A 115343-nucleotide genomic window follows, 5' to 3' on the forward strand; every position below is an offset into this window, starting at 1 on the left:
ACGCAACACTTCCGGAAATACAAACTTAAACACCCATTGCTGATCCTCCTTCTCAATCCCTACACGGCTCTGTAGATCCAGTATCCATTTCTGAGGCTTGTAGGTGAAGACCATATCCATGATATGGGCATAGCCCTGCCTTAGTTCGTTTGAGGTCACCTCTCCCTCCCACTTAATATAGAGCGTCTTTCTCTCATGCTCGTATTTGAGAATCAGCTGCTCACGCATTACCCTGCGGTGCGGGTCATTAATTGAAAAATGCTTGCCAAATGCGTTGGCACCCATTAGGTTATCTGTATACATGGTACGTATCAGTTAAAGGCGGCTATTGGCCATCAAATAAGAAGACAATAATGAAATGGATGAATAACAGACAGGTGATTTAGATTCTGTTATAAACAAAGATGTAATATTTATATATTACAAACAAGAAATAATTAAATATTTTATTGGTATCATATACTTAATTATCATAAACGACTTACTGACAAGATTCTAAGTCATCAATTTTTTTTTCTTTAACTTCAGCCAGAATCCGAAACAGAAACGCTGAAGCAAACAAATTGCCCCGGCAGACGTTCTAAACTCATTTAATGCATTCACCAAAAAAAGATATACTCGTATGGCAAACACCCAAAATGAAGGCAAAAAATTTCTGGAAAGCGTGCACCAGTTCTTTGATCACGCGGCCAGTTATTCAAAGCTTGACCCTGGTATTCTGGCACAGATCAAAACCTGCAACAGCGTTTACAAAGTGTCGTTCCCGGTGGAGATCGATGGCCGCGTAGAAGTGATTGAAGGCATCAGAGTACAGCACAGCCACCATAAACTTCCTTCCAAAGGGGGAATTCGATTTAGCATGCAAGTAGATGAGGATGAGGTGAAGGCACTTGCAACGCTCATGACTTTTAAATGCGCAGTGGTGGACGTACCTTTTGGAGGTGCCAAAGGGGGTGTCAAGATTAACCCGCGTACAAGTTCTGTTAAAACGCTTGAGAAAGTAACGCGACGCTACGCTGCAGAGCTGATCAAGAAAAACCTGATAGGACCAGGTATGGACGTGCCAGCTCCGGACTACGGTACCGGCAGCCGCGAAATGGCCTGGATTGCTGATACTTACCAGGCACTGAAATATGGCGAAACCAATGCACTGGGCTGCGTAACTGGTAAGCCAGTGGGTCAGGGTGGTATCCGGGGACGTGCAGAAGCCACAGGTCTTGGTGTGTTCTACGGCATACGGGAAGCACTGAGCGACACAGAATACATGAAGAAAGCAGGTATAGATGGCAATACCATGGAGGGCAAGCGCGTGATCGTGCAAGGTCTGGGTAATGTGGGCTATAATGCCGCGCACTTCTGTCAGCAGGACGGCGCCATTATTATAGGTATAGCTGAGCGCGAAGGTGGCATTTACAACTCCAACGGCATTGATGTGGCGGAGGCCTTTAAGCACCGCAGCGAAACAGGCTCTATTCTTGACTTCGGACAGTGCAAGAACTTTGAAAACTCCTTAGACCTGCTCGAGGAGGAATGCGATATCCTGATACCGGCTGCGCTGGAAAACCAGATCCACGCTGGTAATGCTGCTCGTATCAGAGCCAAGATTATAGCGGAAGGTGCCAATGGCCCTGTTACCCGGGATGCCGAGAAGATTTTGCTAGAAAAGGGCATTATCATCATACCTGACTTATACATTAATGCAGGCGGTGTGACAGTGTCTTATTTTGAATGGCTCAAAAACTTGTCGAACGTGCGTTTCGGTCGTATGGGCAAGCGTGCCGAAGAAGCCAGCCACCGACGACTTGTTAATGCGATAGAAAGTGCCTCCGGAAAGAGTCTGACTACCCACGAGCGTACGATGTTGATACAGGGTTCGGATGAGATCAGCTTGGTGCGGTCTGGACTGGAAGACACCATGATCAATGCTTACCACGAGATTCGGGGAGTGATGAACAAAAAGGACATTCACGATATGCGTGCAGCAGCTTTCTTGACTGCCATCGAGAAGATTGGTGTGAGTTACGAGGCGCTGGGTATCTTCCCTTGATGGGGCAGTGAAAAGACAGAAGGGGTCAGGATTTTGCTACAAAGGCGAGGTCCTGACCTTTTTGTATGTACAATAGCCAGTCCATGGCTTCCTCATTATCTGTAAAATAATTGAAGTGGATGAAGTCGTGCAGCGGAAGCAGATGGGATGCAATGTAGTTATTGACAAGCGCCTTAAAATGTCCTTCGGAGAACACAACGGCTGCGTAAATATCCTCCCCTATACTTTCAGATACCTGCGGATAATACTCGCGACTTAACCAGAGTTCCTGCTCTGCATCAAATGGCCCAATGCGTGAGATATCTGTGCTATAATAGCATATTTTCGGATTTGTCTTCACAAACTGTAGCACTTGCCAGTACAGATTCCGAAACTGATCCATATCCGGTTTCTTTTTCCAGCAAATGCACAACACGTCCGTTTCCTTCAAATAAGTAACTAGAGCAAATGACGTTTCACTGATGACCATAAGTCAAACCGCTTGGTTTCTGGTGTTTATATTCGAAATATACTATGTATTTTATTTTTGTGCAAGCATCAGCCCTTATTCTTCTAAAATCAGACCCAAATTAGGATTAAACTTATAACATCAATTTTAAAACCCTACAAATCTTCACCTATAAACAACTAATAAATACAATTATTACAAAATAAAAGATCTTCTTAAAAATTACGTTAAAGAGCAAGGTAAAACGGATTTAGCCCCACAAAAGAAAAGGCGACACTTAATCAAGTGCCGCCTCTATTATATATGATCAGGTAAAATGATTAGCCCTGCTTCAGCCATTTATTATAAATTTTCTGCTGCACTGCCGTTGGGTTTTCTACACGCTCAAATCGATAGCGCACGCTCTTGTCTGCTACGATAGGTACCTGCAGTTCCAACAGCTTGCCATCGCGCACTACGGTGACAGGTACTTTATCGCCGATGGTACGCCCACTGATCAAAGCGGATATATCGCTTTCAACTCTGTATCCATCTATGGCTATGAGCTCATCGTTCACATTCAGGCCTCCCTCCCAGGCGCTGCTGCCGCGTGCCACTGTTTTTATCATCGTTCTGCCATTCTCCACGGCCGTTCCGGCTCCCCAGTTCAGGTTAAGCACCCCTTCATTCTGGTTAACGAGACGCAGTCCGGCTGCCTCAAAATAACTATTGTAATCCGGTGTTTCGGTACCATGCACATAACTCTGGAAGAAATCATCGAGCTTGCGCCCGGCAAAACGCTCCAATGCCTCTTTAAACTCCTGCTCTGTAAACCCGCGATTCAGTTTAGTGTAGTAGCGTTCATACATGTAGCGCATTACGTCATCCAGGCTTTTATCACCCTTCGTGTTTTTCATGATCTCCATGTTCAACAAGTGACCCAGGACGCCCCCTTTGGTATAATAGGATACCTCGGCATTGTTTGAGTTTTCGTTACGACGGTAATATTTGATCCAGGCATCGAAGCTGGACTCAGCCACCGTTTGCACCTGATTGCCCGGTGTGTTCTCCACCGAGTTGATACTGCCGGCCACTACATCCAGGTAGCGCTCTGTACGCATTAGGCCGGCTCTGTGGGTAAGCAGGTCATCGTAATAGCTGGTAATGCCCTCTGACACCCAAAGCAGGCGGGTGTAGTTCTCCTTGTCATAATCAAATGGGCCAAGTGGCGCAGGACGTAATCGCTTCACGTTCCAGAGGTGAAAGTACTCGTGAGCCACTAAGGCCATAAAGCCAGTGTAGCCCTGCTCCGTGCCGTAATTCCAACGACTTGTTTGCAACGTGGTAGAGTTCAGATGCTCCAGTCCCCCACCCCCGCGGTGCAGGTTGTGCACAATGAATACGTAGCGGTCAACAGGCAACTGGCCCATCAGGCTGATGCATTCTTCCACTACTTTCTTCATATCGGCCAATAGGCGTTTTGGCTCGTAATTGCCTTCGCCGTACATGGCTACCTCATGGGGCACACCACCTGCTTCAAAGCGCAGCACTTCATGATTGCCAATTTCTAACGGTGAGTCTGCCAGGATATCGTAATTAGGGAAGGTATAGGTGAAATTACCACTGCTTTTCAGGCCTGTGGATATGGTTTTCCAATCTTTGTAAGGCTGTACTGTCAGTGTACCCTGCTCTTGCTGGTAGCCCTCAGGGTACATAAACACACTGGTTCCGTTTACATAACCATGGGAAGCATCCAGAAAGCTGGTTCGTACGCTCATTTCGTATGCGTATACCTTGTAGCGCACCTGTACGGCATTGGCTTTGTTGCTATACACACGCCAGGTATTTTTGCTGATTTTCTCGTGCCGCAATGGCTTACCTGCCTTGTCGGTTGCAGTAAAGCCCTCTACGTTTTTAGCGAACTCACGCACCAGGTATGAGCCCGGTGCCCAAACCGGCATTTTAAAATCAATATAGTTTTGGCGTGCATCGCTTAAAGTTACACCGACCTCAAAATAGTGCGTGTGAGGCTCAGGCATAGACAAGGTATAGCGCAGGTCAGCAGCAAAGGCCGAAAGGCTAACAAGGAAAAATAAACAACAGGATAAGAGTAGTACTAGAAGAGATTGTTTTGGTTGAAACATGCGTTTAGGTGAATTGATGATGAGAAGCTTTCCGGCATTTTACGATAAAAAGCCAGCTTTTCAAAATCCACGCCTATCAGGTATAGCACCAATTTACTGTTCAGGCACACTCGGACTGGCGATGGTCGAGCCAATCGATGGCAGTCTGCAAACTGCAGAAAGTATTCAGGATGATAAATGAATTGTAGCTCTGAAGTCCCAGAAGGCCGGACTCTTTCACCATATCCTGATAGCAGCGCTCGTCTACTACCAGGGCAACGTGGTTGCCTGTACCCAGATGCATCATAATTTGAGGGAATAACTGCACCTGCAACCAGGTCTCGTCTTCTTCACTCAATTTACCGATCTGCCGCAGGTCTAATAGCCACAGCTTTACCTGATGATCCCGTGCAAATCGCAGGGCTGTGAGTAAGCCTCTCCTAAATTCATCCGCCTGCACCGTTCGGTTATACTGTAATTCTAACCGATCTGCTACATAATCTACTCCACAGGTGTCTGACTTATACAATTTCATTACAATACCTATTATATCATCTGCAAAAATATAAAATTTATGCTAAATATTAACTATATTATACCATGTTAATTTGATTTTTGCTATAATTTATATGAATAGCCAAAAACAGCTGACGAACATCCCTGAAATGACTGTTAAAATATTGCAGGCTATTTTGACCATACCTCCCCTGTATTGTGAAGCATCGTGGTTTGAGTTATTTGGCAAGTCTGGCACGATATTTCCATAGTTGTTGTTACTGAACTTAAGCCCTAACCCTATGAAAAAGATATTTGCCTTAATGCTTGCCCCTGTTGTGTTGTTATTGATATTATTATCTGCTGGCAACGACCAGGCAGCTTCTCCTACTGAGGAGATTACTGCTGTACATTTTGCCAGTCTTAAAACCGATAAAACAGGATCCGATAAGCAGCTTATAAAATTCGTTAATCGTAGCGATCAGTCAGCTTCAGATATCGTTAAAACTAAGCCTTCCAGTAAAAGTAGTCGTAACACGTCCTGGAAAGATGCGAGCGGCTCTACATCGGCCGATGCTATGATTGCTTATGCCCTGACGCTGATGGGTACTCCTTATGTATATGGCGGAACGAGCAGTAGCGGTTTTGACTGCTCAGGTTTCACATCTCATGTATACCAGGAGTTTGACGTACCCGTGACGCGCTCTTCTACTACCCAATCTGAGGATGGCATACCTGTAGCGCGGGATGAAGCCCGACCAGGCGATCTTGTTGTCTTCACAGGAACAAACCCACAGGTACGAGAGCCGGGCCATGTTGGTATTGTTATTTCTGAGCCAGGTGATACGATCAGTTTTGTACATTCCTCATCTAACGGTGGCGTCAAGATCAGCCAGGTAGAAGGCACAGGATATGACAGGCGTTTTCTGGGTATCAGACGTGTGCTCTAAGGTATAGCCCAAACATTAATGACCGATCTTTACGTAAGATACACTATATAGCCCGACTGGCATTAGCTGGTCGGGCAAATTTCATATAAAAGAAATGACCATGGTGCATCCTTACATTGCTAATTCCATTAATGCCCTTGTGCTGATCATTGCCGGTTTGGCCGCTTATTTCCTGACGCCTTCCCGACCGATGGTCGCCCTCCTGGCTCCTGCTTTTGGCATTCTGCTGCTTGCTACCACTTATCATCTAAAGCGTCACAACCGCTTTGTATTCCACACGGTGTCGGCTCTCACGTTATTGGCTGCATTTTTACTCATCCTGCGCATAGACCCGGATAACTTTATTTGGGACAGCAAACATATCCTCATCCTGCTGATGGGCATCAGCTGCTTTTTAGCGGTATTCTCTTATGTGGCTTCTTTTTTAAGGGAAAGACGACTGCGCAATAACACGATTTATAAAGATGATCTGTAAGCTGGGGACGCGTACAAATTAAACTACGCAGGTATACAGGTATACAAAAAGAAAAGCGCTTGATGTAGCCCGTCAAGTTACATCAAGCGCTTTAAAGAATCCTTCAAATCTTAACAAGCGGCGCCCTGTTTTGCAGCAGCACCATCACTCAAGACCAAAGGTAATATTTACTGCGTAAGCAGTAGATACTCACTGCTTACTAAGCCAGTTCACTGTTAAGGTGAACACTATTACCAAGGCTTACTAAGACGACTGATGGATTAGACATAGCACCTCCTTTCTCTTTAGTCCGACATAAACTAGGCGTCGCTGCCCGAGGCAGTCATACGCAAAGCCGCAGCACTCGCCGCTTAACTGATAGTATAAAGTTAAAATAACGCTGATAAGTTCACAAGGTTTAGCACTTATTTTATCACATTTTCTTTCCGTCCCCAGCCATGCTGGCCCCTAAATTGCATACAGTATAATTAACTTATTCAGAATGAAGCCTGTGCAAAATTTGAATGGCCCGCTTTCGCTCTAAATAAAAATTAACAATGCCTATAGCTTATCTTTCAAAAGAAGAAAAATAAACCAGTCTTTGCTAAAAAATCGACCGAAGGCGTATTTTAGTTGAAAAATGAATTATTTTACATATATTTCGTTACTAATCTTATCAAACAAAACCCAAATCATGAAAAAACACCTGCTAACCCTTGTAGCCCTTATGCTCTTTTCAACTGTAGTGTGGGCGCAGAAACTTTCTCCTGTCGGCATCTGGACCAATGAAGAAGGCAAAGCTCGTTTTGAGATTTACCAGTCAGGCGATAAACTGTATGGTAAGATCGTGCAACTGAAAGAGCCACTCAGAAATGGCAAACCAAAACTGGATGATAACAATCCGGACAAAAAAATGCGCAACCGCCCTTTGCAAGGCATGGTGTTCATGAAAGACTTCAAGTATGATGGCGACAACAAATGGGATGACGGCACGATCTATGATCCGGAGAGCGGCAAAACGTACTCTTGCTACATGAAGATGAAGGGCAAGGACAAAATGGAAGTAAAAGGCTATATCGGCATTTCACTCATTGGCCGGACACAAAACTGGACCCGTGTAGAGTAATCGGTTAGTCTGATCATATCATGCAAAAAAGGTTGGCCCTAAAGCCAACCTTTTCTGTTTTCAACCCTTTACTGCTTTATTAAACTGTTTTTGGCGCAAAAGGTTTGCCATCATACCTGCGAGGCTTAAAATACCTGCAGCACTTTGTAGGTCTTGTCACGGAAAACAAATGTTTCACCGCCGGTTTTACCGGCCATCGCCTTGTAAAGTGGTGACATACCTGATATGGCGTAAAACGACTCCCCGTCTATTTTCATCTCCCCCAGGCTGACGCCTATAAAGTAGTTCTGCAATTCTGTCATTACTACCGCTCCAAACGACACTTCTTTGTTTTCCTTCGTTGAATTTACCCGTTTAAGGACACCCATGGTCGTGATCAGTTCGTCCAGCTGACGGGCATACATATCCCGTTGTATCTGACAGGCTTCCCGGAATGATTCAAATTTGTCCTCTATGGCGCCATGGTGCTCATTAGCGCTTTCCTGTGCTTCGTCCATAGCCTCTTTGGCTGCCTGTATTTGCATATTCAATAATCTAGTGGACTCCTGCAGCAGTTTTTTCTTTAATTCAAGTTCTTGTGTTAGCGTCATCATGGTATATACATTATCCGGTAAACGATCATTTATGAAGGGTACCAAACATTCTCTGTCAGCTTATAACTCTGATTGACATGGATTGTTTTAGTTACGTATAAACAGTAATATTCCGACTCGCAGTTGCAATTTTAAGATGATTCCCAGAAGCCCTATAACGGAAAAACCAGTTGAATGTTGGGTACTGCCTCTATAAAAATTTGAGACCCAATAGGGAAGTTTCAGGATTTCCTGTAACTTATACCCCACTACTGTTCCTGTATTACCGGAATCTGCCGGGAGTCCCAAAACGTCGCTACATATGAAACACGCTTTACTTCTATTGATGTGCCTCCTCATGGTTTGTCTGCAGGCTACAGCCACACATATAGTAGGTGGCGAACTGGAGATAGAGCACCGCTCGGGCTATACCTATCTCATTACCATGAACCTCTATTTTGATGATGTAAACGGTACACCAGGCGCCCGGGACCCCTCTGCGAATATTCGCATCTTCGATAAGCTCAACAACCGCTTCATGATGGATGTGCAGCTGCCACTGCGCAGTGACACCTTTGTGAACTATACCGATATTGCCTGTACAACCGGAGAGCTGCGTACCCGGCGCATTGTCTACTCCCAGGATGTAGTCTTGTCTCCTAATATGTTTAACAGCCCCCAAGGCTATTACATGGCCTGGGAGCGCTGCTGCCGCAACCGCACGATCAATAACATTGTGATGCCGGATGCAGCCGGCCAGGTGTTCTACATGGAGTTTCCCCCTGTCACCAGAAACGGTACGCAGTTTATCAATTCCTCTCCACGACTGTTTCCGCCGCTTAGCGATTATGCCTGTGCCAACGAGTTGTTTTACTACGACTTTAGCGGAACCGATGCAGATGGCGACTCATTGGTATATGACATGGTAACTCCACTGAATGGCTTTGCCACAGCAGACCCTACCAATGCCGCTCCGATTGCCAGGCCTGCTCCATACCCAGAGGTTAAGTGGCTACCCGGGTATAACCGCGAAAACCAGATACAGGGCACCCCTCCTATTATCATTGAAAAGCAAACCGGTCGTTTGACGGTTCGCCCGGACCGTGTTGGCCTCTTCGTGTTTGCCGTGCGCGTGCAGGAGTACCGCAATGGCGTGAAGATAGGCGAAGTGCGTCGCGACTTTCAGTTGCTCGTGAAAGACTGTCCCCGCAACGAAAGCCCTGCAGTACAGGCCAGGTTCAACGGACAAACCACCAATTACAAGAAGGGAGATATCATCCGCATCAGCCCGACCGATGCCCGCTGCCTGAACGTAGAGTTTACCGACCCGGATCCTAACTCCAGAATCACGCTTTATGCGCGTCCTGTGAACTTCAGCAGCGATCAGTACACCTTCTCGGGCACAACCAGTGGTGTAGTAAATGGTCCCGGCGGGCAGAAGTCGCTGCAGGCCAATGTTTGTTTTGAAGAATGCTTTGATACCCAGGGCCAGGTATATAAACTTAACTTGATCGTGAAAGACAATGGCTGTAGTCTGCCACGGCAGGATACACTGCAAGTGAGCTTTGTGATTGATCCTATACCGAACGAGCCGCCTTCTATTCAGTTATCAAAACCTGATCGCTTATTCAATGTGATGGAAGGTGATGTCATTGACTTCAACGTACTGGGTTTCGATGCCGACAACGACGAAGTAACCATTTCGGCCAAAGGCCTGAACTTTGACATGAACACCGTTCCGATCAATTTCCAAGGCAGCAGCGGCATTGGGCAGGTACAGTCACCCTTCAGTTGGCAGATAGATTGTGAGACACTGCGGCAAGACTCTTATAAGATCGAATTTACGGCAACCTCCATGGTGTGCGGCGAAGAACTGACACGGACGGAAGTCATAGAGGTGCGCACAGACTATCCCAATCAGATACCAGTGCTTACAACTGACAAACAGGTATTGGTGTTCGAGGTCGACCTGAACGAACCTTTCGAGGCTAATTTTAACGGTACTGACCTGGATGGGCACTTGCTCAGCATGCTGGCACGTGGCGAGAACTTTGACCTTAGCAAAATGGGGATGACCTTTACGTCGACAGGCGGACTTGGCGCAGCTACGGGCAAGTTCAATTGGGTAGCCAATTGCGATGCTTTCCAACAGGGTGTGCTGCGCGTGGATTTTATACTGCAGGAAGATGCCTGCGCTCCGTCCCCGCTGCAGCTGATCACAATGGAGTTTAAGGTGAAAGTACCGGACTACAAGAATTTCACGCCGCCCAACATTTTCACGCCGAACGATGACGGCTTGAATGACTTCTTTGAAATACCCGGCATGCCAGCTGACGTTTGTACCAGTTCCTTCCAGCATATCCGCATTTACAACCGCTGGGGCAAAGAGGTGTTCGCCAGCACGGCGCATAACTTTAAGTGGGACGGCAAGGACGTAAATGATGGCGTATACTACTATGTAATCGACTATGGGGCCGATAAATTCAGAGGCTCAGTGACACTGGTGCGCTAGCCAAGCATGATAGGACAGGTATAGCTTTGCCTGCCGCTTTCATTCACTATTTCTTAATCGTGAAACAATGAAGCGATGTTTTCTACTCACAAGCTGTTTGCTGCTGTTGAACGTAAGGGCAATAGCTTCCCATATTGTTGGAGGTGAGTTAGAGATGCAGCACCTGGAAGGCTATACCTACCGTATTTCACTGATCCTGTATTTTGATGCCGTAAACGGAAATCCAGAGGCTCTGGACGCAAGTGTATCCGTTCGCATATTTGACAGGCGGCTCAATACTCCCATAAGTGATGTGATTTTGCCCCTGCGCAGTGGGACACCTGTCGATTACACAGATGTCGCCTGTACCATTGGCGAGCTCCAAACCAATCGCCTTGTTTATTACCAGGATATAGTGTTTTCTCCCAGCACTTTCAATAGTCCAAATGGCTATTACATGACCTGGGAGCGCTGCTGCCGGAACAACATCATCACTAATATCATTAACCCCGAAGGATCGGGGCAGGCATACTATTTAGAGTTTCCAGCTGTTTCTCTCCATAACATGCCGTTTGTGAATTCGACGCCCCGGCTGTTTCCTCCACTTAGCGACTATGCCTGCGCAAACGAATTGTTCTACTACGATTTTGGGGGTATTGATGACGACGGTGATTCGCTGGTTTATGAATTGGTAACACCTTTGAATGGCTTCACCGGGGGAGGCAGTATTTCCAAGCCCATACCGAGTCCTGCGCCATACCCCGAAGTAAAGTGGCGCCCCGGCTATGACCGCGAAAACCAGATCCTTGGTTCGCCCCCTCTAAGAATTGATGCACAAACCGGTCGCCTGACTGTTCGTCCACGCAACGTCGGTTTATTTGTGTTTAGTGTTCGCGTACATGAGTATCGCAACGGCGTGAAGATAGGCGAAGTAAGACGTGATTTTCAACTGCTCGTGAAAGACTGCCCCCGCAACGACTCGCCTGTTGTAGTGGCCAAAGCAATAGGGCAAAAACGAAATTACAAGCAAGGCGAAGTTCTGCGCATCCGGCCCGGTGAGGCTCGCTGTCTCGATGTGGTTTTTACCGACCCTGACCCTAACGCTACGCTCACACTTTTTGCCCAGGCTGTTAATTTCAGCAATAGCACCTATTCATTTTCCGGCTCCACTACTGGCGTTGTAAATGGTCCAGCTGCTCCCGATTCGTTGCGGGCTACGCTCTGTTTTGCCGAGTGCTTCGACACCGCTGGAGGAGTCTATAAGCTCAACCTGATTGTGAAAGACAATGCCTGTAGCCTGCCACGCCTAGACACCCTGGAGGTCAGTTTCATGATCGACCCCGTGCCCAACGAACCTCCTGGCATCGCTCTTTCCAGGCCAGACAAGGTGATTGAAGTGATGGAGGGCGATCTGATTGATTTCAATGTGCTGGGTTCTGACCCCGACAATGACGAGGTCAGTATCACAGCGACAGGCAAAAACTTTGATTTGCGGTCGGTGCCCATTTCTTTTAAAAATCGCTCCGGTATAGGCCAGGTATCTTCACCATTTTCCTGGCAAATAGACTGTGACGCACTTGCTATACCTTCTTACCTGGTAGAGTTCACGGCTACCTCCCTGATCTGTGGTGAACCCGTCTCCCGCACCGAATTGATTGAAATCCGAACCGTATACCCTAACCAGGCGCCTGTGTTTACAACAAATAAAGAGGTATTGGTATTTGAAGTTGATCTGGATGAGAAATTCGAGGCTTCCTTTCAGGGAATAGACCTGGATCTGCACCAGCTGAGTATGACCGCATCAGTAGAGGGCTTTCAACTGGAAGAGATGGGAATGAGTTTTACATCGACCAGTGGGGCTGGAACTTCAGAAGGTCTCTTTACCTGGCAGGCAAACTGCAGTGTATTTGAGCAGGGGATCGTGCGCGTTAACTTCCAACTAAAAGAAGATGCCTGCGCTCCCTCCCCTGATCAGACCATCACAATGGAGTTTAAAGTGCGTACCCCGGATTATAAGAACTTTTCACCGCCAAATATTTTCACACCCAATGGTGATGGTCTGAATGACTTCTTTGAGATACCAGGTATGCCCGCAGACGTGTGTACCAGCATATTTCAGCACATCCGCATTTACAACCGCTGGGGCAAGGAAGTATTCTCCAGCAAAGCAAATGACTTTAAATGGGACGGAAAAGACGTAAATGAAGGGGTATACTATTATGTGATCGACTATGGGGCGGGCAAATACAAAGGCTCAGTGACACTGGTGCGCTAGTGCGATCAGGCCATGAAAAGGATAACCAGGTATAGCGTAAGCCAGAGCGCTCCCAAAAAATGCCAGTACGTGTTGAGCATCGATAACTGGAGTCGGCGGTAAGGATCGCGGATGAAGATGAGGCTGCGTACCCCATCGTTAGCCATATGGGCGGTTTTGATCAGGAGGAAAGCCAGGAAGATCATGCCGCCGAGTAAGTGCAGAAGATGCAGCGCTGTGATCAGGTATAGGTAACTCCCGGAAGCCTTGCCGGTGAAATATGCACCGGATAGAGTCAGTTCGCGCCACCCCAGGATCTGGGCCCCAATGAAGGCAACCCCCAACATAAAAGTCAGCGCCAGATAGCGGGTCATTTTGCGAAGCTTATCCTTCTTGTAAATGCGGGGAACCTTGTTGATGGTGTAGCTGCTAAACAGTAGCAACAGCGTGCTCACGCTGAAAAACTTAGGAAGGGAAAACTGCTCACTCCCAAATCCGCCCGTTCGAACAAAGGCAACAACCAGCACAAAGAAAAGCACGGCAATACCGACCATACTCAGGTATAGCAACATCCGTATCGGGTGCAGATGCTCTATTTTGCCAAATGCTGAGCCTTGGCGTGCGTCTACCTTGTTCTTTCTATCCTGATTCATGTCGAGTCATCTCCCCGAGCATTCCCGCCTTATGGCTGTGGGCCTCCTCTGTTCAATTTGGATTAAGGGTAATTTATCTATTTCTATATACCATCTAGAGGGGGTTATAGTTTTGAAAATGCATCACAAAAAATAAGATTTTACGGACTTGCTTCCGTTAAAGGTCCGATTGTCCAGTCCAATACAAGCCTCAGCCTGTTTCCGCAAAATTTACTGTCATAAAAGCCTGCTCGCCGCTTTACCTTTCTTAGCTGTTTTGCGTTAGCAGAAGTACATGCCACAACAAGTCCGTTTATGACAAAATTTCTACTGCCTATACTTTGCATTATCCTGTTAACCGTTACTGCGCAGGCGCAGCAGCACCGTATCCCTTACACAGCCAATAATACTATTCAAATCAGCCTGGAGGGGGAGCGCAGCTTGTACGATTACCAGTCCAATAAAATGCTGGTGCGATACGATCAGAATACGCGTAAACTTGAATGCCTCCTGCCGATCGAGAACTTGCTGCCAGCCAATGACTCCAGCCCGGTTTCCATGGTTCAGGATATCTTTTTCGTATCCCGCTACCCGGACCTGTACATCGAGATCGAAGCGCCTATCGAGCAGATCAATGCCGGTAACCGAAACAGACAGACCTTGAACAGCAGGGTCTTCATCAATATACAAGGAGTCATTAAAGAGATAGTTGTCCCTGTCACGTTCACACCTGATCGTAACATGATCACCTTCAGTGCCAGTTTTGAACTGATGCTGCAGGACTTGCGCCTGCGTGTGCCCGCCCGCTACACGTCCAGGTTGACGGGGCGGATGCTGTTCACGATACGCAGTGCCCGTTGGGCTGACCTTGGGAACCGATAAAACAAATTGCCATGCGCCTATTGCAGGCTGCCCGCCACCGTAAAGGAATACAGGTATATAACATCGCCCGTCTGTACCTGCTGCTATTTGTCCAACTGCTAAGTGGGTCAATGGCCAGCTATGCCCAAAAAGTAGGATTGGTACTGAGTGGTGGTGGAGCCAAAGGTATAGCGCACGTGGGCGTACTCAAGGCGCTGGAAGAAAACAACATCCCGATCGATTACATCGTGGGCACTTCTATGGGTGGAATTGTAGGAGCGCTTTATGCCGCCGGCTACTCTCCTGCCGAGATCGAATACCTGATTCACACTGAAGCCTTTCAGGCCTGGGCCACTGGCAAGCCAGAGCAGAACTATACCTACAACTTCGCCTCCCCCGACCCCAACCCTGCTCTGCTTAAGCTGCATGTAGCGATCGATTCGACTTTTCAGGCCAAGCTCACTTCCAATCTTGTGAACGATGCTTCGCTCAATTTTGCCCTGGCGCAGCTCCTCTCCCAGCCTGCCGCCCGCGCCGGCTATGACTTTGACAAGCTGATGGTCCCTTACCGCTGTGTGGCAGCTGACATTTTCACGCAGCAACAAGTGATCCTGCGCAAGGGGCAGCTGGCAGATGCCGTGCGGGCCACGCTTACAGTGCCTTTGTTTTACAAGCCCATCCGGATTGAGAAGCGGCTGTTATTTGATGGCGGACTCTACAATAACTTTCCGGTGGATGTAGCCCGAAACGACTTTAATCCGGATATTATCATCGGCGTGAATGTCTCTTCCAAAACCTACAGTGAGTACCCCTACGACAAAGATGACTTTGACCTGGCTTATACTTTGCTCTATGCCATGATGTCGAACTCCGACTCCACAGATCTTAATGAGAAGGATATCTATCTGCAGCCCGAACTTGGGAACCTGACCTCCCTCGACTTTAAAAACGTCGAGGACTTCTTCGCCGCAGGCTACAAGGAGACAAACAAAAACATGGAGCAGATCCTGCAGAAAATAAAACGTAGGGTGAGCGCCGCTGACCTGGGTGCAAAGCGCGAAAAATTCAGAAGCGGCTTTCAGCCACAAATCTTTCGCAACGTTGAGATTCAGGGATTGAAAGGGAATCAACAGGACTTTGTTGAGCGCTTTTTCAGAAGCTCACAGGAGAACGGCTACTCCATGCAGGACGTCAAAACAGGCTATTACCGATTGGCAGCCATTGACAACTTCCGAAACCTCTACCCGACCATGCGCTACAATGCCCAGGCGAAGGCCTATGACCTGCACTTGAATGTGAAGAAGGAAGATGGTTTGAAAATAGCATTGGGAGGCGTGCTGGCCTCTCGCCCCATTGACAACATTTACGCTGGTCTGGAGTATAGCGTGCTTGGCCGTCAACTCTATACCTTCGCTGGTAGTTTTCAGACGGGTCGTTTTTATCAGGGCGCCCAACTTCGCACACGTATCGATGTGCCCGCCAGCCTACCCTATTATGTTGAACCTGCTTTTACCTACAATCACTGGAATTTTCTATCTACCACAGGTTTTTTGCTGGAACGAAACAATGTACCGCTGTTGGAACAAACCGACCGAAATTTTGCTCTCAACCTAGGCTTCACAAACACCTACAAAGGTAAGCTGGTACTGAGTACGGCCTATGCGCAGCACATCGACAGGTATAGCAATCGTCTTGAGATACAGCGCTCCGATACCCTCGACCGCACCGCAACGAGCGGACTGACAGTAAGCGCCACTTTCAGACGTGGAGGACTGAACCGGAAGCAGTATCCTTCCGGCGGACGCATGTTTACGGCCACAGGTCGTATGGTCAGCGCGACCGAGAAATACACACCCGGCTCTACTGCCAATGAACTACCCGGACAATCTCAAGACCACAGCTGGTTTTATGGCCGACTGCTTTTTGAGAACTTCTTGGGCAGCGGGAGCCATCGTTTCGGTTACCGACTCGAAGGCGTGCTCTCTACACAGCCTTTTTTTAGCAACTATCGCTCAACCCTGACCATAGCACCTGCTTTTCACCCACTGGCAGATAGCCGCACCTTGTTCCTGGATCGTTTTCGGGCGCATGAGTTTGTGGCAGGAGGACTGCAATACGTATACCTGATCACACCTCGGCTGGAGGCTCGCACAGAAGGCTACTTGTTCCAACCATACCGACCCATCCTCCAGAACGATGACCAGCAGCCCTACTACGGTAAACGATTGACAGGCACTGGTGTAGCGGCCACAGCGGCTGTTGTGTACCATGGCATACTGGGTCCTGCCGCCCTCAGTCTCAACTACTATAACGACCAGACCAAAGAATGGGGCGTGCTGTTTCATCTGGGCTTTTTGCTTTTCCAAAACAGAGCATTGGAGTAATTAAAAAGAGGTTTATCAGCCGTTCAGGAGCGTATACCTGCTTTTTAGCGGGATCAGTCTGCAACGCTTTTGCGCTTAGTGGATAATCTTTATATTTGACCTTCACAACCAATCCCACACCTGTATGAAAAGATTATTTGTCATGCTACTGGCAGCTGCCGCAATGCAGTCCTGCTCGCAGACCGAAACAACCAACGAGGGTCAGGCTACCACTGAAGCCGTAGCCGAAACCGAGGCGAATGCCTACGGCGCTACATTCGCGGAAACAGACGTGCTCTCAGCCGGCCAGTTGCAGCAAGCTGTTAGCGGAAACGACTCTATACAGGCTACAGTTGCTGCCGAGATCGTGCAAAGCTGCCAGTCAAAAGGATGCTGGATGGATGTGAAACTGGAAGACGGCAGCACGATGAAAGTAACGTTCAAGGACTATGGCTTCTTCCTGCCGGTAGAAGACCTGTCAGGCAAAACGGCGGTATTTACAGGTATGGCCAAGCATGAAGTAATTTCCGTGGAGGACCAGCGCCACTTTGCTGAGGATGCAGGCAAGTCAGCCGAGGAGATTGCAGCCATTACCCAACCAAGAGAAGAGTTGCGCTTCGTAGCCGAGGGCGTGAAACTGAAATAGTCGTTTACGCGATACCTATACCTGAGCGGCTGTTCGAAAGAGCAGCCGCTTTCTTATGTCTTGCGCTATACCTTATATCTGGTTTAGCAGGTCCATTTTGTGCTGGCTCAGGTATTCGTTCGCGTCCTGCGAGTGTGAGAAATGCAGTGGCGTCCCGCTACTTATACAATGAGACACAGATTAAAAGTGGCCGGAGTCCGCCCGTTCGATCATACTCGTAGGACGTGAACGAGTATAGTTGGTTTTTAAGTTAACGGATAACTCAACCGCTCCAATACCTAGGTTAGCGACATTCTCGGATATAAGATTTTAAAACCAGTGGTACTTGGCAGCCTGCGCCCGGTTCTCTATTTTTACAGACCAAACAGAAATACCTTATGGCCTTAGCACACGATCCGGCTACTGAGATTCAGGAGCTCACCCAACGTATAAATTACCTTAACTACCAATACTACCAGAACAGCATTTCAGAAGTCAGTGACTACGACTTCGATATGATGCTGGAGCGACTCCAGCAACTGGAGCAGCAGCACCCGGAACTGCGCCAGCCCAACTCCCCTACCCAGCGTGTAGGTGGCACCATCACCAAAAGCTTCAAGACGGTACAGCACAAGTATCCGATGCTTTCACTGAGCAATACCTATTCCGAGGAAGACCTGCGTGAGTTTGACAAGCGCGTGCGCAAAATAGTAGGCGACGAAGTGGAGTATGTGTGCGAGCAGAAGTTCGACGGCGTGGCCATCAGCCTCACCTACGAGAATGGTGAGTTTGTGCAGGGCGCCACCCGCGGCGACGGCACACGTGGCGATGATATCACAGCCAATGTGCGCACGATCCGTGACATTCCGTTGCAGGTGCACGGCAGTGGTTTCCCGGAAAGTTTTGAAGTGCGTGGCGAGGTGTTTCTGCCCTTGCAGGTGTTCGAACAACTCAATGCCGAACGCGAAGAATCCGGCGAGCAACTGCTGGCCAATCCACGCAATGCGGCATCGGGCACGCTCAAGCAGCAGGACTCGGCCATTGTGGCCAGCCGCAAACTGGGGTGCTTCTCTTACGGCTTCATGAGCTCACCTAATCCATTTGACACACATTCAGAGAGTCTGCAGGCCATCCAGAAATGGGGGTTCAAGGTATCGGATACCTGGCGCAAGTGCAGCTCCATCGATACCGTGCTGGACTACATCAATGAGTGGGAACAAAAACGCCATGAGCTACCAATCGCTACAGACGGCGTGGTGGTGAAAGTGAACAGCTATGCCCTGCAGGAGGAGCTGGGCTATACCGCCAAAAGTCCGCGCTGGGCGATTGCTTATAAATATCCGGCCATGAGCGCTGTGAGCCGCTTGCTTGACATTCAGTATCAGATCGGCCGTACTGGTGCCGTTACCCCTGTGGCCATCATGGAGCCGGTGCTGTTGGCCGGAACGGTCGTAAAACGTGCTTCTGTGCATAATGCCAATGAAATCCAGCGCCTGGACCTGCGCTTGGGAGATATAGTGCACGTGGAGAAAGGCGGCGAAATTATACCGAAGATCACCGGTGTGGATTTCAGCAAACGCCCTGCTGACTCACAGCCAATCATCTATCCAACACACTGCCCGGCCTGCGGCACTGAACTGGTACGCACTGAGGGTGAGGCGAACTTCTACTGCCCGAACGAGGAAGGTTGCGCACCGCAGATTATGTCTAAGCTGGAGCACTTTATCTCCCGCAAAGCCATGAACATCGACGAGCTTGGCCCGAAAACCATTGAACAGCTGTACAAAGCTGGCTTGGTACACAATGTGGCCGATCTGTATGATGTGACGTTTGAGCACTTAGTGAACCTGGAGCGCATGGGCGAGAAATCGGCCAACAACATCCTCAACAGCTTGGAGAAGTCGAAGCAGACGCCTTACGACCGCGTGCTGTTTGCGCTGGGTATCCGCTATGTGGGAAGCACTGTCGCCAAAAAACTAGCTGAGCAGTTCCCCGATATCGAAGCACTGCGTGGCGCACTGTATGAAGAACTGATCGCTGTAAACGAGATTGGTGACCGGATCGCACAGTCGCTGATACAGTACTTCGGCAGACCAGAGCACCAGGAACTGATCGAACGATTGAAGGCCGCTGGTCTGCAGTTCAAGGGTGAAAGCACCGCTCCTGAAATGGAAAGCGATAAACTGGAAGGCAAGACCTTTGTGATATCGGGTGTGTTTGAAAGCGTGAGTCGCGAGGAATTGCAGCGCATCATTGTCAGCCACGGCGGCAAAGTGGTCAGCTCTATTTCGGCCAAACTCTCATACCTGGTAGCCGGCGACAAAATGGGACCCTCTAAACTCGAGAAGGCAAATAAACTCGGCATTACCATTCTGTCTGAGGATGAGTTTTTAGGGATGGTCAGCCAATAATCTGAACGCTTTTATAATAAGTAAGCGCCGGTCTACAAGAGGCCGGCGCTTACTGATTTACAAACAAACAATAAAAACAATTAAACTCTGATACAGGCCGCAAAGCCCGTCTTCCCGACACAGCATACAGCCGGGAGGTATGCTACAAATGGAGGCATTTAAGCTGACAAATAAAAATGAAATAGACGAACAGCCCAAAAGGATATACAAACAACCGTTTCTATCCTTTACCGGTTTAATCTTTTAAATTGCAGATTTGATAGGGCTGGTTAGCCCTTCTGTATAGTATAAGGCCTGGTTTATATGGAAGCGTCGTAATATTGCTTAACTTCAGCAATAGACTGATATCTAAACAAGTGCTTACCCGACCTATTTAGTGGAAATAATTAGTAGAACGAGAGATTGAAATGTTCCTTCTGACATCTATCTTCTGCTACAGTTTCTGATTACTAGCTGTCGCAGCACTCGCTTTTACTACCCATAAGCAACATATGGCCTTGAACTTAGTAGCCCTACCACCATTTACCATGAAGAAGCGGTACAAATTAGCCATACATGTGGCAGCCTGGGCATTTTTTGGAGCTTGGATCTTTTACATTCAATTTCAGCGTGGTCTTACCTTTAACAAGGCGATCGACTCGCTGGTAGGGCTGAGCTTCGCCATGATGATCTTCTACCTCAACTGGTATGTGCTTATACCTCGGTTTCTGGCCAGAAATCAAATTTTCGGATACCTCGGAGTTGTCCTGCTTACATTGACAGCCGTCGCACTGGTACGCTCTCCGCTCGACTTCTACGTTTTCCGGGAGTTCAATCCGGGCATGACAATGCTCTACTCTTCCGACCGCATCCTTAACTATGTGCTGGCTGGCTTGATCGTGGTGTTCATCAGTTCGGCCCTGAAAGTTACAGGCAATTACATCCGAAACGAGCGACGCAACAAGGAACTGGAGAACCAGAAGCTGGCTGCTGAGCTGAACTTCCTGAAGTCGCAGGTAAATCCACACTTTCTCTTCAACACCCTCAACAACATCTACTCACTGGCCTATAAGCAGTCACCCGAGACGCCCGATGCTATCATGAAGCTTTCGCTTTTGATGCGTTACATGCTCTACGAAAGCAACGACACGCTGGTGAGCCTGGAGAAGGAAGTCGAGCATATCCAAAACTTCATTGACCTGCAGAAGCTGCGCCTACGTGAGCAGACCAGCATCCGCCTGAACGTAGAAGGTGACACATCCGGTAAACAGATTGCACCGATGCTACTGATGACGCTGGTAGAGAATGCTTTCAAACACGGACTGGTGAGTCGCAACGAGGTGGGCATTACGCTCAACCTGGTGGTAACGGATGATTGGCTGCAATTCTCGACGGTAAACAATAGCAGCACGCACAAAAAAAAGGACTTTGGCGGCATTGGTTTGCAAAATCTAAAGCAACGCCTTAACTTGCTCTACCCTCACCGACACGAACTGTATTTAGAAGAGAAAGACGATACATTCTTTGCTTCGCTGAAACTGTACTTCCAACCAAAAAAGTAAACCTATGACCATCCGCTGCCTTGCCGTTGACGACGAGCCGCTTGCCCTTGACATCATTGAGAGCTATGTGAGCAAACTGCCATTTCTCAAACTTGTGAAAACATGCTCCAGCGCCACGGAGGCCATGCAAGTGTTGCAGGAAGAGCAGATTGACCTGATGTTCCTGGACATCGAGATGCCTGAACTCACTGGGATACAATTTCTGAATATTCTTAAGCACCAGCCGCTGATCATTTTCACGACGGCCTATCCCAACTACGCACTCGAAGGCTTCAACCACGACGCAGTGGACTACCTCCTCAAGCCTATCCCTTACGACCGTTTCCTGAAAGCTGTAACCAAAGCGCAGGAACGCCTGCAGCGCAGCCAGAAAGTAACGGAAGTTCCGGCAGCAGCGCCTGCACCCCATGCGCCTGAACAGGATTTCATGTTTGTGAAAGCCGACTACAAAACCGTGCGCGTCGACTTTGCAGACATTCTCTGGATCGAGGGCCTGAAAGACTATATCATCATCCAGACCAAAGACCACAAGATCATCACGCTGCTAAGTATGAACAAGGCCATGGAAAAACTGCCGGAGTCGAAGTTCATGCGCGTGCATCGTTCCTTCATTGTTGCCCTGCACAAGATTGACAGCATCGAAAAGAGCCGCATTCGCATCGGCAACAAAGAAATTCCGATTGGTGAGGTATACAAAGACCACTTCCTGCACTGGGTAGAGGAGAATAATATACAGTAGTATTTCGTAAAATAATCATAGCTGGCATCCTTATACGCTCAGGCAAGCACTTGCAGATTCCGTTGGATAGTTCGAACTTCGTGCTTTAGAAAAACAGCGCATGATACAAGATAACTTAAAAGGAACGGGTGTTGCTTTGGTAACCCCTTTTGCCAGCAACATGGATGTGGACTACGACGGCCTACGCCAATTGCTTGATTTCACCATAGAAGGTGGTGTGGAGTACTTAGTAGTGAATGGCACTACGGGCGAGTCCGTGACGACGACGACTGAAGAAAAAGCCGAAATTCTGGCTTTTGTGAAGAAGCATGTGAATGGTCGTGTGCCGTTGGTATACGGTTTGGGTGGCAACAGCACACAGCACGTACTAGACACGATCCGGAAGACGGATCTGGAAGGTATAGCCGCTGTCCTTTCAGTGAGTCCCTACTATAACAAACCTTCACAACAGGGTATTATCCAGCATTATACGCAGATCGCCGATGCCTGTCCGGTGCCGGTTATCCTATACAACGTGCCGGGTCGCACAGGGAGTAACATAGCTCCTGAAACGACCGTGCGGCTGGCAGGGCACAGCAACATCATTGGTATCAAAGAGGCGTCGGGTAATCTGGAGCAGTGCATGTACATTGCCAAACACAAGCCTGCCGACTTCCTGTTGATCAGCGGTGACGACATGCTCACCCTGCCAATGATGGCTTTCGGAGCCGTGGGTGTGATCTCCGTACTGGCCAATGCCTTCCCGGAGAAGTTCAGCAACATGATCCGCCTGGGTCTGGCTAACCAGTTCAAAGAAGCGACTGACTTGCTTTTCGACTTCGTGGACATCAACCCGATGATGTATGAAGAAGGCAATCCAGTGGGTGTGAAGGCACTGCTGGAGCGCTTTGGTGTATGTGAAGGCGCCGTGCGCCTTCCGTTAGTGGAAGCTTCAGCGGGATTAAAGGACCGACTGTATAAGAATCTCTAGCTCCAGGTATAGCAGCTAGAACAGGAAGGTTGACATAAGTCAGCCTTCCTGTTTTTTTATTCACCCAAAAGATATTTTCGCTATATTCGTTTTCTACTATCCTACTACCCAATTACCATGCGTATACCTGCGATCCTGTTTTTAGCTTTGAGCATGGCGGCCTGCAACAACTCTCCGGACCAGACACAGGACAGCAAAACAGATCATACGCATTTATTAGAAACCGACTCAAGCTTGGTGCAAGCGCCTGACTCGGCCACCCTACCTCCTGACGACGAATTAGAGCACTATATCCCGGACACTACTGGTCTAAGTCCCGAACCCAACACAGCTGCGAAAATTCTTATTGAAGGACGCTTCCATAAACACGAAGTCTGGCAAGGTGCGGAAAACAAAAGCTGGATGGCCCTGGTACAGGAAGACAGCGTTTTCAAACTGCAGCCCAGCCGCCTACAGGTCACTACGTTCTTTGATCCGGTGTTCGACAAAGGCCGACCGGTACGATCAGGACGTGAGGTACGCGGCGAACACCCTAACACGCTGCTATTCATGACAGGTATAGCCAAACTGCAGGCCAATGCCGTGGATACCGTGGGCTACCCGCAGCAGGTAATCCTGCCCAATACATCCATGGATCTCAGCTTCAAAGGCAAGACCTATACCTTAACTGCCAGCGGCGACAGTATACAGCAGGAAGGATCGGAGTCTTACTCAGTCCAGAATTACAAGTGGACGGTGACGGGCACTAAAAACGGTCGCAAGATCACACAAGAGTTGGCATCTGATGATAACTTCGAGAGTGCGATCTATGTGCTCCTATGGGTCGGTGACCTTGACCGCGACGGTATACCGGATCTGGTGGCTGACCTTTCCAACCATTTCAACAATTCCAAGGTCACACTTTTTCTGTCATCACTGGCGGAAAAAGGGAAGCTCTATAAGAAAGTGGCTGACTTTAAAACGGAAGCTTATCCCGAAATCGCCAGTCCTGATAGCCTGGCAAAACCCTGAATTTGACTTAAGGCTATATATCTGCAAAATCAAACGCAAGGTATAGCCGTGAGAAAACACCGGGACGAACTAGAAATCGACAAAGACATTGATTTGGAAAGTATAGCGGTAGCTCTTTTTGTGCTGGCTGTTTTTCTACCTGTCCCCTACAAGAATGAACACGCCATTCTGGAGAAAGACGTCAAAATCACGATCATCCCGAAAGATTAAGATCAGAAAGAAATAGAAAAGGTATAGCTCCGCAAGCTATACCTCACAATTTCAACCAATAAGGCACTGCTCAACACAGTCATTACTTATCAGTCAGCACGTACTTTGACTCCACTTCTTTTTTAATATTCTCGAGCCCATCCTCAAACTCCTCTCCTACAGTGCTATCGATCAGTAAACCTGAAAATTTCCGGATGGGATTGTCCCCCATATATTTATCAAAGTGCCAGGTGAGTTTGGTGCCGTCTTCAGTTTCCTCTAATACGAAGGTACTGTGTGCTTTATCGTTTTCATCAAATTCAAGATTAGTAACTAAGCGGCTTGGTGGCTCAGCGGCAACAACAGTGACAACGCTCTGCCCTATACTACGTCGCTGACTTGTCCAGTTATACTGAGCGCCTACGGGCGGCCCAGCGTAACTGAGCGATTTGCCGGAGTCAATATGGTGACCAGGCAGCCATTTAGGCCAGTTTCGCAAATCGCTGAGCTGTTCATAGGCTATATCGGCAGGCGCATTGATGATGATATCGCGCTGTAAATGAATCTGGCGAGGCAAACTAATAGATATCACGCCCAGTATGGCGATTAAAGTAACTGCTCCAAGCAGGAAAGACTTTAACACATGCATATAAGTTTATTGTAAACGTAAAATTTTATCAATCCAAAAGAATTTAATACAATTCAATAAATGTCCTGGAAAATGAAAAAAACCACAGCTGTTACGCTGTGGCCTTTCTCAGATGGAAATTCAATACTAATGTATAGTCACTTATACGCAATAGTGAAAAAAAGTATACAATATCGAACAACCATTTTAAAACCTTGATTCCTAGTATCTTCTACTCTGATCGCGTGAGCCATAATGGTCATCGCCGAAATCCCGAAACTCGTCTGCATTGCCATAAGAGGCATCATGGCGGTAGCCGTGGTTGCCGCGGCTGTCGAAGTCACGGTACAGGTCACCCTCTTCGGGGTTGTCATAATTGGGGTTATACCCGGTGCTGTAACGGTAACGTGTCCGGTCAAAGCTGTCTGGGTTGTGAAACTGCGGATTGCCGCGGCTGATACGTCCCAGATCGTTTTCAGAACCATGCGGTAGTCCGTACTCATCATGTCGCGGCACACCACTGTAATTGTTGGTGTCATAGGTGGTGTTGTAGTAATCCTCCATGTTGCCACGGTAGTTTCCTTCGCGCATGCGTGGCTCCTCGTGTCTCGCCCGGTACTGCCTTCCAGCTCCTTCGTCTTCGGGTCTTCTGTCCCAATCGCGGCGTTCGCCACGGTACTGCTGCTGGCGTGGATATTCCTGTTGATTATGGCGATCGAAGTCCCCGTAATTATAATCTCTGTTATCTTTCATTGTTTTACTTTATTAAAATAACAGCCGCAACAGAGCATTCTGTTGCGGCTGTTTGGTTTTACAAATTAGTGTCGGTTATGCCGGTCTTCGGAACGGCGCTGTGAGCGGTTCTCCTGTCCCCAGCGGTTCAGGTTGCTGTAGTGACTGTCTTCACCAAAATGGTCACGTCCCTCTGTGTAATTACGACCGGAGAAGCCTCCGCTGTAATCGTTATCATACGCAGGGTTGTTCATTTCATAACGGCGGTATGACTCGTAATCACCTCTGGAAGAGTGCCCATAGTATTCATCATCACTTCCTCCACGGTTACGGCTTACATCATGTCCAAATGACTCATTATACCTGTCGGAACGCCTGCTGGAATTGCCTGAACGGCGCAAATCATCGTAATCACGGTCGCTGTAGTCAGCCTGCGGATCGTAGTGACGTCCCGAGTTGTGATCATCGTTTGGCACGTAGCTCATGCCATAAGGGTTGTCCTGCCCACTGCGGTTGCGGGAAGCGAATTCATCGCCGCTGTATTGTGCACCGCCTGGCTGAAAGCGCCCCTGGCGGGAGCCATATTCATGGTCAATGTTGGTGTTAAAAGATCTGGTATCATGATAGTCGTCTTCCTGCGCACCATAGCCTCTGTTGAAGTTGGAGTCTACGGTGTAGTTGCCGCGGTCTGAGTTTTCGCCATGGTGATGGCCATGCGCCCAGCGCGGTTCCATGTTTCGATTATCACGGTTTTCTTCTCTGTTGTTTCTCATAGCGTTGTGTATTTATTACTTACATGTACTGCTAGTGTTTACGGGCATGCCCCCGCTTTGGGTTAATTAGAAGGTGTAAACTCCCTTTTCGATTGTTCGTTTATAGAGGGTATACCAATCAAGATAAAACTATGAAAAGCTATAATAACTGGCAGGACCGGCGGGATGATCGCAGACGCGACGAACGCCGTCCGGATGAATCACAGTACAGAGGCGCTTACCGCTTGGAGGAAGACGAACACTACAGCACTTATAACCGCTCCCGCCAAAATGATGGGGGGAACCCAGGTCGCGACCGCTACAACGATGACCAGGGCGGCGACTACGTGTACCGCCGCAGCCGTAACCTGCAGGACAACGACGACTATACCCAGCGCCAATACCAGCAAAGCTACCGCGGAGATAATGCAAGACAAGGGGACTCTAACAACTTCGGTGGCCGCTACGGAGGCAGCGCAGGTATGCGTGACAATCGATCCCGCTACAACGATAGTAGTGACAGAGAACGCAATGGCGGCCAGCAATACGGCGACCACTATGGCCGTCGTACATCAGGCAACTTTGATGGCGACTACAGGCCGGACAACTACCCGCACCGCCATAACGAAAACTATGGCAATAGTGCCGGCTCTCTGAGCTTCGGTTACGACGGCGACCGCAATTCTGATCCGGATTATAACCGTCGCTATAACCCTATGACCGGCGAACTGCGCCAGCGTCAGAGCAATTACGAGCAGCGCCAGCCGCGTCGCTATGGCCCACCTGACCGCACCGGTTCTAACCCGGATTATGACCGCTACTAATAAAGCGGCAAAACCTTGGGACCGATTCAGAGTAAAACTTAATACAACTAAAGCATATTGAAGATGAACGCAGATAAGAATAAAGACCAGAATAAAGATCAAAACAAAAACAATATCAACGAAGGCAACAAAGTGCCTAATATCCATCCGACCGCCAAGAAGAATCCATCAGAGCAGATTCCACGCTCTGAGGAGAGCGATCAGGCCGGTCGCGCCATGGGCAACGAGCCACGCAGTGGTGGCCGTCAGGGTGGCAAAAGCGTGGAAGACGGCGGACAGGATGTCGGCAGTAGCGCTGGCAGCCGCTAGACTTAAATCATATTGGCTGAGGAAGGCTGGGGATGACCCGGCCTTCCTTTTTTTATGCCTGCCCTAATTTCGTATCTTTGGCTATACCTGCTTCGCCCTTCACAAGGTATATGCAGGTATAGCCACTTAAGTGAAGCAGGCTTTATAGATGAATAAACTCAACCCACAGGATCACTTAGTCATCATCGGCAACGGCATCGCAGGCGTTACCCTGGCGCAGCGTGTGCGACAGCGAAGTGGTTGCCGCATCACCATTGTGTCGGCGGAGTCGCGGCTGCACTTTTCCCGCACCGCCCTGATGTATGTGTACATGGGCCACATGCGTTTTCGGGATATCGTGCCTTATGCCGACTGGTACTGGCAGGAACAGAAGATAGAGCTCGTGCATGACTATGTAGAGCGGGTGGAAACAAGCGAAAAAAAGCTGGTGCTGCGCGAAGGCGCCCCCCTTCATTACGACAAACTGGTGCTGGCCACCGGCTCCAATGCCGCTTATTACAACTGGCCCGGCCAGACTTTGAAAGGTGTACAAGGTCTCATCTCGTTACAGGATCTGGAACTGATGGAAGCCAATACGACAGGTATACAGCAGGCTGTGATCATAGGCGGCGGTCTGATCGGTGTGGAGATGGCCGAGATGCTTCTAAGCCGCGGCATCGCCGTGACCATGCTCATACGGGACAAACTGTACTGGCACAATGTGCTGCCAGCAGAAGAGGCCCGGTTGGCTACCAATCACATTCATCAGCACGGCATCGAACTCTTGCTCCAAGAAGAACTGAAAGAGATCCTGCCTGATGCAGAAGGTCGGGTACGCGCCATCCAGACGCGCAGTGGCAAGGAGCTGCTCTGCCAGTTTGTGGGTATCACCACAGGCGTGAAGCCGAATGTGGAATTCCTTAAAGGCGCAGGTATAGAAATCGACCGGGGTATATTGGTAAACGAGTTTTTCGAGGCCAGTCAGCCTGATGTATACGCCCTCAGTGATTGCGCCCAGTTCCGGAACCCTGCGCCGGGTCAGCCGATGATGGAGCAACTCTGGTATACCGCCCGTCTGCATGCCGAAGCATTGGCCTCGACCCTACGCGGCGACCGTACCCCTTACCAGCGGGGACCGTGGTTCAACTCTGCTAAATTCTTCGACATCGAATACCAGACTTATGGCATGGTTCCTCCCCTTTTCACGGAGCAACAGGAATCGCTGTACTGGCAGAACAATGAAGCGACCAAGGCTATTCGCCTGCTATATGATAAAGAGACTGCGAAGCTGCTAGGTATAAATTTGCTCGGTATACGCTACCGTCACGACCTGTGCCACCACTGGCTGCAGCAAGGCTATACCTTGCACGAGGTCATGCAGGAACTACCAGCCGTTAACTTCGATCCGGAGTTTTTCCAGCGCTACGAAGAGGCGCTGCTGCGCCAGTACTATACTCGTTTCCCGGACCAACAGCCGCCCGTTAAACAAAACAACTGGTGGGAGCTGCGTAAGCGTTTCGGTCTGTTTTCTGATTCTACTTCCTGTTAACTACTGATACTACAGATGTCTACTGCTGTCATTCAACATACTTCCACCACCTCTTCTACCACTCCGCAGAGTGCTTTGAAGATGACCGGTCTATTACTGATCAGCATCGGACTGTTGGGTATACTGGTAGCTGCCGTAGGAGCTGATTATCTCTCCCCTGTTCTCACCGGACTGGGCGGTACGCTTATTTTTACAGTTGGCTCCCTGCTTTACATCTGGCAAAGCCGCCGGCACAAATCACCCGCTGAACAAAACCACGGACTCTGGCAACAGGATGCCACCTCACGTGGTGCTTCGGCATGGGTTATCGGCTTTGTGCTCACAGGGTTTTATGTGTTGCTCTACTGGTTCCCGGACACGTTGCAGGGATTGATACAAGCCGTAGAGCCCCTGAGCCAGTGGCTGCGCGGCCGCTCCAGCGACCAGTGGTTTCTGTATGGCACTTTCTATACCCTGGCCATCCTGATCATGGGGGTATACGCGCTGCTCAAGTACCGTACCAGCCGCTACCACATCATCCGCACTATCTCGGTCATGTTCTTTCAGTTGGGTTTTGCCTTTCTGCTGCCTGCCTTTTTGCTGATGCTCAACCAACCGGAGTACTACTTCAGCTATTTCTGGCCGCTCAAATACGACTATCTCTTCCCGAGCACGGTAGACTATCTCGTGCGCGATGGCGCTGCCTTGGGCGTATTCATGGTGTTCTGGGGTGCGGTGTTTTCCTTTCTGGCTACGCCGGTGCTCACTTACTTCTATGGCAAGCGCTGGTACTGCTCCTGGGTATGCGGCTGCGGCGGACTCGCCGAAACCGCCGGTGACCCTTACCGACATCTCTCCGACAAAAGCCGCAAAGCCTGGCGCTGGGAAGTGGCCATTATCTACCCCATTTTAGGATTTGTCATACTCACGACACTATTTCTATGGGTCAACTCCTGGAGTGAGGGTCGCTTGCTGGGTGATCTTTCGGGTGGCTTTGCCCAGACATATGGCTTCTTTATCGGGGCCATGTTCTCGGGCGTGATCGGCGTGGGCTTTTATCCGCTCATGGGCAACCGGGTATGGTGCCGCTTCGGCTGCCCCATGGCCGCTTATCTGGGCCTACTTCAAAAGCACTTTTCCCGCTTCCGCATTTCGACCAATGGCGGACAGTGCATCTCCTGCGGCAACTGCTCTACCTACTGCGAAATGGGTATTGATGTGCGCTGGTATGCGCAACAGGGCGAGCCGATCATCAGGGCCTCCTGTGTGGGCTGTGGTATTTGTGCACACGTATGTCCACGGGGCGTGCTGAAGCTGGAAAACGGACCACAGGAAGGCCGCTATGCCGGGTCCCCGCTGATCGGGCGTGACGAGCTGCGGATTTTGAATTAACCCATAAAAGCATCGCGGGCACCTGCTTTTGACAAGTGCCCGCGACGCGTTTAAGATAACAGGCTAGCCGAGGCTATACCTGTAAGTGTTACTGCAATTCTTCCTGCTCCATGTACTCCCACATGGCATCTTCACTGGCGCCGATCTTAGCCGCGTAAAGCAGCATTGTAGTATAAACGGCAATCAACAGGAAACTAAGTGGGATAGAGAATACAAAAGATACAACAAGCGTCTTAACCGGATCTGGCTTCGTTTTCATTTTGGTAGATGCATACCAGAAAAAACAGATGTTAAAGATGCCGGCAAGCGCAATAAAATTGATGATATCTAACATTGGCTAAAAGTTAAACGTTTTTGTTGATCATTCCCAAGAAGCATGCCATTCGGTGTATTAAGCCCAAAAGCACACAATTTAGTTCAAATCAGTTGCTTGTGTATTTTGTAAGGTAAGAATTACTTATGCGTTTTTACTTAAACAGCATAGTGCAATTTATATGACTTAATCATAAATCACAATAGAACATTCCAAAAATTTTAATAATTATTTAACATATTCCAAAAAAGCCCTTTAAATGGCCTAAACGCATCTACAATTAAGTATAAACACCTAGCACTCAACATTGTGCATTGGTCTTCTCTAAAAACGCCTAAAATAACATCCCGGGAAAAAACAACGGCATGCAGCGTATCTGTCAAATTACCTGATCTCCATAGCATTCAACCCTATGTAGCCATAGATCACTGAAAAGTACATCCGTGTCGCCTTAACGGGGTTTATAGAGAACGTACTACGTTATCGTGGCTATAAATTGATAGCTTGGATATGTTTCCTTTGGTCAAACGGTCGGCGAAAATGATGACTTTGTACCAGAAAAATCCCTGGCCCTTTTGAGGAGTCTTTACCCATCTTTTCCTCTTAAGAGCAACCTCTAGCTACATAGTCTCTTCGATCAGTATGTATTGCGCATCGACTTACATGTTCTCTAAAGCGTGTAAGTAATGTTGTTACTATTTACTGCTACCTCAACTACCCTGATATTTAACATTAACGATAATCACTAATTAAAAATACATATCAGTTAAATACAATTTATATATAACTCACACTAATATTAGCTCACACAGAATGCTCTCAAAAACCAGCGATTTAATTAATTAACTAAATTTACTATAAACTAAATAACTATATACCGATTACCCCGTACTTTAAAAATACAATACTCACCCAATAATATGTTTTTAATTTTATAGTATTTAATAAAGGACACGCCTGCTGCTAAAGCACACTCCTTTATATGTTAAATCTTTTTAAGGGACGTCGCCATGGAAATTACCAACCACACCTCGCACCAGAATCGCCATATCTTCTTTGTAAAAGGCCTTGTGAAACAGCAGGCCCTCGATAAAATCCGTCAGGCAATTGCCGAAGCTCCTGCAGACTGCACCAAGGAACTTTGGATTGACTGCTCTCACGTGAACCGCCTGCACCTGACCAACAGCAGCATTTGTTCTTTCGTGAGTGAACTGCTCAAGATCCGGAAGCAGGATGTAAAGGTCGTGCTATGCGACATGAACGCTACCACCGAGCGTCTGTTCAGCTTGCTGCGCCTCGACACGCTTTTTGCTAAAGCCAAGTCTTTTGAGGAAGCCAAAGAAGAAAAACACCAGAAAGTCGCCGCTTAAGCAAACTGACTTACTACTAAAACAGAAGGAGCGCCCGTGTATTCACGGGCGCTCCTTCTGTTTTAGTAGAATAGTATACTACAGACTCATGGTCAGTATCTGTTCTACATCCGCTACCTGTATATCGGCCCGTTCGCCCAGGTTCTTCACACCGCGTTCCTCGAAACGCTTTACGATCTCCTGGATGGTGGTTTTGTCTACATCGTAGTCTTTGAGTTTGGTGCGAATATCCAGCGATTCAAAGAAATCGGCAGTAGCCTGCACCGTGGCCTCAATACGCTCTTCCTCACTGCCTTGCTTGATGCCCCATACCTGCTCGCCGTACTGCAGCAGCTTTTCCTTTTTATTGTCGCGCTTGTAACGCAGCAGCGATGGCAGCACGATGGCCAGGGTACGGGCGTGGTCGATACCGTGCAGGGCGGTCAGTTCATGGCCGATCATGTGGGTAGCCCAGTCGGTCGGCACACCTACCCGGATCACACCGTTCAGGGCCATGGTGGCGCACCACATAATGTTAGCAGCCGTGTCGTAATCGGTTGGATTTTGCAGGGCTTTCGGCCCCTCCTCTCTCAGCGTGATCAGAATGGACTCCGCCAGACGGTCCTGCAGCGGCGCGTTCACCGGATAGGTCAGGTATTGCTCCAACACGTGTGTGAAGGCATCCACAATACCATTGCTTAGCTGGCGCAAAGGCAACGAGTAAGTCGTTTCCGGATCAAGGATCGAGAATTTCGGGAATGTAAGCGGCGAACCGAAAGAAAGTTTCTGTCTGGTTTCCTCCCGCGTAATCACCGAGCCAGAGTTCATTTCAGAACCTGTGGCCGGCAAGGTAAGCACCGCACCAAAAGGAATGGCTTTGGACACAGGCGCCTTCTCGGAGCAGATCGTCCAGGGGTCGCCGGCTTCGAAAGGTATAGCTGCCGCTATGAATTTAGCGCCATCGATGACGGAGCCGCCACCAACGGCCAGAATATAATCTACCTGCTCTTTCCTGGCTAACTCTACTGCCTGCATCAGGGTCTCGTAGCGTGGGTTAGGCTCTATGCCGCCAAACTCTACTACTTTATGCCCTTTCAAAGCATCCATCACCTGCTCGTATACTCCGTTTTTCTTAATGCTTCCGCCACCATAGGCCATCAGCACGCGTGCCTCAAGCGGCACCTCTGTTGCCAGAGCAGCTATCTGCCCTTTGCCGAAAATGATCTTAACCGGATTATAAAAAGTGAAATTGTTCATAAAGATGAAATGTGCTAATTAGTTTGTGTTGTAATCTGCCACTTTCACGAGCAGCTTGCCGGTGTTTTCTCCCTTAAACAAGCCGAAGAAGGCCTGTGGCAATTGATCAAAGCTTTCTACTATATGCTCTTCGTACTGCAATTTACCAGCTTTTAGCCAGTTTACCAGTTCTTGTGCCGCCTCCGGAAACCGGCTTGCATAGTCACTCACGATAAAGCCCTTCATCAAAGCGCTCTTTTTCAAAAGGATAGGCTCTACCCGCGGACCAGTCGGAACGGATGTGGCATTATAATGTGCGATCTGTCCACAAACCGCAATACGGGCGAATTTGTTTAGCAGGCTATACACGGCATCCGAGATCTCTCCGCCTACGTTGTCGAAGTACACATCTACCCCATCAGGACAGGTGGCTGCCAGTGCCTCCCGCATATTCTCCGTGGTTTTGTAATTGATGGCCTCGTCAAAGCCAAGTGTGTTTTTGAGGTAGTCGGTTTTGTCATCAGAACCGGCTATACCGATCACACGACAGCCTTTGATCTTGGCGATCTGACCGACTACGGTACCTACCGCTCCTGCCGCTCCGGATACCACTACCGTTTCTCCCTCCTTCGGCTCGCCGATGTATAGCAGGCCGCAGTAGGCCGTCATGCCCGGCATACCCAGTATACCTAAGTGGTAGCTCAGCGGCGCCAGGTCCGGGTCCAGCGGACTGAGGCCTTTGCCGTCGGAGATGCTGTGTGTTTGCCAAGGCAGGTTACCCAGCACTACGTCACCAGTTTTATACCTATCGTTGCGGCTTTCCACGACTTCCGCTACCACACCGCCCGCGATGGGCTCGTTCAGGTTATAAGGTGCCACATAGGATTTGGCATCGCTCATGCGGCCGCGCATGTAAGGATCTACCGACACGTAAAGCGACTTTAGAAGCAGCTGTCCCTCTTGCAGGCCGGGGAGTTCCTCCTCCTTGAATTCAAAATTTTCCTCCGTCGGCATGCCCTGCGGACGACTCTTCAATAAAATGCTCTTGGTTTTCATAGGCTCAGATTTATATACCTATTAGTGTATGCGAAACCAGTTGTAGGGGTTATGGTTTTCTTTGAATAAAGCTGTCTGAAAGCAAAAAAGGATGCTACTGGCCCTATTGCCAGTAGCATCCTTCTCAGTAAAATAAAAACAGTGAATTACCGCTCTATTGTCTTGAATATCATGTGCGTCAGGAAATCCTCCAGCTCACTGCCGCCATCTTCGTGTATATCCGTCAATGAAGGCAGGTGCAAGGCAAAGAACTTCTGGTAATGTGCACTCTCAGCAATGGTAGACACGAGTGAAGCCGGGTACTTGTAATCCGGGTTGATCTCATGCACGATATCGGCTATCCGCTTGCACAGGCGCTTGTAACTTAAGAAGAAACCCTCCTTGTTGTTTGCATCCACCTCCTTGGTTAGATAGGCTTTGGCCGACTCAGCCACCACAATACGCTGCAGTGTCACCTCGTCGATATGCTCAAAGTCCATGTCATTCTCAATGCGGCCTGACAGAATGCTGATTGCGATGCGCAGCCGGTCTTCAGCCGGACCAATGTTGTTTATCGCAAACACCAGCCTGTACTCCAGCCAGTTCCAGTACCAGGAAATCAGGTATGAGAGCAGCATATGCTTGCTCTCAAAGTACCTGTAGATCGTCGCCTCAGTGCTTCCGATGCGCTCGGCCAGTTTTTTGAAGGTGAAGGACTCCAGGCCCAGTTCGTCGATCAGAAAAATGCCGTGTTTAATAATATCACGCCCTTTTTCTGATGACTCAGGATCTTTGAGGTATACCTTCTCCTCTACTTTGATTTTAATATTTGCCAGCAAGTTCCTCATGCAGGGTTTCCGTCATGTTTTCAACATCATCATAGAAGGTCACCACGCCAGTTTCCACGTCGTACATACCGCCTACGATGCCAATCTCACCTTTCTCTATCATTTCGCGAAGAATCGGGCTGTTTTTCTTGATCTCACCTACAGTCCATACTACATTGGTCTCGGCTACTTTCTCTACAAACTCACCGTTTTTAGAGCTTCTGTCACCGTCGTACGCCACAGCGTTCACGGACGGCTCGATCTTGTGCAGCAGTGTGCTCAGGTTGCCCATCTCTACATGGTCGCAGGCTCCTTTGATGGCACCACACTTGCTGTGACCCAGCACAACGATCAGTTTGGAACCAGCCACTTTGCAGGCAAACTCCATGCTGCCCAGGATGTCTTCATTCACGATGTTACCGGCGATACGAGCGCTGAAGATATCTCCCAGGCCCTGGTCGAAGATCAACTCAGCCGATGTGCGGGAGTCGATGCAGCTCAACACAATGGCAAAAGGAAATTGGCCTTCAGAAGTTTCGTTGACCTGCTGCAGCAGATTGCGATTTACTTTCAGGTTGCTCACAAAGCGCTCATTGCCCTCTTTCAGGATTTCTTTTGCGCGCTGCGGGGTCAGTTCTGCCTGTGTTTCTTTGTTTTGCGTTCTCATGGATTTAAATATTTTTTAATCGGTGGATAATACTTTTTTAGCAACTAGCCAGACAGACGGTATGATTAAAACTTCATGCCCTCGTACTCCAGTTTCTCGTCTTCAGCTGTTTCTTTTATATGAAGTTTAATATTGCTGCTACGTGCTGTCTCTTTGTAGTTCTCGATCAATTCGATCACATCCGGGTCTACTACCGCTGAGCGTGACATGTCAATCTCCAACTCTGAGTTCTCAGGCACTCTGCGAAGCTCTTCCAGAATATTGCCTTTGTTCAGGAAAGTCACTTCCTCTGCCAGCACGATACGATACTTGTCTCTGCCTGCCGGCGATTTTTCCTTCACCATGGTATGCGACACATGGTAGCTGTTTTTGAGGATAAAGAAGATCCCCACTACCATACCAATGCCTATACCTGTGAGCAGGTCCGTGAACACAATGGCCAGCACAGTCACGACAAATGGCAGAAACTGGTTCCAGCCGCCACGGTACATGGCTTTGAACAGCGCCGGTTTCGCCAGCTTGTAACCCACCACAAAGAGTATGGCTGCCAATGAGGCCAGCGGAATCAAGTTGAGCACACCAGGTATAGCGATCACACTGGCCAGAATCAGTATACCGTGAATAAGCGCCGAGAGCTTGGTGCGACCACCAGACTGAATGTTGGCCGAACTGCGAACGATCACCTGTGTAATAGGAAGACCACCGATCAGACCCGATACAATGTTACCCACACCTTGCGCCTTCAGTTCGCGGTTAGCCGGGCTAATGCGCTTTTGTGGGTCAAGTTTATCAGTTGCTTCCAGACAAAGCAACGTTTCAAGGCTGGCTACTACCGCAAGCGTACCCGCCAGTAACAGCACCTCATAGGTTAGGATGCGGCTAAAGTCAGGTGTGGTGAACTGCTGAAAGAAGCCACCCAGACTGGAAGCTACCGGAAGCTCAACCAAGTGATTAGCGCGCAGCGCTATATCCGGGAAAGCGCTCAGGAACACCAGATTCAGCACGATGCCTAATACTACAACGACAAGCGGCCCCTGGATAATCTGAAATATCTTGCCTTTCTTGGACAGTACCGTATCCCAGAAGATCAGGATCATCAGCGAAAGGACGCTGATAATAACCGCTGCCGGTGACACATAGCGCAACGAATCGAAAATCAGTGAGAAGGTGGTTTCGCCGCTCGGTTCCATGAAATGCAGACTACCTTCGTAGCTCTCGTCATAACCAAAGGCATGCGGAATCTGCTTCAGGATGATGATCACACCGATACCAGACAGCATTCCTTTGATGACCGATGAGGGGAAATAATACCCGATACTTCCCGCCTTCAGGAATCCCAGCACCAATTGTATGACACCAGCCAATACCACCGCCGACAGGAATACCTCAAAACTTCCCAAGCCTTCGATGGCATGCAGCACGATCACAGCCAGACCAGCCGCCGGGCCGCTCACTCCCAACTGTGAGCCACTGATAAGCGTTACAACTATACCTCCTACAAAGCCGGCAATAATACCGGAAAACAGAGGCGCACCGGACGCCATGGCTATACCAAGGCAGAGCGGTACTGCGACCAGGAACACGACAATACCTGCCGGTAAATCATTTTTCAACTCTTTAAAGGTAACCATAGCGGATCTTCTTCTATAGATAGGTTTAAAACTTATTACAATAGTATTACTTTAACGCCACAAAGTAAAGCCCTGTTTAGTTCAGTTGCTATTTTTTTTTGCCTGGTTTACCCCATCCTTGTATGATTTATATCATTGTTTTTAGAAGCGTATGCTTGTAAATCGCAGCCTGTATGGAGCCGACCAATAACTCCTTCGGGAAGCATGTTTCCTGAATGTCGTATATTTGCCTGCCTCGGACCAGGGTAGCGTATGTTAGCGAAGCCCTTTTATTTACCCTTAACCCTGCCTATACCTATGCAACAGTGGACTAAACTGAATAAAGAAACTATCCGGACCATCGTATTCAATGCTTTAGAGGAAAACATAAATTTTTACGACGAGAACATACTGGGCATACCTGGCTCCCATCTTGACAACAAGGTATTTTACCAAGATGCGCCTTTCCTCAAAGATGCTCCCTTCCTGACAGCCCTTATTCATAACCCAAACCATATTGGCTGCCATACCCTGGGAGCTTCCGAATCTTTCTTTAGGGGGACGCACCAGATTGAGCGTGAACTGATTGGCCTGTGTGCTGAGCAGATTCTGAAAGCCGAGCCCAACAGCTATGATGGTTATGTGGCAGCTGGCGGCACCGAGGCCAATCTACAGGCCATCTGGATCTACCGCAACTACTTCCGCAACCGTGACGGCGTACGCAACGACAGCATTTGCATCCTCTGCTCCTCCGATAGTCATTACTCCATGAGCAAGGCTGCCAATGTGTTTGACCTCGACATTGCCACCGTGCAAGTGGACAACGACACCCGCACCATTGACGAGGAGCATCTGCAGGAAGTGATCTCTGCTCAGAAAGCAAAGGGCAAGAGTCACTTCATCGTGATCGCTAACATGATGACAACTATGTTTGGATCAGTGGATAGCGCTGATCTATATGCAGCTACACTTGAATCCAACGATTGTCAGTTCATGATTCATGTGGATGCCGCTTTCGGTGGTTTTATTTACCCTTTCACCAACCCGGACAACACACTTAACTTCCAGAATAAATACATTACCTCTGTCACGCTGGATGCACACAAGATGGTGCAGGCACCTTACGGCACGGGCATTTTCCTGATCCGGAAAGACTTCATGCAGCACGCTAATACTAAGGAGGCAAGCTATGTGGAGGGAGAGGATTTTACGCTGATCGGCAGTCGTTCCGGCGCCAATGCTATCGCTGTCTGGATGATCCTGATGACCTACGGCCGTTACGGCTGGGAGGAGAAAACCACTACCCTGCTGAACCGCGCCACCTGGCTGGCTGCTGAGCTCGACATGGCAGGTATAGCCTACTACCGCAACCCGCACTCCAACATCATCACAATCCGCAGTGAACACCTTACCAAGGAAATCGCCAGTCGCTACGGCCTTGTGCCGGACAATCACCACGCTCCTAACTGGTATAAGGTGGTAGTAATGGACCACGTGACCATTGACCGCCTGATCCCCTTGCTTGAGGACTTGAAAGCCTACCAGCAGCTAGCCTGCCTGGCAGAGTAGTTTCCATACCTAAGGTCATCCTATTAAACGAGAAAAGGCTCCTGTTAAAGGAGCCTTTTCTCATTGATGAAGCTTTGCTATACCTATAGCGCTTCTGTTAACTGCCGCTGGGCGGTTGCACCCGTGCCTTGATAATGCTGTAGAAAAAGTGCCAGCTTGTCCATGGTGTGGCTCAGTTCCTGCAGCTCGGGCAGGTACACGATACGGAAGTGATCTGGCTGCTGCCAGTTGAAGCCGCTTCCCTGCACCAGCAGTACATGCTGCTGCTTCAGAAAGTCCAGTACAAAAGCCTGATCATCGGCGATGGCGTACTTCTTGACATCTATCTTCGGGAAGAGATAGAAAGCCCCTTTTGGCTTCACGCAGGTAATGCCAGGTATAGTGATCAGCTTTTCGTAGCAGACATCCCGCTGCTGCCGTAGCCTGCCGGTTGGTAGCACCAGGTCGTGCATATGCTGATAGCCTTTCAAAGCTGCGGGTATGCCAAACTGCGCTGGCACGTTGCTACATACCCGCAGGCTGGCCATGGTATTCAGCCCGTCAATGTAGCTTTTGGCCTTTGCCTTGTTGCCGCTCACCAGCATCCAGCCTGCTCTGAAGCCTGCTGCCAGGTAGTTCTTGGAAAGCCCGCTGAAAGTTACCGTTAGCACTTCATCCGAAAAGGTAGCCGTGGAGCGGTACTCTACTTCGTCGTACAGGATCTTATCGTAAATCTCGTCTGAGAACAGCACCAGGTTGTGCGTGGCCGCCAGCTCTACCAGTTCCTGCAACAGCTCCGGGGCGTACACTGCGCCAGTCGGGTTGTTGGGGTTGATGATTACAATGCCCTTGGTCCGGCTGTTGATCTTACTCTTGATGTCATTCAGGTCAGGATTCCAGTCGGAGGCTTCGTCGCAGAGATAGTGCACAGCCTTGCCTCCCGAAAAGCGCACCGCCGCCGTCCAGAGCGGGTAATCCGGTGAAGGCACCAGTACCTCGTCGCCCTCGTTAAGCAACCCCTGCACCGCATGCAGGATCAGCTCGCTCACGCCGTTGCCAATCGAGATATCGTCCGTGTGGATGCCAGCTATTCCTTTGGCGGTGTAGTAGTCCCTGATCGCTTCACGGGCCTGCAGTATCCCTTTATGGTCTGAGTAGCCCTGCGCATGGCGCAAGTTATCGATAATGCTCTGGGTCACTTTTTCCGGCGCGTCAAAGCCAAAAGGAGCCGGATTGCCGATGTTCAGCTTCGTGATACGGTGCCCTTCCAACTCCAATTCTTTTGCCTTTTCGTATATGGGCCCGCACAGTTCGTAATGAACCGCATTGAGCCGCGTACTGCGTTGTATCATGTAGGTATAGATTTCTCCAAAATTAAAGCTTTGCAGCACATTTTCCGCTAGTACATATACCTAAATATACAGTCTATTTCTCTTTCGTATAAACTACTTGTGATCGCCTTTATCAGCGTAAATAAAGGTGTTCCTACTTTGTGGAAAAGCAAGAGCACAGCTCTATACCTATAATTTAACTATAACTACACTTATACCTGAAATTCAGTCTAGTAAAACCAAAAAAACTGCTATAAACATAGGTACCTTTCCGTGAGAGAGATATTCTATTACAGTTGATCAGTTTGCATTTTGAGTGCTCTACCATGCTCCAGATGCATGCACAGCGCAGGTAGCGTCCTTTGGACAAAACTTCTCAGGTCTGCGTCTTCAAAATCTTCGGTAGCCTGCTCATACAAATCCAAAGCCTCCTCGTGCGCAGCCACCTGTTTATTCGCGAATTCTTTATCGAACTCCGTTCCTGTTAGGCTTGCCTTCCCGTTGGCTTGTATGCCACAAAATATAACGGCTTCCATGGACTCTTACTCGTTGCTACCCATTCATTTACTGGCAGTGCATTGGGATAGTTCACCTAAACACACAACTAAATGCTAAAAATATTAGTAAACATGACAACTATATTAGCAAATACTATATATATTTGAGCGATATAAATGCTAGAGTACCAAACGAGATAGCACTATGGAAAAGACATATACCCTGAACACCCTACCAAACAGCCTCGAGCTTCTCCCATTACAAGCCTCTGAGTTGCTTGAACTACCCATCAGCCAGAGTTACGTAGCGGCAGGCTTCCCCTCCCCGGCTGACGATTACCTGGAAGACAAGATTAACCTGCAGCAGGTACTCATCCGAAACCCCACCGCTACCTACTTGGTGCGGGTCAGGGGTGAGTCGATGCGTGACGCCCGCCTTCACGATGGCGACATACTGGTCGTGGACCGTTCTCTAAAGCCCAGTCACGGGCACATCATCATCGGCGTAGTAGATGGCGAGTTTACAGTGAAGCGACTCTTGCAGAAAGGTCTTCGGCTATACCTACAGCCAGCCAATGAACTATATCCGCCCGTGGAGATTACCGAAGAAATGGACTTTAAACCCTGGGGCGTTGTAGTGTGGTCGCTTCATAAGGTAAACGGCGGCCATGACTAGTCTTTTCGCTCTCGTGGACTGCAATAACTTCTATGCCTCCTGCGAGCGGGTGTTTGAACCGAAACTGGAAGGCAAGCCCATCGTGGTGCTCTCCAATAACGATGGTTGCATCATCGCACGGTCCAACGAAGCCAAGGCGCTGGGCATTAAAATGGGTGAGCCTGCCTTTAAAGCAAAAGATGTCATAGCACAACATAACGTACACGTTTTCAGCAGCAACTACACCCTGTATGGCGACATGTCAGCACGGGTGATGCAGACGCTGGCACAGTTCACACCCAACCTAGAGGTATACTCTATTGATGAATCTTTCCTGGACCTGGGCAACTTCTACGGTCGCGACCTGAACCAGTATGCTGATGAGATGCGCCTTACCGTGAAGCGTTGGACAGGTATACCGGTATCAGTGGGTGTAGCCCCGACCAAGACCCTGGCTAAGTTGGCCAACCGTCTTTCAAAGAAGTCGAAGAAGGCCGATGGCGTGCTGGTATTGACTGACGAGCGGCATATACAGGAAGCACTGCGACGCACCGAGATAGGCGATGTGTGGGGCATCGGAAGGCGATACGCCCATAAGTTGGCAAGCTTCGGTATACATACGGCCCTGGACCTGCGCAACGCCTCCGACACCTTTGTAAAAAAGCATTTGACGGTAGTAGGACTGCGCACCGTGCGGGAGCTACGCGGCGAGCCCTGCCAGGACCTAGAAATGGTAGCGCCCAACAAGCAGCACATTTGCACCTCTCGCTCCTTTGGTGGTCCCGTATCGGATTTGCCCCAGCTGCAGGAAGCCACGGCCAACTATGCTTCGCGCTGTGCCGCCAAATTGCGCCGCCAGGGGAGCTGCGCGGGTGCCATTACGGTTTTCCTGGAGACAAATCGCTTTCGGGAGAGTGATGACCAGTACTTTAACAGTAAAACCATTTCCCTGCCCACGGCTACCAGTAGCACACTGGAACTACTACACTACGCCAATCTGGCCCTGAAAACCCTCTATCGAGCAGGCTACCGCTACAAGAAGAGCGGTGTGATTGTGTCGGAGCTAAGGCCGCAAAATCAGGTACAGACCAGTTTTCTCGACACCGTGGACCGCGAAAAGCACCAACGCCTGATGCAGACCCTCGATAAGCTCAACAGCGTCTGGGGCCGCGACACAGTCACCAGCGCTGCCCAGGGCATTACGCGTCCCTGGCAACTTAAGTGCGAGAAGAAATCGCCCTGCTATACCACGCAGCTGGAGGAACTACTGGAGGTAGGGTAAATACCTGACCACAACCCCTTCTTTGGCAGGGAGGCTTCTAACTTGCGCGATGCCCCAGCTATCGCTATCAAATTAGCAGCCCTCAGCAGATTAATGGTAGCTGAAAACACTTAGAAACACTCCAGATTTCTCACTGGCGTTCAAAATGACAGAAAAGAACTTTAACACGATGAAAGCAAACGAATTTTTGAAAGGGCGGGGCGCTCAGTACAATCCCACAAACCCATACCTGAAACAGGAATATGTAGCCGAGCACATCGAGGGACTGGACGAAGCCATGCTATCCAACTCTAAAACCGAGTTCTTTGCGGAGCATCCCAAGAAAATTGTGAACAAGGTGGAGAGTCCGGACCTGGGGCTCTCATATTCCATGAACCCCTACCAGGGCTGCGAGCATGGTTGTGTGTACTGCTACGCCCGCAACTCGCACCAGTACTGGGGCTACGGCGCCGGACTGGACTTTGAACGCAAGATTATCGTGAAAGAGAATGCTCCGGAAGTGCTGGCCCGTCAGCTGGAAAACCAGAAATGGCAGGTGATGCCCATTATGCTGGCCGGCAACACCGACTGCTACCAGCCCATTGAGGCGAAGAAGCAGTTAACCCGCCGTATGCTGGAGGTGCTGCTGCAGTACCGCCATCCGGTCAGCATCATTACCAAAAACGCCCTCATCCTGCGCGACCTCGACTTACTGCAGGAACTCAACAAACTGGACCTGGTGCATGTAAACATCAGCATCACAACACTGGACGAGAAACTGCGTCAGAAACTGGAGCCCCGGACCGCCACCGGCGCCAGACGCCTGCAGGTGGTGAAACAGCTGACAGACGCCGGTATACCTGTCAACGTGATGGTGGCCCCCATTATACCTGGTCTCAACGACTCCGAGATTCCGGCTATCATTAAAAGTGCAGCTGAAGCTGGTGCCAGCAGTGCGGCTTATACCATCGTGCGGCTCAACGGCAGCATCGGCCCCATCTTCGAAGATTGGATTCGGGAGGCCTTCCCCGACCGGGCCGACAAGGTGTTGAGCCAGATAGCCGATTGCCATGGTGGTCAGTTAAACGATAGTCGCTTCGGCACCCGCATGCGAGGTGAAGGCAAATTCGCCGAGGCTATCAATAAGCTTTTCCATATGAGCCGCAACCGCTACATGGCCGGCCGAAGCATGAAACCTTACAACTATAAGCACTTCTGTACCAGAGCAGGTATACAGATGAATCTATTTTAAAAGTTGAAGCGGGTACAGGTATAAAACCTGCACCCGCTTCTCCTTCTATGGGTATCTTAATGGCTTAAAGCGCTCCTTTTATCTTATTGATGATTCCTCCTTTGCCGTCCATCTGTTCTACTTGGGCGTGACCTCTTGGATCTGGCGGCCCTAGCTGAGGCTCACCACCCTGGGGCTCTGCCGGTGTCATCTTAAACTCGCCTTTGCCGTCCATGGAAGTACCCTGAGACCAACGGCCCTCTGCACGTGGCGCCCCGTTAACGGCCGTGCTCACAAAAGCATAGTTAAACTGCTGGTTCTCCTCAGCCTGCGGGAAGCTGTTCGGGATGGGGTGAACGCCCTCTAAGCCGCCAAGCTCCTCCAGCACAGCCAGCCACTGGTTCTGGTGCATGGTATCACGGGCGATCAGGAAGGCAAGCATGTCCTTCATGCCTGGGTCATCAGTTGCCTCCCACAGTCGGGTTGCCAGCACGCGGCCCGTGGACTCAGCCATTACGTTGGCATACATATCAGCAGCCAGGTTGCCGCTCCCTACTACCCAGGAGCCGTTGAACGGAACGCCATTGCTGTCGACTGCCATCGCGGCAAGACCTGAGGAAAGCACGTGCCGCGGATTCATCCCGCCCATTACAGCGCCAATCACCTTATCTTTAGCCATATCTTCCTGTAAAGAAAGCGGCGCGCCCTCCAGATTCAGCGCGACGGCCGTGGCTAGCATTTCAATATGGGCCATCTCTTCTGTTCCGGTTTCCAGCAGCATGTCACGGTACTTGGCAGGTCCCCTTGCACCCCAAGCCTGGAACAGGTACTGCAGACAAACTCTGATCTCCCCTTCAATGCCACCAATGGCTTGCTGCAACATATTAGCAAAAGCCGGGTTTGGCTTTTCTACCCTCACTTTGTACTGTAGTTTGTTATCATGATAAAACATAGATGTATAGGACTTATGAGTAAAACATTTCAGAACTTACGGCATGCAGTATCAGATGTTATAAATCAAGTACAAATACGTAACGTTAAAACACAAAAACATAGTTGCATAAAAGTATAGGTATAGAAGCATTCCGCTGAGAATATATCAGCGTTGTCGGCTCCATACTATAACATTTTTCAGCTAATAAGGTATAGGAAGCAACCCCGCCGCCTGCTATTGTAAGACAGCAAAACGATTACATGGAACCCGGAAAAGACATCATTGTAAACAGTTGGGCAGAGGTACAATCGGCCTTGTTCGACCACAGCTGGAACGAGAATATAAAACGATTCCGCTCCTCGTATGTATACCGTGGCAGCTGGAGCAAGGAGTACGACCTGAGCACCAGTTTAACCCGCCTTGGCAGCCGCTACTACGAACTGGAGCCCCATATTTTGCGGAACTTCCGAAAGTACGCCCACAGCAATTCTGCCCCCGGCGATTCTGTTTGGAACTGGCTGGCAGTGGCTCAGCACCACGGTCTGCCTACCCGCCTGCTCGACTGGACCTATTCGCCCTATGTAGCGCTGCATTTTGCCACCCAGGACCTGTCCAGCTATCATGAAGACGGCGCTATCTGGTGCGTGGACTACGTGAAAGCCAATGACTTTTTGCCGCTCAAACTGCAAACGGCTATCAAAGAAGAGGGCTCCAATGTGTTTACGCCCGAGATACTGCAACCCGTTTGTTCTTCTCTCAAGGAACTGGCTTTGCTTCAGGAGAAAGAATATGTGGTGTTCCTGGAGCCACCTTCATTAGACGCCCGGATTGTGCACCAGTATGCTCTCTTCTCTCTGATGTCAACGGCACAGGCAAACATGAGCCAGTGGCTGGAGCAGCATCCGGAACTGTACTTTAAAGTGATTATTCCAGCCAGCTTGAAGTGGGAAATACGCGACAAACTGGATCAGGCCAACATCACGGAGCGGGTGCTCTTCCCGGGTTTGCAGGGGCTGAGCCAATGGTTGAAGCGCCACTATACGCATGAGTGAGTTTTTCACTAAAAAAGGAAGACTGGCCGCTGTTTCCTCACAAAATATCTATACTTTAATAAACTATTTACACCGCATACCTATACCCGCCCATGAATTCCTTTTTACTCACTACCCGTGAAGCGATCAAAAGCTTCATGCTGAACAACTTACCACCCTATCCCTTTAAAAAACACCTAAAACCTGCTGCGGCAGTGTTGGCAGCCACACTCTTGCTAGGCACGACTTCCTGCACCCAGGACAAAGAGGTCCATTCAGCTTCGTTGCCGGCTTCAACTGAAAAGTATGAACTGCCGGCTCAACCAGCTGACAGCACTGTCACCGCCTCTACTGACACCGCAGCGGCACAGAAACCAACTATTGCGCCTGCACCAGCTGCTGCTGCTGAAGCACCTACAGTATACCCAGGTCCTGAACCGCTGCCAGGTGCCATACTTCCACACAAGCGCATTCTGGCCTACTATGGCAACCCATTGTCAAAGCGCATGGGCATATTGGGTGAGTATCCGGTGGACGAAATGCTACGCCGCCTGGACGAGGAAGTAGCCAACTGGACAAAAGCTGACTCCCTGACACCGGTTCAACCTGCCCTGCACGTAATTGTGGTTACAGCCCAGGGGCATCCCGGCCGTGGCGACAAGTACCGCCTGCGCATGACCGATAAGATGATCGAGGATGTACTGGAGATGGCCAGACAGCGTGATGCTATTGTATTTCTGGACGTACAGGTAGGCCGGAGTACCCTGCCTGAGGAACTTCCCCGCCTGACCCAGTTCCTGAAGCTACCGAACGTGCACTTAGGTATAGATGCTGAGTTTGCCATGAAGGACGGCGAAGTACCGGGAAAGAAAATCGGAAGCTTTGACGCCGAAGACATTAACTACGCCACCGGAATGCTTGCTGACATCACAAAAGAGTATAACCTGCCGCCTAAGTTGCTCATCGTGCACCGCTTCACGCAGCGCATGATCCAGAATACACAGAACATCAAGCTAAGACCAGAGGTACAGGTGGTCATGCACATGGACGGCTGGGGGCCACCGGCGCTCAAAAGGGACACATACCGCCGTTTTATCGCCAAAGAGCCGGTACAGTTTACAGGTTTCAAGGTGTTCTACAAGAACGACACCCGCAACAACTCCCGCCTGATGACGCCAGAAGAGATTCTCAAGCTTAATCCAAAGCCATTGTATATCCAGTACCAATAGAAAAATAAAGAGAGCGTAGCCGTCGGCTACGCTCTCTTTATTTTGTCTTTCATCCAGGTATCCACCAAGTCCACTAGTCTCTGGTTGAATGTGGGCCGGAAAGTATCCTCTTCCGCACTTCCTCGCCTCTTTACGTGCTCCTGCATGGTGCCTACTTCCATAAACCCATGGTCGGTACGGGGCAGCAATTCGAAAGTGGCTTTGCCAGGATAATAGCTGTTAACCAGGGTTACCACTAACCGAGCACCTGTTGGGTCCAGAGCAGCGATATCGGCTTCTCCGTAGATTGCCAGGGTATAGGCGTTGGCATCGCGCCATGCCTGGCCCATGGGGAGGTCTTGCAGATCCTGCAGGAAAGTATAGTGCCGGCCATACAGGTGCCCTTGCCCATCGTAATCCATGATATTTTCCAGCGCAGTGCGGTAATCAGGATTTTTCGCCAGCTCTTCCGGCGTTTTCTTCAGAATCATAAACTCGTAAAGCAACGGCACCACGGTTCGCATGTCATTGTCTACCTGGACGTAATCAGCTCCCAGAAGGGTGCGCTGGTTGCGGTATACCTCCAAAAGGTACTCAAACCAGGGTTTTCCCGTGATGCCGTATACCATCAGGCCTTTCACTTTTTCACGGGCCGCCATCAGTGGAGCCGTATTGCCACCGAGGGAGTGGCCAAACAGGAAAACGTTTTCCGGATCAACGGCGGGATCCTGCTTCAGCAGCTTCAGACCGGCTGTGAACGCCTCCAACTCTTCCTGATAACCGATCTCCGTGCAGGGCTTGCTTCCCTGGCTGTCACCCGAACCGGGCTTGTCCATCCTGAAAACAGCATAACCCCGGGCTACCAGGCCATCGATCAGCTGCCGCTGCGGGTCTTCGGCCGGCAGGTTATCCAGGCTGCTGCAGCCATAGCCCTGCACAAAAAACACAGTCGGGAAGCGGCCTTTGCCTTTCGGCTTTTTCAGGATGGAGCGGGCGTAGCGATTGTCAGAAAGGGGCACCTCCCCATACCGCACCTCCGCACGCGGGTCGGTTTCGAAAGGCATGGGTTGTACTTTTCCCTTTACAGTGGTCTGCTTACCCTTGCGATTGAGATCGAGTGACACAGACTCGCCTGTGCGAAAATGACGGGCCATCGCAGGCACGTCCATGTAGTTGTTGACGGGTGTGCCGTTGACACGCACAATCACGTCGCCGGCCTGTAGCTTGAGAGCGGCAGCCGTGCTGTTGGGAATCACGCGCCGCACAAAGGCTCCCTGGGTACCGGACAAGCGATTAGCAATGGCCAGCGAGTCGGTGACCGGCGATACCTGCACCCCCAGGAAAGGACGGCGCTGCAGATGTTGCCCCCATGCCACAGAGCAGGCAAAGAGACAGAGAACAAAGAGCAAGCAAATTGGTTTCTTCATAGTGCAGAATATTAAGCTGATGCAATGATGCACTCAATTTACGCGGTAGGGCGAAGCATTGCGAGAAGAGTCAGCTTAAAACGCCCACTTTTAACTAAATTTTAACCTTTTTGCCTAAAAAGGCTTTCTGATTATGGAAAATATTGCCGAAATTATCAGCATCCCGCTACGCAGGTAAAAAATTTAAAATTTTCGGGATCAACAGTGAGTAAAAAGGCCTGGATTTTGCGTTACAGGTATAAGACAAATTAAGCCAATGCACTTATAAAGCCAGAAGGGCCATAGGCGCCAGAAACCACAAAAGCAGGGAATCATGACGCAATTTTTCAAGCTCTCTAATCTGACTACGTTTTTAGTTCGGTTCATCCAGATCATCATCGTGTTTCCGATGGCGGTCCTTATCAGTTTTTACCTACCGCCCATCAGTTTCATCGACTATGAGCTGAACTTCCTGTTGTGCGTTATTCTGGCGGCTATTATCTCTGTAATTGTCACCAGCATCAATAAAAAACTTATCCTGCTGGCTTTCGTGGGCATCATGGGGGCTATGTTCTTCAACAGCACTTTCGATGACTATACGGTAGAGAACCTCTACGCCGACTACAATGCCATGCTGGTGAACATGACCAGCAATTCCAGCAAAGTATCTTATTTTAAACCTGTCAAAGGTACTTATTTTCAGGAGCGTCGCGTGAAGAGTGCCATGCAGCCAACCCATCCTGTGGTGCGCTCCTTTGCCGTGGAGAACTCCACCCGCTATTTTCATGACGAGTATTACCGCAAGTATGGTAAGATAGTGCGCTATTTCTCACTCTTCAAGCATGTGCGCAACAGCTGGCGCTATGTAAACGACCCGCTCGGCCTCGACTACTACTCTCCTCCTACCGAGAGCATAAAACTGCTGGCCGGCGACTGCGATGACTATGCCATCCTGATGGCCTCCTCTATCATGGCCATTGGCGGCGAGGCCCGCATTGTGATTTCGCCCAACCATATGTACACGGAGGTGAAGATGGGAACCGTGGAAGATCTGGACAAGGTAAGTTATGCAGTGCGCTCACTCTTCCCGGATGAAGTGACCGGCGGCAAGATCCATTTCCATGAAACCAACGGAGAGCTTTGGATCAACTTCGATTATACGGCAGGTTATCCGGGTGGTCCTTTCCTGGAGCCGGAACTGTATAGCGTGATCAACTTCACGAATTCTTAATACCGGTTACACCTGACGGGTAGCTAAATTTTTGGATTTATCGTACAAATGCTGCAGCCGCTTGATTAGCGGCTGTTTATTTTCTATACTTACCGTTTACAGCATAAAACGAACGAAAAAAATATGCCCAAAATCCTGATTATAGATGACGAACGGGCCATTCGCAGCACCCTGAAAGAGATCCTGGAGTTTGAAAACTATACTGTAGATGAAGCCGAGGACGGCCAGAAAGGCCTACATCAAATTGGCAAGTCGAAGTATGACGTAGTGCTCTGCGACATCAAGATGCCAGGTATGGATGGTATAGAAGTGCTGGAAAAAGCCATGGAAATGGCACCTGACACTCCTTTTATCATGATATCAGCGCATGGCACCATCGACACGGCCGTGGAAGCCACCAAAAAAGGCGCCTACGACTTCCTGCAGAAGCCACCGGATCTGAACCGCTTGCTGGTCTCGGTACGCAATGCGCTGGACAAGTCGAACCTGGTGACCGAGACCAAGATCCTCAAAAAGAAAATATCGAAGACCTACGAAATGGTAGGTACTTCAGAAGCACTGGGCCGCGTTAAGCAGGCGATTGAGAAAGTTGCCCCTACCGATGCCCGTGTGCTGATCACCGGTCCAAACGGATCGGGCAAAGAACTGGTGGCGCGTGCTATACATGAGCATAGCAACCGCGCCAATGGCCCGCTCATCGAAGTAAACTGCGCCGCTATACCGAGTGAACTGATCGAAAGTGAATTGTTTGGACACGAAAAGGGCTCTTTTACCTCTGCCGTGAAGCAGCGCATTGGTAAGTTTGAACAGGCGAATGGCGGCACGCTCTTCCTGGACGAGGTGGGCGACATGAGTCTGTCAGCACAAGCCAAAGTGCTGCGTGCCCTACAGGAGCATAAAATCACTCGCGTAGGTGGCGACAAAGACATCCAGGTGGATGTGCGTGTGCTGGCTGCTACGAACAAAAACCTGCTGGAAGAGATTGAAGCCAAAACCTTCCGCGAAGACTTGTACCACCGTTTGGGCGTGATCCTGATCCATGTGCCGCCGTTGAACGAGCGCCGCGAGGATATACCTGATCTGGTGCAGAAGTTCCTGCAGGACATCGCCAATGACTACGGCAACAAGCCGAAGGCCATCACAAACGATGCGCTGGAATACTTAAAGACGCTGGATTGGCGCGGCAACGTGCGTGAACTGCGCAACGTGGTGGAGCGCCTGGTGATCATGAGCGGTCAGGAAGTGACGCTCGAAGACGCCAAGGCTTACGCCCGTCCTGCCGGTTCTTAACCATACCTTATACTCACCTACGCAAAGCGCCCCGACCAATTGGCCGGGGCGCTTTGCTTTTATACCTGCCGTACTGTTGGAGATTCAACCACACCACAGTAATAGCTATTCTGGAATCAGCTCTTAAGGCTTTCATTACGCTGCCGCTTTGCCCTTCTTCAGCATACAGCATTGCTTGTATTTCTTCCCGCTGCCACAAGGGCAAGGCTCGTTTCGACCCAGGCGTTTGCCATAGGGGTTAAGCAATGCCCGGAAGTTGAGACGAAACCGCCTTTTGGGGTTCTGCTGAAAGACTTTGGTCAGCATTTCGTACAGGCGTGGGTGCTTTTCAGCTAACTGGTCGGGTTTCTCGAAGAAATACTCCGTGACCACCGCAAAGAATTCTGCCTCGCTGGTCGCGCCATAATTGTTAATATCAGACTTTCCTTTTTCGATCTGGCTGATTTTGCGGTACATCAGCTCCTCCCAGGGCTGCAGCAACTCGTCCGGCAAGTAAGCCTTAGGTACACCGTCTATCTCGCCATCAGCTTGATCGAGCATGTGCGCAAACTCGTGTATACCCACATTCTTACGGTCAGCCATATCATTAAAGCCCTGCTCCAGCGCCGGTTTGGACAAGGTAACGTAATGATCGTTCTGAAACGGATTCACACGTCCCAGTACCTCAGAAACAGCTTCGTTATCCTGATTCTTATACCTGTGAATACTACCGGGGAAAACCAGCACCTCTCCCAGGTTGTGATACTCCCAATCCTTGAACCCGAATATCGGGATGATGGCGCTAGAGCCAACCAGGACCTTGGTCGTGTCATCTACCTCTGTGTCTATACCTGTGATGCGCTTTTCGGACACAAAAAGAAGAAGCTTCCGCTCAAAGCGTTGTTTCTCCTCTTCGGTTTTTAAAGTATGGTAAAAGCCTACACGGTCCTGCAGGATCTTGCGCCACTCAACCGGAAAGCCTTTCTCTAAAATCTGCTTGCGGTGACGCTCCTTGCGGGTGGCCCACCTGTAAAACAGCAGCAGCATACCTGCCACCAGTGCAATAAAAAATATGTAACCCATGGGCAGCTTAAACGGCGAATTGATATTTTGGATGTTAGGCAATCAAAAGATTACAGCCCCGGATGTCAGAATTATCAAAGCGGCCCAGCACTTCGAAGGTTCCGTCTGGTTTCAGACGCCCGATATCTTTTGTTTCTATGAAAGCACAGGAGTCAACATTGGCCAGGTCAATGACATTGATGCCGCCTGTACGCATATCCGGACGAATGTCAAAGGGATCGTTGAGGTCGCGCAAGAGCACCCGCAAGGTATAGCCCGGATGAAAGAGGCCATCACCTAAGGAATAAGCCTGCGATAGCAGCTCTGTCATGCCATACTCTGAGTGGATCGCATTCACCCCAAAGCCACGCTTCAGGTAGGCGTGCAGTTCTTCCCGGATCATCTCCCGTCGGCGTCCTTTCATACCGCCGGTCTCCATAATGGTCACATGGCTGAAATCCTCCTGCCCTTTCAGTTCATCAGCCCAGTCAAGCAAAGCGTAGGAAACACCGATCAGCAGTACTTTTTTTCCTATCTGCTGTGTCCTTTTTACAGTTTGTAGCAGCTCGTCATGGTTACGCAGGTAGAAGCCTTCCTCCTGCTGCCCTGACTGCTTCACAAAATAATCGGCCATGGCGACAAGGGAAGAACCACCCTGCTCCAGGTATGAGGGTAGCAGCGCCAGCACTACATAATCAGTCAAGGGGCCGTAGAATGACTCGAAAATATGCTTTGTAGTGCGCAGGTACCAGTCAAGGCTGGCTACTTGGTGTCGGCTACGCGTCATCTGGGTGGTACCACTACTATAGAAGGTCACCTCCGGCCGAAATGCACCTGTCTTGACTTCGTGCGTCTTGAAGAACTCAATGGGCAGAAAAGGAATCTCTTCCAACTGAGCGACCTGCTTAGGATCACGCCCCAGGTGTTGCAGATAGTCACGGTATATCAGGTTATGCTCAGCCTGGTACCTGAAAAGCGCCAGGGCAGTTTCTGCAAAATCGAAAGGCTGATCAGCCAGTGATAGCTGCAGGTGTCGGGCTTTGAAATCCATCCAAATTATTTATAACAATTCCTGTATCTGTTCGTTTGATTTAGTAAATTTAGCTTCATTTTCTGAGATCCCACATGAGATACTTGCTAAAGTATGGTGCGCCTTGCCTGCTATTGCTGCTGGCCCTTAGCTCCTGCCGTAAAGAGCCTGTCTATGACGTAGTGCCTGAGATTGAATTCAGACGCGTAGAGCAATACTATTTTGTGGACACTCCTTTTCCTCAAAGGCCAGATATCACCTCTTTGCGAGATTCGCTAGTGCTGGTCATTGGCTTTAAAGACGGCGACGGCAACCTGGGTCTTTCCAGTAACCGGGAATCTGATGATTTCCGACCTCCTTTCAATGAAGGCTCCCCGTACGAGCAAAATTTTCATACGGTGATGTACATCAAGGTCCCAGATCCAAACAACCCAGGCAATTCCCGCTTTATACCTTACCCTTTTCCGGTGCCAGGCTTCCAGTTCTCAGGTCGCTTCCAGCGTCTGTCAGCGGATGATCGTCCAGAACCGCTTGAGGGTGAAATCAAGTATAGCATCAACGAAATCAACGCATCGGAATTTCCATTGCTCCGCCCAGGTACAGTCATCAAGTTTGACATCTATATCTACGACCGCACGACCCCTGTACCGAATCGCAGCAATGTCGTGACAACTGACGAAATTACCTTATTTCAGCCAGCAGGCTAAACAGGAATCAGGTATAGCAACAGCAAGGCCCTGTATCACGCGGTACAGGGCCTTGCTGTTTTATCTCAAATGACTTTCAAGTATTCCTAATACTAAGACTGTCGCTATACCTAAGAGCAACCTTAGCTAGCTTTAAGCTAAAAATGACTAGTGGCCCCACTTGTTCTGAATCATGACAAGCAGGGCCACTAGCCTATTGTTCTATACCTGGCAGGTTCTAAAGCTAAATGACCTCAGAGCCTACTGCAGGCTAATAAATCACAGGATAAGCCTTTGGATCGGCCTCGTGCATGATCTCGTATACTGTCTCGAACACATCCTCTGGGTTTGGCTTAGAGAAGTAGTCGCCATCAGACGAGTAAGGAGGACGGTGCGCATGCGCTGACAGGCATTGCGGCTTCGAATCCAGGTAACGCCAGGCGCCCTGCTCGTCTACCACCTGCTGCATCATGTAAGCGGTTGCACCACCTGGCACATCCTCGTCAGCAAACAGTACGCGGTTAGTCTTACGAATCGAGTCTGTGATCATGTGCTCCAGGTCAAACGGCAGTAAAGACTGTACGTCAATCACTTCGGCAGAGATCCCGAACTCCTCGAGCTGACGGGCAGCATCCATCACAATGCGGCACATAGAACCATAAGTCACGATGGTAATATCAGTACCCTCCTTCAGTACTTCCGGCTTGCCAAGCGGCACGGTAAATTCACCTATGTTGCTAGGTATGCGCTCTTTCAGACGGTAGCCGTTCAGACACTCAATTACCAGTGCCGGCTCGTCAGATTTAAGCAGTGTGTTATAGAAACCAGCTGCCTGTGTCATATCGCGCGGCACCAGCACGTGCATCCCTCTGATGCTGTGCAGAATCATACCGATAGGAGAACCAGAATGCCAGATACCTTCCAAACGATGGCCGCGGGTACGTACGATCAGAGGAGCCTTTTGACCACCTTTGGTACGATACTGCAGGCAGGCTACATCGTCAGACAGAATCTGGATAGCATATAATAAGTAGTCGAGGTACTGGATTTCAGTGATCGGGCGAAGACCGCGAAGAGCTGCTCCTATACCTTGTCCGATGATAGTGCACTCGCGTATACCTGTATCGGTCACACGCAACTCACCGTGTTTCTCCTGCAGACCGGCAAAAGCCTGGTTCACATCACCAATACGGCCTACGTCTTCGCCAATGGCAAACACTCGCGGATCACGGGCCAGCATGGCATCGAAGCAAGCTTGTAACACTTCGCGTCCATCCACTTGCTGCGCGTCTTCCGCAAACTCCGGTTTGATTTCCTCTACTAGCAAAGCAGCCTCTTCGGACTGGCTATATAAATAGGAGTTAAATCGGTCAGCATTCTCACCCATGGTCTGCTCCAGCCAACCAACCAATTCTCGCTTGGCCTGGTTGTTTTCGTCGCGTACGTAACGGAGTGCTTTGCGTACCGCTCTCACTGCATCGCTGCGGATCGGGGTTCCGGTTTTTCGTAGCTCTTCTGTGATAGTAGCGATTTCAGTGATATGCTCGCTGGCAGCTGCCAGATTATCCATCAGCGTCAGGGCCTCTTCATGGTCTGCCTTGATGCTGTCAGCAAATGCTGACCAAGCGGCAGTACGTGCCTGTCGTACAGCTTCTTTTGCCTCGTTTTCAATTTGGTCAAGCTGTTCAGCAGTGGCCACACCAGCACTCAGCATCCAGTCGCGCATTTTCACCAGGCAGTCGTGCTCAGCTTCCCAAGCCAGACGATCCTTAGACTTGTAGCGCTCGTGCGAGCCAGAGGTCGAGTGTCCTTGTGGCTGCGTAACTTCCTCTACATGCACCAGTACAGGTACATGTTCTTCACGGCATACCTTAACGGCTGCCTCATAAGCTTCGCAAAGTGCCAGGTAATCCCAGCCTTTCACTTTAAATATCTCGTAGCCCTGCTCCTCGCGGTTGTTGCGCTGGAAACCGGCCAGAATTTCAGAAATACTTCCTTTCGTAGTTTGATACTCAGCTGGCACCGAAATACCGTAACCGTCATCCCAAACAGATACCAGCATCGGCACTTGCAATACACCGGCCGCGTTGATCGCCTCGAAGAACATACCTTCAGAGGTAGAGGCATTGCCAATCGTACCAAAGGCAACCTCGTTTCCATTCACTGAAAACTGCTGCATACCCTGCAAATCAGGGTTTTGACGATATAACTTTGAGGCGTAGGCCAGTCCTACTAGACGGGGCATCTGCGATGCTGTAGGCGAAATATCAGAGCTGGAGTTTTTCTGCTCCATCAGGTTCTTCCATTTCCCTTCCTCATCGAGCAAACGGGTACCGAAGTGGCCGTTCATGGCACGGCCAGCAGTAGAGGGCTCAGCCTCCACATCGGTATGTGCATATAGTTGTGCAAAATATTGCTGGAGCGTCAGTTCGCCGATGGCAAACATAAAGGTTTGGTCACGATAATAGCCTGAGCGAAAATCGCCGTTCTGGAAGAACTTGGCCATCGCCAGCTGGGCTACCTCCTTGCCATCGCCGAAAATACCGAATTTGGCTTTGCCCATGAACACCTCTTTGCGGCCAGCAAGGCTTGCATGGCGACTCTCCCAGGCAATGCGGTAATCAGTCAGTATTTCTTGAACGCTTAATCGTTGAGTTATAGATGCTTCAGCAGTTTGCATGTCTTGTCTGTAAAAGCTTATAGTGGAATTTCTCTTCAAAAGTACAGAAGATTAGCCTAAAATCAAATTAGAGCCCTTCTGCCGCCTAATTAGGCATAGGAATTGTTGCTGTTATTTGTCAAAAGATTTTATATCTTTGTTTGTTTGCAGAACCTCCTTTTACAATCGCAATATTTTTTTAATTAGCACCATGAACAGAAAATTTTACTTACTTACATTACTTAGCCTTCTGTTGGCTGGTTTTTCGGCCCAGGCGCAGGGTGAACTCAAGTTTGAGAAAGAAACGCATGACTTTGGCACTTTCGCTGAGGGTGTGATCGCCTCTTATGAGTTTGTAGTGAAGAACGTAGGTGACAAGCCTGTGGTTATAGCGCAGGTACAGCCATCTTGTGGTTGCACCACGCCAGAGTGGACCAAAGACCCGATCATGCCAGGAAAAACCGGTGTAATCAAGGCGATGTATAACAGCAATGGCCGTCCGGGACCATTCCATAAGTCTATTTCTGTAATCTCTAACGCTGCCACACCACAGGCCGTTATTTTCATTAAAGGAGAAGTTGGACCAAAAGATTTAAAAACTAGTCACACGCCGGAACAAAAAGCAAATTCGCCGCGTTTGGCTGTTGGAACTACTTCACATAGCTTCGGAAAACTTGAAAAAGGACAAAAAGCGGTGGCAAAGTTTACAATCAAAAATACAGGTCGGCAGGACCTGGTAGTGCAGGGTGTGAAGGCAAACTGCAACTGCGTAACCTATAAAGTTTCGGAACCATCATTAAAACCGGGACAGCAGGCAACTTTGGAACTAACCTACATTCCCACGATGTTAAGGGAGCAAAACGAGGTAGTAACCATCGTATCAAATGATATAGTAATGCCAGACCTGAAGCTTACGCTGAAGGCAAATGTAGTAGAGAGTCTGGCTCAAAAGAATATGTTAAGGGAGGGCAGTCAGCCGGTACCTTTCAGATAGTTTTTTTCATAGTTTTATTTTGTACTAATGGCAGTGATTTTATCACTGCCTTTTTTCATTTAGTGCTATCGTGTACAAAACTCCCAGCACCTTACGATGCAATTCCCAAGCCTGTGGGAGCTTCCCTTCATCCAGAGTTCGATACGAACCGCTTTTTAACGACACTAGCCTCTCTCCCCAGCTTTAGCAAAGCACTTTAAATCAGCCAACTGCAAATGTGCTGACAATGTTGAAACAGGTTTTCTGTTTAGCCTTTTATTTCAAGATAGATATGGTATATTTGCGCAGCTTTTCCAATATCTAATACTATAAATAGAACGACATGATTATTGGTGTTCCAAAGGAAATCAAGAATAACGAAAACCGCGTAGGCGTAACCCCTGCCGGCGTGGTGGAACTGGTGCGCAATGGCCACACCGTTTACGTACAGGCTACTGCCGGTGAAGGCAGCGGTTTTACAGACGAAATGTATACTCAGGCTGGCGCTAACATCCTGCCTAGCATTGAAGAGGTATACGGCATCGCTGAGATGATCATTAAAGTGAAAGAGCCGATCGAGTCAGAGTACAACCTGATCAAAGAAGACCAGTTGCTGTTCACGTACTTCCACTTTGCTTCTTACGAGCCGCTGACGCACGCTATGATCAAGCAAAAAGCGGTTTGCCTTTCTTACGAAACGGTAGAGCGTGCTGACAGAAGTCTCCCACTGCTGGTGCCTATGTCAGAAGTTGCGGGTCGTATGTCCATTCAGGAAGGTGCCAAGTATCTGGAGAAACCACTGAAAGGCCGTGGTATCCTGCTGGGTGGCGTACCTGGTGTTCGCCCAGCCAAGGTGATGATCCTGGGTGGTGGTGTAGTAGGTACCAACGCAGCTAAAATGGCTGCAGGTATGGGCGCTGACGTGACTATCCTGGACACGAACCTGGCCCGTCTGCGTTACCTGGACGATATCATGCCAGCCAACGTGAACACGTTCATGTCGAACGAATATAATATCCGCGAACTACTTCCTACGCACGACCTGATCATTGGTGCCGTGTTGATCCCAGGCGCTAAAGCTCCTCACCTGATCACGCGCGACATGCTGAAGGAAATGCGTCCGGGTACCGTTGTAGTTGACGTTGCCGTTGACCAGGGTGGTTGCATCGAGACTTGTAAGCCAACTACGCACGAGAACCCAACTTACATTATCGACGATGTGGTACACTACTGCGTAGCGAACATGCCGGGTGCCGTTCCTTATACTTCAACACTGGCACTTACCAACGCTACCCTGCCTTACGCTATTCAACTGGCGAACAAAGGCTGGAAGAAAGCCTGCGCCGACAGCAACGAGCTGAAGCTTGGCTTGAACGTGGTACAGGGCAAAGTGGTGTACAAAGGTGTGGCAGAAGCCTTCAACCTGGAGTACACTGAAGTTGACTCTGTTCTTTAATCTAAGGTATAGCCTGAATTTATAAGTGGAGCGCCTTCCTGATCTGATCGGGAAGGCGCTCTTGTTTTGCAACCACATCGCAATGCGCACCATTTTCAATATCTTTGTGTTTTATTGCCGACCAGCCTCATCCGCTGAGGTGATTATGACCTTAGATTCTCTTTTCTGAAGATGTTTGACAGTTCGTTTCAACTGCTGCTGCGCCGTTTAGGGCTTGTTTTTCTGCTCTATACGCTGCTGCGTGCCGTTTTCTTTGTATTCAACTTCGATCACTTTGCTGAAGCCTCTTCCGGCGAGGTGGCACTGGCTTTCGTACACGGGTTCCGATTTGACGTGGCGGCGCTGGTCATCATCAACTCCCTATTCATACTGCTCTCCCTGCTGCCACATGGTAATTTACAGCACCCAGCCTACCAGCGTATGTTACGATGGCTTTTTGTGCTAACCAATGCACCTTTTATTGCGTTGGCGCTGGCCGATGTAGAGTTCTTTAAATTTATAGGCCGACGTTCAGGCAATGAGGTCCTTACCATCACGGGTGATGTGCTAGGGCAACTGGGTCAGTTAGCCAGCTATTACTGGTACATGGGGATTGGCTTTGTGGGGTTGGTACTGGCGATCATCAAGCTATACCCTACATCGCGTCCCATACCTCATCCGGTACCGGTAGTGTGGCAACGCTACCTAAGGCTGCTATTGGTGGCTGGCTTTGTCGTGTTAGGTATACGGGGAGGTATACAGCTAAAACCACTGCGCCCGGCGCATGCCTTTGTGCATGAGCACACCGCCCTGGGCCACCTGTCGCTTAACACGCCTTTCACTTTCATCAAAAGCATCGGCAAAGCCACATTAGAGGAAAAGCATTTTTATAATACGGATGGAGAATTGCTGGCCAGTCTGCCTATAAAGCCGGCTAGGTATGCAACACCTGCAGGTGAACCGCTACAGGAAAACGTTGTCCTGATCATCCTGGAAAGTTTTGCCTCCGAGTATATCGGCGCTTTGAACAACGGCGAAGGCTATACCCCGTTTCTGGACTCACTGGCAAGCAAGGGGTTACTATTCAGCAACAGTTTTGCCAATGGTCGCAAGTCTATTGAGGCGCTGCCCTCTATCCTGTCCGGTCTGCCTTCCCTCCTCCCCGATCCTTATATCACCTCTCCTTACCAGTCGAACACCGTATATAGTGCCGGGCACTTACTAAGAGACGCTGGTTACACCACGGCATTTTTTCACGGTGCGACCAACGGCACCATGGGCTTTAATCAGTATACCCAAATGGCAGGTATACAGCACTATTATGGCCTGGACGAGTATCCTTCTGAGCTCCGTGCAGAGCATTTTGACGGGAACTGGGGCATCTTTGATGAGCCATACCTACAGTATACGGTGCAGGAGATGGCCAAATTTCCCCAGCCGTTTTTCAGCACCGTTTTCACGCTGAGCTCTCACCAGCCTTACACGGTGCCTACGCAGTATCAGGGCAGATTCCCCAAAGGCGAACTTGAGATACACGAATCTGTGGGTTATGCTGATTATGCCCTGCAGGAGTTTTTTAAAGCTGCCTCTAAGCAGCCCTGGTACAAGAATACGTTGTTCATCATAGTAGCCGACCATACCCAGAAAAGCATACGACCGGAGTACCAGCAGGAACTGGGCTACTACCGGGTGCCACTCCTACTGTTTCACCCTGCCAAAAAGCTGCAGGCTGACGTACAAAAAGTAACACAGCATGCTGATATCCTGCCCACTATAGTGGATTACCTGCAACTGCCTGCCGACAAGCTCATGCTTTTTGGACAATCCGTGCTTGACAGTGCAGCGACCGGGCATGCGCTGCTGTATAATGGCACGTCGTACTACCTTGTGCAACAGGATGGTGTGGCTGAGCTGACGGGAACCGATGAGCTGCGCTTCTATACCTTCCCAGAACTAACCGCTGCCGAACAGCCCAATGCAACACAGGCGCAGCAGCTGAAGGCGTACGTCCAGTACTTCAAAAATAAGATGGTAGCCAACGACCTGTATTTCTGGCTGCGGAAAGATTAAACTAGTGAGGATGCACTGGCAATTATCCTTACAAAAAATAGGTACTATACCTTCGTTCCGAAAGCAGGTATACCTTGCAAGGGATTAAACTGGCGGGTTTCAAAGTCCACTTCCCAGCAGTAATGCTCCATGCCATTTGTAATGACTACATAGGGAGCCTGCAGCACCTGATTGTAGACCGATACCTGTTTCACGACATCCTGCGTAATAGGCACATGCGCGGCTTTGCATTCCACCAGGAGATAAGGCTTGCCTCCCTGATCGTACACACACATATCGGTGCGTTTCTGCAACTTGTTGTAGGTAGTACCCCGTTCTATACTGATAAGGCTTTTGGGGTAACGATGGCTGCTGATCAGAAAGTGCGCAAAATGCTGTCGAACCCATTCTTCCGGCGTTAGCAGCACATATTTGCGGCGCAATGCGTCAAATATCATGATATTAGCGCCAGAATGCTTAATTTTGTAATCAAACGTCGGTAAGTTCAGCATTTCCATGACGCAATTTACCAATTTTACAGCCTCCGCCCCAGCAACTCTCACTTGCCAAGGCGGCTTTTTTATATCTATTCACTTATATTTAAAACATGAAGAGCAAAGAAGAAATAGTAAGCGACTGGTTGCCACGGTATACCGGTGTGCCTTTAGATGAATTCGGCGAGTATATTCTCCTCACTAACTTTATCAACTACGTACGAATGTTCGCCGACCGGTTCGGTGTGGAGATAAAAGGTCTTGACAAACCGATGCAGACGGCTACGGCCAACAACATCACGATCATCAACTTCGGTATGGGTAGTGCCATGGCCGCCACAGTGATGGACCTGCTTTCCGCCATCAAGCCAAAAGCAGCCCTGTTCCTGGGTAAGTGCGGTGGTTTGAAAAGAAAAACTGCCATTGGCGACCTGATCCTGCCGATCGCGGCTATTCGCGGAGAAGGTACATCCGATGACTACTTGCCACCAGAAATCCCTGCCCTGCCATCCTTCCGTCTTCAGCGTGCGGTATCGTCTATGATCAAGAAGCACGAGATGGACTACTGGACCGGCACCGTGTACACAACCAACCGCCGTGTATGGGAGCATGACGAGGACTTCAAGGAATACCTGCGGCAGATCCGTGCCATGGGCATCGACATGGAAACCGCTACGATATTCACAGTTGGCTTTGTTAACGAAATACCGCATGGCGCCTTGCTGCTGGTATCTGACAACCCGATGATACCGGAAGGTGTGAAGACATCGGAGAGCGATAAACTGGTAACCACTAACTATGTAGAAAAACACCTGAGCATAGGTATAGATTCGCTGGTCGAGCTGATCAACTCAGGTGAGTCCGTGAAACACATGCGTTTCGAATAAGCAGATTCATGAAAAAAACACTACGCTCCTTTGCAGCCGCTGCCCTACTGGGCCTCACCCTCCTGAGTAGCTGCAACACCAGCAACACCAGCGGCGAGTCAGTTGACCTGATCGTGTATAATGGCAACGTGTATACGGTAAACGAGAACTTCGATCAGGCCGAGGCATTTGCTGTGAAAGACGGTAAGATCGTGGCCGTAGGTACGACAGCCGATATTCGATCTAAGTATAACGCTACCGAAGAACTGGACGCCGAAGGTAAAACGATTTACCCGGGCCTGATCGATGGGCATGCTCACTTCTACCGCTACGGTCTGGGCCTGCAGTCAGCTGACCTGAACGGTACTACCTCTTTCAAAGAAGTAGTGCAGAAAGTTGTAGATCAACAAAAAGCCTACCCAGAGGCAGACTGGATCACAGGCCGCGGTTGGGACCAGAACGACTGGGCTGTGAAGGAATTCCCGACCAAAGATACGCTGGACCAACTCTTCCCCGATACGCCTATCATCCTCACCCGTATTGATGGCCATGCTGCTTTGGTAAACCAGAAAGCATTGGATCTGGCTGGTTTGACGCCTCAGACCAAAATGGTTGGTGGCTTAGTTGAAGTGGAAGGCGGCAAAATGACCGGCATCCTGATCGACAATGCCATTGACCGGGTAACGGCCGTTATACCTGAAGCCGACGAACAGGAGCAACGCCAGGCTTTGCAGAACGCAGAGAAGAATTGCTTTGCCGTAGGCCTCACCTCTGTAGCTGACGCCGGACTGGACAAGTCAACGGTTGATCTGATGGATGCCATGCATAAGAGTGGTGAACTGCAGATGCGTGTGTACGCTATGATGAACCCTGGCAAGGTAAACCAGGACCATTATTTCGCTAACGGACCGTATAAGACTGACCGCTTAAACGTACGTTCTTTCAAGGTATACTCTGATGGTGCCCTCGGGTCACGCGGTGCCAACCTCATTAAGCCATACAGCGATAAGCATGGCCATTTTGGCTTCTTGCTGGCCTCTGAGCAGGAATTCCGCGATATCGCGAAGCTACTTAACCAGCACGGCTTCCAGATGAACACACATGCTATTGGCGACTCTGCCAACCGTTTGTTGCTCGACATCTACGGCGAAGTGCTGGGCGGCAAGAATGATAAGCGCTGGCGCATTGAGCACTCCCAGATCATCAACCCGGCCGACATGGACAAATTTGGCAAGTATAGCGTGCTTCCATCTGTGCAGCCTACACATGCCACGTCCGACATGTACTGGGCTGGCGATCGCTTGGGCAAAGAGCGCATTGCCCACGCCTACCCTTTCAAGCAACTATTGGATCAAAACGGTTACATGCCCCTGGGTAGTGACTTTCCGGTAGAGGATATTAACCCGGTTTATGGATTCCATGCAGCGGTTGCCCGTCAGGATGGTGAGAATTGGCCTGAAGGAGGCTTCCAGATGGAGAACGCTCTGAGCCGTGAAGAAGCTATGCGCGGCATGACGATCTGGGCCGCAAAAGCTGCTTTTGAAGAAAAAGAAAAAGGCAGCATCGAGCCTGGAAAGTTCGCTGACTTCATCATCGTTGACCGCGACCTGATGAAGGTTGCCAATGACCAGATGCGTGGCCTGCAAGTACTCCACACCTATGTGAATGGGGTGCAGGTATATAAGAAGTAAAAGTCTGGATAGTTAGAAAGTTAGAAAGTGAAATACCGTGATAAGTATGACCATTCGAAAGACCTGGATCTAACCGAATCACGCATTCAGTCAACAATTTAACTATCGACCATAACGCAAAAGCGGCAGCCCGATCAGGCTGCCGTTTTTGATTCTATACCTTACATTATCTATTGTGCTACTGCCTCTGCTTCGCCTTGCGGCTCCAGTGACCTCTTCCCTTTGATAAGGCTTAGGAAGATCAGGCCAAGGGCGAAGAACACGATCAATGCCAATATGCTATAGCGCATTGAACCCGTCACTTGCGCGATGGCACCATAGGCCAGCGTGCCCAGCATGATAGAAACCTTTTCTGTAATATCATAGAAGCTGAAATAGGATGCGTGATCTTTAGTCGTAGTTGGAATCAATTTAGAATAAGTGGAACGGGAAAGTGACTGTATACCTCCCATAACAGAACCAACAACGGCGGCCAACACATAAAATTCTACAGCAGTAGTCGTGAAGTAAGCGGCGATACAGATTCCAATCCAAATGATTACAGCGATGATCAATGCCCGTATGTTGCCATACCGGGCTGACAGCGCAGCGAATCCATAAGCCCCTGCAATGGCTACTAATTGAATGATCAGGATCGTGATGATCAGGTTATCACTCGGCAACTTCAGCTCCTCAATTCCGAAAATAGTAGCCACATACATCACAGTCTGCACCCCCATGTTGAAGAAGAAATAAGCCAGCAAATAGCGTTTAAGTAAACGCAACTCCTTTACCTGATTGAGCACCTTTTTGAGCTCCTGCACCCCATTCAAAATCCAGCTGCCCTGGGGGTTCTTCTGATAGACATTGGCCGGCAAATGGTAGAAGGTGTATTGAGCAAATCCGAACCACCAAAGTCCTGTAGTCAGGAAAGCGATGCGCGGAGCCAGGCTGGTATTGTCGGCAGCAATACCAAACCAACCCGGCTGCAGAATCATCGCTAAGTTGAAGATTAGTAAGAGTACACTGCCCACATAGCCCATAGCAAATCCACGGGCGCTCAGGCGGTCATACTGGTCTTCGGTAGCAATTTCGGGCAGGTACGAATTGTAAAATACGATACTGCCGGTAAACCCAATAGATGCCAGCATGAACAAGACGACCGAAACTGAAAACGTATCTCTTGTAAAAAAGAAGAGGCTCGCACAGGAAATGGAGCCCATGTAACAAAACAGCTGCATGAACAGCTTCTTTCGACCGCTATAGTCTGCAATGGCAGTCAAAAAGGGGTTCATGAGCACAATTAGCAGAAAAGACCCGGATACCGCATATGAAAAGAGCACGGAACTCTGCAGTTCCACCCCGAAAAAATTTACCAGGGTAGAGCCTGTCTCCGGATGCTTGGATACGGCGCTGTAGTAGATCGGGAAAATAGTCGAGATGATGACCAGCGAGTAGACCGAGTTGGCCCAATCATAGACACACCAGGCTCTGGTAATGGTCGGGTTGTTTTTTTGCATAGCTGAAATATAGCAAAATATTTATTCAGCGTATGCGTGCTTTGGGATTTGCTTCAGCTTTAGCCAGAATCTGTAGGATTAGATCCCAAAGATGCTCGTACGGCACTATCTCAATTTCTGCATAGGCATCCCCAGGAGCAGGCGTCTCCAACAGCTTATTGTAGAGTGCTTCCCCTTTACTCTGGCAAGCTACCGCATCATAATCCTCTGTCACAGTTAGTACCAATAGTTTCAAAAAGAGCTTACTACGCAAGCTAAAAGCATCTTTTAAGTGCGTGGACACATACTTTTTGATACTTTCGATGCGGTAAAGCAAGGCTTCAGTCTCTCCTTTTTCCAATAGGTATATGAACTGCAAAGTAAGAATAGCCACATTGAACCCGAGCTTATCTTTGCTGTACTCCGGCAGTGAAAGCAGGTATGGGTTGTTGGCTTCGCCTTCTGGAACAGACGCTTGCGGATAAATTAGTCTGAAATATGCGCGGTACAGCATCCAACGCTCCTTAGCGATAGTAGGTATGGTTTGTAAAGCACCATTTACAAACACCTGTTGCTGCAGCACATCTGCCAAATCATACCTCCGGGCGTGCACTGCAAGCAGGAAGTAGTTTTCCATGTACGCAAACCAGTTTCGGGTAGAAGGCTGGTAAAGTTCAAGGTTTTCCTGCGCATACATTAACCCATCACTCAAATGTTTGGCTCTCAAGTGAGCATAAACCATAATGAAGTTATTATAAGTCAGATCAAATCGATGCGCGTTAATTTTATTCTGTTCTACTAGCCTGAGAGCATCCACAGTAATAGTAATTATATCTTTAAAATTGCCTTCCAGTTCATGGTACCAGATGTAAGTTCTATAATAGGCATAATAGGTACTAAATGTACCCGACTCATGCCAAAGCTTCTCCAATTGTGATATTAGAAGTGGCAGCTGCGGTAGAAACTCTTTTCTTGTTTTAGTGGACTTGCGGAGCTGCATGTTAATGAACTGAAACAAGGATACTGCTTCTCGTTCTTTAACGAAGCGCTGCATTGTAGCCTTTAGATCATCCTGCGCTGCAGTAAACTTTTTGATTAGTCCTTGATCTGAATAACCCAAACAAAGCAATTCCAGCGCAGACACTTTTAAATCTACAAAATCGAACTCTTGCGCTAGAGCCAGTGCTTTACTGGCAAGACTTATTACCAGATCGAACTCATAACGAGCACGTACTATGTTGGCCTGATAAATCAAGCTATTGCATTGTATTTCCTTCTGCCTTACAAAGTTTGAAGTTACTTTCTCAGCGTTTACATAATTAAGTTCATTGAATAGCTTCTTCTTTACCCGATGCTTCAGCATTTTATACCTAACATCATTTGGACTGGCATTATAAAGGTCCTTAGCTGCTTCTTCATCAGTAGTATACTGTCCTTGCTCTATACCTTGAATAAACTTCTTCTCCTTCACACTCTGTTTAGGCACATCAAGTAAGGCCGTTTCTGCCTGACTGCAGGAAAGAACTATATCAATCAGTTTTTTAATTTCTTTCATGCAAAAGATCAAGTAAAAAATCTATATATTAGAAAACCATTAGTCATTAAATGCCCAGGAAGGGCTAATTAACACTATTTCCTAACTATTTTTGATTAAAAGTAAGTGAGAAATGTTACTTTTGAAACATTTTTAAATAGTAAATTCGAAATATTAACTCTAAATCAAATACATTTATAAATTTCATATAATTAATACAATTAAAAATAATTATATTAATAGTTACCTTTTTCTAAAAACTTTCTTTTCTTTTGATGCTATCTGTGTGAATCTTTGTTACACAATAAACCGATTTAACCCTTAGAAATCATGGCAACTATCATCATCACTATCGTCCTGAATCTCCTGATTGGCACTCCAACAGAAACTACTACTGATCAGAAAACGACTACAACTACAACTACAACTACTTCTACAACCGATAAGACAGCTGAAACTGTGAAGCTCATGGGCGGATCAGGCACCTGGACAACTATTGAAAAATAGGCAAGAACTCGATTCTTGGGAATTGCTGTATTTTCCCTAACTTGCCTTTACCCGGTTTCAGCTAAAGGGAGTCAAGAAAAATGCGGAAAACTCAAGCATTCCTATCAATCTTATTTTTACTACTACTAAGTTTTTGCAGTCAGCCTGAGCGGCAACCAGATGAAGTACGCCTTCGTTTGGCTATAGACCCAGGAAACATCAGTCCTGTTAACTATAACTCACAGGAAGCTCTGCAGATAATTAATCTGCTCTACCAAAGCCTGCTGACTGTAGATCTTGAAGATAACACTTTGAAACCGGGACTTGCTTCCGCTTTTCCGGAAGTGGAGCGCACAGACTCGATCACTTATTTTCATTATCAGCTACGCCCCGAAGCTGAATGGCCTGATGGGAGCCCCGTTACTGCACAAGACGTGGCATTTACACTGAAGGTACTGAAATCACCCTTAGTTCGATCTGAGAGCATTCGCTCTCAGATCGAATTTATTCAGGACATCCAATTACACCCCGACGATCCTAAAAAATTCACCCTGGTATGCCTAGGCTATACCCCTGAAATGCAGCTCCTCACAGGGGACTTTTTCATCCTGCCGGCTTATCTACTTGATCCTCAACAGGCATTTTCAGCTATACCTCTACGTGCATTATTCCAGACTGATAGCTCTCAATATAACACAGAGCGTATACAGGCTGTTGCTATGCGCTGCAATAAGCTAGGCTCGCCTGATAGTAAAGACATCTTGTTGGGCAGCGGTGGTTATGAGTTGGCAGAATGGGCTACCGGTCAGCACATTGTGCTAAAGCGAAAAGACAACTGGTGGGGTAAGAATACAGGCAGCGCTTCCAGTTACCTGACCGCTAACCCGGAGCAGATTAATTTTCAAATAATCCCAGACAATACCACTGCCCTGCTGGCGCTCAAAAACACACAGCTCGACGTGCTGGATAATATCCCTGTAAATGAATTTGAGCAGCTCCAGCAAGATGAAAACTTTCTGAAGAATTACGATCTGCATACGCCGGAAGGCTATGACTTGATCTATGCAGCTACAAACACACGCAAGGCAAAATTTAACGATAAGCGTACCCGGCAGGCCATCGCACATTTAATGGATATAACGGGTATGATCCGGGTAAGCCAGCAGTCATATGCTACACCCACCGTAGGCCCTATACCACCTGACCGAAAAGACTTTTATCACCCAACGCTTAAGCCCCGCAACTACGATCCAGAAGAAGCTATCAAGCTTTTGAAAGCTGCCGGCTGGATACAAGAAAAGAATGGCTGGTACCGCAACATAAACGGCCAGCGTGAGGACCTGCGCATCGAACTGCTATACAGAGCTGGCAATACCATGTATGAACAGATGGCGCTGATCTTTCAGCAGCACGCTGCCAAAGCCGGTATACCTGTCACCCTGCAGCCGCTAGAAGGAACTGTTTATTCCCAGAAGATAGGACAACTGGATTATGACATGCATTTCAGAGGTATATCAGGCAATCCATTTGTTTTCAACTTCAAGCCACTGTTTCACACGAGCTTTGCTGGCCCCGGTGGGTTTAATACTACTGGTTTTGGAACGACAGAGAGCGACCAATTGCTAAACCAAATCAACGAAGCTGAAAGTGAGGATGCGAAAGCCAAGCTACTGTTCAGGCTGCAGGAGATCATTCAGGAAGAAGCGGCCTTTCTGCCACTTTATTTCCGTAAAGAAAAGATTGCGATCCACAGCAGATTCTCCAATGCGAAGGTGTCAGGCGTGCGCCCCTATTACGACCTGAGTTCGTTTATGCTTAAGCCTTAATCATGCCATGGCCAGTTTTGTATTCAGGCGGCTACTCTTGGCTATACCTACCCTTTGGTTCATTGCATCTGCTATCTTCCTGCTGAGCAAGCTGATGCCTGGCGCTTTCGGGAGCTCATACTTGGCACAAGGTGAAGCCGGATACTATAACCGAAGCGATGCAGCATCACAGGAACGTAATTATCGGCAGTTTTTACAAGTCACCGGACAGGACCTCCCCCTTTTTTATTTCAGCATCACATCCAGCGCTTTACCTGATACCCTGCACCGTGTTTTTCCAGAACGTGACCGTGCTTTCCTGAAAAAACTATCCTGGCAGTATGGTCATCCGGAGGCAGCTGCCCGGTTCTTCCGAAGCTTGAAAGCTTTGGAAACAGACTTGTCTGAAAACGAGCGTCAGCAACTACAAACTCCTCTCTATACCATCTATAGCCACCGGCAGCCCAAAGAATTGCATGATGCCATAAAGGAAATCGAAAATACCTTGACCGCTGACAAGCTTGCCAACAGCCAAATAATAGAAAGCAGCAACATACTTTTGACCATTCCTCCGGGCCATACCTACCTATTACCCTCTATGCAGTGGCACGGTTCACACAACCAGTACCATCGCTGGCTCACTGGTTTGGTTAAGGGTAGTCTGGGTGCTTCGCTACGCGATGGACGCCCGGTAGCCACGGTACTGGCAGAAGCGATCGGAAACACCTGGTGGCTATTGCTGGCGAGCATGGCCTGCGCCTCCTTGTTGGCGATGGAACTGGCAATACTTATGGTGAGACGGTCAGGTCGCATCTGGCGCAACACACTTCTCCCCTCCCTTTTTCTGCTCGACAGTGTGCCACTCTTTGTACTGGCTATGCTCTTATTGGTACTGTTGGCGAGTCCGGCATTTTTACAGCTTTTCCCGGTCTATGGCATGGGCTATTATAGCACATACGACCAATCTTGGCTACAGCAAACCAGCCAGTGGCTACAGTTTATGGCGCTTCCGCTATTGTGTCTGGTGCTCGCCAATCTGCCCTATCTGACCAATCAGTTCTACCAGGCATTAAGAGCTGTCGCAGGCCAGGACTATATTAGAACGGCACATGCAAAAGGACTTTCTGAGCACCGCGTCATCCGCAGCCACATGTTGCGAAATGCGCTGCTTCCTATTATCACTCTTTTGTCGGATTTCCTGCCTGCTCTGGTGGCCGGAGCTGTTATTATCGAAACCATCTTTGCGATACCAGGTGTGGGGCGCTTGCTCATTGATGCAGTGCTGGCGCGTGATTATCCGGTTATCGTTGGCATTGTAGTTATTGTAGCGGTATTCAGGCTGCTTTCGCATCTGTTGTCTGACTTGCTTTATGCGCAAGCCGACCCACGTATACGTGCACACGCCTCATGAATAACCTATGGCAAATAGCGCGTGAACTATGGCAGGTGGCGCCGGCTTTCAGACTGGCACTGCTATACCTTACTCTGCTGACGCTTGTCGCTTCAACCCTCCACTGGTTACCGCTTGCTTACGGACCGAACGATCTGGATCTGGAACATATCTACCAGGCGCCTTTCGGGTGGCAGGCGGGAGAAGGTATACCCAGGCATTGGCTTGGAACCGATGGATTGGGACGCGATGTACTCGCCAACATATTATATGGCGCCCGAACGGCATTTGCCATCAGTTTGCCGGTCATGGTGATCGCCAGCTTCATTGGCTTAACACTCGGAGCCGTGGCAGGGCTGTATGGCAATCACCGCCTATACCTGAGCCGGGCCTTGCTGATCGCCTTGCTTTTCGGTTTGTTACCTTTTGCCTACTATGGCATTTACCTCCCAATGTTACTCAACAGTCAGGGAGCAGTTTTCTTCGATTTCATCTTGACGGGTATAATGGCAGTCATCCTAAGCATAGGCTTTACCTTCACTTTAGGGTTATTACTCAGGCAGCTCCCTTATTTCAGACAAGCTATACCTGTACCATCTGATGAATTGTTGCTACGGCTGATTGAGGTACAGACCAGCATTCCACGACTGGTTTTAATACTTGTGTTAGCAGCCATAGTGCCGCCTACCCTACTGGCTTTGTCTGTTTTATTGGTTCTGACCTTCTGGACAGGAACTGCACGACTGGCAAGAGCGGAAATGCTGCGCATCAGGGAGCTACCCTTTTTTGAAGCGGCTATCAGTCTTGGTTATACGAAAAAGAGGTTGCTGGTCCGTCAGGCGATGCCTCACTTGCTGGGACCGGTACTCGTTGCCTTTTCATTTGGCTTGGCCGGCTTACTGATGCTGGAGTCAACCCTTTCCTTTCTTAATATTGGCGTAAGTACTGACCTGGTTAGCTGGGGCAGAATGATCGCTGGCATACGTACCAACACTGCAGCCTGGTGGCTAGTAGCTATACCTGGCTTTGTCCTTTCTCTCACTGTGCTAGCCTTGCAAACTGTTAGCTATTATATGCTACGTGGTCTCCAAAACGCCAAATAGCAAATGTTACCTTTTTCAATACTCTTTCCATAAACATCTATCAGAATAGCTGTTTGATATCTTATCTGAAACTAAACAACCACTTTATTAAATAAAATCATATCACCTATAAAATAAACACAAGTTACTATTCATAAATATCTTTCCTGTGTTAGGAGAATGCTTTGCTGTATCATTGTATCATACAAAACCAAACTACACAAACACATGAAAATCTATGAAAGCTCTGCGGGTATTCCAATTCAGACGATTGGGAACCGTAACAACTTAAAAACCATTAACCATCCTTCTCAATTCGAGGAATCGCAAGATTACTCGACTATAGATGGGGAAGTGATCAATTCGTCTCTAGGTACAGATGCGGTGAAGAAAGGCACAGGTCTGTTTATCGGGGATTATTTCGTAGGTATACTTGACTCGCTCTCCGGGGTGAATAACATGCCATTCCTACGTTACTAGTGCAAGCCGACTAGGCGGCTACAATTGAAAATAGAATAGATTGAAAATAGAATAGAATAGAATAGAATAGATTAAGATTGAATAGATAATAATTGAATAGATAATACTAGTGTTGGTTGTTTGTGTTTAGATTAAGCATTTGCCCTGCAGTCTCCTGCAGGGCATTTGTTTTATAGCTTATCCTCAGGGCTTACACCCATCCTTTACGCTCAGTGAAGTGGTTACAGCCAAATTGGGCGCCCGTGATCATTTCAAACCTCCTTGGTTTCTTATCTTCCGGTCCTTCATGTACCAAAGGCAGTACATAAGCTGGCTCCAGAGCATGCTGTCCGGTCAGTTCGTCACACAAGCCAAATTCATTACTTTGAAGTTGCACTTTATTCTGGTCCTGTTCCCAGTGATTACAGTTATTGCATGTCGCTTCCATATCAAAATAGTTTTAAGTCTAACATTGTATTTCTATACCCTATTTACCTGACTTTACCTATTGCAGGTTGCATACGACCTCTGTTATACAGTAATTTAGAATAAAGCTAAACAACAAAACCAGAGGGAAAATCGCCCTGACTTTAATTAACAACCCTTCCTATGACACAGTTTGCTCACCACAGCTAAACGAACCCTTTATATCTTTTAGAGTATGCAGCGAGTATAAACTTTCAAGGAACACAAAAGAGAACACACATCCACATCATAGCTAAATACGCATGAAGCAAGAACTATCCTTTACACGTAAAGTCGTCATTACTACCGCCGTCGTACTGCTGTTTAGTGCTACTTTGGCCCTCGTGCTCTATGCTGTCCATTTTTTCTTTCTGGTATTTGCCAGCATATTGTTTGCCGTGCTGCTGCGTGCCATGACTAACTGGCTGCATGATAAAACTGGCTTGGCTAAGGGGCTGGCACTTGCACTTTCTTCACTGATATTTTTCGGATTGATCTTTCTGACCGGCTGGCTGATCGCACCCACCGTGCAAGCGCAGATTGCAGACCTCCGCGAGACGCTACCCTCTTCCATTGAACGCCTGAAAGACCAGCTGGGAAGAACCAGTTGGGGAGCAAAAGCTCTTGATGAACTCGAGAACAGCCAGGAAAGCATGATGCCGGAAACACAGGAGATTGTAAACAAAGCTCAAACCTTTTTTACTTCTACCATCAGTATTATCACAGATCTGTTTATCGTCATCGTAATTGGTATTTTCTTTGCCTCCAGTCCTGCTCAGTACCAGCAGGGCATTGTAAATATGGTACCCGTGCGGCACCGCACCCGGCTCTGGGAGGTGATGGACAAAAGCTATGAAACGCTGAAGTGGTGGCTTTTCGGCAAGCTCATCACTATGGTATTTGTGGGGATACTCACAGCTGTCGGCCTGATGGTACTGGGTGTACCGATGGCCCTGGCATTGGCTGTAATCGCCTTCTTTCTGGATTTTATACCTACAGTAGGCCCTATTATCGCTTCAGTCCCAGCTATCTTAATCGCTTTATTAGAAGGCCCCATGGCGGCACTTTATGTAGCAATCCTATACTTCCTGATTCAATCCATTGAAAGTTACTTGCTGGCGCCACTTATATTTGAGCGAACAGTTCACATTTCGCCAGTGCTTACTTTGTTATCCCTCGTGCTATTTGGCATACTGGTGGGGCCGCTTGGTGTTATACTGGCTGCTCCGTTGGTGGCTGTGCTACAGGTATTTGTGCGCGAACTCTACATCAAAGACTACCTGGAGCGTGACATCCCCCGCAAGGAATAAATGTAATGTAAGAAACGCTGCTATACCTGAGTCAACACGAGCTGGTTGTATAAAAGTGAATTTAACCCGAAATTGGCGGGAAAAGCAGGATATGAAAATCAAACTCATCGCGATCGGAAAAACAGACGAGTCATTTCTGGAAGAAGGTATACAGAAGTATATGAAGCGGCTGAAGCACTACCACCCATTTGAGTTTACGATCATACCTGACATCAAGCAGGGCGGCAAGTTTACAGCTGATAATTTGAAAGAAGCAGAGGGCAAACTTCTGCTGCAGAAGATACAAGACGGTGACCATGTCGTGCTGCTCGACGAGAAGGGCAAAACCTTTACCTCAACCGAGTATGCTCATTTCCTGCAGAAGAAACTCAACGCTGTAACCACCAACCTGGTCTTCATCATTGGGGGTGCTTATGGTTTCTCCCCTGTTATTTACGAACGGGCAAACGACAAAATCTCACTATCTAAAATGACATTCTCGCACCAGATGGTCCGCCTGTTTTTTGTGGAGCAGCTCTACAGAGGTTTCACCATCCTAAGGGGCGAGAAATATCATCACGACTAAGAGTAAAGTAATAAGGCATAATGATGGCTTTACTTAAGATGAGTTAGTCGAATTAAAGGTGATTGTGCCAAAACAGAAGAGCCTGTAAACTATTCGTTTACAGGCTCTTTCAGGTTATGCAGCAGAGAGCAAGGGATTTTACACACTCCACTTACAATCTGATAATCAACATTTTACAAGTCTGCACAAAAGCTACTCACCGAATCGCTCACCGCCTGATTTACTGCAATTTAGCTGCAAGTGCTATGATTTAAATATACTTAAAGATTTTCACTTTATCAACCTTTCCCGCACCCCTAGCTTTTATATTGACAGTAACAACTAATGAACTTAGCTTCAGTCGAATGAAAACTTAGCTCTTGCTGTACTAACTTCTGCCATTCTAACAGGCAAGATGCAAGTTACCTAGGTACTAAGCTCTTCAGATGGCAAATTATTCCGCTAACCTATACCTGCCCATCGGGGTGTCCCGCAAGCTGCGGGACTTTTATCCGACTTGCTAGCTACCTTGAATGCAGACATTCGCCTTTTCCACAAGCAATCCCTTCTTTACTATCTCTGTCGGGCCCCTTTGGGTGATACTAGCCGTCACAGCAAAACCTTTCCTTGGGCATAGGGCTATAGGATAGAGCTACTGTTTTGCTGAAACCGGAGCATTTATAATATACTGCTGTAGGGGACAATTAGGTCTGCTATTAATGGCTCGGTCTAGTAAGCCCCATCCCAACAGTGGATCAATATAATGATTTACGTTTTGGTGTGGTTGGTCAGGCCCAGGCAGGCCTTTAGAATGTCTTTTACTTTAGCTGGTTTCAGCGCATAACTTAAATCCTTCCTGTACTCTGATTGCAGTTCCTTAGTCAGCTCTACTTCAACTTGGTCACTAACTTAGACACCAGTTTAGTCACTACTGTCTAAGCTGTCGGACCGATTAACGGGCGTGAATTTCAGGTGATACGGGAGGAAATAGAGAACAGCATAGCGTAAGCGAGCATGAAAAGCATCCTGAACGAGAACGCCTTTGAAGACGAAGGAAGGAAGACTGGTTATGGCTTATGGCTCTACCTCCTGATGTTTATGGTAGCCTATAACGGGCTGAAAGCAGCCATGGGGCTGATTCAGAACGCCACATTCGATTTGGTTAACCTGATTTATACGGTTCTTCTTGTCGTGATAGCCGTTGCGACCACGGTGGGCTTTTTCGCCAGAAAGCGGTGGACACCTTTGCTTCTCATCTCGTTTTTACTGCCGAATCTGGTCTACATCGTATTTATCCCCATTGCCCTGTCCTTCAAATTCCCAGAGCGGATTGACTCTTTCTCCCTGGTAAGGGTAGCCATGATGTGCATCATCTTGATTCCATACAAGCTGCGTTCAGAGAGGGTAAAAGAGGTTTTTGTGAACTAAGACAGAGTTTAGCCTATGCCGATCAAGACCTACATCAGCCAGTTTATGCAGCTTTCCATTGCCTCAAAGTACAGGGGCTTGCTGAACAGGCTGCTTATATGGGAAACGGGGCCTCTAATTTATTCCTGCGCCAGCCTTGCGCCCTCCCTTATCCCCTTGTCTGTAATGGTATAGGTGCATGGAGTAACCCCTCTCAGGATGCTGATGTGCATGCTTTAAACTAACTCCTCTAGTAGAAATTGTAAGTGGATTTCATTATGCGCCGCACCAAGGTTCTCATCTTTTGAAAAATCCCCGATAGTGAGCGTTTCATGTTTAATCAGTGTGTTCAGCACGATGTTTCGGTTGAGGGTCGTAGTCAATAATGTCTTGGTTTTCATGGCAGCAGGAAAAGGTATGTTCTATTATCCTACTAAGGTATACGGTTGTGGTAATGAAACAACTTCAAATACCTGAAAATAAAGTGGTTATTGTTTTAATTACCTTCTTGGATTCCCGAGGTTCATACGGAAACTATACGCTCATTATCCATGTGAGGCACACCTGCTAATTTTTAAATTTAAGTTTTTGCGGGTGTTTAAATGACGGAGCTGACAATAAGCCTGCCGATGATGTCTTTGCCTTTGCAAACTAGCTGTCCTGTACGGACGCGGGTAGTCTTGTATAGTCCGTATACCTGCTTAGGTTCAATTACTTAGATTTAAAAATATGAATTTCTACCTTTCAAACGCACCGTATATTCGTCGTATGTTTTACTTGTTATGACTTGGAATATGAAGCATAAACCAATAATAACAGAAAAACAGTTTTAAATGGTGGTAGCACGCATAGAAATGCTTATGGCCCCGCTGGCTCCAGTGAAGCCAAAGAGTTGAAGCCCTTGACCAAACTGGTCGTAGAGTATGCTGGAAATGGAATGAAAGCGGGGAAGGGGCAACATAAAGCAGGCTTGCTATGCTTTTAGTGCTTAGTTCATATATCCGTTACCTTGGAATGGTTATGTATGTTACATTTGGATTAATTAAAAATGTCTCGCTTAAAACCGCTTCAACGTCTTGTCGGACATTGTAATGCATATGGCGGATAGCATACGATGTTACACCTAACTAGCAAAGATAGGCGCACAGCTCATCAAGCCTCCGCACGTAGTCTTCGTCCTTTTTTGCTTTTGGAAACGGTGTACATAGAAAGTCATCTACGTCGGATAGTTTGGGGTATGCATACCCGTGAAGGGCTATGGTCGCATGAAGCTTAGCGATGATGGTGCAGTATCTACTCCTTACGCTTTCTCCAGCGGGTAAATTTGATGTTTGTATTGCCATAAGTAACGGAGTTGTACTGATTCATGTCCTGTGGTATAAGCTAAGGTATTAGCCTTTCCTGAACCAGTCTATTATACCATTTCCCCGTGTACCTGTGGATCAACTATGGGTTTAAGATATTCGAAAGCGATGAGAATAGCCTCCGCTGTATTTACACCTATTTGGGGTAAAATATAAACTTAAAAAATATTTTAAATATTTACTGAAATATAGTATGAATGCTTAATCCATATACGTAAACTATTAAAATGCAGCGCCTTATAAGAGCAATAAAAAGAGCAAACCTGATGAAACACAAGCCAATTTCTTCCTATGAGCACCTCGCTGTAGCTACGGCGCGTATCCAAGAGTTGGAACATGATTTGATTACAGGCACCAAGCAGGCGAAGGAGTTGAAGGAACTGACGCGGCTGATAAATGAATATGCTGGTAAAAGATATGACATGGGCAACAGCATGTAACCAATCTTTTACAGAAAGCTAGCAGTTTACATGACTGTACTGTCATTAATCCGAATAGGAAGATCCAGCAGCTAATTGTATAACCTTCTCTCCTAGTATTCTAAGAGGAGTTGTTAAGAGAGTATAATGAATGAACTTCTGGTATAGCATATATTAGGTGTTGTGAGCAAGTTAACTGCACAAAAAAAGCACCTACAAGTTTTAACTTAGAAGTGCTTTTTGAATTTCCTCGATATAAATCAAGGTTATAATTCACTCATTAAAAGCCCACTATTAATATTCAAATCATTATTCTTCAGACTTTTGGCTTTTAAGCATCTTTTCTAATAATTCTACTTTTTCTCTCTCAACCTGTAGTAGACGTTCATAAAGCTCAACTACTTTATCAACTGGGTTAAAATTGGTTGAATGTTGATAGCATTTATAGTTGAGCTATCTTGACTTGTAAATGAGTTAGAAACGATATTTATTGCAGCCTCCTCGTCAAAATTCCTAATTGCCTCAGCCGACACACCTAACACCTTCCCAATCCTTTCCAACGTCAAATCATCTACCTCTTCTTCCTGCTCTATGCGGGAAATGTTCTGCTGCGTCATTCCTAGGTCACTGGCTAAAGCGGATTGCTTTACTCCCAATGCTGTACGCATTCTGCGTACGTGGTCGCCCAGGTGGATCGGTCGTTTTCTAGCTGTTTTTTCCATATGTTAATATACAAGTTTCTTGCTTAAATACCAATAAATAATTCCTTGTTCTTCACAAGCAAAATATTGTTTAGATCAACTGTGCCTCTTATACTTCAGGCACACTATTCCGTACCCTTGAGGTTGGGGCAGGAAACATGTTAAACATCAGCCCTAAAGATAGAAGGTATTCCGGCCATTTCAAATACCAGCAAGGATACCCTTCTTCACCTGCTTAAGGACATTCATCCGGTCCTATTAAAGCGCGTACTGGGAAGTCGAAAATATGTAGCTATGCTGCTGATTACTTTGTAGAGTTTTCAAAGGGATTTACTTGATCTGTCTCTGGTCAGATCCATTTCAAGCCCGGCTTCTTTTCACTAGTAATACAGCCTGTGCCAGCTATCGCTATCTTCGCTGACAAGGGCCTGATAGAAACCAGGCTTTTGCCCCCCCGGGTCATAAGAGGGCTGGTAGTGAATGTACCCCCACTTATCCAGCTCCCGGATGCAGCGGTGGTAGGTGACGCGGGAGTCGAGGCGGGCCAGCGCCATCACCTCTCTGCGGTTCACCTGGAAGGCCGCTCCCGGGCTTTGAGCCAGCAGGACCATAGAGGCACAAGTGCGGGCGGCGCAGCCGCTGGTCCCCTCCCGCTTTCCTGTAAAAGCCTTTCAATTGCAGATCCAACATCATACTTTCCTCTCCTTCCCATTCAGCATCCTGGTGATATCCTCCTGGCGGTAGTAGTGCGTGCCGCCCACTTTGATGGCGGGCAGTGTGCCCTCAATCCGCAGCTTCTGCAAAGTGGAGGGGGAGATCTGGAGCAGGCGCCGCACCTCGGCGGACTTGAGCACCTGTCTGGGCGCCTCGGCCTGCTGCCTGCCTAGCAGCTTGGAGAGATCCTCCAACAGCTGGCGGTGGAATTGGAGCAGGTCCTGTTTGGTAATAATTTCTACGGGCATCGTTTTATGTGCTTTGGTACAGGGGAAAGTTGCCCTGTATTCTTCTCCCCTTTTCACAAGAAGAACCCTACTGGTGAAAAACTTATTTCTGTCAAATTCCAGTAAAACGCACACCTCTTAAGTCTAATATTTCTCTGCTTTCACCTGAATCACGCTGAGTTCAGAACAATAACAGCCTTTTTTCTACACCATGCCTTCTCTAATCGCGCCCCGCTGGGGTTTTCCCCACTTGGCTCCCCCTTGTGAATTCCTCACTCTCCCGATCTGCACCTTTGCCAGGAAGCAATGGGTGTCTGAGCTAACGCTCCTGCTCCCATTGCAACACCAAGTCTTACTTTAAACAATCAAACTGATGAAATCTAACCGCAACACCCCTCCAGCCCCACCAAGACAAATAGATTCCAATGTGAGCATGGCACAGTGTCGTGATCACCTGATTACTGAGAAGGCTGAGGATCTCGACCTCTTTGAAAAAGTGAAAATGGTAGAAGAAGGGGCCTTCGAATGGCTCAGCACCATCGTGGCAAAGGAGGAAGTGTTTGTGAGGCTCTCCCCCGCCAAACGCGCTGCCCTGGACAGGCTCACCTTCATTACCGGCAAACTCAGCCTCCTCAACCGACAGGCACAGCGAGAGGGATTGCAATCGGTCGAGCCCGAGTGCGACGAGCTCTTCGATGAAATCCTTCGCCTGTTCTCTGTCCTCAACAGCCCCGACGCGGAGTGCGAGACGGCATGAAGTCCTTTTCGAGAGCCGGCATCCCAGCCCAGGGCCCACGGCTAGCCAGCGCTGCCGCCATCTCTCCTCCCTCTCTTCAGGCAAGAAGCCAGGGCGGACAGTGGATGCCTTCCTGCGACTTGGCGCCTCACAGAGCCAAGACGAGCCTACAGACTTCCCAGGCGCTGAGCGCGTCTCTCCTCCACCGCGCTGCCCATCACACGCCACCTGCCACTGACTTACTCTACTCCTCCCCTTCCGTCCTGCCAGCGCCTATTCAGGGTAGCTCCTTCCGGCAAGCAACGCACCCCGGCCTCGGGCGAGCCTGGGGCCGCCCTGCCCGGGGAGCGAAGCAAGCCTGCAGGAGCGGCGGGTCCCGGGGGAGCTTTCCCGGCAGGCAAGCAACGCCCCATCCGTGCAAAGCCAGCGGAGCTGTCTTTTTCGGGGGGCGAAGCAAGCCCGCCGGAAAAGAGCAAGATGGAACGGGACTCGCGTCCTGTTCAATCTTGCCCTGCGGGGCTAAAGGGCCCTGGCTCGCTCTAAACGCATGCTTTGCCTGGCGGCAACGCTCCGCGATTTATAAGGCGGCTATAAACACAAAACTAAAGCACTGATTATCAGCAAACATCATTATAAAATGGCTTATGAAATCCATCGGAGTACCGGAGAACGTGCACAGAAGGCTTAAGCGCTACTGCGAACGCCATGGCCTGGGTCTGGGCGAGTACATCGCCACCTCGCTTGCCTACTTTGAAAAGCACGGCCTGGACCCGGCCGTGCACGAGAGTCCCGCAGCCGAGATGAACCGGCTCGTCAAGCGGGTCGACCAGGTCATCGCCTTCATCCGCAAGCAGGAGAGCGATCTGCTGCGCCCGCTGGTGGAGGCTGTGAGCCTGAGCGAGTCCCGCATCGATCATAGCCTCGGCACGATCGCCTCAGCCACCCAGATGCAGGCCCTGCAGCAGCACCTGGAGCATTTAGCGGGCCAGCTGGTACGGGAGGCCTCCTCCTCCAAACAGACCTCCGAGCGGCTCCTCACAGAGCACGCCCGGCGCGAGCTGGAGGCGCTCCGGCTGCTGGCCCGCCTGGTGGACGCTAAAAACAGGAGCGGCTTTCTCCACGACCTGGCCAGGCTCTACGGGGAAGGAGGCCAGCCTTGAACATCAAGATTCTCGGTGGCGGGTCGGGCACCTACGCTAACAAGGGCAGCAGCACCCCCTTGGTCAGCTACCTCCAGCACGAGGACTTGGCGCGCCTGCAGGCGGGTCAGGTCGTGGAGCCCTTCTTCGATCAGGAGCGGGAAAGAGTCAGCGCCCGGGAGGTCATCTACCGGCTCGACCACAACAGAGCGCAGCTCGGGAAGAACGATGCCAAGTTCTACTCGATCATCGTCAGCCCCTCAGATAAGGAGCTGCAGCACCTGGGGAAAACGAAGGAGGCGCAGGCCCGGGCTCTCAAGGCCTACATCCGCCAGGAGCTGATGCCCGCCTATGCGGCCGGCTTCCAAAAGGGGCTCACCGCCCCGGACATCCTCTACTTCGCCAAGATCCACCACGAGCGCAGTCACACTTCGGGCCGCCAGGACATGCACGCCCACATCATCGTCTCGCGCAAGGACAGGGGAAACAAGACCAAGCTAAGCCCCATGACCAACCACCGGGGCACAGGGAAAGGGGCTGTCCGGGGTGGCTTCGACCGGGAAGCGTTTGTGAGAACGTGCGAAGAAGTGTTTGACCGGCACACGAGCTACAGCCGCGGACAGGAGGAAAGATTTGCCTACTACCACGCCATGAAAAAAGGTAACGTGGAGGCCATTCGGCAACAGGCCAAAGTCAAGGTAGCACAGGAAGTGCAGCATAAGGAGCAACAGACAAAACTCGCTAAAAAACTAAAGCAGCAGCCGGAGCAAAAGCAGGTCAGGAAGCCTAAGCGGAAGCAGACAAGGGGCATCAGGCAATGAGGCAAGAAGAAACAGACACAGGGATCACATAGAGAGGCTTTGAGTTACTGTAGAAGCTCAGAGGCGCAACAGCCTTTCAATAGATCCCATCTCTGAGGCCACCCCAAAGCAAATATCCATCGTCACTTGATTTGGCGCAAAGGTAGCCTTGCGGCCCGGACACGGGACAAGGTAGTCCAAACAAAATGGGTATCCACTTTCAGCGGACCCTCCGCATTTTCTTTGGCTCCACCTTGCCTTTAGTCCGACTCTGAAGGCAGACGGGGCACCATAATCAATTTCCTCACACTTTAAAAAAGCAAGATTATGGAAAAGACAATTCAAACCACCGCCTTCAACAGAGCAGCCGAGATCAAACTCACCTACCGCAATCAGTTAAAGCCCTCCGACAGACCGCAGGTCACCTCCTCCACCGACTGTTACCAGGTTCTTAAACAAAGCTGGGACACGGGCAAGCTCGAATTTGTGGAGCAGTTCAAGGTGCTCTTGCTCAACCGGGCCAACCGGGTACTGGGCATATACGAAGTCTCCACAGGCGGGGTCTCGGGCACCGTGGCCGACCCCAAGCTCATCTTCGCCGCCGCACTCAAGGCCTGCGCCTCGGGTATCATCCTCTCCCACAACCACCCCTCGGGCAACCTCAAGCCCAGCGCGGCGGATCTGCATCTCAAAGTGTATCCAGAGCGTAAATTTAAAAAAAACAGGTAAGTGGCCATACGATAGGAAGAGCTTGCGCCACATGGTGCGAATACCATTCAACTCCAGCAGTCAATTTATTAGTGATAAAACCAAACAACTGTTACATCAGTTCAGAAAATCAACCTGTATCTGCACCCTTTCCTCATCAGCCTTAGTTAGGCGAGTAACCGAAACAGTGTCGCTCTCATTGTAGTGTTTGGCAATGCCTTTGATGATACCAACTGCTACGCCCGACATTCTGCGCTTGGAATGGTAATCGACAATTAACTGCCTTTCACCTTCCTTTTTCACCAGCAGCATGGGAGGGTTCGTCCTGTCATCCTGCTGTTTCACCGCACTGTGCATAGAGCACTCCGTATGCAGTAACATGTCATAGGTACGCCAGTTAGGTTTCACATATTTGCTGTATATCAACAGCAGGTCTGGCACCAAAAACTCCCCGAACTTCTCCATCAGGTCATAAACCGGAATGCCTGTCGCTTCGGATGCCTTGTTTACAATAGCAAACAGTTCTCTGGTGGGGTACATCTCGTGCATCTGGTAGGTGGTGCCCTCTAAGTCCGCTGCTTGGAGCAGTTTCACCCATGTACTGTAATCGTATGCGCTTTCCACAAAACGCTTCAACAGGGCGAATATAGAGCCGTGCATTCTGTCTTCGGAAATTATGGTATTCCTGTTCATTTAGTAAGAGGTACTGTTTTGGTATAAATATTTTCAAATGGGCAGTCTCAACTTGAGGGAGGTTGAGGTCGAGCCTCATTATCGGTGTTTTCAATCAACCATGCCATTGCCTCTGCCTTGCAGGTGAAGTTTTGCAGCTTAAAGGGCAAATTGATAGATGCAGTAATATGACTTATGTTGCTTTGTGCTGTCGTTTCAACCAAAGAGTTCAGCGACTGAACCCGTGCCAGCTTCGACAATCTTGTATTCGCCAGACCAGCAGCCAAGTACATGCTAATCTCTGTGCTTCTTTCTTGGCTGACCAGTATGGAAGTCCTGCTGGAATCCAGCAGCATTTTGCTTATGTGGTAGTTTTTGACGGTTTCAACCAAGGTGTCTATTGTATGTCTTATCTCTAATAGCAGATAATCATGCAAATCAGGGTAGGCGACTTCCAGTACGTCAGTGGCAGGGTTGTAATTTAATTCAACAATGCTGTTGCTAAGCAGTATCATTTGATGAGTTGGTAGAGAGTTCTATACATTTTTAAATAATAATCTAACCGAATACCTTTAACCATGCTTTTGCAGCACCAACTTCCCGGGAAGTAGCAGCTATCACGCCAAAGCTAATGTGCTGCTCAGACGTTAGTTTTCTTCAATCATTGAAAAAAGTGGTACTATGATAGCTAACAGTTACGTCAGAAAAGCTTCAAATGTAACAGTTAAATGCTATAAATTTTGTGCAAAAGCAGGAAATCTACTAGTAATAGTAGTTAGTGTTAACTGATTAGGATTAGATAGTTGTAGAGGAATGATACTAAACCACCAAAAGCCATTAATGAAAAAATAATTAATTAAGAATAATGAGAATCTGTTGCTTTTAGACGTATGCACTTATATTTTGCATTCTAATGTGCATTTTCTCAATTTAACAGCTTATACCTATGTTGTTTTACGAGTCAGAACATCTTGAAATATACTATTACCCTGATTTCAATCTGATTGAAACCAGATGGCTGGCATATGCTCCGAGCGAAGCGTATCGTGAGGGACTTGGACAATATCTCAATGCTGTGAAGCAGCATGAGGTTAAGCGCTGGTTAGGCGATTACCGCTTGGGTAAAGTAGTACGCATAGAAGACCAGCAGTGGGCTGCGAAAGAGTGGTTTCCCAAATTTCTGCCACTTGCATCAGGCATTGAGAAAATGGCAAGGGTGCAGTCAGAGGATGTTTTCAGCCAGATGAGTGCTGATAGCATGAAAAACAAACTTGACATTGAAGGACTGCCTTTCCAGTTCAGCGAATTTAAGTACTATGAGGAAGCGAAAGCATGGCTTCTGGATGAAGGTTCAGATCATTACGCCAAGCGGCAATACAAATAGCAGACCTCCATCGGGTATAAAAAAACAGGCTGCCTCAAAACTGAGGCAGCCTGTTTTTTTATACTAAATTATACGTATTGCTCTTCAATTTTAGTGAGCGTATGGAGGAAAAGCTCGGAGGCAGCGTTCAATTCGGACAGCCCTTCATGCGCCTGCTCAATCAGGTCATTTCTGTATTTGTCAATCAGCCCATCGGCATGAACGGAAAAATCCATGTGCCGCCAGCTAAGCTGGGTAAGCCAAGTCTCCCTGCCGTACTTTGCGCTCCCTATCTTAAAAAACCATTGCGATACGGGATTGGCGTCTTAAAAAATACCTACTATCTGTTTAATTTGAATTAGAACCCGTATTAACTTTATATAAGAAGCCTAAGCCTGAAGGAGCCTGATACGATGTAAGGATTTAACAAGCCAAAATGTAAAGTCGCAAAGCTAATCGAGTTGAACGATGAACTGGAGAACTATTTCAACAATACGATTATACCGCAGTTGTTTGTGGATGCTAACATGATTCTGCGCAAGTTCACGCCAGCCGCCATGAAGCACTTCAAGCTCTCACCTGAGGATTTGGGCAAGCACATAAACGAAGTTTCCAACAATATCCGCTTCCCAACAATCAGCGAGAACATCACCGAGGTAATTGAGAGCAGCAAAGATTTTGAGAAGGCTTTCCAATGCTATCAAATACAGAAAGCCAGACAGCGAACCTGAAGTCACCATATCGACTGAGAAGTCTGGGGAATACATCCTGCTCAAAGTGATTGACAACGGACTCGGCATATCCGAAGACAAGCAGCAGTACATCTTTGATCGCTACACTAGACTGCATGACAATGTGGAGGGTACTGGCGTTGGTTTGTTCATTGTCAAAGGTATGGTAGAAGCCCTAATCGCGGCCGTATTGAAGTTGAAAGTAAAGAGGGAGAAGGAACGTCTTTCTTAGTTTACTTCTAATAACGAGAATATGGTGCATGGGAATTTACACATTAGTTTAGTGTACCGATACCATCACCGAGTTCGTTTTAGTGAGGACAATTTGAATGTATGTCAGTTCTGTTTGCCATTGGTAGCAATTGACATTGAAAGATTTTTTATTAGACCTAGTTTGTCAATTAATAAGATGAGATAGTCGAGATACAATAGGGTTTAAATAATTATATGTGTCACATTCAAATTAATTAAACTATCAGATTATTTCTTAACTATCTCATCTAAACTGTCAGATTGTATTTTGATTATCTGATTTTACCTCAAGGGAAGCATCATCTTTAGTAGAGTTCCTTTTCCCTTACCTCTATTGCTGACAGTGAAAGATCCGTTCAGCAAGCTTACTCTATCTATTATATTCTTGAGGCCTAATCCCTTTGTTTTGCCCGAAACATATGAGAACCCAATACCATTATCACTAAATTCCAGCTGAACTTTTTCTTTTTCCTTCCTAAGATATATATAGACCTCGGAGGCATGCGCATGCTTTATAACATTATTGATTAATTCCTGACAAACTCTAAACAATATAATCTCCAGATGTGGCTCTAATCTGTCCTGATATCCGATAATATTACAATGAACCTGAAGAGCACTATTACTATAATTACTACATAAATTGCTGAGTGCTTCTTTCAAACCAAACTCTTGCAGTAATGCAGGCATAAGCTCATGGGCTGAGCTTCTTATTGCACTGATCGCCTGAGTCAGTAGTTCCTCCGCCGATGAAAGGGCAACACCTCCCAAGCTTTCTCCTTTCAAATGCTTATGTGCCTCGTAAAGATTTAATCTAGTAGCAAAAAGAAGCTGGTTGACTCCATTATGCAGTGACTCTGAGATTCTTCGTCGCTCCTCCTCCTGTGTTTCCATAATAGTCAGCAGCCGTTTTTTTTGCTGTTCTAACCGCATGCGCAAATTTTCATCCTCAAGCCGTCTTGTCTCCGTTATATCGATATCCACCCCCATCACTTTTAAGGGCTCCCCATCTTCCCTCACTACAAAAGCTTTAACCTTGTGTGTAAGAATCTGACCTGAAACATTTAAGCGGAGCATCACTTCATTTGATTCATTTCCACTCTTGCATAGACATTCAATAAAGCTTTTAGCAACAGACTTATCCTCCTTGATAGTATAGTCTAGGTAAGTTTCTAAACTTATGGGAACACTTTTAGACATTTGAAACAGGTGGTACATACCTTCCGACCAGTTAATAACTCCAGAGGCCACATCATACTCCCAGCTTCCCATGCGGGCAACCTCCTCGGACTGCCGGAGCATCTGGTACTGCTTCCGGAGCGTCTTCTCTGCTTTCTTCCTATTAGATATATCATGAAAAGTCAGGATGATGCCATCCCCATTCTTTATGGCAGAAACATCAAACCAGCAATCAATCTTTTCAGCACTATAATATCGTTCCACGCGCAGGGGCTGATTAGACTCAACAACCCTGACATAATCTTTGAAAAATACCTGCCGTACACCAGGGAACAATTCCAGCAATCCTTTACCTAATGCCTCATCCATGGAGACCTTGCACAGTTCTTCAAAAGCCTTATTCACCCCCTTAAACGTAAAATCAACAACTGCTCCATCAACGCCCCTTAGTGCGTCTAAGAGGGCAATACCGGAAATGCTATTGCCTAGCATACGCTGAAAGGTTGCATTGGAAGCTTCAATTTTAGCATGTGCCTCTTCAAGCTTGAATACATCTTTCTTTCGCTCGGTGATGTCCTCTACAGTATAGACTAGCCTTCCATCAAGTTTTATAATATAATATCTGAACCAGTTATCCCTATAAGGCTGTTCGAAGTCTGCTGGCAGACAAGTTTTGTAAACATTTTGAAAAGCCTCAAGAATCCCTGTTTTCTCCGCGTCAGAATAATGTTCTATTAGCTTGGCGCCTAACAGGTCACGGCCGCTCAACCTCTTATGTTCCTCGTTAACCAATTGGTAGACAAAGTCATCAAACTTCACACCGTTAGCCGAGACTGCCTCGAGCACTGCGATACCCACTCTGGAGGTGTCAAAGACAGTCTGGAGCAGGTCTTTACTTGCTTTCAGTTCCAATTCCGCATTCTTGATGTCTGTGATGTCCCTGCAAATGGCCAACACATGCCTCACAATTCCCTCTTCGTCAAACTCGGGTACTAATCGGGTGTAATAAAACGACTCCCCTCTAAGAGTTTTGAGACTGTGATAATGTTCATTTGGCTCACCAGTGGCAAGCACTAACCGCAGTTTATCATCCCAGACCCGTGCCTTATCCTCAGGCTGTCCCATCTCCAATTTGGTGTTTCCTATCAGTTGCTCCAAACTGACGCCCATCTTCCGCTCCATAACTTGGTTTGCAAAAACCAGCTTCAGGTTTTGGTCCCAACGTGTGATTACGTCGGGTGAGTGATCCACAGCTAATCTATACATGTCGAGGAAGCGGAAAAGCTTGTTAGTAAGGTCTATGTCATACTCTTCTGAGAGTTCATTCTCTTCATTCCTTTTCTTTTCCCTTTGCTGTTTTTGGATTATCCCCTCAAGGTAGTTCACCTGCCTTGAGCTGGAAACAAGAGCAGTCACATCCTCAACTTTATGAATGATATAGTCTACCTCTCCCTGCTTATTAAGCACAGGGGTGTTAAGCGGAAGCCAGTACTTGAGAGCAAAACCGCCGCCGTTTATGTCCGGCTTTGGCACATCATAGTGCTGAATGGCCATCCGATGCGGCCTCTTTGTAAATAGCACCTGCTGCAGAGAGTCATGCAGATTTCTTACCGCGTTTGCTCCACTAGCCGCGGGGTTTTCGGGGAAAACGTCAAAGACATATTTACCCACCACGCTCCCACGCTCGGTAAGCGTGGCCTGCAGGTATGCATCTGAAGCAGTTAGAATAACCAATTCAGGGGAAAGAATAAGGTATAGGTCCGGCACTTTTTCGAAGGCTTTTAATACCTCTACCGGCAAGTGAGCGGCATTTTTTAACATCGTAGTCTGAATGTGATATTACCTATAGTTACTACCATTTTCCAACATCCTAAGCAACACATATAGTTTTCACTATAATAAGCTTGTCAGCCTAAACAGGGGTTAAGCACACCTATCGGCCCTACCTAATCCACCAAATAATGGTCAAGGCAGTAACGTATCAAATCAGTGGAAGTGATAAAGCCCATTTTTTTGTATATTCTATTCTTATAGGTTGTGGCGGTGCTTACAGAAATACTCATCTCTGTAGCCAAGCGCGAAAGGGCTTGGCCAGAACCAAGTTTGCACATGACCTCAAACTCACGGTTAGATAACACATTATGTCGGTTTCCCAACAAGTCACCCTCAGCCAGAAAGTCTGCCAAAAGTTCAGCTAATTCAGAAGTGATGTATTTCCCTCCTGACTGCACCTTTCTTATGGCCCTCAATAACTCCTCCGGACTCGTGTCTTTTCTGAGATAAGCAGAGGCACCGAGCTTAAGTGTACGAACAGCATAACTATCGTTTGAGTGCATACTCAGAACCATTACAGCCACATGTGGGAAATGTTTCCTTACCTCCTCCAGAACATCAATACCACTCATACCGGGCAAATTGATGTCCAGGATAATCAGTTCTACACTATGTTTCTCTACTAGCCGTAGTACATCCCCACCGATGCTTGTTTCCGCTACCACTTCAATGCCAGATTCTCCGGCAAGTAACCTTTTCAACCCTTCCCGAACCACTGCAAAATCATCTACAAGCAACACCTTTGTCATATGTTATTTAATAATTTTTCATCATCATTGAACTCCGACCTCTGAGTACGAAGGTCTTCACAGGACTAACTTCATTTACTCTATAATCAGTTGCTATTGTAAAGTTCAGTTCACCTTGTTGTTACATGCGAAATGCCTAATACTCCGAAACCCAGTTCAAATAAGAACTGGACCACTAAATAAAAAGCAGCGACACTTAAAGATGGGTATACACTAGAGCCTTAATACAGCAACTATTAAAGCATTATACGTATTTATGAAGATTAACTGTCATATGGCCTTTTATAGACTGACGGCACTGAATATCTATATTTTAAAAGGCAAAGGCACGGATTGAATACGTTAAAGACTTCCTGGAGATCAATTTATCTGGCTTAAGCTTTATTATATCAGGCTGAATTGTTGAGATATGTTAGAAATTATCATTATCAGATCATCTGAAGAAAGTGGCTTCTCCAGATAACCGACCACTTCAGGCCGTAAAGCTGCTGCTTCCCTATCTGCAACAGAAACACTTGACGTTAGAATATATATTTTTGCCCTGTTTTTGAACCGGTCAGGAAAGCTTTCAAAACGGTCTAGGAATTCCCAGCCATTCATGTGCGCCATATTCAAATCAAGCAGTATCAAATCAGGGAATGCCTCTTCTATACCTTTCACTTCTTGTTGTTTAAGGTAGTTCTGCGCCTCAACAGCGCATTCAAACACTATGATGGTTTTGGCAAACTCTTGCTGATTTATTACAAAAGTGTTCATTCTGTTGCAGAAAGCATCATCATCTATCAACATTACCTTCTTTAGCATAATCAAGCATTTAGTTTAAAGGTAAATAAACTGTAAATTCAGAGCCGATACCGGGTTTGCTGCTTACTGATATTGTGCCATTTAACATCTTTACCTGTTGGTTTACTATATACAAACCCAAACCGTTTCCTTCAGCTATATGCGGTGCAAACCGGGTGTGCATTTTAAATAAATTACCAGAAACATCTTTCAATTCCATTCCAATGCCGTTATCGCTAACATAGATGGCCAGCTTATTGTCTTGCCGTAAGGCCTTTATGATTATTTCTGGAAAGCGACCTTGAGCTTGGTATTTCAAAGCATTAGAGATCAGATTACGTAGTATACTATAAAAGTAAGCCTTAATAGTAAGCACCTGCAGGCTCGAACTAACCTGCACCGTGATAGACGCCCTTGTGTCATTTATATCACTTTCAAAGAATGTCATCAGGTCATCTACAGCCTTCCGCACTTCCACCTTTTCCTCTACCATCTCCCCCTTTGCACGGAGCGCCAATAACTTATTTAGGTCCCGTACCAATGTGTCCAAGTTTTCCACAGTGCTGAGTAAAAGAGACTTCACTTCCGCTTCCGCATCAACTGCCAGTGTTCCCTTTTCAAGGAGGCGGGCAAACCCAAGGGCATTTGCAACAGGTCTTCTTAAATCATGTGAAATGACTTTTCTTAAAATTTCCACCTCTTCCGTTACGATCCCTAGCGTTGCGTTTTGCTCCCTAAGCTCGGCCTCTTTTTGTTGTTTACCAGTAATGTCCTTGGCAATCCCGAATACGGCCAATACCTGGTCACCTGATTTTAAAGGAAAATTGGTCACATCCAGGTATTTAATGCCTCCAGGCGTAATGACAGACGTCTCGTAACGCTGGGGGTCCTCATTAACAGCCATCCTAAACTTTTCTGTCGTGTAGGAAATGTACTCGGGATGGATCAGCGGCTCGAAACTTTTGCCGACCAGTGACTCCCGCTCCACACCCGACACCTGGCAAATTACCTCGTTCACCAACAGAAACCTTCCCTCCAGGTCAAGCAGGCATATGGCATCCGGGGAGTTGTGGAACAAGGCCATATAAGGGTTTTCTAACTCACTAAGCACATTCCTGAAGTCTGCATTCGTGGGGTTCTGTACAGTATGTCCCATTATTAGATCAGCATAAATTATATTTGGTCTCTTCGCGACACAAAGTCAGGCAGAAGCCCTCTTATTATTTGATATTGCGGTCGCTAAATTATGTAGATTCCTCGCAGTCAGTGGCTTTTCTACAAAACCAATCAAAAGTGGGTTTTCAGCGCTCCGTTTCTCTTCCCTCTCGTCTACAGAGGAGGTAAGAATGGCGACGAAACACTCCACTTCCAATACCGCACATACAGAACTAAGCTTTCTTAGGAACTCAAACCCGCTCATTTTAGGCATGTTGAGATCAAGTAGGATAAGGTCCGGCATGTTGTCCGTAACTACATCCTCAACCAGCTGGTCAAAAGCCTCTGTAGCATCAATATAACATGTACTTATGCAGTTGATGTTATATATTTCAAGAGTGTTTTTTATCAGGAAGAGCGAGAGCGAGTCATCATCAACTACATAAATTTTATTAAGCATGGTTTTTAAATTTTATTTTGAAAGCGGTTCCTTTTGCTGGCGCCGACTCCACACGGATAGTCGCGCCAAGTTCATACAGGTAGGTTCTTACTAGAAACAGGCCTACGCCCCTACCTTCATAGCCATGATGAAACCTTTTGTAAAGTTTAAATATATCATTGTTGACAAGGCTCATGTCCATCCCGATCCCGTTGTCCCGGATGATCAGCTCCACCTTCCCCTTCTTTTGAAGTAAGTCTACCTGCAGCACAAAGTCCTTATCTGCTTGCCTGAACTTCACAGCGTTTGAGAAAAGCAGCTTCAACGACTCCAAAAGATAGGCTCTGTTCAAACGCAGGGTAAAGTGCTCTTGAATGTTCAACGACACAGCATGGTGGCCCCCCTGTAGCTTGGGAAACACGTTACTTAATGCCTCCTCACAGACCCTTAACATGTGAACCTCTTCCATTTTTAGCATGCTGTTCTGCTCTCGAATCGAGAGGATGTGGTTCATATCGCGTATGACTACGTCGAGCTTACCAGCGGCCTCCCCAAGCTTGGATACCGCCTCATCAAATGCCGGTGTATCTTTCCGTACCATATCTATTAGTGCTACAAGCCCCTGGATATTTGCAGCTGGTGCCCTGAGATTATGGGAAACCATATAACTGAACTGCTGGAGGTTATTGATTTGATTTGAGAGGTCCCGAGTGATTTTAAGCAAATCTTCCTCTTTCTCCCTTAACTTCGTGACCTCGGACCGAAATGAAAAGTATTTTTCCAATTGACCATCTTCCCCCAGCACAGGTATTATTTCTAATATGAAACATATCTTCTGCCCATTTTTGGAGTAATTGAGCACTTCTCCCTTGAAGGGTTTTCCCCTGGTCATCTTATTTCGGATTTTGGCTTGCATCCGGCCTTCTGCTTCATCACCTCCAAGCAAATCCCCAGGGTACTGCCAATAAGCCTCTTTTAAGCTATAGCCCGTAGTCTCTTCGAAGGCGCTGTTCACCCATTCAATCCTACCGAACTTGTCCAACACCATTACCCCGGTCGTTGTTTTGCTTGCCACGAGTGAGAGCTTATTGAGCTTGTCTTGCTCAGCCGCCTTTTCCGTGATGTCCACAAAATGAACGCTCACCCCTCTGCGATAGGGAAACACTTGGAAATGCAGCTTCCTCCCGTCCCCATACCTTATGAACTCTTCAAAACAGGAAGGTAGACGGGTCTGCATCACTTTAATGCACTCACTGTAAAACTTAGTTAGACTAACTGCGGCCGGGTACACCTCCCACAGGCATTTTCCTACTATCTCGCGCCTACTTTTCCCTATGTAAGATGCACAATGCGCATTGGCATAAATGAAATTCCAGTTGTGGTCTATCGAAAAGAATGACTCTGGCACGCTCTCCATAATATTCCTAAGTTGCTCGGCCTGTTCCTTTTCCACCTCCTCCAACTTTTTCTGAAGTGTAATGTTCTTGGCTATCCCCTGAAGGCTCACAATCTCTCCCTCTACAATAACCGGCATTACAGTAATGCCCAGATATACTTTCTCTCCCCCCCGCTTTACAGCTTGCAGCTCAAGATACCGGCTTTCCCCTTGTATTGTATTCACAAAAGCCTCTGTAGCCGAAGCTAAATACTGCTCATGGACAAACTTACTGAAATGAGACCCTAAGATCTGGCTGTCCTCATAGCCAAGCAATTTCGACACGCTGCTGTTGACTTTAGAAAAGTAACCATTCATGTCTAGTTCGAAAACAGCATCCGGGTGATTATAGAACATGGACTCATAGTGAGCCTGCGCTCTCAGTTTGCGCCGCTCTTCCTCCACCCTCTCTGTAATATCCTTGGTATTGGTAACATACCCCTTAATAAATGGATTGTCAACCATGTTAGATATAGTACAATCCATCCATCGCCACCCTCCCGCTTTGTGCCTAAACCTAAAATAGGGAAGACTGGAGAGTTGCCTTCCAAGGGAAGAATTGAGCGCTGCCGCTGTGGCAGCCTTGTCTTCCTCATGAATGTAGCTAAAGGCGCAGCTACCTATCATTTCCTCAGGGGAATAGCCTAGTAAAGCCTTAACCGAGCCGCCGACGAACTGGTAATTTCCATGTGAATCGATAATCGAAATAAGGTCATTGCTATTTTCTAACAAGGACAAATAAAACTCGGAACACTTTAATGCATTTTCCATATTTAAAAAAGGGCTCATATCCCTGCCATCACATTCCACTCAAGTTAGCCAAGCTAACAGCTATAATCGCCTTTCATGCAAACACTACTTGTATATGAAATTATTTAGAATGCCGTAGATATGAGCATTCTTTAAAGCTGACAGCACATGCCCTACTCTAAGGTTTTTGGAATATTCAAAACAATTATCACCCAAGTAGGTCAACTAAGAAATTCTTGCCCTACCTTCTAAATATTTTAATGAAGTCGCTTGTTTGATTCTGAAAAAAATATGTACAAATATAAAGAGCAAAAGGAGCGGCATTGATCGAAAACTTTACATGTAACACGACACTGGTTCCTTTATTTTTTTGTCACGTTTTTCATGATAAGCTTTAGTCACACCTTAGAAAGTAGCGCATAAAACACGTAGAATCTTAACTAGGCTATTCCTTTAATGGAATGTCTGTCATATCGATTGAAGAATATACAATGTATCGTATTTTTGGGCCATTCAACTGGCTAAAGTGCAAACGGCATGTCTTGAGCAGACCAAGGTGCATGCTAAGGAGAAAGGCATTGGACAAGATTAAATTAGATGCACGACAGGGTAGTATTCCAGCAGCCTGTGAGGCCCTTACTTTTTAAAGTTTGTTTTACCCTTGAAATCTATCTGCCTAATCAACTCAGGGTTGAAATAATTTTCAGCCCTTTTATTTTGCCCTTACTTAGGATTATCCCGTGCTTTAAGAGTATTCCTAACCAGCAAACTCATCCATCACTATTTTCCACATTGGGTTTCTTGCTCAGCTCAATAGCTGTCATAGGAGGATGAGTCAATGGCAACTTAGACAACTTAAGTGAGCAGCTGCTCTTTACTCTTTCTTCGCGAGCCTGCTCACCGAATTACGCACTAACTTATTTATCTCAGTTTAGCTGCAAATGCTTCTACTTAAAATTACACATCATTTTTTCAATTTCAACTCTAAATTTAGCTCACCAACAGATTTGATTTTTGCCCTGCGCGCAACCTTCTAATCTTAGGCATATCTTAATTCTCATGCAAAAAATACTGATTTAACAGACAATCGAAAGGTCTATGATATAAATTTACCATAGGTCATGGAGCCAACATCAATTCCTCAAAGCTTCATTAGTCTTAAATAATTGGTGCAATGTTTAGAACAATTGCGTCCCTTTGCTCCTATATTAAAACGCTTCAATTAGCAGCCTCTATATGAGTCCTGAACATCCGGACAGACAAATCACCTATTAAGTGATTCTTTCCACAAGAGATACCATCCGGTATAACATGATAGCCCAACTTGTGTCATGTTTACTTTGTATGCTGTACCTGCCCTACTGCCTATGATAAATGTATGTACCTCCCCAGCACTTCTACTTTAGACAAAGTATGCATCCCTTAGCCACACGTTGAGCAAACGTTAGTTTCTCACAACATGGTAATCGTAAATTCAGTATATTTGTATAGGGCAAAGGTCCATTATCCCTAAATAGATACAGGCAATGAGGCGCATACAGGCAGTAGCCCGAAAGGGTCCGATGAAAGAAATTGATGAACAGGATGACCTTCTTTTCTGGCTTAGCCGATCACCTAAAGAACGAATGGAGGCTGTCACTTTCATTATCTCCCAATACATCAAGCTTGGCCAGAGGCTTGACCGTACTGCTGTTTCTGTAAGAAAACTCTCCCATGGTATTAGCTAGAGACTTTGAGGAATTCATTGAACTTCTAAATAAGCACCAGGTGGATTACCTGGTGGTGGGCGGGTATGCGCTGGCTTTCCACGGCAGGCCCCGACATACAGGTGATCTGGACATCTGGATCGGCGTCACTGAGGAAAATGCTGGGCGCATGCTCCATGTGCTCAAAGACTTTGGACTAGCGTCGTTGGGTTTTGAAAGAGAAGACTTCCTAAAGGAAGGCTATGTCACTCAAATTGGCTATCCCCCGCTTCGAATCGATATACTTAACACGATAGATGGTGTTTCTTTCAAGGAAGCTTACGGTAACAGGGAAGTGGTCGATTTGGAGGGGCTGCAGGTATCTTATATTGGATTAAGAGACTTTATTAAAAACAAGAAAGCGGTAGGCAGGGCTCGCGACATAAGTGATATAGAGGAGGTACAGGTCAAACCTAAGCAACAGCAGAAAAAAGGTCGTAGACTCTAGCATAACCACCTAAGTTTTACTATACCCTGTTGCTCCTCCCCAACACTTTACTTTGTTGCCACCCAGCGCTGTACTCCTACTCCAGTAGAACACATTTCTGATCCGGTTTGATGCCAGCTTTTTCAGCTTATACCGGCTCCAGGCTCCATCCCTGGAGGGACCTTCAGTCTACGTGCATACCAACTCACACACTTTAAGGAGTACAGTCATAAGAAGAGCCTCCCGGTATAACCCGGTAGCCCTTCTTGTGTCATGTTGACTTTGTATGCAGTACCTGCGTTGTTTGCCTCTCTGCCTATATTCCATAGCCCCCCAATACAGATCTCCACAACAGCTTAACCTCCCAAGGGCATGATGTACACCTGGCTTTTGGAGCCGGGGTCATAAGACGGCTGGTAGCGGATATACCCCCAGGCGGCCAGATCCAGCATGCAGCGATGATACGTGACGCGGGAGTTTATGCGGGCGCACAGCATCACTTCTTTCCGCCTTACCTGGAAGGGAGCTTCCCAGCCCTGGGCCAGCAGCGCCATATACAGGCTCAGGTGCGGCCAGCGCAGGCGCATGTCCCGGCCAGCCTTTGCATAAAAGCATCTCAGGTGCAGCGCAAGCATCATGACCTGCCCTGCTTTCCGTTGAGCAGTCTGTTGATATCCTCTAGGCGGTAATAGTGGGTGCCGCCTACCTTGGTGAACGGCAGGGTGCCGTCGATCCGCAGTTTTTACAGCGTGGCGGGGGAGATCTGAAGCAGGCGCCGCACATCGGCGGATTTGAGCACTTTACCCGGCGTCTCGGTTTGCTGCTTTCCAATCAACTTGGACAGATCCTCCAGCAGCTGCCGATGGAAAGCGTGCAGATCTTCTTTCGTGATGATTTTGACTGACATAGCTTGACAAGATTTTGATACAGGATCAATATCCCTTTTCCCATCCCTGCTTTTTCACAAGCCTGACCCAACTTGTGAAAAAATTTTCTCGCACGCTACCTCCATTAATGAAACTCACATCGTTTTAAACCGGGTTAGTCTACCATTTCATCGGTCATCATAGTCCATAAAAGCGCTGCCAGCAAGCACCTTGCCCTTTATCGGGAAAGTCTTTAAGAAAGTTACCAATAGCTTTAGCGCCTACAGGGCTTCCCTGGAAGCTGATAGCGACATGGATCTGGTCTGCAAGCTCTTCGATGATCATACCTCTAACATAGCCCTATTGCATGTCAGCTTGCTGAAAATGGACGGTTTTGAAGCAGCCGGTTTGTTTTGTGCCTACCATTCTAACGTCAAACAGTTGACTCTCTTCATGCGTAAAGACCATGCCGCTATTCTTAGGATACTAAAATGTTGTGTAGAAAATTATTCCATAAAAGGCACAGAGCCCGTAAAATTGCGGATGACACTGGGCACATTTCAAATCAGCGGCTGCTATTTCTCGGGGAGTAAGTCAGGTGTTGGTGCAGGAAAATAAGTATTCCTTTACAGCTACTGTCAAACAGAATATTCCACAGCCTGCCTAATTCACAACTGCTGAAGTATATCAAGTATAAGTGGCGATATATTATTTGGCATCTAGAAGTGCCTTCGAAGCCAAATAATTGGTGGAGATGACATAAGGGATTTTCTCCTTACGACGTATACCGAAGCGGTATTTTAACCTCCCACGTAATTTATATAAGCTCACTGTACCAGTACTTTCACTACTTCTGTCCCATGCTCCCTCACGATGTGAAGCAGGTAAATACCGGGTGCTACGCTTTCACCTACAACCATATCCAGTCTCAAATACTCTTCATGGTGTGTTAGCTGTATGGGAACCGCTTTGCCCGTTAGCGTGTAAAGTCTGACAAATCGCACCTCCCACGGCCTCAGGCCGATGAAGAACCTACCCGAGTGACTTGGGTTTGGATAGACACGCGCGCTTTCCTGTCCGCTTTCTTTCAGTGTTACGGCCACTACCGAGGAAAAGGATTCGGCTCCGTCCAAGTCCACCTGACGGAGCCTGTAATAGAATGTGCCTGTACCTTGAGGAGCATCACTAGCGTGATAGTCAAAAGAGAGACTGCTAGTACCTCTTCCTGCAACCCGAAGTACTTCCTCAAACCGCCGAGCGTCTGGGCTTCGCTCTACTGCGAAGTAGGCATTGTCCCTTTCTGAGGCGGTAGACCAATGCAGCCGTACGGTATGCGCCGAGACTGTGGCGCGGAAGAACAGCAGCTCCACAGGCAAGGGGACTGTGGGAGCACTGGAGGCTAAAAACCACCACTGATGAAGCTCCTCTGCTTCTATAGCTCCGGTAACGAAAGTGTGGCGCTGAATATCCACCTCGCCCCCAGGACTGTAATCATCCCATGCCTGCAACACATCATTCCATCTGTAAGCCTGTAACCTACTTTCATCGATGGTGTTTCCGTCCGCCGTTACCTCGCTCTCCTTGTAAGTAAACGAAAGGTAGCTCACCTCTGGTGTTTCCTCAAAACCCGCTGGCTCAAAGCGCCAGAAGCGATCTACCATTTCCCCCGAGTGGTCTGCCCCCCCCCGCTCAATCGTAGGTACACCGGCTGGAAGAGACGCATTGTTGCGCCAGCCCGTTCCATATGTCGACAGAATAAACACCCCCGGTCCTTTCCCTTCCTGCAGGGTGAAGCCAAAGGGAATATATTCCCCGCTTACCGTGCCCCAAGGCACCTCATACTTTCCAATCCCGGTGCTCCAGCGTAAGCTGCTGGGCGCATCTTCCGCAAGAATATAGCCTCTTTTGCGTGTGATAGCACCCGGATCAGGATTCTGCACGACAAGAGAAGCGCCCCCATGCAGGCGAATCACCGCCCCGTCCAGCACCACTTTACCCTGCCCTGATGTGGGCTGAACCAGCAACAGCTGACTCATCACCCCACACAATAGGACCCCTAAAATACTTCTAAGTCTAAACATAACGCCCTGACTAATCCGTTACCCTCAATTGCAAGTCTGAAATAAGCAGCCTATTGGTAAAGTTGGTACGCACGAAGACTTCCAGGTAATCTCCTGGCACCAAGTCCACTTCGGCTACGAAAGATAGGTGGAAACTCTGCTGTGAACTGAGGTTACGGATACCCGCCGCTGGGGCCGGCACCACCACGCCGTTCTTGGCAATCATGATTTTGACGTCGTTACTGCTTCCCGCAGGCCCCTCCCCTGCGGCACCTACATAGACCTTGCCCGAGATGGGGTAGCGGCCCACGTATTGCAACCGGTTATCCTCTGTGGCAGTGAAGCGCTCCAACTTAACGGAGGTAGTAGAACCTGCGACCTTACTGGACTCGTTCTGCACTACAGCTGTCATCATGCTATTGTCATTCATATGTAGGGAACCGTAAACCCGGCTGTCCGGCACACCAGCGTTCTGCCGCATTTCCCAGCCGGGGGTAGTGCTGTCGAAACCTTCGGTGGGCGTACCTACATTACTGAACATGTTCGTCATCAGACGGGCATGGTTGAAGTCTATCGCACCACTTTTAATGCCCACTTGACCAATGTAGGTAAAATAGTTATTTGAGATATCAATAGCGTCGATCGAGAGCCCAGGCATAAACTCCACTCCATTGCCTGCCGTAATGCCAGAGATAATGTTGTGGAAGAAGGTGAACTCTCCCACGACACCGTCTATCTTCACGCCATCGGCACAGCGCCAATAGTTGCTGGAGATAGCTATGTATTTAAACCCGCTGATACTTCCCACTCCCTGACTAGTCCCACCAGACTCAACTATGTTGGTGCCTGGGAAGATCGTGCATAGCATCTCCCCCGTGGCATCACTCAACTGCAGGGCACTGGTTGCTCCGTCAGGAATGATAATCGCCAATTTCTCTATGAACACGTGTTTGTCACTACTACGTACGATGGCACCGTTCACAGTGGAGGTTACGCCGTCCTTCTCCGGGAATTCCCCCTTGATGGCCGCCCCGTTTAGGTTTAGGTAATTACTCTGCAGATCGATAATACCGGAAAAAATGTATACCTTCTCAGAATCCAGCGTAATAGCTTCCCCCTGTGGTGCAGGAAGGTCAGCCAGTGAGTTCACCCGTACCATGTTGAGCGATTCTTCCCCAAAGCCAAGGCTCTGCCAGCCACTACCTCGGTACAAATCAATGGTATTGGTTGTCGTGTTGTAGAGCTGCAGCCCCACCGGCGGCTGTTCGATGGCATCGCGCTCGGCACTGCTCATACGGGGAATGAGCAGACCTTTGCTTGAGGAGGCGATATCCAGTATAGCCTTAGGGTCAGGCAAGGCCCCTGTTTCGCTGATTCCAATTCCCTGCGCGAGGGATGTGGCAGAGTAAAATAGTGCTAACAGTATCGAAAGGCAAACTTTTGTAAAGATTCTCTTCATAAGTATGTCATTAAATTCACTTGTAGCTATTGGCAACAGCCACGAATACATAAAATACAATTCAAGATAAACACAACAAAATAAACATATAACTCTAATCCAAAGCACATGTGCAATTTATGGCTGCAAATATGGTATTTCAGAAGAATAAAAAAAAAGCATTGAGCTCAATATTTTACAAATCCTTTATAAAATATGCTCGCTTAGTCCACAAGCAGGATCGGGTAACCGGGTCTTGTGGAAGCACAATAATGTGTAGTTTATGGCATGGCGAAGGGACGGTGCTATTGGGGTGACAAAGAAAGGCTGACCGAGATATAAGTGAGCCGAAAAAGCGTCACTGGCTGATGCAACTAAGAAAGCAGCACATGATCCCTGTCCATTACTTGTAAAGTGGCAATGACGTAGGTTCTTAAGAAGCTTTTTTTGACCAGTCTCAGCTCCTAAGCAAGGTAAATCATCTTCTTTAGTTACAATGCCTAGTTGACACAAATTGCGCATTATCCGATGGGATCAAATTGCTTATGAGGTCCTATGAACGGCTAATAAGACTGCTTTCCTCCCGCATGGTTACCTTGAACTCACGTTGGTGCAGATTCAGTTCCTCTGCGCCAAAGAAGACTATCACGATTACCAGCCTCGGTTTTTTGTTTCTGTCGTTGGATGCAGTTCTACAATTCAGCAAATCTACGAGTAGTGGCATGCGTAATGGATGCTTGACTGAGTTTCCAGGCCGTACTTGTAAGCATGGGACATGTGAGTTTGATTTGTTTTGCACTGCACAAAAACCATTTGTTATATTGCAAGGTATATACGAACCTATATGATTCTATTCGAAAACAGCATCATCAAATTAGATTATAACCCTGCCACGGACATCATCGCAGCCGAATACCCAGATTTGCAGCAGTACTTGCTTTCAGAAATCAAGTACACCATTGATATCATGGTGGACATCATCAAATCCTATGACATCAAAAGGCTGCTGCTTGATTCGACTCGCACGCTTGTGGATGTGACAGAAGAGGAAAGCAGGGAAATAGCTTTTTATCTGGCAGCAGGGGTGATGCAGACACGCATCCAGAAAGTGGCCCGCGTTCAATCCCCAACCGAAAAAGTGGAGAAAACAGCATAAGCGAATATAAAGCATTTATCGGAAGCGCATCCCCTCCCATTCCAACTTCTTAATTTCCCAAACAAACAAGATGCCATCAACTGGTTAGAGCAAGCAGTGTAATACAGGGTTCGTGTTTTCAGATAATTCAAGAATGTCTATTCTGTTACTGTTTATTAAGTAAGTTTAGTGTTTTGCCTGAAAGCATTTTATGTTAACACAGCACTGCTGGCAATGGTAGTTTATGATATACGTTGTTTAACGAGCGAAGAAGTCTGTTCCAGTTGTACCGTTACACCAGGATAGGCAGTACGTTGAAGATAACGTTTAGCACAATTTTACTCAGGTGGATTTCTCCCGGCGCTACAGGACCTCTCACCAGGAGATAATTCTCGAAAATAAAGATTAAGTCGTGAATTGGCTCTGTGAACACGAGTGAAGACGACAAAGGATGCTGCATGGTCTCTCAGCCTGACAACGTCCGCCTTTTTGCTGTACAGTCTCAAAAAGCGAAAAGTTTAGCCGCCAAAATACACGATTATTATAAAAGAGTGCCCCCTACTTATTTGCAACATGCCCCGTTGCACTCCTGCGATTTCTTAATGATATAACTGTAGGTATGCAAGGAAATAAAACAGTGACCCTGGTATTCTTCCCGTAGTTGATATATAAGGGTGGAAATAGTGCCGTTGACGTATCTATTTCACTTTCAGTGATCAGACCCAGAACATTTCTAATTTCCTCCGGATTACTGGAATTATTCATTTTTTGGACTAACTCCATCGTAGCGTAAGATGCTTCACGCAAACTGCTACTCTGAGGATCATTCGGACTGACGGTCTACCCTTTCCTTAATCTTTCAAATATATCTTTGCTTGATGTATGCATATCGTATCAAATTGATATTCACAAAGTGAAAATATAATTAAGTATCAATTGTTACACATAATTCGGCAATAATGTCAGATATCACCTATCTTAGTAGAAAGGTTCTAATCTATGGCAGATGAAAAAAAATAAAAGTTGTTTTACTAAGCCTAATGAGTGTTGGCGACTTTCCCACGCATTTCCAAAAGATTTACCATACCCACTTGTTCTGCCATCGTGGAAGCATCAGGTTTATGTTCAACGACCAGCAGATGGAGTGCGGAAGAGGGGAATTTCTATTTTGGTTTGCCGAGAGCAGACTTTCAGATTTGCAGCTTTCAAAAAGCTTTAAGGCGACGGTATTGCTGGTAGAAAAAGATTTTCTGAACAACAAGCTGCCCGACCAGGGCTGGAGTATCAATGCCCTGCTTCATTCCAGGGCTTATCCAGTCAAAACAATCCATGGCAAAAATGACAGGCAAAAAATCCTTTCTAACTTTAAGTGGCTGAGTGATCGCTCTTTGGAAAACGATCATCGTTTTTACGACGAAGCCCTGAGTTTACAGATGCAACTGTTCATTCTCGACATGTGGCACATCTTTGCCAACGAATATGAAAGACGGAAACACACCCTGCAAACCGGAACGTTGTATGAGCGGTTCATGCAATTGGCACAGGAGCATTGCTTAACAGAGCGTGAAGTACAGTTTTACAGCAATCAGTTGAACATCACTCCAAAATACCTCAACCAGATTTGTAAAAAGTCATCCGGAATCACGGCTTCTGAATGGATCCAACGCTTCGCCAAGGAGCGCATCATCCTCCTTTTACAAAACAAGAACCTCACTATTTCTGAAGTTGCCGATCAAATGGATTTCAGCAGCCGTTCATTTTTTAACCGCTATGTGAAAAAACTATTGGGTGTTACACAAAGTGAGTAACGAAATAGAATGGGGTAAATGAGCAACATTTGTGATAGCAATCTAATCTTTTAAAACTGTGAATTTCACCTCAGCACCTTTCCTAGCTGAAATAATCTTCTAAAGCAGCCAGATTATTGTGGATAAGGTTCTATAATTCAATTACTTGGCTTACTAAAAAGGCCTATTAGATTGCTCTAGTAGGCCTTTTTATTTTAGCTTGGCCAACCATCATGTAAATGATCTGACTAGAGTAGCTTATCTTTTTTCCGCGTATAGCACTAAAATCATTTTGTCTATGGTCAACTCTTTTTAATTAAGATGCTTTAGACCGAAAGCAAAATTCTGATAATTTATAAGTTCTCTGCTCTCATGGTTTTCAAGCCAGGCACTCTCCTCGTGGCTAAGCTCCACTAATTTCTTAATAGATAAATGAGAGAATCTTTTCTTAACACTCTCCAATACCTCTACTTCAAGTGAATTGAACTTAGAGGAGTCAAAGTCTTTCATCCCTTGGAACACTTCTGCATGGTAGTCCCTGATTAACTTGGGAGTAACCTTAATGAGCCCGTCATCAGCGAGCTTCATGTATAGCTTATCATACTCGGCCGGCACCGGTCCCAGCGGTATGGCTCTGTAGGTGATGCCTGTCATGGACACACCCGCTTTCTTGAAACACCCGAAGTCAGCGTAGAACAGCAACTTGTTGAGCTTGGTCTTGTTAATGTCTTCCTTACCCTCTGTCAGAAAACTGATAATCTGCGCGATCCGCTCAAAGTCCGGCTTTCTGTAGCCAGAGAGCGCATTAGCAATTTCGTTTTTAAAAATCCGCTCCGTCAGAAGCAGGTTCCACAGATTGTGCTGCCGCGCCTCCATGATCTTCTCAGTTCGATGCATAAGCTTTGCCGCGTCCTTAGAATCCAACAGCTGCTCGCTCGCTTTTACCTGCTTGATGAAGTCTTGTGGCTCCCTTACCGCTAAGATTAGCCGGCCGTTGGCCACAGACGGAACCTCTCCAGTCTCATACAGCCGATACTGGTTGGCACCGAAGCCAAGAATCAGAGACATCTTGCTGGCCGATGCCCCATACTGCTCGCGGATGGATTTTATATCATCCGGAAATGGAATACCGTACTTCTCACGGTACTGGTTGTGTACCTGGTTGAGGTTAATCGTATCCAGCAACTCGTCTGTGAACTGCTCCCCGCTGTCTTCGCACAGGTAGTAATGGTATACCACCTCAAACTTTTCCTTGCGAAAAGACAATACCGTTGGCTCTGTGGCCAACTTCATTTCCTTGCCTGTAATCGGACTTTCCATCGCTTATTATTTCTTAAAAGGGTAATGCATCGGGTGGGCTGCCTTATGAAAAGAGATGCAGATTACTTTGGAGCTTGGCCTTCCCATAGAAATCTTAATGTATATTTCCTGCTTTTTTTCCTTCTTCCCGAACACCCACATACTGGCTATTCCAAATAACCTAACATCTAGCGGCCCCTCACTGTAGTCCTCCGGCTCAAGATGCTCTATCGTCTCAGTTCTGGATGCCGGGGTAATCTCCAGGTTCAACAGGTCCTGTGCGTTTTTGGGCCGCTCATCGCGAAAGAGTATGATTTTTTTCAACTTTATAGTTGCAATACCATTAAAATTATTACATTAAATAGACTTTGAAGTTGTAAATTAATTCGTAGATACTATTGTAATAGCTCAACTAGCTTACTGAGTGGAACCTGTAAACCAACTGATACTCTCCCTTTAGAACAGTCGGGACATGATCCTCAACTATGCTGCTTTAAGAGCCTAATGGCATCCATCACGGACTGCTTAGCCTCCGCGACTGTTTCCCCTCAATCATAATACCCTTCATATTTTCGGCTTAGGCGCAATAAGGGTCATCCGTCTTTTCGATAATAATGCGTACTTGCATCATACTGTTGAAAACGTTGGTCTTGTTAATGCAAAACGCTGACTGTTGAAACCCATCTCTTTCTTCCCTTTTACTAATTTTCATTGCCTACCTCCTTTCCCTGAGGAAAGAGGCCGATAAGGTCTTGATGTTGGTGTGGCCCAGCACCTTGGAGACGCTCTCCATCGGCAGATTTATAGTTGCAGTATCTGCTCAATCTTCTCCTCCAACAGCGGTAGCCTGTCAGCTTCAGACAAATGGCATCCCAAGATCTCTTCCCGGTAGCGGCTGCCCCAGATTTGTTTGTATTCATCCTGCAGATAAGCCCTGACCTCATTGGGAGCACTTGCAATTTCCTCAACCAGTTTCAGCCTGTTATCCGTGACATAAACAATGTCTTCAAAGTCATGGCTGCTCCGTGGATCGCCTCCCCGGCTGTGAAAGGCAGCGAACTTTGTCGCCAGGAAATAAGAAACCGGCAGGATATTTATTTTCACATCATCTGTCAGCAACACTTCAACCGACTCTTCCAAGCCCGGCTGATACCACGGGTTAGAGAAGCCGAGTATGCCCGCATCGTCCGGCATCACATCAATCGTGATGCCCTCGTAGGTGAAACGGCAGATGACTTTGCTTGCAGGATCGGGATAAAACCCTAGTTCCTGCAGCCGCTCCTGAAGTACGCTCCATTCACCATAGCCTGCCAATGATATGCTTATATCTATGTCGCTTGTCGGCCGCACGGCATCGGCTGCAGGATCATCGGCATACAAGCTAAGCGTGGCCCCTCCCACAAACACCATTCTCTGCCGCAGCTCCTTCAGCCCAATGGCTACCTTCCTGATGGTCTCTATATTTATTGCTTTACCGTCCATCTAAAATTCGCTTTTCAAGTTCAACCTTTGCCAGCTCCCGCTCGCGTACCCTCCCTACCCGAAGCGCATCCACCAACGCCAAAAGCTCATGCAGCTCGGGATTGTTAATGCAGGCCTCTACCACTGAAGGATAGAGCGGCTCTATCGCCTGCCCTCTTTCCGTGCCCTTGGCATACGGCCAGACCAGCTTTTCACTGCTCATGATAAGCTTATTCAAGGGAGGTGCGCTGATGGCAGTAGGCACTCCCCTTACCATGGCGCCGGGTTCTTGCGGGAATACGTAGCGCACCCCATAGACAAGGAACTCGAGCAGGGCATGGCGCATCACTTTCCGCTTAGGCTTGTCGATCAGCCCCGCCATGTAGGACCTGTGGAGCGATTCTGACACTTCTGACGCGCTGATGCCCAGTTCATGGGCTAAATCCTTCATCATCCAGGGCGCATCACCTTTTACCGTGATGTTAAGCAGGATGGTAATGTCCTGCGGACGCATGCCGCCATGTTTTTTCATATTTCTTAATTCTTAATTCGCGAATTGCAAATTAAGAATTAATGCTGATATATAGAAATTATTAGTTGTGCTAAACATTAAATGGGACATACCTACTCACCATCACAGCTTCAGCCGCTCCCGCAGCCTTTGCATATCCTCCCCTACTTTCACATCCAGTATTTTGGCATAGTGCTGCGTGGTTTTAAGATTGGTATGGCCCAGCATCTTGGACACGCTCTCCATGGGCACGCCATTCAAAAGCGTGACAGTGGTGGCAAAAGTGTGGCGTGCAGTGTGGAAGGTCATCTGTTTACTTATCCCGCACACGTCAGCTATTTCCTTCAGATAGGCATTCATCTTCTGGTTGCTAAGCACAGGCAACAACCTATCCTCATACAAACATTGTGGATGATCCTGGTAGCGCTCCAGAATAGTGAGGGCCATCGGCAGGAGCGGTATGCGGGAAGGAGTGTCCGTCTTCTGCCTGTTCTTGAAGATCCACTGCTCCCCGTCCACTCCCGTTTGGATATCCGCACGCTTCAGCTGCTGCACGTCCACATAGGCAAGACCGGTGTAGCAGCTGAACAGGAAAATGTCTCGCACCTGGGTCAGGCGCTCGGAGACGAACCCTTTGGATGCTATCTGCTGTAGTTCCTCCTCAGAAAGATAAGCGCGCTCCACCTTCCGAAGTTTGGCCTTGTAGTTAAGAAAGGGGTTAATAGCGATCCACCCATTGGCCAGGCAGATGCGGATGATCTTTCCGAAGTTCTTGATGTACTTGACGGCCGTATTGTTGGAGCACTTGCGCACGCTGCGCAAGTAGAATTCATAATCCGTGACAAAAGCATGATCTACCTGCCGCACATCGATGTCCTCGGCTGCATACTTCCATCTCACAAAATCCTGGGTATGGCGTAGAGAAGTGGTGTAGCGCTCCAGGGTGCCGGGGGCAAACTCTTCCCCTACTAGTGCCTCCATTTTCCGGTTGTGCTCGCAGAATACCTCCAGCAGCGTCTTACCCTTTTCTACTTTCCCCAGAAACTTGTTCTTGATGGCCTCCGCAGTCAGCGGCAGTCCAGCCTCTACCAGCTGACGGTGTGCCTCGTACACCTTCGCCTGCAGATTGTCCAGGTAAGTGTTCAAGGATTTGGATGCAGCCTTCGTGCCCATGGCGCGACCCGCGGGAGAGATCCACCTTTCAGGCTCAACGGACCTGCTTGTTGCTAATTCGGCTCGTTTGCCGGCCACAGTAACACGTAAATAGATCGGCACAGGGCCTGTTAGGTAGTTCTTCGGTTTCTTTAGGTAAAAGAGGAGACTAAAATTGATGCTCATAACAGTGACTTAAAAGGTTATACAAAAATAGCCTTGCAGTCAGCCGCAGTCAAGACATACAGCCTCTGTACATCTTGTGTATCAATGAGTTACATATCTATTCGGTGAGTCAATGGAGACTTTAAAGCAACTCACCGGACAACTCACCTAAATTACCTGAAAAGGTGCAAAACTTAGGAGGCCGGTAAAAACAAAAAAGCCTGCAATCACTTGATTTGCAGGCTTTTAGTTGATTTTGGTATTCCTACCAGCAGAGAGCAAGGGATTCGAACCCTTGATACCCTTTTGGGGTATACACACTTTCCAGGCGTGCTCCTTCGACCACTCGGACAGCTCTCTTTAATGGGTGCAAATATACGCCATTTAGAACCACTATCGCAAACTTTTGCGCTCCTATACCTTATAAATATATTAACCAGGCTAGATGGAGATCTCGCCGCGCAGGTTACTGGACAACAGCTCACGGGTTTGTGTTGCCGGCAAGTCGAGTCCCAACACGAACATAAGTTTCGTAATGGCCGCCTCTGTGGTGATGTCGTCACCCCCGATCACGCCCATATTAAGCAGGAATTTGCTGGTTTCGTAACGTCCCTGGTCTACCCTACCTTCGTCGCACTGCGATACGTTCAGGATATAAATGCCTCTTGATATGGCACCTTCCAGCATTTCAAGCAGCCAGCCTGAGGTAGGGGCATTGCCTGCCCCAAATGTTTCCAATACGACACCACGCAGTCCGGGCGCTTCCAGCACGCTCCGCATGACCTGAGGCGTTATACCCGGAAAAAGCTTTAGGATCGCCACATTGTCATCCAGTTGCTGGTGCACATGCAGCGGTTTCTCCGGATGTGGCAAAATGGCACTTTCATAAAAATCGATGCTAATGCCGGCCTTAGCCAGCAGTGGGTAATTTTCTGACTTAAACGCATTGAAATGACGACTCTCTACCTTCTTAGCTCTATTTCCTCTGATCAACAGGTTATGGAAATAGATGCACACCTCGGGCACAATACTTTTGCCATTTACTTTCGTAGCGGCGATCTGCAAGGCTGAAATCAGGTTGGCGCGCGCATCGGTGCGGGTACGACCGATCGGCACCTGAGCCCCTGTAAAGATCACAGGCTTCTCCAGGTTTTCGAGCAGGTAGCTAAGGGCTGAAGCACTGTAGGCCATGGTATCGGTGCCATGCAGCACGACAAAGCCATCGTAATCGGCGTAGTTATCGCGGATCAGATTAGCCAACATCAACCAGTCACTTGGAGCTACATTAGAGGAATCGATGGCGGGCTCTATGCTCAGCACCGTCAGCATGTACTTAAAGTTGCTCAGTTCAGGTACCTTTTGCAGTATCTGACTGAAGTTGAAAGGCACCAGGCTGTGCTTTTCATCATACACCATCCCCACTGTACCGCCCGTATAAATGATGAGTATGGAGGCCTCCGGGTGCGCAGGCGCGGCAGTATCGATATTTGTTTTAACTACATCCATGGCTTACAGTTTGAATAGGTTCAGTGCGTTTTGGGTCGTGGTCTGCGCCACTTCTTCCAATGGTTTCTGCATCAGTTCGGCTACCCGGCGGGCCACCAGCGGCAGGTATACAGGCTCGTTGCGTTTGCCACGGTGCGGCACAGGAGCCAGGTATGGGCAGTCGGTTTCAAGCACAAGGCTGTCCAGGCTCACATGCGGCAGCACCTTGTCAAGACCACCATTTTTGAAGGTCGCCACACCGCCAATACCCATCAGAAAACCCAGTTCTTTCACCTTTTCCGCCTGCTCCACGGTACCCGAAAAACAATGGAATATACCTGTCAAACTTCCATCCTGCGCAGCGGCAATGATCTCGTAAGTCTCGTCAAATGAATCGCGGGTGTGCAACACAATGGGAAGCTGGTATCTTTTGGCCAGCTGCACCTGTACCTTCAACGCCTCCTGTTGCTGCGGCAGAAAAGTCTTGTCCCAATACAGGTCAATGCCACACTCACCTACAGCCGCAAACTGCCGCTTGCCCAGCCACTCCTCTACCAGGTATAGCTCCTTCTCAAATTCCTTATTCACTGAAGTTGGGTGAAGCCCCATCATGGCGATGCATTGGTTTGGGTGTTTTTCCTCCGTCTCCAGCATCACATCAATGGAAGTATGGTCGATGTTGGGCATGTAGATTTTCTCTACGCCCTCTTCCAGCGCCCGTGCCAGTGACTCGTCACGGTCCTGCTTAAATTGCTCTGAATAGATATGTGCGTGCGAATCAATTAAAGTCATGTATTTCGGTCTCTATCAAAAAAACTCCTGCAAAGGTCCGAACTAATGGCTAAGGCTGCAAGGAGAAGTATAAACTCCTAATACTTCCTCCCCTTCCATTTCACTTTGGTAGGCAGGAAGAAGTACAGGATCAGGATGAAAGTGGTTACTAACAGGTATAGCTCAAACAGGATGTAATGCCACCATGGAGCGCTGCGGTGCAGGCGTTTCAAACAGATGTGCATGAACAAACTTTGGAGCAATAGCTTTACCACCGCGATGCTGAGCGCTATACCTAAAGAGGCTTTAAAAAAGAAAGGGATCAGCACGGGGTAGTAAGCTGAGTGCAGCACAAATAGCGCAAACATGTACTTCGGCATGTATACCGAGCCACGCATCCATCGCTTTCGTTGCTCTAAGAGAGAGCCATAGCTAGAGACGGGTGCTGACAAAGCCAGCACATCGCAGTTATACAGGTTTCGGAATCCAAAGCCGCGTTTCAGTATCTGGTTAAAAATAGCAATGTCTTCTGTGATCGAGAAAGGAATATTCTCAAAACCTCCCACTTCTTCGTACGCCTTGCGGGTGAGCAGCATGTTGTTGCCCATGGTTGTTACCGGCATGTTCAAGTCACTGAATACCTGCATTAGCCCTATCGAAAACAGCCAGTCCATGCGCTGCATTTTGTCAAACAGTCTGTTGCCCGTCACAGTGGTCAGCCCTGTCACTACTCCTACCTTTTCGTCCAGTCCTGCCAGCATTGCCTTTATCCAGGACGGGGGTACTTGTATGTCAGCGTCCGTGAACAGAAAGATATCGGATGTGGCCTTACGTGCCAGCTGTGCCAATACATTGGCTTTGCCCCTCGCCTTCCCTACTGTGTCGGTGATCGGGATACAGGTATAGTTTGGTTTATCTTTTATATATGTTGCAACCAGCGTACGGGTTTGGTCTGTGGAGCCATCGTCCCCGATCAGCACTTCTATTTTCTCTTGCGGGTAATCGAGTGCGGTTATGGCCTGAAGACAAGCCAGAATATTATGCTCTTCGTTGCGGGCGGCGATCAGGATACTTACCTGAGGAAAGTCAACCACTGATGAGGTATAGCGCCGCCGGTTTAAGAGCAGCAACAGAAGGAGCGCTGCAAATACGATAAAGTAAATTACAAAGTAGGCAACGGATACCATCATAGGGTCTGGAAGGTATAGCCCTGTGCGGTAAAATAGTCTAAAAATCGGGGCAGGGCGTATTGCATGTTTCGCTGAGCTTTCAGGCTGTCGTGGAATACGATGATACTACCGCTTTGGGTACAGCGAATGGCTTCGCTCAGGCATTTTTCGGGACGCAACGACTGGTCATAGTCATTGGTAAGCACATCCCACATGATCAATTCATAATCGGGACGCAGTGCCGCTGCCTGTTTCATGGTGATGCGGCCATAAGGTGGCCTGAACAGTTTGAGTTGCGTTGTATCCGGGAAGAGTGCTTCGAGTTGCAGCTGACACTGCTGCACATTTTGGAGATAGTCCTCCAGCGATGTTTCCCAGCCGCGCAGGTGATTGTGTGTGTGATTTGCCAGGCGGTGCCCCTCTGCTACTATCTGTTCTGCTATACCCTGATGCTTGACCAGGTTGTCACCCACGGCAAAAAAGGTCGCTTTGGCTTTGAATGCATCCAATTGCTCCAGCACCCAGGGGGTGACTTCAGGTATAGGCCCATCATCGAAAGTCAGGTATAGCACCTTCCCGTTTTCTTCCCGCCGCCAGGTATAGCCGGGCAAAAGTCTGCGAAGCAAGGCGGGTGTCTTGTAGAGGCGGAGCAATTGAATTGTCAGATGATTGAGTGGCTGATTTGTTGAGTGTTGCTTATTCGACAGCAAATAATGAAGGTCAAAAAATGGTTTATTCTATCACGCCCATTCCTTTTATGCAGATGATCTTTAACCACTCAACAATTTAACACCTACTTAAACCTACACGACAGCAAGGTAATATCATCACTGAAGGAAGATTCTTCGTTGTAGAGGTTGATGGCGTTGAGTAGCTGTAAGTGCAGCATTTTGGAGCTCAGGAAACGGTTCTTCTGCAAAAACTCGATCGTGCCCTCAATTCCAAACTCTGATTCGTCTTCGTCAAATACCTCCGTCAAGCCATCGGTATAGCAAAGCAGCACGGCATTGTGCGGCACCTGGATCTTACCTACGTTCATGAATGGAAGTACATCAAAAACGCCCAGCATGGTGCAGCCGTCATTGAGCAGGTCGTGTGTGTTATTTTCGTACAGCAAAACCGGAGCATTGTGGCCGGCATTGACGTAACTTAACTCGCGGGTTTTGCGGTTGAAAATGGCCAGAAAAGTCGTAATGAATTTCTCTGCGATCGCATTGCGGTAGATCAGATGGTTCAGTTCTGACACCACCGTGTTCAGATCAGAGTTCTGCCGGAGAATAGTTCGCAGACCCGCCTGAAAGTTCGACATCAACAGGGAGGCTGGTACGCCCTTACCTGATACGTCGGCTACGCAGAACCGAAACTGGTCCTGGTCTATCTCAATAAAATCGTAGTAGTCGCCGCCAATGGATGAGTGAGGAATGTAACTCGCGTGAATAGCGACGTCTTTGTCATTAGGCAGCTTCTTCGGGAAGAGCATAGACTGCACCTCACGGGCAATCTCGATTTCTTTACGGATCGACTCCTGCGCCAGTCGCTGGCGGGCCATGCGGTGATTTTCGATGGCTACCAGCATGATGTTACTCACAGTCTGCACAAAGTTCAGCGCCTCAATATTGGTATAATAAGGCTGAATCTTTCCGATCATCACGAAAGCAAGCATTTTGCCGTTGTGCATGATCGGGATCACGATCTCAAAATTGCGCCACCGCTTGTCCACACTCAGCTTGGACATGCGGGTGATTTCCTTCAGTTCGAGGATGGCTTCAGGCAGTTGTTGCTTGGCGGCTTCCAGATCGGTGCCGAAACTTACTTTGCATTCCCACTTTTCGTCATGTACAAACAGAGCCAGTCGGTTGATCTGCAACTGGGCCAGCAGTGTAAAGCGGTAGATTTTGTAAAGCGCGTCTTCAGGCAGGTTGTCGTTAATCGCCTGCGTAATTTCCAACAGGGCCGATAACTCCAGCTTCTTGAGATTTAACTCTTGCTGTATGTTCGGAGCGACTATATCAGACATTCGGTTTCATAGTTTAGGGTGACGGAAAACCCGCACGTGGGAGCTCTGCCGCCAGTTATACCTGTCACGCAGGTATATACTCTGTAAATTTACAAAAAATCAACCGCATTCTTTGCCAACCCCTCAAAATCCTTTAAAATTCTACGTATTCATCGCGTACGTATTCTTGCAACTACGTAGTGCTGGCAATTGTTCGAGCTTTTTACACTATAACGGATTTTGGAGTGTGAAGCACAAGGATCAGATAGAATTATGCACAACTAATCCAGCTTTTGTAGCCAGGTAAAAGTACTGCTGGCAATTCTTGCTGAAGGCAGCCTCATCATACGCATGCTCGGTGTCCGGGTCAGGGTATAAGATCCGGATATAACCTTTCGCGATCAGCTCGCGCAGGGCGGTACAAAGCTCGTCATCAGTGAGTGCGCTGGTGCTTTTAAGGTCAGGGTAGGACGTTACAAAATAGAGTTCGTCCATGATGGCAAATTCATTTTCAGTCATGATTTCGGATGGTTCGGCCTTTCCATGTATAGCGACCTGTGAGGCCGCAGATAGCGGTATATAGTACGTAAGGAATGTAAACAAGCTGCAGCGGAAGCATAAAAACCAGATAATTTTGCTGTCGCATAAAGGTCAATATCCTGTTTAAAAACAAGAAATCGATCAAAAACTTAAGCAGGTAGGCAGCCAAAAAAATCCAAAAAGAAAGCCAGCCCAGCAGCACCGCAGGTATAGCCAGAAAAAGCATTAGGTTGACAGCAAACACACACAAGGCTACCAGTTTAACAGAAAGGCTTTGGTAACTCCGCCACTTGCTGGCCCAACGCACTCGCTGAGCAATGAAACTGCTGACCGTTTTGCGTGCCTCTGTATACACCATGGCTCCCTGCTGCTTTAGAAAAGCGATCTTTCCCGGGTATAGCCGGTTGACTTTATGCAGCAGAAATTCATCGTCACCACTGGCTATCCCTTCGTTTCCCATAAAGCCGCCTACCTCTTCGAACACTTCCCGGGTATAAGCCAGATTAGCGCCATTACACATGTTCGGTTGCTGCAACCCGATGGAGGCGCCCCCCACGCCAATCAATGAGGCGAACTCCACTAACTGCATGCGCTCCAGCAAAGTGTGGGTTTTGTGAAAACTCACAGGACCTGAAATAAAAACTGATTCTTGCGAAGTATAGGTATAGGAGAAATGTAGCAACCAATCCGGCTGCACCCGACAGTCGCCGTCGGTAAAGACCAGCAGTTCCCCGCCAGCCTGTGCTATACCTTGACTGATGGCCGCTTTCTTACCGGTTTGTGTTCCCTGATCTGCCAGCCGCAACAGGTGTAGGTTCAGCTTGGTCGCAGGTATAAATTCCTGAATCAACTGAGCGGTGTTGTCTTCCGAGTGATCATCCACCACAAGCACTTCAAAGAGAGATGCCGGATAACTTTGCATCTCCAGATCGCGCAGCAAATTCAGTATTTGCCCTGCCTCGTTCCGGACGGGTATAATCACGGAGAGTTTTGTAACAGGAACAAAGTCGGCAGGTATAGCAGGTATAGCAAGACGCTTCCAGGCGAACAGACAACGTAAGATTATCCAGCCATAAGCGAGCAGCGAAAGCAAGAGCAGCAGCGTAAACATCAGGCAGCACCTCCTCTCCTGCCCAGTTTCAGGCGCAGCACAAAGAACAATCCCACTGCGCTTGGCACCACGATATTGAGCAGCCAAAGGCTCAGGCTGGCACTCAG

At 48.1% G+C, this 115343-nt stretch carries 112 protein-coding genes and 1 tRNA gene (2 of these 113 only partly in view); 53 read left to right on the forward strand and 60 right to left on the reverse strand.

Annotated elements, in window-relative coordinates; all coding sequences use genetic code 11:
- Positions 1-303, reverse strand: partial view of a hypothetical protein gene (locus AC5FX6_RS05470; protein WP_493596011.1) — the 5' portion only. It extends 189 nt beyond the left edge of the window; 303 of the gene's 492 nt are visible here — the first part of the coding sequence; the start codon lies at positions 301-303; its stop codon lies beyond the left edge, outside the window.
- Positions 304-622: 319 nt separating this feature from the next.
- Here AC5FX6_RS05470 and AC5FX6_RS05475 point away from each other — a divergent pair, with 319 nt between their 5' ends.
- Positions 623-2047: a Glu/Leu/Phe/Val family dehydrogenase gene (locus tag AC5FX6_RS05475; RefSeq protein ID WP_493596012.1), complete on the forward strand. Its 1425-nt coding sequence runs from the start codon at positions 623-625 to the stop codon at positions 2045-2047.
- A gap of 25 nt (positions 2048-2072) precedes the next feature.
- Here the strand turns inward: AC5FX6_RS05475 and AC5FX6_RS05480 are convergent, their stop codons facing one another.
- The 3 genes from AC5FX6_RS05480 to AC5FX6_RS05490 form a co-directional block, all read right to left on the reverse strand.
- Positions 2073-2429: a hypothetical protein gene (locus AC5FX6_RS05480; RefSeq protein ID WP_493596013.1), complete on the reverse strand. Its 357-nt coding sequence runs from the start codon at positions 2427-2429 to the stop codon at positions 2073-2075.
- Between the two features lie 386 nt (positions 2430-2815).
- Entirely contained in the window at positions 2816-4618 is a 1803-nt protein-coding gene (locus AC5FX6_RS05485) for a M61 family metallopeptidase (RefSeq protein WP_493596014.1), read from the reverse strand.
- A gap of 100 nt (positions 4619-4718) precedes the next feature.
- The gene (locus AC5FX6_RS05490; RefSeq protein ID WP_493596015.1) at positions 4719-5132 is read right to left on the reverse strand and encodes a hypothetical protein; all 414 of its coding nucleotides are present in this window, start codon (positions 5130-5132) and stop codon (positions 4719-4721) included.
- Positions 5133-5394: 262 nt separating this feature from the next.
- On the opposite strand from AC5FX6_RS05490, the gene AC5FX6_RS05495 reads away from it, so the two are divergent.
- From AC5FX6_RS05495 to AC5FX6_RS05505, 3 genes are all read left to right on the forward strand, one after another.
- Positions 5395-6042: a C40 family peptidase gene (locus tag AC5FX6_RS05495; RefSeq protein ID WP_493596016.1), complete on the forward strand. Its 648-nt coding sequence runs from the start codon at positions 5395-5397 to the stop codon at positions 6040-6042.
- 100 nt (positions 6043-6142) lie between these two features.
- Positions 6143-6517 carry a hypothetical protein gene (locus AC5FX6_RS05500; RefSeq protein ID WP_493596017.1) on the forward strand — a complete coding sequence of 125 codons (375 nt, stop codon included), beginning with the start codon at positions 6143-6145 and terminating at the stop codon, positions 6515-6517.
- A 673-nt stretch (positions 6518-7190) separates the two neighbouring features.
- Positions 7191-7622 (forward strand): DUF2147 domain-containing protein, encoded by a 432-nt coding sequence (locus tag AC5FX6_RS05505; protein WP_493596018.1) that lies wholly within the window; start codon positions 7191-7193, stop codon positions 7620-7622.
- A gap of 125 nt (positions 7623-7747) precedes the next feature.
- Here the strand turns inward: AC5FX6_RS05505 and AC5FX6_RS05510 are convergent, their stop codons facing one another.
- Positions 7748-8215: a hypothetical protein gene (locus AC5FX6_RS05510; RefSeq protein ID WP_493596019.1), complete on the reverse strand. Its 468-nt coding sequence runs from the start codon at positions 8213-8215 to the stop codon at positions 7748-7750.
- Positions 8216-8516: 301 nt separating this feature from the next.
- On the opposite strand from AC5FX6_RS05510, the gene AC5FX6_RS05515 reads away from it, so the two are divergent.
- Complete coding sequence (locus AC5FX6_RS05515; RefSeq protein ID WP_493596020.1) at positions 8517-10706, forward strand: T9SS type B sorting domain-containing protein; 2190 nt, start codon at positions 8517-8519, stop codon at positions 10704-10706.
- 67 nt (positions 10707-10773) lie between these two features.
- A complete protein-coding gene (locus tag AC5FX6_RS05520) occupies positions 10774-12960 on the forward strand; it encodes a T9SS type B sorting domain-containing protein (protein WP_493596021.1) in 2187 nt (728 codons plus the stop codon).
- Positions 12961-12965: 5 nt separating this feature from the next.
- On the opposite strand, the gene AC5FX6_RS05525 is transcribed toward AC5FX6_RS05520, so the two are convergent.
- Complete coding sequence (locus tag AC5FX6_RS05525) at positions 12966-13592, reverse strand: cytochrome c oxidase subunit 3 (RefSeq protein ID WP_493596022.1); 627 nt, start codon at positions 13590-13592, stop codon at positions 12966-12968.
- Positions 13593-13886: 294 nt separating this feature from the next.
- Between AC5FX6_RS05525 and AC5FX6_RS05530 the strand changes: the two genes are divergently transcribed.
- From AC5FX6_RS05530 to AC5FX6_RS05570, 9 genes are all read left to right on the forward strand, one after another.
- Entirely contained in the window at positions 13887-14453 is a 567-nt protein-coding gene (locus AC5FX6_RS05530; protein ID WP_493596023.1) for a hypothetical protein, read from the forward strand.
- Positions 14454-14464: 11 nt separating this feature from the next.
- Positions 14465-16816: a patatin-like phospholipase family protein gene (locus AC5FX6_RS05535; protein ID WP_493596024.1), complete on the forward strand. Its 2352-nt coding sequence runs from the start codon at positions 14465-14467 to the stop codon at positions 16814-16816.
- A 124-nt stretch (positions 16817-16940) separates the two neighbouring features.
- On the forward strand, positions 16941-17441 hold the full coding sequence (locus tag AC5FX6_RS05540; RefSeq protein WP_493596025.1) for a DUF4920 domain-containing protein: 501 nt from the start codon (positions 16941-16943) through the stop codon (positions 17439-17441).
- A 377-nt stretch (positions 17442-17818) separates the two neighbouring features.
- Positions 17819-19831: an NAD-dependent DNA ligase LigA gene (ligA, locus tag AC5FX6_RS05545; RefSeq protein WP_493596026.1), complete on the forward strand. Its 2013-nt coding sequence runs from the start codon at positions 17819-17821 to the stop codon at positions 19829-19831.
- A gap of 527 nt (positions 19832-20358) precedes the next feature.
- On the forward strand, positions 20359-21372 hold the full coding sequence (locus tag AC5FX6_RS05550) for a sensor histidine kinase (protein ID WP_493596027.1): 1014 nt from the start codon (positions 20359-20361) through the stop codon (positions 21370-21372).
- A 4-nt stretch (positions 21373-21376) separates the two neighbouring features.
- Entirely contained in the window at positions 21377-22111 is a 735-nt protein-coding gene (locus AC5FX6_RS05555; protein WP_493596028.1) for a LytR/AlgR family response regulator transcription factor, read from the forward strand.
- A gap of 100 nt (positions 22112-22211) precedes the next feature.
- Positions 22212-23081, forward strand: coding sequence for a 4-hydroxy-tetrahydrodipicolinate synthase (gene dapA, locus AC5FX6_RS05560; RefSeq protein ID WP_493596029.1), 870 nt, complete (start codon positions 22212-22214; stop codon positions 23079-23081).
- A 117-nt stretch (positions 23082-23198) separates the two neighbouring features.
- Positions 23199-24092, forward strand: a complete 894-nt coding sequence (locus AC5FX6_RS05565; protein WP_493596030.1) for a hypothetical protein — start codon at positions 23199-23201, stop codon at positions 24090-24092.
- Between the two features lie 48 nt (positions 24093-24140).
- Positions 24141-24302 (forward strand): hypothetical protein, encoded by a 162-nt coding sequence (locus AC5FX6_RS05570; protein ID WP_493596031.1) that lies wholly within the window; start codon positions 24141-24143, stop codon positions 24300-24302.
- An 82-nt stretch (positions 24303-24384) separates the two neighbouring features.
- Here the strand turns inward: AC5FX6_RS05570 and AC5FX6_RS05575 are convergent, their stop codons facing one another.
- The 3 genes from AC5FX6_RS05575 to AC5FX6_RS05585 form a co-directional block, all read right to left on the reverse strand.
- The gene (locus tag AC5FX6_RS05575) at positions 24385-24924 is read right to left on the reverse strand and encodes an SRPBCC family protein (protein WP_493596032.1); all 540 of its coding nucleotides are present in this window, start codon (positions 24922-24924) and stop codon (positions 24385-24387) included.
- 207 nt (positions 24925-25131) lie between these two features.
- A complete protein-coding gene (locus AC5FX6_RS05580; protein ID WP_493596033.1) occupies positions 25132-25662 on the reverse strand; it encodes a hypothetical protein in 531 nt (176 codons plus the stop codon).
- 65 nt (positions 25663-25727) lie between these two features.
- Complete coding sequence (locus tag AC5FX6_RS05585) at positions 25728-26414, reverse strand: hypothetical protein (protein ID WP_493596034.1); 687 nt, start codon at positions 26412-26414, stop codon at positions 25728-25730.
- Positions 26415-26545: 131 nt separating this feature from the next.
- Between AC5FX6_RS05585 and AC5FX6_RS05590 the strand changes: the two genes are divergently transcribed.
- The 4 genes from AC5FX6_RS05590 (at position 26546) to AC5FX6_RS05605 (ending at position 30425) form a co-directional block, all read left to right on the forward strand.
- Positions 26546-27217, forward strand: coding sequence for a hypothetical protein (locus AC5FX6_RS05590; protein WP_493596035.1), 672 nt, complete (start codon positions 26546-26548; stop codon positions 27215-27217).
- A gap of 63 nt (positions 27218-27280) precedes the next feature.
- Complete coding sequence (locus tag AC5FX6_RS05595; protein ID WP_493596036.1) at positions 27281-27526, forward strand: hypothetical protein; 246 nt, start codon at positions 27281-27283, stop codon at positions 27524-27526.
- Between the two features lie 148 nt (positions 27527-27674).
- Entirely contained in the window at positions 27675-29054 is a 1380-nt protein-coding gene (locus tag AC5FX6_RS05600) for an NAD(P)/FAD-dependent oxidoreductase (protein WP_493596037.1), read from the forward strand.
- A 15-nt stretch (positions 29055-29069) separates the two neighbouring features.
- The gene (locus AC5FX6_RS05605; RefSeq protein WP_493596038.1) at positions 29070-30425 is read left to right on the forward strand and encodes a 4Fe-4S binding protein; all 1356 of its coding nucleotides are present in this window, start codon (positions 29070-29072) and stop codon (positions 30423-30425) included.
- Positions 30426-30513: 88 nt separating this feature from the next.
- Here AC5FX6_RS05605 and AC5FX6_RS05610 read toward each other — a convergent pair whose 3' ends face one another.
- Complete coding sequence (locus AC5FX6_RS05610) at positions 30514-30759, reverse strand: hypothetical protein (protein ID WP_007652719.1); 246 nt, start codon at positions 30757-30759, stop codon at positions 30514-30516.
- 989 nt (positions 30760-31748) lie between these two features.
- On the opposite strand from AC5FX6_RS05610, the gene AC5FX6_RS05615 reads away from it, so the two are divergent.
- Positions 31749-32108: an STAS domain-containing protein gene (locus tag AC5FX6_RS05615; protein WP_493596039.1), complete on the forward strand. Its 360-nt coding sequence runs from the start codon at positions 31749-31751 to the stop codon at positions 32106-32108.
- Positions 32109-32186: 78 nt separating this feature from the next.
- Here the strand turns inward: AC5FX6_RS05615 and AC5FX6_RS05620 are convergent, their stop codons facing one another.
- The 5 genes from AC5FX6_RS05620 to AC5FX6_RS05640 form a co-directional block, all read right to left on the reverse strand.
- Positions 32187-33344: an iron-containing alcohol dehydrogenase gene (locus tag AC5FX6_RS05620; protein WP_493596040.1), complete on the reverse strand. Its 1158-nt coding sequence runs from the start codon at positions 33342-33344 to the stop codon at positions 32187-32189.
- A gap of 18 nt (positions 33345-33362) precedes the next feature.
- Positions 33363-34379 (reverse strand): NADPH-dependent curcumin/dihydrocurcumin reductase, encoded by a 1017-nt coding sequence (gene curA / locus AC5FX6_RS05625; RefSeq protein WP_493596041.1) that lies wholly within the window; start codon positions 34377-34379, stop codon positions 33363-33365.
- 146 nt (positions 34380-34525) lie between these two features.
- Positions 34526-35206, reverse strand: coding sequence for a TetR/AcrR family transcriptional regulator (locus tag AC5FX6_RS05630; RefSeq protein WP_493596042.1), 681 nt, complete (start codon positions 35204-35206; stop codon positions 34526-34528).
- Positions 35181-35852: a carbonic anhydrase family protein gene (locus AC5FX6_RS05635; protein WP_493596043.1), complete on the reverse strand. Its 672-nt coding sequence runs from the start codon at positions 35850-35852 to the stop codon at positions 35181-35183. Before AC5FX6_RS05635 ends, AC5FX6_RS05630 begins: the two co-directional genes overlap by 26 nt.
- Before the next feature lie 65 nt (positions 35853-35917).
- A complete protein-coding gene (locus AC5FX6_RS05640; RefSeq protein WP_493596044.1) occupies positions 35918-37483 on the reverse strand; it encodes a SulP family inorganic anion transporter in 1566 nt (521 codons plus the stop codon).
- A gap of 297 nt (positions 37484-37780) precedes the next feature.
- On the opposite strand from AC5FX6_RS05640, the gene AC5FX6_RS05645 reads away from it, so the two are divergent.
- Positions 37781-39031, forward strand: a complete 1251-nt coding sequence (locus tag AC5FX6_RS05645; protein WP_493596045.1) for a pyridoxal phosphate-dependent decarboxylase family protein — start codon at positions 37781-37783, stop codon at positions 39029-39031.
- An 83-nt stretch (positions 39032-39114) separates the two neighbouring features.
- Here the strand turns inward: AC5FX6_RS05645 and AC5FX6_RS05650 are convergent, their stop codons facing one another.
- Both AC5FX6_RS05650 and AC5FX6_RS05655 read right to left on the reverse strand, forming a co-directional pair.
- The gene (locus AC5FX6_RS05650; protein ID WP_493596046.1) at positions 39115-40362 is read right to left on the reverse strand and encodes a pyridoxal phosphate-dependent aminotransferase; all 1248 of its coding nucleotides are present in this window, start codon (positions 40360-40362) and stop codon (positions 39115-39117) included.
- A 269-nt stretch (positions 40363-40631) separates the two neighbouring features.
- The gene (locus AC5FX6_RS05655) at positions 40632-40877 is read right to left on the reverse strand and encodes a DUF4142 domain-containing protein (RefSeq protein WP_493596047.1); all 246 of its coding nucleotides are present in this window, start codon (positions 40875-40877) and stop codon (positions 40632-40634) included.
- A gap of 166 nt (positions 40878-41043) precedes the next feature.
- Between AC5FX6_RS05655 and AC5FX6_RS05660 the strand changes: the two genes are divergently transcribed.
- From AC5FX6_RS05660 to AC5FX6_RS05670, 3 genes are all read left to right on the forward strand, one after another.
- On the forward strand, positions 41044-41514 hold the full coding sequence (locus AC5FX6_RS05660; RefSeq protein WP_493596048.1) for a LexA family protein: 471 nt from the start codon (positions 41044-41046) through the stop codon (positions 41512-41514).
- Positions 41507-42775 (forward strand): Y-family DNA polymerase, encoded by a 1269-nt coding sequence (locus tag AC5FX6_RS05665; RefSeq protein WP_493596049.1) that lies wholly within the window; start codon positions 41507-41509, stop codon positions 42773-42775. Before AC5FX6_RS05660 ends, AC5FX6_RS05665 begins: the two co-directional genes overlap by 8 nt.
- A 169-nt stretch (positions 42776-42944) precedes the next feature.
- Positions 42945-44006, forward strand: coding sequence for a PA0069 family radical SAM protein (locus AC5FX6_RS05670; protein ID WP_493596050.1), 1062 nt, complete (start codon positions 42945-42947; stop codon positions 44004-44006).
- Between the two features lie 64 nt (positions 44007-44070).
- On the opposite strand, the gene AC5FX6_RS05675 is transcribed toward AC5FX6_RS05670, so the two are convergent.
- Complete coding sequence (locus tag AC5FX6_RS05675) at positions 44071-44937, reverse strand: manganese catalase (protein WP_493596051.1); 867 nt, start codon at positions 44935-44937, stop codon at positions 44071-44073.
- Positions 44938-45179: 242 nt separating this feature from the next.
- On the opposite strand from AC5FX6_RS05675, the gene AC5FX6_RS05680 reads away from it, so the two are divergent.
- On the forward strand, positions 45180-45971 hold the full coding sequence (locus tag AC5FX6_RS05680) for an FRG domain-containing protein (protein ID WP_493596052.1): 792 nt from the start codon (positions 45180-45182) through the stop codon (positions 45969-45971).
- A 92-nt stretch (positions 45972-46063) separates the two neighbouring features.
- Positions 46064-47179, forward strand: coding sequence for a hypothetical protein (locus AC5FX6_RS05685; protein ID WP_493596053.1), 1116 nt, complete (start codon positions 46064-46066; stop codon positions 47177-47179).
- A 26-nt stretch (positions 47180-47205) separates the two neighbouring features.
- On the opposite strand, the gene AC5FX6_RS05690 is transcribed toward AC5FX6_RS05685, so the two are convergent.
- The gene (locus AC5FX6_RS05690) at positions 47206-48585 is read right to left on the reverse strand and encodes an alpha/beta hydrolase family protein (protein ID WP_493596054.1); all 1380 of its coding nucleotides are present in this window, start codon (positions 48583-48585) and stop codon (positions 47206-47208) included.
- Between the two features lie 313 nt (positions 48586-48898).
- Here AC5FX6_RS05690 and AC5FX6_RS05695 point away from each other — a divergent pair, with 313 nt between their 5' ends.
- Positions 48899-49795, forward strand: coding sequence for a transglutaminase (locus tag AC5FX6_RS05695; RefSeq protein WP_493596055.1), 897 nt, complete (start codon positions 48899-48901; stop codon positions 49793-49795).
- Between the two features lie 123 nt (positions 49796-49918).
- Positions 49919-51085: a sigma-54-dependent transcriptional regulator gene (locus tag AC5FX6_RS05700; RefSeq protein WP_076421651.1), complete on the forward strand. Its 1167-nt coding sequence runs from the start codon at positions 49919-49921 to the stop codon at positions 51083-51085.
- Between the two features lie 135 nt (positions 51086-51220).
- On the opposite strand, the gene AC5FX6_RS05705 is transcribed toward AC5FX6_RS05700, so the two are convergent.
- The gene (locus AC5FX6_RS05705; RefSeq protein ID WP_493596056.1) at positions 51221-52147 is read right to left on the reverse strand and encodes a zinc-dependent peptidase; all 927 of its coding nucleotides are present in this window, start codon (positions 52145-52147) and stop codon (positions 51221-51223) included.
- 34 nt (positions 52148-52181) lie between these two features.
- Positions 52182-53177, reverse strand: a complete 996-nt coding sequence (locus tag AC5FX6_RS05710) for an acyl transferase (RefSeq protein WP_493596057.1) — start codon at positions 53175-53177, stop codon at positions 52182-52184.
- A gap of 74 nt (positions 53178-53251) precedes the next feature.
- Between AC5FX6_RS05710 and AC5FX6_RS05715 the strand changes: the two genes are divergently transcribed.
- The gene (locus AC5FX6_RS05715) at positions 53252-53863 is read left to right on the forward strand and encodes a hypothetical protein (RefSeq protein WP_493596058.1); all 612 of its coding nucleotides are present in this window, start codon (positions 53252-53254) and stop codon (positions 53861-53863) included.
- Between the two features lie 250 nt (positions 53864-54113).
- Here AC5FX6_RS05715 and AC5FX6_RS05720 read toward each other — a convergent pair whose 3' ends face one another.
- Positions 54114-56522, reverse strand: coding sequence for an alpha-ketoacid dehydrogenase subunit alpha/beta (locus AC5FX6_RS05720; RefSeq protein WP_493596059.1), 2409 nt, complete (start codon positions 56520-56522; stop codon positions 54114-54116).
- A gap of 190 nt (positions 56523-56712) precedes the next feature.
- Here AC5FX6_RS05720 and AC5FX6_RS05725 point away from each other — a divergent pair, with 190 nt between their 5' ends.
- The 3 genes from AC5FX6_RS05725 to AC5FX6_RS05735 all read left to right on the forward strand — a co-directional run bounded on the left by AC5FX6_RS05725 (position 56713) and on the right by AC5FX6_RS05735 (position 60979).
- Positions 56713-57495 carry a DUF1573 domain-containing protein gene (locus tag AC5FX6_RS05725; protein WP_493596060.1) on the forward strand — a complete coding sequence of 261 codons (783 nt, stop codon included), beginning with the start codon at positions 56713-56715 and terminating at the stop codon, positions 57493-57495.
- Between the two features lie 322 nt (positions 57496-57817).
- Complete coding sequence (gene ald / locus AC5FX6_RS05730; RefSeq protein ID WP_493596061.1) at positions 57818-58930, forward strand: alanine dehydrogenase; 1113 nt, start codon at positions 57818-57820, stop codon at positions 58928-58930.
- Positions 58931-59101: 171 nt separating this feature from the next.
- A complete protein-coding gene (locus AC5FX6_RS05735; protein WP_493596062.1) occupies positions 59102-60979 on the forward strand; it encodes an LTA synthase family protein in 1878 nt (625 codons plus the stop codon).
- 44 nt (positions 60980-61023) lie between these two features.
- Here AC5FX6_RS05735 and AC5FX6_RS05740 read toward each other — a convergent pair whose 3' ends face one another.
- A complete protein-coding gene (locus AC5FX6_RS05740) occupies positions 61024-61476 on the reverse strand; it encodes a type I restriction enzyme HsdR N-terminal domain-containing protein (protein ID WP_493596063.1) in 453 nt (150 codons plus the stop codon).
- Positions 61477-61565: 89 nt separating this feature from the next.
- Here AC5FX6_RS05740 and AC5FX6_RS05745 point away from each other — a divergent pair, with 89 nt between their 5' ends.
- Entirely contained in the window at positions 61566-62339 is a 774-nt protein-coding gene (locus AC5FX6_RS05745; protein WP_493596064.1) for an AMP nucleosidase, read from the forward strand.
- Between the two features lie 8 nt (positions 62340-62347).
- A complete protein-coding gene (locus tag AC5FX6_RS05750) occupies positions 62348-64009 on the forward strand; it encodes an amidohydrolase (RefSeq protein WP_493596065.1) in 1662 nt (553 codons plus the stop codon).
- Between the two features lie 170 nt (positions 64010-64179).
- Here the strand turns inward: AC5FX6_RS05750 and AC5FX6_RS05755 are convergent, their stop codons facing one another.
- Together AC5FX6_RS05755 and AC5FX6_RS05760 are read right to left on the reverse strand one after the other, a co-directional pair.
- Positions 64180-65508 (reverse strand): MFS transporter, encoded by a 1329-nt coding sequence (locus AC5FX6_RS05755; RefSeq protein WP_493596066.1) that lies wholly within the window; start codon positions 65506-65508, stop codon positions 64180-64182.
- A gap of 25 nt (positions 65509-65533) precedes the next feature.
- Positions 65534-67042, reverse strand: a complete 1509-nt coding sequence (locus AC5FX6_RS05760) for a hypothetical protein (RefSeq protein WP_493596067.1) — start codon at positions 67040-67042, stop codon at positions 65534-65536.
- Positions 67043-67351: 309 nt separating this feature from the next.
- Here AC5FX6_RS05760 and AC5FX6_RS05765 point away from each other — a divergent pair, with 309 nt between their 5' ends.
- The 5 genes from AC5FX6_RS05765 to AC5FX6_RS05785 all read left to right on the forward strand — a co-directional run bounded on the left by AC5FX6_RS05765 (position 67352) and on the right by AC5FX6_RS05785 (position 72264).
- Positions 67352-67528, forward strand: coding sequence for a hypothetical protein (locus tag AC5FX6_RS05765; RefSeq protein WP_493596068.1), 177 nt, complete (start codon positions 67352-67354; stop codon positions 67526-67528).
- Between the two features lie 176 nt (positions 67529-67704).
- Positions 67705-69333, forward strand: a complete 1629-nt coding sequence (locus AC5FX6_RS05770; RefSeq protein ID WP_493596069.1) for an ABC transporter substrate-binding protein — start codon at positions 67705-67707, stop codon at positions 69331-69333.
- 7 nt (positions 69334-69340) lie between these two features.
- Positions 69341-70723: an ABC transporter permease gene (locus AC5FX6_RS05775; protein ID WP_493596070.1), complete on the forward strand. Its 1383-nt coding sequence runs from the start codon at positions 69341-69343 to the stop codon at positions 70721-70723.
- Positions 70720-71805 (forward strand): ABC transporter permease, encoded by a 1086-nt coding sequence (locus tag AC5FX6_RS05780; protein WP_493596071.1) that lies wholly within the window; start codon positions 70720-70722, stop codon positions 71803-71805. Before AC5FX6_RS05775 ends, AC5FX6_RS05780 begins: the two co-directional genes overlap by 4 nt.
- Positions 71806-72012: 207 nt before the next feature.
- Complete coding sequence (locus AC5FX6_RS05785) at positions 72013-72264, forward strand: hypothetical protein (RefSeq protein WP_493596072.1); 252 nt, start codon at positions 72013-72015, stop codon at positions 72262-72264.
- Between the two features lie 190 nt (positions 72265-72454).
- On the opposite strand, the gene AC5FX6_RS05790 is transcribed toward AC5FX6_RS05785, so the two are convergent.
- Complete coding sequence (locus AC5FX6_RS05790) at positions 72455-72691, reverse strand: hypothetical protein (RefSeq protein WP_493596073.1); 237 nt, start codon at positions 72689-72691, stop codon at positions 72455-72457.
- A 280-nt stretch (positions 72692-72971) separates the two neighbouring features.
- Here AC5FX6_RS05790 and AC5FX6_RS05795 point away from each other — a divergent pair, with 280 nt between their 5' ends.
- The 3 genes from AC5FX6_RS05795 to AC5FX6_RS05805 all read left to right on the forward strand — a co-directional run bounded on the left by AC5FX6_RS05795 (position 72972) and on the right by AC5FX6_RS05805 (position 75990).
- On the forward strand, positions 72972-74018 hold the full coding sequence (locus AC5FX6_RS05795; RefSeq protein WP_493596074.1) for an AI-2E family transporter: 1047 nt from the start codon (positions 72972-72974) through the stop codon (positions 74016-74018).
- A gap of 91 nt (positions 74019-74109) precedes the next feature.
- Entirely contained in the window at positions 74110-74583 is a 474-nt protein-coding gene (gene rlmH / locus AC5FX6_RS05800) for a 23S rRNA (pseudouridine(1915)-N(3))-methyltransferase RlmH (protein WP_493596075.1), read from the forward strand.
- 993 nt (positions 74584-75576) lie between these two features.
- On the forward strand, positions 75577-75990 hold the full coding sequence (locus AC5FX6_RS05805; RefSeq protein ID WP_493596076.1) for a DUF2569 family protein: 414 nt from the start codon (positions 75577-75579) through the stop codon (positions 75988-75990).
- Positions 75991-76205: 215 nt separating this feature from the next.
- Here AC5FX6_RS05805 and AC5FX6_RS05810 read toward each other — a convergent pair whose 3' ends face one another.
- Complete coding sequence (locus AC5FX6_RS05810) at positions 76206-76370, reverse strand: hypothetical protein (RefSeq protein WP_493596077.1); 165 nt, start codon at positions 76368-76370, stop codon at positions 76206-76208.
- A gap of 1229 nt (positions 76371-77599) precedes the next feature.
- Here AC5FX6_RS05810 and AC5FX6_RS05815 point away from each other — a divergent pair.
- Entirely contained in the window at positions 77600-77773 is a 174-nt protein-coding gene (locus AC5FX6_RS05815) for a hypothetical protein (protein ID WP_493596078.1), read from the forward strand.
- A 377-nt stretch (positions 77774-78150) separates the two neighbouring features.
- On the opposite strand, the gene AC5FX6_RS05820 is transcribed toward AC5FX6_RS05815, so the two are convergent.
- The 3 genes from AC5FX6_RS05820 to AC5FX6_RS05830 form a co-directional block, all read right to left on the reverse strand.
- Positions 78151-78474, reverse strand: coding sequence for a helix-turn-helix domain-containing protein (locus AC5FX6_RS05820; protein ID WP_493596079.1), 324 nt, complete (start codon positions 78472-78474; stop codon positions 78151-78153).
- A gap of 359 nt (positions 78475-78833) precedes the next feature.
- Positions 78834-79064 (reverse strand): hypothetical protein, encoded by a 231-nt coding sequence (locus AC5FX6_RS05825; protein WP_493596080.1) that lies wholly within the window; start codon positions 79062-79064, stop codon positions 78834-78836.
- A 78-nt stretch (positions 79065-79142) separates the two neighbouring features.
- Complete coding sequence (locus tag AC5FX6_RS05830; RefSeq protein ID WP_493596081.1) at positions 79143-79415, reverse strand: helix-turn-helix domain-containing protein; 273 nt, start codon at positions 79413-79415, stop codon at positions 79143-79145.
- A 352-nt stretch (positions 79416-79767) separates the two neighbouring features.
- Here AC5FX6_RS05830 and AC5FX6_RS05835 point away from each other — a divergent pair, with 352 nt between their 5' ends.
- From AC5FX6_RS05835 to AC5FX6_RS05850, 4 genes are all read left to right on the forward strand, one after another.
- On the forward strand, positions 79768-80151 hold the full coding sequence (locus AC5FX6_RS05835; RefSeq protein WP_493596082.1) for a hypothetical protein: 384 nt from the start codon (positions 79768-79770) through the stop codon (positions 80149-80151).
- A 623-nt stretch (positions 80152-80774) separates the two neighbouring features.
- On the forward strand, positions 80775-81290 hold the full coding sequence (locus AC5FX6_RS05840; RefSeq protein WP_493596083.1) for a BfmA/BtgA family mobilization protein: 516 nt from the start codon (positions 80775-80777) through the stop codon (positions 81288-81290).
- Positions 81287-82090 carry a DUF5712 family protein gene (locus tag AC5FX6_RS05845; RefSeq protein WP_493596084.1) on the forward strand — a complete coding sequence of 268 codons (804 nt, stop codon included), beginning with the start codon at positions 81287-81289 and terminating at the stop codon, positions 82088-82090. The genes AC5FX6_RS05840 and AC5FX6_RS05845 overlap by 4 nt, the downstream gene beginning before the upstream one ends.
- A 306-nt stretch (positions 82091-82396) precedes the next feature.
- Positions 82397-82798 (forward strand): JAB domain-containing protein, encoded by a 402-nt coding sequence (locus tag AC5FX6_RS05850; RefSeq protein ID WP_493596085.1) that lies wholly within the window; start codon positions 82397-82399, stop codon positions 82796-82798.
- Positions 82799-82894: 96 nt separating this feature from the next.
- Here the strand turns inward: AC5FX6_RS05850 and AC5FX6_RS05855 are convergent, their stop codons facing one another.
- Together AC5FX6_RS05855 and AC5FX6_RS05860 are read right to left on the reverse strand one after the other, a co-directional pair.
- On the reverse strand, positions 82895-83470 hold the full coding sequence (locus AC5FX6_RS05855) for a heme NO-binding domain-containing protein (RefSeq protein WP_493596086.1): 576 nt from the start codon (positions 83468-83470) through the stop codon (positions 82895-82897).
- Between the two features lie 47 nt (positions 83471-83517).
- Positions 83518-83964 carry a hypothetical protein gene (locus AC5FX6_RS05860; RefSeq protein WP_493596087.1) on the reverse strand — a complete coding sequence of 149 codons (447 nt, stop codon included), beginning with the start codon at positions 83962-83964 and terminating at the stop codon, positions 83518-83520.
- A 431-nt stretch (positions 83965-84395) separates the two neighbouring features.
- Between AC5FX6_RS05860 and AC5FX6_RS05865 the strand changes: the two genes are divergently transcribed.
- A complete protein-coding gene (locus tag AC5FX6_RS05865) occupies positions 84396-84833 on the forward strand; it encodes a hypothetical protein (RefSeq protein WP_493596088.1) in 438 nt (145 codons plus the stop codon).
- Between the two features lie 68 nt (positions 84834-84901).
- On the opposite strand, the gene AC5FX6_RS05870 is transcribed toward AC5FX6_RS05865, so the two are convergent.
- Positions 84902-85048, reverse strand: a complete 147-nt coding sequence (locus AC5FX6_RS05870) for a hypothetical protein (RefSeq protein WP_493596089.1) — start codon at positions 85046-85048, stop codon at positions 84902-84904.
- 225 nt (positions 85049-85273) lie between these two features.
- Here AC5FX6_RS05870 and AC5FX6_RS05875 point away from each other — a divergent pair, with 225 nt between their 5' ends.
- Both AC5FX6_RS05875 and AC5FX6_RS05880 read left to right on the forward strand, forming a co-directional pair.
- Complete coding sequence (locus AC5FX6_RS05875; RefSeq protein WP_493596090.1) at positions 85274-85543, forward strand: PAS domain-containing protein; 270 nt, start codon at positions 85274-85276, stop codon at positions 85541-85543.
- Positions 85491-85775, forward strand: coding sequence for an ATP-binding protein (locus AC5FX6_RS05880; RefSeq protein WP_493596091.1), 285 nt, complete (start codon positions 85491-85493; stop codon positions 85773-85775). Before AC5FX6_RS05875 ends, AC5FX6_RS05880 begins: the two co-directional genes overlap by 53 nt.
- Positions 85776-86077: 302 nt before the next feature.
- Here the strand turns inward: AC5FX6_RS05880 and AC5FX6_RS05885 are convergent, their stop codons facing one another.
- From AC5FX6_RS05885 to AC5FX6_RS05910, 6 genes are all read right to left on the reverse strand, one after another.
- Complete coding sequence (locus tag AC5FX6_RS05885; protein ID WP_493596092.1) at positions 86078-88774, reverse strand: sensor histidine kinase; 2697 nt, start codon at positions 88772-88774, stop codon at positions 86078-86080.
- Between the two features lie 146 nt (positions 88775-88920).
- A complete protein-coding gene (locus AC5FX6_RS05890; protein WP_493596093.1) occupies positions 88921-89556 on the reverse strand; it encodes a response regulator transcription factor in 636 nt (211 codons plus the stop codon).
- A 384-nt stretch (positions 89557-89940) separates the two neighbouring features.
- Positions 89941-90360 (reverse strand): response regulator, encoded by a 420-nt coding sequence (locus tag AC5FX6_RS05895; protein WP_493596094.1) that lies wholly within the window; start codon positions 90358-90360, stop codon positions 89941-89943.
- A gap of 10 nt (positions 90361-90370) precedes the next feature.
- Positions 90371-91423 (reverse strand): PAS domain-containing sensor histidine kinase, encoded by a 1053-nt coding sequence (locus tag AC5FX6_RS05900; protein WP_493596095.1) that lies wholly within the window; start codon positions 91421-91423, stop codon positions 90371-90373.
- Between the two features lie 117 nt (positions 91424-91540).
- Positions 91541-91954, reverse strand: coding sequence for a response regulator (locus AC5FX6_RS05905; protein WP_493596096.1), 414 nt, complete (start codon positions 91952-91954; stop codon positions 91541-91543).
- Positions 91947-94139, reverse strand: a complete 2193-nt coding sequence (locus AC5FX6_RS05910) for a PAS domain S-box protein (protein WP_493596097.1) — start codon at positions 94137-94139, stop codon at positions 91947-91949. Before AC5FX6_RS05910 ends, AC5FX6_RS05905 begins: the two co-directional genes overlap by 8 nt.
- Before the next feature lie 1692 nt (positions 94140-95831).
- Between AC5FX6_RS05910 and AC5FX6_RS05915 the strand changes: the two genes are divergently transcribed.
- The gene (locus AC5FX6_RS05915; protein WP_493596098.1) at positions 95832-96311 is read left to right on the forward strand and encodes a DUF6036 family nucleotidyltransferase; all 480 of its coding nucleotides are present in this window, start codon (positions 95832-95834) and stop codon (positions 96309-96311) included.
- Between the two features lie 335 nt (positions 96312-96646).
- Here the strand turns inward: AC5FX6_RS05915 and AC5FX6_RS05920 are convergent, their stop codons facing one another.
- The 6 genes from AC5FX6_RS05920 to AC5FX6_RS05945 all read right to left on the reverse strand — a co-directional run bounded on the left by AC5FX6_RS05920 (position 96647) and on the right by AC5FX6_RS05945 (position 101378).
- The gene (locus tag AC5FX6_RS05920; RefSeq protein WP_493596099.1) at positions 96647-96928 is read right to left on the reverse strand and encodes a hypothetical protein; all 282 of its coding nucleotides are present in this window, start codon (positions 96926-96928) and stop codon (positions 96647-96649) included.
- 104 nt (positions 96929-97032) lie between these two features.
- A complete protein-coding gene (locus tag AC5FX6_RS05925) occupies positions 97033-97197 on the reverse strand; it encodes a hypothetical protein (RefSeq protein WP_493596100.1) in 165 nt (54 codons plus the stop codon).
- A gap of 157 nt (positions 97198-97354) precedes the next feature.
- Positions 97355-97501 (reverse strand): hypothetical protein, encoded by a 147-nt coding sequence (locus tag AC5FX6_RS05930; RefSeq protein ID WP_493596101.1) that lies wholly within the window; start codon positions 97499-97501, stop codon positions 97355-97357.
- Between the two features lie 482 nt (positions 97502-97983).
- Positions 97984-99192 carry a T9SS type A sorting domain-containing protein gene (locus AC5FX6_RS05935; protein WP_493596102.1) on the reverse strand — a complete coding sequence of 403 codons (1209 nt, stop codon included), beginning with the start codon at positions 99190-99192 and terminating at the stop codon, positions 97984-97986.
- A gap of 55 nt (positions 99193-99247) precedes the next feature.
- A complete protein-coding gene (locus AC5FX6_RS05940; RefSeq protein ID WP_493596103.1) occupies positions 99248-100675 on the reverse strand; it encodes a phage tail-like protein in 1428 nt (475 codons plus the stop codon).
- Positions 100676-101207: 532 nt separating this feature from the next.
- Positions 101208-101378 carry a hypothetical protein gene (locus AC5FX6_RS05945; protein ID WP_493596104.1) on the reverse strand — a complete coding sequence of 57 codons (171 nt, stop codon included), beginning with the start codon at positions 101376-101378 and terminating at the stop codon, positions 101208-101210.
- Positions 101379-101498: 120 nt separating this feature from the next.
- Here AC5FX6_RS05945 and AC5FX6_RS05950 point away from each other — a divergent pair, with 120 nt between their 5' ends.
- Entirely contained in the window at positions 101499-101810 is a 312-nt protein-coding gene (locus AC5FX6_RS05950; RefSeq protein ID WP_493596105.1) for a hypothetical protein, read from the forward strand.
- Positions 101811-102081: 271 nt separating this feature from the next.
- On the opposite strand, the gene AC5FX6_RS05955 is transcribed toward AC5FX6_RS05950, so the two are convergent.
- Positions 102082-102249, reverse strand: a complete 168-nt coding sequence (locus AC5FX6_RS05955) for a hypothetical protein (protein WP_493596106.1) — start codon at positions 102247-102249, stop codon at positions 102082-102084.
- 580 nt (positions 102250-102829) lie between these two features.
- Between AC5FX6_RS05955 and AC5FX6_RS05960 the strand changes: the two genes are divergently transcribed.
- Positions 102830-103597 (forward strand): helix-turn-helix domain-containing protein, encoded by a 768-nt coding sequence (locus tag AC5FX6_RS05960; protein WP_493596107.1) that lies wholly within the window; start codon positions 102830-102832, stop codon positions 103595-103597.
- A 291-nt stretch (positions 103598-103888) separates the two neighbouring features.
- Here AC5FX6_RS05960 and AC5FX6_RS05965 read toward each other — a convergent pair whose 3' ends face one another.
- The 14 genes from AC5FX6_RS05965 to AC5FX6_RS06030 all read right to left on the reverse strand — a co-directional run.
- Entirely contained in the window at positions 103889-104896 is a 1008-nt protein-coding gene (locus tag AC5FX6_RS05965) for a type II toxin-antitoxin system antitoxin SocA domain-containing protein (protein ID WP_493596108.1), read from the reverse strand.
- Between the two features lie 6 nt (positions 104897-104902).
- Entirely contained in the window at positions 104903-105199 is a 297-nt protein-coding gene (locus AC5FX6_RS05970) for a hypothetical protein (RefSeq protein ID WP_493596109.1), read from the reverse strand.
- 477 nt (positions 105200-105676) lie between these two features.
- Positions 105677-106357, reverse strand: a complete 681-nt coding sequence (locus AC5FX6_RS05975) for a nucleotidyl transferase AbiEii/AbiGii toxin family protein (protein WP_493596110.1) — start codon at positions 106355-106357, stop codon at positions 105677-105679.
- Entirely contained in the window at positions 106347-106868 is a 522-nt protein-coding gene (locus tag AC5FX6_RS05980) for a hypothetical protein (RefSeq protein WP_493596111.1), read from the reverse strand. The genes AC5FX6_RS05975 and AC5FX6_RS05980 overlap by 11 nt, the downstream gene beginning before the upstream one ends.
- 102 nt (positions 106869-106970) lie before the next feature.
- Positions 106971-108185, reverse strand: a complete 1215-nt coding sequence (locus AC5FX6_RS05985) for a site-specific integrase (RefSeq protein ID WP_493596112.1) — start codon at positions 108183-108185, stop codon at positions 106971-106973.
- 251 nt (positions 108186-108436) lie between these two features.
- A tRNA-Ser gene (locus AC5FX6_RS05990) sits at positions 108437-108524 on the reverse strand.
- Between the two features lie 81 nt (positions 108525-108605).
- The gene (locus AC5FX6_RS05995; protein ID WP_493596113.1) at positions 108606-109670 is read right to left on the reverse strand and encodes an asparaginase; all 1065 of its coding nucleotides are present in this window, start codon (positions 109668-109670) and stop codon (positions 108606-108608) included.
- 3 nt (positions 109671-109673) lie between these two features.
- Entirely contained in the window at positions 109674-110441 is a 768-nt protein-coding gene (locus tag AC5FX6_RS06000) for a TatD family hydrolase (protein WP_493596114.1), read from the reverse strand.
- A 77-nt stretch (positions 110442-110518) separates the two neighbouring features.
- Positions 110519-111610 (reverse strand): glycosyltransferase, encoded by a 1092-nt coding sequence (locus tag AC5FX6_RS06005; RefSeq protein WP_493596115.1) that lies wholly within the window; start codon positions 111608-111610, stop codon positions 110519-110521.
- On the reverse strand, positions 111607-112299 hold the full coding sequence (locus AC5FX6_RS06010; RefSeq protein WP_493596116.1) for a polysaccharide deacetylase family protein: 693 nt from the start codon (positions 112297-112299) through the stop codon (positions 111607-111609). Before AC5FX6_RS06010 ends, AC5FX6_RS06005 begins: the two co-directional genes overlap by 4 nt.
- A gap of 83 nt (positions 112300-112382) precedes the next feature.
- The gene (locus AC5FX6_RS06015; RefSeq protein ID WP_493596117.1) at positions 112383-113606 is read right to left on the reverse strand and encodes a GAF domain-containing SpoIIE family protein phosphatase; all 1224 of its coding nucleotides are present in this window, start codon (positions 113604-113606) and stop codon (positions 112383-112385) included.
- A gap of 240 nt (positions 113607-113846) precedes the next feature.
- The gene (locus AC5FX6_RS06020) at positions 113847-114104 is read right to left on the reverse strand and encodes a hypothetical protein (RefSeq protein WP_493596118.1); all 258 of its coding nucleotides are present in this window, start codon (positions 114102-114104) and stop codon (positions 113847-113849) included.
- On the reverse strand, positions 114097-115236 hold the full coding sequence (locus tag AC5FX6_RS06025; RefSeq protein ID WP_493596119.1) for a glycosyltransferase family 2 protein: 1140 nt from the start codon (positions 115234-115236) through the stop codon (positions 114097-114099). The genes AC5FX6_RS06020 and AC5FX6_RS06025 overlap by 8 nt, the downstream gene beginning before the upstream one ends.
- Positions 115236-115343, reverse strand: partial view of a lysylphosphatidylglycerol synthase domain-containing protein gene (locus tag AC5FX6_RS06030; RefSeq protein WP_493596120.1) — the end only. 882 nt of this gene lie beyond the right edge of the window; 108 of the gene's 990 nt are visible here — the last part of the coding sequence; its start codon lies off the right edge, out of view; its stop codon occupies positions 115236-115238. Before AC5FX6_RS06030 ends, AC5FX6_RS06025 begins: the two co-directional genes overlap by 1 nt.

This window comes from Pontibacter sp. LHS2, from assembly GCF_058932845.1.

Coding starts and splice junctions, on each gene's coding strand:
- AC5FX6_RS05475 (WP_493596012.1), top strand. CDS start 623: ATGGCAAACACCCAAAATGAAGGCAAAAAATTTCTGGAAAGCGTGCAC.
- AC5FX6_RS05480 (WP_493596013.1), bottom strand. CDS start 2,429: ATGGATCAGTTTCGGAATCTGTACTGGCAAGTGCTACAGTTTGTGAAG.
- AC5FX6_RS05485 (WP_493596014.1), bottom strand. CDS start 4,618: ATGTTTCAACCAAAACAATCTCTTCTAGTACTACTCTTATCCTGTTGT.
- AC5FX6_RS05490 (WP_493596015.1), bottom strand. CDS start 5,132: ATGAAATTGTATAAGTCAGACACCTGTGGAGTAGATTATGTAGCAGAT.
- AC5FX6_RS05495 (WP_493596016.1), top strand. CDS start 5,395: ATGAAAAAGATATTTGCCTTAATGCTTGCCCCTGTTGTGTTGTTATTG.
- AC5FX6_RS05500 (WP_493596017.1), top strand. CDS start 6,143: ATGGTGCATCCTTACATTGCTAATTCCATTAATGCCCTTGTGCTGATC.
- AC5FX6_RS05505 (WP_493596018.1), top strand. CDS start 7,191: ATGAAAAAACACCTGCTAACCCTTGTAGCCCTTATGCTCTTTTCAACT.
- AC5FX6_RS05510 (WP_493596019.1), bottom strand. CDS start 8,215: ATGATGACGCTAACACAAGAACTTGAATTAAAGAAAAAACTGCTGCAG.
- AC5FX6_RS05515 (WP_493596020.1), top strand. CDS start 8,517: ATGAAACACGCTTTACTTCTATTGATGTGCCTCCTCATGGTTTGTCTG.
- AC5FX6_RS05520 (WP_493596021.1), top strand. CDS start 10,774: ATGAAGCGATGTTTTCTACTCACAAGCTGTTTGCTGCTGTTGAACGTA.
- AC5FX6_RS05525 (WP_493596022.1), bottom strand. CDS start 13,592: ATGAATCAGGATAGAAAGAACAAGGTAGACGCACGCCAAGGCTCAGCA.
- AC5FX6_RS05530 (WP_493596023.1), top strand. CDS start 13,887: ATGACAAAATTTCTACTGCCTATACTTTGCATTATCCTGTTAACCGTT.
- AC5FX6_RS05535 (WP_493596024.1), top strand. CDS start 14,465: ATGCGCCTATTGCAGGCTGCCCGCCACCGTAAAGGAATACAGGTATAT.
- AC5FX6_RS05540 (WP_493596025.1), top strand. CDS start 16,941: ATGAAAAGATTATTTGTCATGCTACTGGCAGCTGCCGCAATGCAGTCC.
- ligA (WP_493596026.1), top strand. CDS start 17,819: ATGGCCTTAGCACACGATCCGGCTACTGAGATTCAGGAGCTCACCCAA.
- AC5FX6_RS05550 (WP_493596027.1), top strand. CDS start 20,359: ATGAAGAAGCGGTACAAATTAGCCATACATGTGGCAGCCTGGGCATTT.
- AC5FX6_RS05555 (WP_493596028.1), top strand. CDS start 21,377: ATGACCATCCGCTGCCTTGCCGTTGACGACGAGCCGCTTGCCCTTGAC.
- dapA (WP_493596029.1), top strand. CDS start 22,212: ATGATACAAGATAACTTAAAAGGAACGGGTGTTGCTTTGGTAACCCCT.
- AC5FX6_RS05565 (WP_493596030.1), top strand. CDS start 23,199: ATGCGTATACCTGCGATCCTGTTTTTAGCTTTGAGCATGGCGGCCTGC.
- AC5FX6_RS05580 (WP_493596033.1), bottom strand. CDS start 25,662: ATGAAAGATAACAGAGATTATAATTACGGGGACTTCGATCGCCATAAT.
- AC5FX6_RS05585 (WP_493596034.1), bottom strand. CDS start 26,414: ATGAGAAACAACAGAGAAGAAAACCGTGATAATCGAAACATGGAACCG.
- AC5FX6_RS05590 (WP_493596035.1), top strand. CDS start 26,546: ATGAAAAGCTATAATAACTGGCAGGACCGGCGGGATGATCGCAGACGC.
- AC5FX6_RS05595 (WP_493596036.1), top strand. CDS start 27,281: ATGAACGCAGATAAGAATAAAGACCAGAATAAAGATCAAAACAAAAAC.
- AC5FX6_RS05600 (WP_493596037.1), top strand. CDS start 27,675: ATGAATAAACTCAACCCACAGGATCACTTAGTCATCATCGGCAACGGC.
- AC5FX6_RS05605 (WP_493596038.1), top strand. CDS start 29,070: ATGTCTACTGCTGTCATTCAACATACTTCCACCACCTCTTCTACCACT.
- AC5FX6_RS05610 (WP_007652719.1), bottom strand. CDS start 30,759: ATGTTAGATATCATCAATTTTATTGCGCTTGCCGGCATCTTTAACATC.
- AC5FX6_RS05615 (WP_493596039.1), top strand. CDS start 31,749: ATGGAAATTACCAACCACACCTCGCACCAGAATCGCCATATCTTCTTT.
- AC5FX6_RS05620 (WP_493596040.1), bottom strand. CDS start 33,344: ATGAACAATTTCACTTTTTATAATCCGGTTAAGATCATTTTCGGCAAA.
- curA (WP_493596041.1), bottom strand. CDS start 34,379: ATGAAAACCAAGAGCATTTTATTGAAGAGTCGTCCGCAGGGCATGCCG.
- AC5FX6_RS05630 (WP_493596042.1), bottom strand. CDS start 35,206: ATGAGGAACTTGCTGGCAAATATTAAAATCAAAGTAGAGGAGAAGGTA.
- AC5FX6_RS05635 (WP_493596043.1), bottom strand. CDS start 35,852: ATGAGAACGCAAAACAAAGAAACACAGGCAGAACTGACCCCGCAGCGC.
- AC5FX6_RS05640 (WP_493596044.1), bottom strand. CDS start 37,483: ATGGTTACCTTTAAAGAGTTGAAAAATGATTTACCGGCAGGTATTGTC.
- AC5FX6_RS05645 (WP_493596045.1), top strand. CDS start 37,781: ATGCAACAGTGGACTAAACTGAATAAAGAAACTATCCGGACCATCGTA.
- AC5FX6_RS05650 (WP_493596046.1), bottom strand. CDS start 40,362: ATGATACAACGCAGTACGCGGCTCAATGCGGTTCATTACGAACTGTGC.
- AC5FX6_RS05655 (WP_493596047.1), bottom strand. CDS start 40,877: ATGGAAGCCGTTATATTTTGTGGCATACAAGCCAACGGGAAGGCAAGC.
- AC5FX6_RS05660 (WP_493596048.1), top strand. CDS start 41,044: ATGGAAAAGACATATACCCTGAACACCCTACCAAACAGCCTCGAGCTT.
- AC5FX6_RS05665 (WP_493596049.1), top strand. CDS start 41,507: ATGACTAGTCTTTTCGCTCTCGTGGACTGCAATAACTTCTATGCCTCC.
- AC5FX6_RS05670 (WP_493596050.1), top strand. CDS start 42,945: ATGAAAGCAAACGAATTTTTGAAAGGGCGGGGCGCTCAGTACAATCCC.
- AC5FX6_RS05675 (WP_493596051.1), bottom strand. CDS start 44,937: ATGTTTTATCATGATAACAAACTACAGTACAAAGTGAGGGTAGAAAAG.
- AC5FX6_RS05680 (WP_493596052.1), top strand. CDS start 45,180: ATGGAACCCGGAAAAGACATCATTGTAAACAGTTGGGCAGAGGTACAA.
- AC5FX6_RS05685 (WP_493596053.1), top strand. CDS start 46,064: ATGAATTCCTTTTTACTCACTACCCGTGAAGCGATCAAAAGCTTCATG.
- AC5FX6_RS05690 (WP_493596054.1), bottom strand. CDS start 48,585: ATGAAGAAACCAATTTGCTTGCTCTTTGTTCTCTGTCTCTTTGCCTGC.
- AC5FX6_RS05695 (WP_493596055.1), top strand. CDS start 48,899: ATGACGCAATTTTTCAAGCTCTCTAATCTGACTACGTTTTTAGTTCGG.
- AC5FX6_RS05700 (WP_076421651.1), top strand. CDS start 49,919: ATGCCCAAAATCCTGATTATAGATGACGAACGGGCCATTCGCAGCACC.
- AC5FX6_RS05705 (WP_493596056.1), bottom strand. CDS start 52,147: ATGGGTTACATATTTTTTATTGCACTGGTGGCAGGTATGCTGCTGCTG.
- AC5FX6_RS05710 (WP_493596057.1), bottom strand. CDS start 53,177: ATGGATTTCAAAGCCCGACACCTGCAGCTATCACTGGCTGATCAGCCT.
- AC5FX6_RS05715 (WP_493596058.1), top strand. CDS start 53,252: ATGAGATACTTGCTAAAGTATGGTGCGCCTTGCCTGCTATTGCTGCTG.
- AC5FX6_RS05720 (WP_493596059.1), bottom strand. CDS start 56,522: ATGCAAACTGCTGAAGCATCTATAACTCAACGATTAAGCGTTCAAGAA.
- AC5FX6_RS05725 (WP_493596060.1), top strand. CDS start 56,713: ATGAACAGAAAATTTTACTTACTTACATTACTTAGCCTTCTGTTGGCT.
- ald (WP_493596061.1), top strand. CDS start 57,818: ATGATTATTGGTGTTCCAAAGGAAATCAAGAATAACGAAAACCGCGTA.
- AC5FX6_RS05735 (WP_493596062.1), top strand. CDS start 59,102: ATGTTTGACAGTTCGTTTCAACTGCTGCTGCGCCGTTTAGGGCTTGTT.
- AC5FX6_RS05740 (WP_493596063.1), bottom strand. CDS start 61,476: ATGGAAATGCTGAACTTACCGACGTTTGATTACAAAATTAAGCATTCT.
- AC5FX6_RS05745 (WP_493596064.1), top strand. CDS start 61,566: ATGAAGAGCAAAGAAGAAATAGTAAGCGACTGGTTGCCACGGTATACC.
- AC5FX6_RS05750 (WP_493596065.1), top strand. CDS start 62,348: ATGAAAAAAACACTACGCTCCTTTGCAGCCGCTGCCCTACTGGGCCTC.
- AC5FX6_RS05755 (WP_493596066.1), bottom strand. CDS start 65,508: ATGCAAAAAAACAACCCGACCATTACCAGAGCCTGGTGTGTCTATGAT.
- AC5FX6_RS05760 (WP_493596067.1), bottom strand. CDS start 67,042: ATGAAAGAAATTAAAAAACTGATTGATATAGTTCTTTCCTGCAGTCAG.
- AC5FX6_RS05765 (WP_493596068.1), top strand. CDS start 67,352: ATGGCAACTATCATCATCACTATCGTCCTGAATCTCCTGATTGGCACT.
- AC5FX6_RS05775 (WP_493596070.1), top strand. CDS start 69,341: ATGGCCAGTTTTGTATTCAGGCGGCTACTCTTGGCTATACCTACCCTT.
- AC5FX6_RS05780 (WP_493596071.1), top strand. CDS start 70,720: ATGAATAACCTATGGCAAATAGCGCGTGAACTATGGCAGGTGGCGCCG.
- AC5FX6_RS05785 (WP_493596072.1), top strand. CDS start 72,013: ATGAAAATCTATGAAAGCTCTGCGGGTATTCCAATTCAGACGATTGGG.
- AC5FX6_RS05790 (WP_493596073.1), bottom strand. CDS start 72,691: ATGGAAGCGACATGCAATAACTGTAATCACTGGGAACAGGACCAGAAT.
- AC5FX6_RS05795 (WP_493596074.1), top strand. CDS start 72,972: ATGAAGCAAGAACTATCCTTTACACGTAAAGTCGTCATTACTACCGCC.
- rlmH (WP_493596075.1), top strand. CDS start 74,110: ATGAAAATCAAACTCATCGCGATCGGAAAAACAGACGAGTCATTTCTG.
- AC5FX6_RS05805 (WP_493596076.1), top strand. CDS start 75,577: ATGAAAAGCATCCTGAACGAGAACGCCTTTGAAGACGAAGGAAGGAAG.
- AC5FX6_RS05810 (WP_493596077.1), bottom strand. CDS start 76,370: ATGAAAACCAAGACATTATTGACTACGACCCTCAACCGAAACATCGTG.
- AC5FX6_RS05815 (WP_493596078.1), top strand. CDS start 77,600: ATGAAACACAAGCCAATTTCTTCCTATGAGCACCTCGCTGTAGCTACG.
- AC5FX6_RS05820 (WP_493596079.1), bottom strand. CDS start 78,474: ATGGAAAAAACAGCTAGAAAACGACCGATCCACCTGGGCGACCACGTA.
- AC5FX6_RS05825 (WP_493596080.1), bottom strand. CDS start 79,064: ATGGTCCTGCTGGCTCAAAGCCCGGGAGCGGCCTTCCAGGTGAACCGC.
- AC5FX6_RS05830 (WP_493596081.1), bottom strand. CDS start 79,415: ATGCCCGTAGAAATTATTACCAAACAGGACCTGCTCCAATTCCACCGC.
- AC5FX6_RS05835 (WP_493596082.1), top strand. CDS start 79,768: ATGAAATCTAACCGCAACACCCCTCCAGCCCCACCAAGACAAATAGAT.
- AC5FX6_RS05840 (WP_493596083.1), top strand. CDS start 80,775: ATGAAATCCATCGGAGTACCGGAGAACGTGCACAGAAGGCTTAAGCGC.
- AC5FX6_RS05850 (WP_493596085.1), top strand. CDS start 82,397: ATGGAAAAGACAATTCAAACCACCGCCTTCAACAGAGCAGCCGAGATC.
- AC5FX6_RS05855 (WP_493596086.1), bottom strand. CDS start 83,470: ATGAACAGGAATACCATAATTTCCGAAGACAGAATGCACGGCTCTATA.
- AC5FX6_RS05860 (WP_493596087.1), bottom strand. CDS start 83,964: ATGATACTGCTTAGCAACAGCATTGTTGAATTAAATTACAACCCTGCC.
- AC5FX6_RS05865 (WP_493596088.1), top strand. CDS start 84,396: ATGTTGTTTTACGAGTCAGAACATCTTGAAATATACTATTACCCTGAT.
- AC5FX6_RS05870 (WP_493596089.1), bottom strand. CDS start 85,048: ATGGATTTTTCCGTTCATGCCGATGGGCTGATTGACAAATACAGAAAT.
- AC5FX6_RS05890 (WP_493596093.1), bottom strand. CDS start 89,556: ATGACAAAGGTGTTGCTTGTAGATGATTTTGCAGTGGTTCGGGAAGGG.
- AC5FX6_RS05895 (WP_493596094.1), bottom strand. CDS start 90,360: ATGCTAAAGAAGGTAATGTTGATAGATGATGATGCTTTCTGCAACAGA.
- AC5FX6_RS05900 (WP_493596095.1), bottom strand. CDS start 91,423: ATGGCCTTGTTCCACAACTCCCCGGATGCCATATGCCTGCTTGACCTG.
- AC5FX6_RS05905 (WP_493596096.1), bottom strand. CDS start 91,954: ATGCTTAATAAAATTTATGTAGTTGATGATGACTCGCTCTCGCTCTTC.
- AC5FX6_RS05910 (WP_493596097.1), bottom strand. CDS start 94,139: ATGGAAAATGCATTAAAGTGTTCCGAGTTTTATTTGTCCTTGTTAGAA.
- AC5FX6_RS05915 (WP_493596098.1), top strand. CDS start 95,832: ATGGTATTAGCTAGAGACTTTGAGGAATTCATTGAACTTCTAAATAAG.
- AC5FX6_RS05920 (WP_493596099.1), bottom strand. CDS start 96,928: ATGATGCTTGCGCTGCACCTGAGATGCTTTTATGCAAAGGCTGGCCGG.
- AC5FX6_RS05925 (WP_493596100.1), bottom strand. CDS start 97,197: ATGTCAGTCAAAATCATCACGAAAGAAGATCTGCACGCTTTCCATCGG.
- AC5FX6_RS05930 (WP_493596101.1), bottom strand. CDS start 97,501: ATGATCATCGAAGAGCTTGCAGACCAGATCCATGTCGCTATCAGCTTC.
- AC5FX6_RS05935 (WP_493596102.1), bottom strand. CDS start 99,192: ATGAGTCAGCTGTTGCTGGTTCAGCCCACATCAGGGCAGGGTAAAGTG.
- AC5FX6_RS05940 (WP_493596103.1), bottom strand. CDS start 100,675: ATGAAGAGAATCTTTACAAAAGTTTGCCTTTCGATACTGTTAGCACTA.
- AC5FX6_RS05945 (WP_493596104.1), bottom strand. CDS start 101,378: ATGCCACTACTCGTAGATTTGCTGAATTGTAGAACTGCATCCAACGAC.
- AC5FX6_RS05950 (WP_493596105.1), top strand. CDS start 101,499: ATGATTCTATTCGAAAACAGCATCATCAAATTAGATTATAACCCTGCC.
- AC5FX6_RS05955 (WP_493596106.1), bottom strand. CDS start 102,249: ATGCAGCATCCTTTGTCGTCTTCACTCGTGTTCACAGAGCCAATTCAC.
- AC5FX6_RS05960 (WP_493596107.1), top strand. CDS start 102,830: ATGAGTGTTGGCGACTTTCCCACGCATTTCCAAAAGATTTACCATACC.
- AC5FX6_RS05965 (WP_493596108.1), bottom strand. CDS start 104,896: ATGGAAAGTCCGATTACAGGCAAGGAAATGAAGTTGGCCACAGAGCCA.
- AC5FX6_RS05975 (WP_493596110.1), bottom strand. CDS start 106,357: ATGGACGGTAAAGCAATAAATATAGAGACCATCAGGAAGGTAGCCATT.
- AC5FX6_RS05980 (WP_493596111.1), bottom strand. CDS start 106,868: ATGAAAAAACATGGCGGCATGCGTCCGCAGGACATTACCATCCTGCTT.
- AC5FX6_RS05985 (WP_493596112.1), bottom strand. CDS start 108,185: ATGAGCATCAATTTTAGTCTCCTCTTTTACCTAAAGAAACCGAAGAAC.
- AC5FX6_RS05995 (WP_493596113.1), bottom strand. CDS start 109,670: ATGGATGTAGTTAAAACAAATATCGATACTGCCGCGCCTGCGCACCCG.
- AC5FX6_RS06000 (WP_493596114.1), bottom strand. CDS start 110,441: ATGACTTTAATTGATTCGCACGCACATATCTATTCAGAGCAATTTAAG.
- AC5FX6_RS06005 (WP_493596115.1), bottom strand. CDS start 111,610: ATGATGGTATCCGTTGCCTACTTTGTAATTTACTTTATCGTATTTGCA.
- AC5FX6_RS06015 (WP_493596117.1), bottom strand. CDS start 113,606: ATGTCTGATATAGTCGCTCCGAACATACAGCAAGAGTTAAATCTCAAG.
- AC5FX6_RS06020 (WP_493596118.1), bottom strand. CDS start 114,104: ATGACTGAAAATGAATTTGCCATCATGGACGAACTCTATTTTGTAACG.
- AC5FX6_RS06025 (WP_493596119.1), bottom strand. CDS start 115,236: ATGTTTACGCTGCTGCTCTTGCTTTCGCTGCTCGCTTATGGCTGGATA.